Annotated in this window: 104 protein-coding genes, 1 other RNA gene and 1 pseudogene (2 of these 106 running past the window's edge); 65 read left to right on the top strand and 41 right to left on the bottom strand. The window is 60.8% G+C overall.

What is annotated here, in order from left to right:
- The 3 genes from cyaY to rnk all read left to right on the top strand — a co-directional run.
- Nucleotides 1-10, top strand: the final stretch of a protein-coding gene (gene cyaY, locus AC1Z1G_RS26420) for an iron donor protein CyaY (protein WP_347902673.1). Its footprint begins 323 nt before the window's first position; the window shows 10 of its 333 coding nt (coding positions 324-333); its start codon lies off the left edge, out of view; it ends in the stop codon at nucleotides 8-10.
- Between the two features lie 4 nt (nucleotides 11-14).
- Nucleotides 15-242 (top strand): DUF1289 domain-containing protein, encoded by a 228-nt coding sequence (locus AC1Z1G_RS26415; protein ID WP_483623446.1) that lies wholly within the window; start codon nucleotides 15-17, stop codon nucleotides 240-242.
- Nucleotides 243-415: 173 nt separating this feature from the next.
- Complete coding sequence (gene rnk, locus AC1Z1G_RS26410) at nucleotides 416-832, top strand: nucleoside diphosphate kinase regulator (protein WP_347902671.1); 417 nt, start codon at nucleotides 416-418, stop codon at nucleotides 830-832.
- A 4-nt stretch (nucleotides 833-836) separates the two neighbouring features.
- Here the strand turns inward: rnk and AC1Z1G_RS26405 are convergent, their stop codons facing one another.
- The 3 genes from AC1Z1G_RS26405 to AC1Z1G_RS26395 all read right to left on the bottom strand — a co-directional run bounded on the left by AC1Z1G_RS26405 (nucleotide 837) and on the right by AC1Z1G_RS26395 (nucleotide 4684).
- Nucleotides 837-3683: a class I adenylate cyclase gene (locus AC1Z1G_RS26405; protein ID WP_483623444.1), complete on the bottom strand. Its 2847-nt coding sequence runs from the start codon at nucleotides 3681-3683 to the stop codon at nucleotides 837-839.
- A 170-nt stretch (nucleotides 3684-3853) separates the two neighbouring features.
- Nucleotides 3854-4099, bottom strand: coding sequence for a TIGR02647 family protein (locus AC1Z1G_RS26400; RefSeq protein ID WP_347902669.1), 246 nt, complete (start codon nucleotides 4097-4099; stop codon nucleotides 3854-3856).
- 288 nt (nucleotides 4100-4387) lie between these two features.
- Nucleotides 4388-4684, bottom strand: a complete 297-nt coding sequence (locus AC1Z1G_RS26395; protein WP_483623442.1) for a hypothetical protein — start codon at nucleotides 4682-4684, stop codon at nucleotides 4388-4390.
- 124 nt (nucleotides 4685-4808) lie between these two features.
- On the opposite strand from AC1Z1G_RS26395, the gene AC1Z1G_RS26390 reads away from it, so the two are divergent.
- Nucleotides 4809-5468 carry a glutathione S-transferase family protein gene (locus AC1Z1G_RS26390; RefSeq protein WP_483623440.1) on the top strand — a complete coding sequence of 220 codons (660 nt, stop codon included), beginning with the start codon at nucleotides 4809-4811 and terminating at the stop codon, nucleotides 5466-5468.
- A gap of 125 nt (nucleotides 5469-5593) precedes the next feature.
- On the opposite strand, the gene argH is transcribed toward AC1Z1G_RS26390, so the two are convergent.
- Entirely contained in the window at nucleotides 5594-6988 is a 1395-nt protein-coding gene (gene argH, locus AC1Z1G_RS26385; RefSeq protein ID WP_483623438.1) for an argininosuccinate lyase, read from the bottom strand.
- 540 nt (nucleotides 6989-7528) lie between these two features.
- Between argH and AC1Z1G_RS26380 the strand changes: the two genes are divergently transcribed.
- The 7 genes from AC1Z1G_RS26380 to rsd all read left to right on the top strand — a co-directional run bounded on the left by AC1Z1G_RS26380 (nucleotide 7529) and on the right by rsd (nucleotide 13927).
- Entirely contained in the window at nucleotides 7529-8275 is a 747-nt protein-coding gene (locus AC1Z1G_RS26380; RefSeq protein WP_483623436.1) for a LytR/AlgR family response regulator transcription factor, read from the top strand.
- Between the two features lie 137 nt (nucleotides 8276-8412).
- Nucleotides 8413-9354, top strand: coding sequence for a hydroxymethylbilane synthase (gene hemC / locus AC1Z1G_RS26375; RefSeq protein WP_483623435.1), 942 nt, complete (start codon nucleotides 8413-8415; stop codon nucleotides 9352-9354).
- Complete coding sequence (locus AC1Z1G_RS26370) at nucleotides 9351-10115, top strand: uroporphyrinogen-III synthase (RefSeq protein ID WP_483623433.1); 765 nt, start codon at nucleotides 9351-9353, stop codon at nucleotides 10113-10115. The genes hemC and AC1Z1G_RS26370 overlap by 4 nt, the downstream gene beginning before the upstream one ends.
- A 16-nt stretch (nucleotides 10116-10131) precedes the next feature.
- Nucleotides 10132-11271 (top strand): uroporphyrinogen-III C-methyltransferase, encoded by a 1140-nt coding sequence (locus AC1Z1G_RS26365; protein WP_483623431.1) that lies wholly within the window; start codon nucleotides 10132-10134, stop codon nucleotides 11269-11271.
- A complete protein-coding gene (locus AC1Z1G_RS26360; RefSeq protein ID WP_483623430.1) occupies nucleotides 11268-12506 on the top strand; it encodes a heme biosynthesis HemY N-terminal domain-containing protein in 1239 nt (412 codons plus the stop codon). Before AC1Z1G_RS26365 ends, AC1Z1G_RS26360 begins: the two co-directional genes overlap by 4 nt.
- Nucleotides 12507-12737: 231 nt before the next feature.
- Nucleotides 12738-13289 carry a disulfide bond formation protein B gene (locus AC1Z1G_RS26355; protein ID WP_483623429.1) on the top strand — a complete coding sequence of 184 codons (552 nt, stop codon included), beginning with the start codon at nucleotides 12738-12740 and terminating at the stop codon, nucleotides 13287-13289.
- Nucleotides 13290-13468: 179 nt separating this feature from the next.
- The gene (rsd, locus tag AC1Z1G_RS26350; RefSeq protein ID WP_483623428.1) at nucleotides 13469-13927 is read left to right on the top strand and encodes a sigma D regulator; all 459 of its coding nucleotides are present in this window, start codon (nucleotides 13469-13471) and stop codon (nucleotides 13925-13927) included.
- Between the two features lie 67 nt (nucleotides 13928-13994).
- Here rsd and AC1Z1G_RS26345 read toward each other — a convergent pair whose 3' ends face one another.
- Nucleotides 13995-14660, bottom strand: coding sequence for an FKBP-type peptidyl-prolyl cis-trans isomerase (locus AC1Z1G_RS26345; RefSeq protein WP_483623426.1), 666 nt, complete (start codon nucleotides 14658-14660; stop codon nucleotides 13995-13997).
- Between the two features lie 192 nt (nucleotides 14661-14852).
- On the opposite strand from AC1Z1G_RS26345, the gene AC1Z1G_RS26340 reads away from it, so the two are divergent.
- A complete protein-coding gene (locus tag AC1Z1G_RS26340) occupies nucleotides 14853-15809 on the top strand; it encodes an AlgP family protein (protein WP_483623425.1) in 957 nt (318 codons plus the stop codon).
- Here AC1Z1G_RS26340 and AC1Z1G_RS26335 read toward each other — a convergent pair.
- The gene (locus AC1Z1G_RS26335) at nucleotides 15806-16270 is read right to left on the bottom strand and encodes a TIGR02444 family protein (RefSeq protein WP_483623424.1); all 465 of its coding nucleotides are present in this window, start codon (nucleotides 16268-16270) and stop codon (nucleotides 15806-15808) included. The two genes, AC1Z1G_RS26340 and AC1Z1G_RS26335, sit on opposite strands and share 4 nt — an antisense overlap.
- Nucleotides 16271-16320: 50 nt before the next feature.
- Here AC1Z1G_RS26335 and AC1Z1G_RS26330 point away from each other — a divergent pair, with 50 nt between their 5' ends.
- The 3 genes from AC1Z1G_RS26330 to AC1Z1G_RS26320 all read left to right on the top strand — a co-directional run bounded on the left by AC1Z1G_RS26330 (nucleotide 16321) and on the right by AC1Z1G_RS26320 (nucleotide 19681).
- The gene (locus AC1Z1G_RS26330) at nucleotides 16321-18231 is read left to right on the top strand and encodes an ATP-binding cassette domain-containing protein (RefSeq protein WP_483623422.1); all 1911 of its coding nucleotides are present in this window, start codon (nucleotides 16321-16323) and stop codon (nucleotides 18229-18231) included.
- On the top strand, nucleotides 18231-18812 hold the full coding sequence (locus AC1Z1G_RS26325; protein ID WP_347902654.1) for a mechanosensitive ion channel domain-containing protein: 582 nt from the start codon (nucleotides 18231-18233) through the stop codon (nucleotides 18810-18812). Before AC1Z1G_RS26330 ends, AC1Z1G_RS26325 begins: the two co-directional genes overlap by 1 nt.
- A 236-nt stretch (nucleotides 18813-19048) precedes the next feature.
- Nucleotides 19049-19681: a LysE family transporter gene (locus AC1Z1G_RS26320; RefSeq protein ID WP_483623420.1), complete on the top strand. Its 633-nt coding sequence runs from the start codon at nucleotides 19049-19051 to the stop codon at nucleotides 19679-19681.
- Between the two features lie 57 nt (nucleotides 19682-19738).
- On the opposite strand, the gene AC1Z1G_RS26315 is transcribed toward AC1Z1G_RS26320, so the two are convergent.
- The 5 genes from AC1Z1G_RS26315 to AC1Z1G_RS26295 form a co-directional block, all read right to left on the bottom strand.
- Nucleotides 19739-20479: a penicillin-binding protein activator LpoB gene (locus AC1Z1G_RS26315; protein WP_483623418.1), complete on the bottom strand. Its 741-nt coding sequence runs from the start codon at nucleotides 20477-20479 to the stop codon at nucleotides 19739-19741.
- A gap of 3 nt (nucleotides 20480-20482) precedes the next feature.
- The gene (lpoB, locus tag AC1Z1G_RS26310) at nucleotides 20483-21073 is read right to left on the bottom strand and encodes a penicillin-binding protein activator LpoB (RefSeq protein ID WP_347902651.1); all 591 of its coding nucleotides are present in this window, start codon (nucleotides 21071-21073) and stop codon (nucleotides 20483-20485) included.
- 39 nt (nucleotides 21074-21112) lie between these two features.
- Nucleotides 21113-21484: a YcfL family putative periplasmic lipoprotein gene (locus AC1Z1G_RS26305; RefSeq protein ID WP_483623416.1), complete on the bottom strand. Its 372-nt coding sequence runs from the start codon at nucleotides 21482-21484 to the stop codon at nucleotides 21113-21115.
- A 15-nt stretch (nucleotides 21485-21499) separates the two neighbouring features.
- A complete protein-coding gene (locus AC1Z1G_RS26300) occupies nucleotides 21500-22897 on the bottom strand; it encodes a COG3014 family protein (protein ID WP_483623414.1) in 1398 nt (465 codons plus the stop codon).
- Nucleotides 22898-23105: 208 nt separating this feature from the next.
- A complete protein-coding gene (locus tag AC1Z1G_RS26295; protein WP_483623413.1) occupies nucleotides 23106-24512 on the bottom strand; it encodes a COG3014 family protein in 1407 nt (468 codons plus the stop codon).
- Nucleotides 24513-24666: 154 nt separating this feature from the next.
- Here AC1Z1G_RS26295 and AC1Z1G_RS26290 point away from each other — a divergent pair, with 154 nt between their 5' ends.
- Complete coding sequence (locus AC1Z1G_RS26290) at nucleotides 24667-26565, top strand: FTR1 family protein (RefSeq protein WP_483623412.1); 1899 nt, start codon at nucleotides 24667-24669, stop codon at nucleotides 26563-26565.
- An 89-nt stretch (nucleotides 26566-26654) separates the two neighbouring features.
- The gene (locus tag AC1Z1G_RS26285; RefSeq protein ID WP_483623411.1) at nucleotides 26655-27110 is read left to right on the top strand and encodes a YaiI/YqxD family protein; all 456 of its coding nucleotides are present in this window, start codon (nucleotides 26655-26657) and stop codon (nucleotides 27108-27110) included.
- Between the two features lie 150 nt (nucleotides 27111-27260).
- On the opposite strand, the gene elbB is transcribed toward AC1Z1G_RS26285, so the two are convergent.
- Nucleotides 27261-27929: an isoprenoid biosynthesis glyoxalase ElbB gene (gene elbB / locus AC1Z1G_RS26280; RefSeq protein ID WP_483623409.1), complete on the bottom strand. Its 669-nt coding sequence runs from the start codon at nucleotides 27927-27929 to the stop codon at nucleotides 27261-27263.
- 115 nt (nucleotides 27930-28044) lie between these two features.
- Between elbB and AC1Z1G_RS26275 the strand changes: the two genes are divergently transcribed.
- The gene (locus AC1Z1G_RS26275) at nucleotides 28045-29280 is read left to right on the top strand and encodes a sterol desaturase family protein (protein ID WP_483623407.1); all 1236 of its coding nucleotides are present in this window, start codon (nucleotides 28045-28047) and stop codon (nucleotides 29278-29280) included.
- Here the strand turns inward: AC1Z1G_RS26275 and AC1Z1G_RS26270 are convergent.
- On the bottom strand, nucleotides 29261-29893 hold the full coding sequence (locus tag AC1Z1G_RS26270) for a DedA family protein (protein WP_347902643.1): 633 nt from the start codon (nucleotides 29891-29893) through the stop codon (nucleotides 29261-29263). The genes AC1Z1G_RS26275 and AC1Z1G_RS26270 overlap by 20 nt on opposite strands.
- A 331-nt stretch (nucleotides 29894-30224) precedes the next feature.
- Here AC1Z1G_RS26270 and hemB point away from each other — a divergent pair, with 331 nt between their 5' ends.
- Entirely contained in the window at nucleotides 30225-31238 is a 1014-nt protein-coding gene (gene hemB, locus AC1Z1G_RS26265; RefSeq protein ID WP_483623406.1) for a porphobilinogen synthase, read from the top strand.
- 18 nt (nucleotides 31239-31256) lie between these two features.
- Entirely contained in the window at nucleotides 31257-33479 is a 2223-nt protein-coding gene (ppk1, locus tag AC1Z1G_RS26260) for a polyphosphate kinase 1 (RefSeq protein ID WP_483623404.1), read from the top strand.
- A gap of 186 nt (nucleotides 33480-33665) precedes the next feature.
- On the opposite strand, the gene ppx is transcribed toward ppk1, so the two are convergent.
- The gene (gene ppx, locus AC1Z1G_RS26255; protein WP_483623402.1) at nucleotides 33666-35168 is read right to left on the bottom strand and encodes an exopolyphosphatase; all 1503 of its coding nucleotides are present in this window, start codon (nucleotides 35166-35168) and stop codon (nucleotides 33666-33668) included.
- Nucleotides 35169-35447: 279 nt separating this feature from the next.
- Here ppx and trxA point away from each other — a divergent pair, with 279 nt between their 5' ends.
- The 5 genes from trxA to AC1Z1G_RS26230 all read left to right on the top strand — a co-directional run bounded on the left by trxA (nucleotide 35448) and on the right by AC1Z1G_RS26230 (nucleotide 40706).
- Nucleotides 35448-35777 carry a thioredoxin TrxA gene (gene trxA / locus AC1Z1G_RS26250; protein WP_347902639.1) on the top strand — a complete coding sequence of 110 codons (330 nt, stop codon included), beginning with the start codon at nucleotides 35448-35450 and terminating at the stop codon, nucleotides 35775-35777.
- A 246-nt stretch (nucleotides 35778-36023) separates the two neighbouring features.
- On the top strand, nucleotides 36024-37283 hold the full coding sequence (rho, locus tag AC1Z1G_RS26245; RefSeq protein WP_019694195.1) for a transcription termination factor Rho: 1260 nt from the start codon (nucleotides 36024-36026) through the stop codon (nucleotides 37281-37283).
- Between the two features lie 141 nt (nucleotides 37284-37424).
- Complete coding sequence (gene ubiD, locus AC1Z1G_RS26240; RefSeq protein WP_095081871.1) at nucleotides 37425-38891, top strand: 4-hydroxy-3-polyprenylbenzoate decarboxylase; 1467 nt, start codon at nucleotides 37425-37427, stop codon at nucleotides 38889-38891.
- Nucleotides 38891-39865, top strand: coding sequence for a CDP-6-deoxy-delta-3,4-glucoseen reductase (locus tag AC1Z1G_RS26235; protein WP_483623400.1), 975 nt, complete (start codon nucleotides 38891-38893; stop codon nucleotides 39863-39865). The genes ubiD and AC1Z1G_RS26235 overlap by 1 nt, the downstream gene beginning before the upstream one ends.
- 193 nt (nucleotides 39866-40058) lie before the next feature.
- The gene (locus AC1Z1G_RS26230) at nucleotides 40059-40706 is read left to right on the top strand and encodes a gamma-glutamylcyclotransferase (protein ID WP_483623399.1); all 648 of its coding nucleotides are present in this window, start codon (nucleotides 40059-40061) and stop codon (nucleotides 40704-40706) included.
- Here AC1Z1G_RS26230 and glpT read toward each other — a convergent pair.
- Both glpT and AC1Z1G_RS26220 read right to left on the bottom strand, forming a co-directional pair.
- The gene (gene glpT / locus AC1Z1G_RS26225; RefSeq protein ID WP_483623398.1) at nucleotides 40703-42052 is read right to left on the bottom strand and encodes a glycerol-3-phosphate transporter; all 1350 of its coding nucleotides are present in this window, start codon (nucleotides 42050-42052) and stop codon (nucleotides 40703-40705) included. The two genes, AC1Z1G_RS26230 and glpT, sit on opposite strands and share 4 nt — an antisense overlap.
- 197 nt (nucleotides 42053-42249) lie before the next feature.
- Nucleotides 42250-43227, bottom strand: a complete 978-nt coding sequence (locus tag AC1Z1G_RS26220) for an NADPH:quinone oxidoreductase family protein (protein WP_483623397.1) — start codon at nucleotides 43225-43227, stop codon at nucleotides 42250-42252.
- Nucleotides 43228-43385: 158 nt separating this feature from the next.
- On the opposite strand from AC1Z1G_RS26220, the gene AC1Z1G_RS26215 reads away from it, so the two are divergent.
- Nucleotides 43386-43793 carry a flagellar basal body-associated protein FliL gene (locus tag AC1Z1G_RS26215; protein WP_347902631.1) on the top strand — a complete coding sequence of 136 codons (408 nt, stop codon included), beginning with the start codon at nucleotides 43386-43388 and terminating at the stop codon, nucleotides 43791-43793.
- 118 nt (nucleotides 43794-43911) lie between these two features.
- On the opposite strand, the gene AC1Z1G_RS26210 is transcribed toward AC1Z1G_RS26215, so the two are convergent.
- The 4 genes from AC1Z1G_RS26210 to AC1Z1G_RS26195 form a co-directional block, all read right to left on the bottom strand.
- Nucleotides 43912-45030, bottom strand: coding sequence for an ABC transporter permease (locus AC1Z1G_RS26210; protein WP_483623395.1), 1119 nt, complete (start codon nucleotides 45028-45030; stop codon nucleotides 43912-43914).
- Complete coding sequence (rbbA, locus tag AC1Z1G_RS26205; RefSeq protein ID WP_483623394.1) at nucleotides 45030-47744, bottom strand: ribosome-associated ATPase/putative transporter RbbA; 2715 nt, start codon at nucleotides 47742-47744, stop codon at nucleotides 45030-45032. The genes AC1Z1G_RS26210 and rbbA overlap by 1 nt, the downstream gene beginning before the upstream one ends.
- Nucleotides 47741-48706: an HlyD family secretion protein gene (locus tag AC1Z1G_RS26200; protein WP_483623392.1), complete on the bottom strand. Its 966-nt coding sequence runs from the start codon at nucleotides 48704-48706 to the stop codon at nucleotides 47741-47743. Before AC1Z1G_RS26200 ends, rbbA begins: the two co-directional genes overlap by 4 nt.
- 142 nt (nucleotides 48707-48848) lie before the next feature.
- A complete protein-coding gene (locus AC1Z1G_RS26195; RefSeq protein WP_483623390.1) occupies nucleotides 48849-49298 on the bottom strand; it encodes an EVE domain-containing protein in 450 nt (149 codons plus the stop codon).
- Nucleotides 49299-49483: 185 nt separating this feature from the next.
- On the opposite strand from AC1Z1G_RS26195, the gene AC1Z1G_RS26190 reads away from it, so the two are divergent.
- Complete coding sequence (locus AC1Z1G_RS26190) at nucleotides 49484-49630, top strand: hypothetical protein (protein WP_483623388.1); 147 nt, start codon at nucleotides 49484-49486, stop codon at nucleotides 49628-49630.
- A gap of 36 nt (nucleotides 49631-49666) precedes the next feature.
- On the opposite strand, the gene AC1Z1G_RS26185 is transcribed toward AC1Z1G_RS26190, so the two are convergent.
- The 4 genes from AC1Z1G_RS26185 to AC1Z1G_RS26170 form a co-directional block, all read right to left on the bottom strand.
- On the bottom strand, nucleotides 49667-50272 hold the full coding sequence (locus tag AC1Z1G_RS26185) for a 5-formyltetrahydrofolate cyclo-ligase (protein ID WP_483627999.1): 606 nt from the start codon (nucleotides 50270-50272) through the stop codon (nucleotides 49667-49669).
- Nucleotides 50273-50358: 86 nt separating this feature from the next.
- Nucleotides 50359-50537, bottom strand: a non-coding RNA gene (ssrS, locus tag AC1Z1G_RS26180) — 6S RNA.
- A gap of 30 nt (nucleotides 50538-50567) precedes the next feature.
- Nucleotides 50568-50885: a cell division protein ZapA gene (locus AC1Z1G_RS26175; protein WP_347902625.1), complete on the bottom strand. Its 318-nt coding sequence runs from the start codon at nucleotides 50883-50885 to the stop codon at nucleotides 50568-50570.
- Nucleotides 50882-51091, bottom strand: a complete 210-nt coding sequence (locus AC1Z1G_RS26170) for a TIGR02449 family protein (RefSeq protein ID WP_007982902.1) — start codon at nucleotides 51089-51091, stop codon at nucleotides 50882-50884. Before AC1Z1G_RS26170 ends, AC1Z1G_RS26175 begins: the two co-directional genes overlap by 4 nt.
- A gap of 268 nt (nucleotides 51092-51359) precedes the next feature.
- Between AC1Z1G_RS26170 and AC1Z1G_RS26165 the strand changes: the two genes are divergently transcribed.
- From AC1Z1G_RS26165 to gcvH, 9 genes and pseudogenes are all read left to right on the top strand, one after another.
- Nucleotides 51360-51917, top strand: coding sequence for a YecA/YgfB family protein (locus AC1Z1G_RS26165; protein ID WP_483623387.1), 558 nt, complete (start codon nucleotides 51360-51362; stop codon nucleotides 51915-51917).
- Nucleotides 51918-51944: 27 nt separating this feature from the next.
- Nucleotides 51945-53279, top strand: coding sequence for a Xaa-Pro aminopeptidase (pepP, locus tag AC1Z1G_RS26160; RefSeq protein WP_483623386.1), 1335 nt, complete (start codon nucleotides 51945-51947; stop codon nucleotides 53277-53279).
- Nucleotides 53276-54463: a 2-octaprenyl-6-methoxyphenyl hydroxylase gene (ubiH, locus tag AC1Z1G_RS26155; RefSeq protein ID WP_483623385.1), complete on the top strand. Its 1188-nt coding sequence runs from the start codon at nucleotides 53276-53278 to the stop codon at nucleotides 54461-54463. The genes pepP and ubiH overlap by 4 nt, the downstream gene beginning before the upstream one ends.
- Nucleotides 54464-54482: 19 nt before the next feature.
- Nucleotides 54483-54569 (top strand): annotated as a pseudogene (locus tag AC1Z1G_RS26150) (tetrameric acyl-CoA thioesterase); the annotation flags it as partial.
- A gap of 9 nt (nucleotides 54570-54578) precedes the next feature.
- Entirely contained in the window at nucleotides 54579-55796 is a 1218-nt protein-coding gene (locus AC1Z1G_RS26145) for a 2-octaprenyl-3-methyl-6-methoxy-1,4-benzoquinol hydroxylase (RefSeq protein ID WP_483627997.1), read from the top strand.
- 221 nt (nucleotides 55797-56017) lie between these two features.
- Nucleotides 56018-57019, top strand: coding sequence for an extracellular solute-binding protein (locus AC1Z1G_RS26140; RefSeq protein WP_483623383.1), 1002 nt, complete (start codon nucleotides 56018-56020; stop codon nucleotides 57017-57019).
- 260 nt (nucleotides 57020-57279) lie between these two features.
- Nucleotides 57280-58896 carry an ABC transporter permease gene (locus AC1Z1G_RS26135; RefSeq protein WP_483623381.1) on the top strand — a complete coding sequence of 539 codons (1617 nt, stop codon included), beginning with the start codon at nucleotides 57280-57282 and terminating at the stop codon, nucleotides 58894-58896.
- Between the two features lie 155 nt (nucleotides 58897-59051).
- The gene (gene gcvT, locus AC1Z1G_RS26130) at nucleotides 59052-60134 is read left to right on the top strand and encodes a glycine cleavage system aminomethyltransferase GcvT (RefSeq protein WP_483623379.1); all 1083 of its coding nucleotides are present in this window, start codon (nucleotides 59052-59054) and stop codon (nucleotides 60132-60134) included.
- A gap of 52 nt (nucleotides 60135-60186) precedes the next feature.
- Nucleotides 60187-60570 (top strand): glycine cleavage system protein GcvH, encoded by a 384-nt coding sequence (gene gcvH, locus AC1Z1G_RS26125; protein ID WP_483623378.1) that lies wholly within the window; start codon nucleotides 60187-60189, stop codon nucleotides 60568-60570.
- Between the two features lie 175 nt (nucleotides 60571-60745).
- On the opposite strand, the gene AC1Z1G_RS26120 is transcribed toward gcvH, so the two are convergent.
- From AC1Z1G_RS26120 to AC1Z1G_RS26110, 3 genes are all read right to left on the bottom strand, one after another.
- Nucleotides 60746-61441 carry a hypothetical protein gene (locus AC1Z1G_RS26120; RefSeq protein WP_483623376.1) on the bottom strand — a complete coding sequence of 232 codons (696 nt, stop codon included), beginning with the start codon at nucleotides 61439-61441 and terminating at the stop codon, nucleotides 60746-60748.
- A gap of 184 nt (nucleotides 61442-61625) precedes the next feature.
- Nucleotides 61626-62312, bottom strand: coding sequence for a hypothetical protein (locus tag AC1Z1G_RS26115; protein ID WP_483623374.1), 687 nt, complete (start codon nucleotides 62310-62312; stop codon nucleotides 61626-61628).
- Between the two features lie 382 nt (nucleotides 62313-62694).
- Nucleotides 62695-63837 carry a DegT/DnrJ/EryC1/StrS family aminotransferase gene (locus AC1Z1G_RS26110; RefSeq protein WP_483623373.1) on the bottom strand — a complete coding sequence of 381 codons (1143 nt, stop codon included), beginning with the start codon at nucleotides 63835-63837 and terminating at the stop codon, nucleotides 62695-62697.
- A 151-nt stretch (nucleotides 63838-63988) separates the two neighbouring features.
- Between AC1Z1G_RS26110 and gcvP the strand changes: the two genes are divergently transcribed.
- The gene (gene gcvP / locus AC1Z1G_RS26105) at nucleotides 63989-66862 is read left to right on the top strand and encodes an aminomethyl-transferring glycine dehydrogenase (RefSeq protein ID WP_483623371.1); all 2874 of its coding nucleotides are present in this window, start codon (nucleotides 63989-63991) and stop codon (nucleotides 66860-66862) included.
- An 88-nt stretch (nucleotides 66863-66950) separates the two neighbouring features.
- Here gcvP and AC1Z1G_RS26100 read toward each other — a convergent pair whose 3' ends face one another.
- The 3 genes from AC1Z1G_RS26100 to AC1Z1G_RS26090 all read right to left on the bottom strand — a co-directional run bounded on the left by AC1Z1G_RS26100 (nucleotide 66951) and on the right by AC1Z1G_RS26090 (nucleotide 68717).
- Nucleotides 66951-67268 (bottom strand): DUF2388 domain-containing protein, encoded by a 318-nt coding sequence (locus AC1Z1G_RS26100; protein WP_347902613.1) that lies wholly within the window; start codon nucleotides 67266-67268, stop codon nucleotides 66951-66953.
- 69 nt (nucleotides 67269-67337) lie between these two features.
- Nucleotides 67338-67787, bottom strand: a complete 450-nt coding sequence (locus AC1Z1G_RS26095; protein WP_483623370.1) for an NfeD family protein — start codon at nucleotides 67785-67787, stop codon at nucleotides 67338-67340.
- Nucleotides 67788-67796: 9 nt separating this feature from the next.
- Nucleotides 67797-68717 carry an SPFH domain-containing protein gene (locus AC1Z1G_RS26090; protein WP_347902611.1) on the bottom strand — a complete coding sequence of 307 codons (921 nt, stop codon included), beginning with the start codon at nucleotides 68715-68717 and terminating at the stop codon, nucleotides 67797-67799.
- Nucleotides 68718-68852: 135 nt separating this feature from the next.
- On the opposite strand from AC1Z1G_RS26090, the gene AC1Z1G_RS26085 reads away from it, so the two are divergent.
- Nucleotides 68853-69848: a hypothetical protein gene (locus AC1Z1G_RS26085; RefSeq protein WP_483623368.1), complete on the top strand. Its 996-nt coding sequence runs from the start codon at nucleotides 68853-68855 to the stop codon at nucleotides 69846-69848.
- Nucleotides 69849-69853: 5 nt separating this feature from the next.
- Here AC1Z1G_RS26085 and tfpB read toward each other — a convergent pair whose 3' ends face one another.
- Nucleotides 69854-71638 carry a type IV pilus assembly ATPase TfpB gene (tfpB, locus tag AC1Z1G_RS26080; protein WP_483623366.1) on the bottom strand — a complete coding sequence of 595 codons (1785 nt, stop codon included), beginning with the start codon at nucleotides 71636-71638 and terminating at the stop codon, nucleotides 69854-69856.
- A 140-nt stretch (nucleotides 71639-71778) separates the two neighbouring features.
- On the bottom strand, nucleotides 71779-72117 hold the full coding sequence (locus AC1Z1G_RS26075) for a hypothetical protein (RefSeq protein WP_483623364.1): 339 nt from the start codon (nucleotides 72115-72117) through the stop codon (nucleotides 71779-71781).
- Nucleotides 72118-72242: 125 nt separating this feature from the next.
- On the opposite strand from AC1Z1G_RS26075, the gene AC1Z1G_RS26070 reads away from it, so the two are divergent.
- Nucleotides 72243-72713 carry an Lrp/AsnC family transcriptional regulator gene (locus AC1Z1G_RS26070; RefSeq protein ID WP_483623362.1) on the top strand — a complete coding sequence of 157 codons (471 nt, stop codon included), beginning with the start codon at nucleotides 72243-72245 and terminating at the stop codon, nucleotides 72711-72713.
- A gap of 156 nt (nucleotides 72714-72869) precedes the next feature.
- Here the strand turns inward: AC1Z1G_RS26070 and AC1Z1G_RS26065 are convergent, their stop codons facing one another.
- A complete protein-coding gene (locus AC1Z1G_RS26065) occupies nucleotides 72870-74237 on the bottom strand; it encodes a CYTH domain-containing protein (protein ID WP_483623361.1) in 1368 nt (455 codons plus the stop codon).
- Nucleotides 74238-74394: 157 nt separating this feature from the next.
- On the opposite strand from AC1Z1G_RS26065, the gene argE reads away from it, so the two are divergent.
- From argE to AC1Z1G_RS26015, 10 genes are all read left to right on the top strand, one after another.
- Complete coding sequence (gene argE / locus AC1Z1G_RS26060; RefSeq protein WP_483623359.1) at nucleotides 74395-75564, top strand: acetylornithine deacetylase; 1170 nt, start codon at nucleotides 74395-74397, stop codon at nucleotides 75562-75564.
- Between the two features lie 265 nt (nucleotides 75565-75829).
- Nucleotides 75830-77128: an amino-acid N-acetyltransferase gene (gene argA / locus AC1Z1G_RS26055; protein ID WP_483623358.1), complete on the top strand. Its 1299-nt coding sequence runs from the start codon at nucleotides 75830-75832 to the stop codon at nucleotides 77126-77128.
- Nucleotides 77129-77659: 531 nt separating this feature from the next.
- Entirely contained in the window at nucleotides 77660-79039 is a 1380-nt protein-coding gene (locus AC1Z1G_RS26050; protein ID WP_347902604.1) for an OprD family porin, read from the top strand.
- 290 nt (nucleotides 79040-79329) lie between these two features.
- Nucleotides 79330-79968: a peroxiredoxin gene (locus tag AC1Z1G_RS26045; RefSeq protein WP_483623356.1), complete on the top strand. Its 639-nt coding sequence runs from the start codon at nucleotides 79330-79332 to the stop codon at nucleotides 79966-79968.
- A 237-nt stretch (nucleotides 79969-80205) separates the two neighbouring features.
- Entirely contained in the window at nucleotides 80206-80799 is a 594-nt protein-coding gene (ssuE, locus tag AC1Z1G_RS26040; RefSeq protein WP_483623354.1) for an NADPH-dependent FMN reductase, read from the top strand.
- Nucleotides 80800-80888: 89 nt separating this feature from the next.
- Nucleotides 80889-81857, top strand: a complete 969-nt coding sequence (locus tag AC1Z1G_RS26035) for a sulfonate ABC transporter substrate-binding protein (RefSeq protein ID WP_483623353.1) — start codon at nucleotides 80889-80891, stop codon at nucleotides 81855-81857.
- A 25-nt stretch (nucleotides 81858-81882) separates the two neighbouring features.
- The gene (gene ssuD, locus AC1Z1G_RS26030; protein ID WP_483623351.1) at nucleotides 81883-83031 is read left to right on the top strand and encodes an FMNH2-dependent alkanesulfonate monooxygenase; all 1149 of its coding nucleotides are present in this window, start codon (nucleotides 81883-81885) and stop codon (nucleotides 83029-83031) included.
- Between the two features lie 8 nt (nucleotides 83032-83039).
- A complete protein-coding gene (ssuC, locus tag AC1Z1G_RS26025; RefSeq protein WP_483623350.1) occupies nucleotides 83040-83828 on the top strand; it encodes an aliphatic sulfonate ABC transporter permease SsuC in 789 nt (262 codons plus the stop codon).
- Entirely contained in the window at nucleotides 83825-84631 is an 807-nt protein-coding gene (gene ssuB / locus AC1Z1G_RS26020; protein WP_483623348.1) for an aliphatic sulfonates ABC transporter ATP-binding protein, read from the top strand. The genes ssuC and ssuB overlap by 4 nt, the downstream gene beginning before the upstream one ends.
- A 104-nt stretch (nucleotides 84632-84735) precedes the next feature.
- Nucleotides 84736-84951 (top strand): TOBE domain-containing protein, encoded by a 216-nt coding sequence (locus AC1Z1G_RS26015; RefSeq protein ID WP_003213899.1) that lies wholly within the window; start codon nucleotides 84736-84738, stop codon nucleotides 84949-84951.
- Between the two features lie 197 nt (nucleotides 84952-85148).
- Here the strand turns inward: AC1Z1G_RS26015 and AC1Z1G_RS26010 are convergent, their stop codons facing one another.
- Both AC1Z1G_RS26010 and AC1Z1G_RS26005 read right to left on the bottom strand, forming a co-directional pair.
- Nucleotides 85149-85787: a TetR/AcrR family transcriptional regulator gene (locus tag AC1Z1G_RS26010; protein ID WP_483623346.1), complete on the bottom strand. Its 639-nt coding sequence runs from the start codon at nucleotides 85785-85787 to the stop codon at nucleotides 85149-85151.
- A gap of 253 nt (nucleotides 85788-86040) precedes the next feature.
- Nucleotides 86041-87417: a glutamine synthetase family protein gene (locus AC1Z1G_RS26005; RefSeq protein WP_071552890.1), complete on the bottom strand. Its 1377-nt coding sequence runs from the start codon at nucleotides 87415-87417 to the stop codon at nucleotides 86041-86043.
- Nucleotides 87418-87695: 278 nt separating this feature from the next.
- Here AC1Z1G_RS26005 and AC1Z1G_RS26000 point away from each other — a divergent pair, with 278 nt between their 5' ends.
- From AC1Z1G_RS26000 to AC1Z1G_RS25965, 8 genes are all read left to right on the top strand, one after another.
- A complete protein-coding gene (locus AC1Z1G_RS26000; RefSeq protein ID WP_483623344.1) occupies nucleotides 87696-88472 on the top strand; it encodes a gamma-glutamyl-gamma-aminobutyrate hydrolase family protein in 777 nt (258 codons plus the stop codon).
- Nucleotides 88473-88508: 36 nt separating this feature from the next.
- A complete protein-coding gene (locus tag AC1Z1G_RS25995) occupies nucleotides 88509-89867 on the top strand; it encodes a glutamine synthetase family protein (protein ID WP_347902595.1) in 1359 nt (452 codons plus the stop codon).
- A 55-nt stretch (nucleotides 89868-89922) separates the two neighbouring features.
- Entirely contained in the window at nucleotides 89923-91287 is a 1365-nt protein-coding gene (locus AC1Z1G_RS25990; protein ID WP_483623342.1) for an aspartate aminotransferase family protein, read from the top strand.
- Nucleotides 91288-91486: 199 nt separating this feature from the next.
- Nucleotides 91487-92581 carry a polyamine ABC transporter substrate-binding protein gene (locus tag AC1Z1G_RS25985; protein ID WP_483627995.1) on the top strand — a complete coding sequence of 365 codons (1095 nt, stop codon included), beginning with the start codon at nucleotides 91487-91489 and terminating at the stop codon, nucleotides 92579-92581.
- A gap of 186 nt (nucleotides 92582-92767) precedes the next feature.
- On the top strand, nucleotides 92768-93862 hold the full coding sequence (locus tag AC1Z1G_RS25980) for a polyamine ABC transporter substrate-binding protein (RefSeq protein WP_483623341.1): 1095 nt from the start codon (nucleotides 92768-92770) through the stop codon (nucleotides 93860-93862).
- A 70-nt stretch (nucleotides 93863-93932) separates the two neighbouring features.
- A complete protein-coding gene (locus AC1Z1G_RS25975) occupies nucleotides 93933-95075 on the top strand; it encodes an ABC transporter ATP-binding protein (protein ID WP_483623339.1) in 1143 nt (380 codons plus the stop codon).
- A 35-nt stretch (nucleotides 95076-95110) separates the two neighbouring features.
- Nucleotides 95111-95992, top strand: coding sequence for an ABC transporter permease subunit (locus tag AC1Z1G_RS25970; protein WP_483627993.1), 882 nt, complete (start codon nucleotides 95111-95113; stop codon nucleotides 95990-95992).
- Nucleotides 95989-96879, top strand: coding sequence for an ABC transporter permease subunit (locus tag AC1Z1G_RS25965; protein WP_483623337.1), 891 nt, complete (start codon nucleotides 95989-95991; stop codon nucleotides 96877-96879). Before AC1Z1G_RS25970 ends, AC1Z1G_RS25965 begins: the two co-directional genes overlap by 4 nt.
- A 225-nt stretch (nucleotides 96880-97104) precedes the next feature.
- Here AC1Z1G_RS25965 and AC1Z1G_RS25960 read toward each other — a convergent pair whose 3' ends face one another.
- From AC1Z1G_RS25960 to AC1Z1G_RS25950, 3 genes are all read right to left on the bottom strand, one after another.
- Complete coding sequence (locus tag AC1Z1G_RS25960) at nucleotides 97105-97446, bottom strand: carboxymuconolactone decarboxylase family protein (protein WP_483623336.1); 342 nt, start codon at nucleotides 97444-97446, stop codon at nucleotides 97105-97107.
- A 413-nt stretch (nucleotides 97447-97859) separates the two neighbouring features.
- A complete protein-coding gene (locus AC1Z1G_RS25955; protein WP_483623334.1) occupies nucleotides 97860-100268 on the bottom strand; it encodes a penicillin acylase family protein in 2409 nt (802 codons plus the stop codon).
- Between the two features lie 102 nt (nucleotides 100269-100370).
- Complete coding sequence (locus AC1Z1G_RS25950) at nucleotides 100371-100949, bottom strand: DUF6436 domain-containing protein (RefSeq protein ID WP_483623333.1); 579 nt, start codon at nucleotides 100947-100949, stop codon at nucleotides 100371-100373.
- 111 nt (nucleotides 100950-101060) lie between these two features.
- Between AC1Z1G_RS25950 and bipL the strand changes: the two genes are divergently transcribed.
- Nucleotides 101061-102014, top strand: coding sequence for a phospholipase BipL (gene bipL, locus AC1Z1G_RS25945; protein WP_483623331.1), 954 nt, complete (start codon nucleotides 101061-101063; stop codon nucleotides 102012-102014).
- A gap of 51 nt (nucleotides 102015-102065) precedes the next feature.
- Here the strand turns inward: bipL and AC1Z1G_RS25940 are convergent, their stop codons facing one another.
- Complete coding sequence (locus AC1Z1G_RS25940; RefSeq protein WP_483623330.1) at nucleotides 102066-102818, bottom strand: DUF2059 domain-containing protein; 753 nt, start codon at nucleotides 102816-102818, stop codon at nucleotides 102066-102068.
- 108 nt (nucleotides 102819-102926) lie between these two features.
- On the opposite strand from AC1Z1G_RS25940, the gene AC1Z1G_RS25935 reads away from it, so the two are divergent.
- Both AC1Z1G_RS25935 and AC1Z1G_RS25930 read left to right on the top strand, forming a co-directional pair.
- The gene (locus AC1Z1G_RS25935) at nucleotides 102927-103559 is read left to right on the top strand and encodes a 2OG-Fe(II) oxygenase (RefSeq protein ID WP_483623328.1); all 633 of its coding nucleotides are present in this window, start codon (nucleotides 102927-102929) and stop codon (nucleotides 103557-103559) included.
- Nucleotides 103560-103561: 2 nt separating this feature from the next.
- Nucleotides 103562-104065 (top strand): 2-thiouracil desulfurase family protein, encoded by a 504-nt coding sequence (locus tag AC1Z1G_RS25930; protein WP_483623326.1) that lies wholly within the window; start codon nucleotides 103562-103564, stop codon nucleotides 104063-104065.
- Between the two features lie 103 nt (nucleotides 104066-104168).
- Here the strand turns inward: AC1Z1G_RS25930 and AC1Z1G_RS25925 are convergent, their stop codons facing one another.
- The gene (locus AC1Z1G_RS25925; protein ID WP_483623325.1) at nucleotides 104169-104861 is read right to left on the bottom strand and encodes a transporter substrate-binding domain-containing protein; all 693 of its coding nucleotides are present in this window, start codon (nucleotides 104859-104861) and stop codon (nucleotides 104169-104171) included.
- A 132-nt stretch (nucleotides 104862-104993) separates the two neighbouring features.
- On the opposite strand from AC1Z1G_RS25925, the gene AC1Z1G_RS25920 reads away from it, so the two are divergent.
- On the top strand, nucleotides 104994-105434 hold the full coding sequence (locus AC1Z1G_RS25920) for a DUF4399 domain-containing protein (protein ID WP_483623324.1): 441 nt from the start codon (nucleotides 104994-104996) through the stop codon (nucleotides 105432-105434).
- A 61-nt stretch (nucleotides 105435-105495) separates the two neighbouring features.
- Here AC1Z1G_RS25920 and serA read toward each other — a convergent pair whose 3' ends face one another.
- Nucleotides 105496-106725 (bottom strand): phosphoglycerate dehydrogenase, encoded by a 1230-nt coding sequence (gene serA / locus AC1Z1G_RS25915; protein ID WP_483623323.1) that lies wholly within the window; start codon nucleotides 106723-106725, stop codon nucleotides 105496-105498.
- A 204-nt stretch (nucleotides 106726-106929) separates the two neighbouring features.
- Between serA and AC1Z1G_RS25910 the strand changes: the two genes are divergently transcribed.
- The 4 genes from AC1Z1G_RS25910 to AC1Z1G_RS25895 all read left to right on the top strand — a co-directional run.
- Entirely contained in the window at nucleotides 106930-108324 is a 1395-nt protein-coding gene (locus AC1Z1G_RS25910; protein WP_483623322.1) for an FAD-binding oxidoreductase, read from the top strand.
- A gap of 47 nt (nucleotides 108325-108371) precedes the next feature.
- Nucleotides 108372-109043: a fumarylacetoacetate hydrolase family protein gene (locus AC1Z1G_RS25905; protein ID WP_483623320.1), complete on the top strand. Its 672-nt coding sequence runs from the start codon at nucleotides 108372-108374 to the stop codon at nucleotides 109041-109043.
- A 183-nt stretch (nucleotides 109044-109226) separates the two neighbouring features.
- Nucleotides 109227-110153, top strand: coding sequence for an SdiA-regulated domain-containing protein (locus tag AC1Z1G_RS25900; RefSeq protein ID WP_483623319.1), 927 nt, complete (start codon nucleotides 109227-109229; stop codon nucleotides 110151-110153).
- Between the two features lie 131 nt (nucleotides 110154-110284).
- Nucleotides 110285-110724, top strand: the 5' end (the start) of a protein-coding gene (locus tag AC1Z1G_RS25895) for an SdiA-regulated domain-containing protein (RefSeq protein ID WP_483623317.1). 475 nt of this gene lie beyond the right edge of the window; only the first 440 of its 915 coding nucleotides appear in the window; it begins with the start codon at nucleotides 110285-110287; its stop codon lies beyond the right edge, outside the window.

Below are 110724 nucleotides of genomic sequence, written 5' to 3'. Positions count from 1 at the left end.
AGGTCTGTAACACCGTGACCGATGCCGCGCCCGTTCGCCCGCCAAAGCCGTTGTACAGTAACGTCAGTCAGGCGGTGCCCTCACCGTGCACCAACGTGTGCCGGCTGGATGAACAGAAGGTCTGCCTGGGCTGTTTTCGTCACGTCGAGGACATTCGCGAATGGCGCTCGGCCGACGACGAACGGCGCCGGGTGATTTGCGCCCAGGCCGCGCGGCGCAAACACCTGTCCCCCTCCCGGTAGGCGCAAGGCTTGTCCCCGTGCCACACGGCAGCTCTGCCGCCCGCTGACTTGTATATTTAGTGAGCTGTGATAGTGTCCGGGTACGCCTCAACTCATCGAGGCCCGTGAAAACCCCGCCTATTTCTGGCGGGGTTTTGCTTTTGTCGTGCAGAAAAAAGGAGTCTGCCTGAATCATGACCACCGCACCTTCCATCATCCTTACCCGCCTGGACGTGCAGCGTCTGGAACGTTTGATCGATAGCCTGGACGAGCCGTTGCCGCCGGGTGCTGTTGCGTTGCAAGCCGAGCTTGATCGCGCTGAAACTGTGGTGGGTCACGAGGAAGTGCCTGCCGGTGTCGTGACCATGAATTCACGCGTGCATTGCCGTGAACAAAGCAGCGGCAAGGACTACCACCTGACCCTGGTGTACCCGCAGGACGCCAATGCCGACGAAGGCAAAATTTCGATTCTGGCGCCGGTAGGCAGCGCCTTGCTCGGCTTGCAGGCAGGCCAGCACATCGATTGGCCGGCGCCGGGTGGCAAGACCTTGAAACTTGAACTGATTGAAGTGGAATACCAGCCGGAAGCGGCCGGTGAATACCACCTCTGACCCCTCAGGCCTGTTCGAGCGCCTCGTTCAGTGCGCGCTCCAGGTCGGCCTTGTAGCGCAGGTAAAGATTGCTTGAACTCTGCCCGTCACCGAGCAGCCCGGACAAGTCCAGGTCGGTGATGTAGCAGCGATACCGTTCTACTTCCCGACGCTGCTCGACGATCTCCCGGGCGACCACCGCGAAGAGCTGGTCGCCGTGCTCCAGCTCCGAAAACTCTCGCTGATTGCAATACAGGGTGACCTGCACCTGCCCCGGTGCGGCTTTGCCGATAATCGCCTGCACGTCATAAAACGGCTTGTTCACCGGTGTTTGTGGCGTGGGTCGCGGCTCGACACGCCGGGCCCGCGCGGTGCCTGATGGCAAGACCTGGTAATACAGGGTGTCCAGGGTCGCGACCGGTTGCGCGGGGTCCATCGGCAGCAACGCGTCGCGCCGGAACAGGATCGATTGCAGGAAGCGCTGCATCGGCACCAGCAGGCTCTGTTCGTCGTGGTATGGCTGGCGCTGTTGCCACAGGGCATTGAACTCATCCAGCACATACAGTTCGGCGTGGGCCTCGTTGATCCGGTAGAACACTTGAATGCACTCGGGCTGGCCCATGGGCAGGATCAGCGCCAGGTCGTGGTCTTCCAGCGCCATCGGGTCCAGTTGCAGCGGGCTGTAGCGGGGCAGTGTTTCCCCCAGGTAATCGAGCAGCGCGGGCAGGCTGGCCAGTGCAACGTGGTGGACCTGGCCAGGCACCAGTTCCAGCACGTGGTAATGCTGCTGGACCTGAATCAGGTAGCGGTGGTTGAGCTTGCTCAGCAACAGGTTTTGCGCGGTATCGAGGACTTCTTCGACGCGCAGGGCAATGAATTGCGCCCGGTTGTGGCAGAAGCAACGCACCCGCAGTCGGGGTTGATGCGGGCCATCGGGCAGGTTGTTGAGGTAATCGCGCAGGCAGTCGAGCAGGGCGTGCGGGCCGTCGTAGCGGCTGACCAGCACTTCATTCCAGCTATTGAGCGTGACCTGATCGAGGGTCAGCACCAGGTTCTCGCGCACCCCTGCGTAGCTCAGCGAGTCAGTGCGCTCGGTGGTCATCAGGATGTTCAGGTCACGGTGATGCTTGAGCGGGTCGACCCCGACATTCACCAGGATCAACACTTCGCTGGGGACGCTGGCGTGCAGCAACTGTTCTTCGCCGACAGTGCTCAAGGGCAGGGCGACTGACTGTTGCAGGCTGCCGAGCAGGTTGAACAGTTCAAACTCGCTCAAGTCGCTGTCGCCGGGGTGCAGTGCCAGGCGGGTGCTGCTGTCGATCACGCCGTTGCGATGGCACCAGGTCAGCAGCTCCAGCAATTCGCGGCTGCGCTTGATCGGCGCGAAATGCTCCCACTCCAGTGCGCCCAGGCTGCCGTTGTACAGTCCCCAGTGGCTTTGCCCCGGTTCTTTCTTGTTCGGCGACTGGACCAGCGTCAGGGTGTCTTCGGCCAGGTCCGGGGCGATGCCAGGGTTGATGAATTCGATCTTGTCGGCCTTGCGCTCGAAGGCCGCATACAGCCGACGCCCGAGCACATTGAGGTCGCGTTTGTTGATCAGGCTGAGCGTTTGCTCGGTGCGGGCGAACTGCGTCAGGAAGCGGTAGCTGTAGTTCAGCTCATTGACCAGTGCCCGGCGTTCGGCGCTGACCTGACGGACTTTCCATTGGCTGCGGCTGTCGAGCTGTGCCAGTTGACGCTGGTCCCAGCCCCACTCATGGGCCAGTCGCTCCAGCAATGCGCGTTGCCAGCTCTGGTTGCGGGCACTGTTGCCGGTGAGCTTGCGGTTGACCTTCAAGTAAAGGGCGCGCCGTACCAGCTCCAGCCGCTCCGGTTCGCCTCGGGCCGTGAGGTATTCCTCGATGCGCCGGTACACCATGATGTACGGGTCCAACTCATCCAGATCGAGACGATGGGCGAACACCGCCTGCTTGAAACGCAGGCTCAGGCATTGGACCTTCGGGTGTTCACTGGCGTAGACCTCGGTCAGCAGCAGTTTGAGCACCGACTTGTAGGGTGACTCAATGCCTTTGAACAGCTGCCAGAGCCCGGCACCGATAAACTCGCCCGGCGGAATATGCGCCAGGTGACCGAGGTCGAGGGTTTCGTCGGCGCGGATAAACCGCTTGGACAGCAGCGTGTGGGTGTACTGCTGGTAGTTGGCTTCTTCGTAGACCGGCACCAGCCACCAGATCGGTGTGCGCCCGGCCAGCCAGATCGCGGTGCGGTAGAACTCATCCAGCAGCAAGTAGTGCTGGGTGGTGCCGCAGTCGTCGGAACTCAGTTGGGTGTCACGCTCGCCGCGTACAAACCGTTGCGGCTCGATCAGGAAGAAATGCGCTTCGGCGCCCTGACTGGCGGCCCAGACCTCCAGCAACTGGCACTTTTTGCGCAGTTCGGCGAGTTCGTTGTCGGCAAGGTCCGGTGCGTGGCAGACCCACACGTCCATGTCGCTCTGGTCAGCCTGGGCGAGGGTGCCGAGGCTGCCCATCAGGAACAACCCGTGAATCGGCTGTGGCGGGTTGCCGTGGCGAGCCTTGTAGGAGAACGAGCGTGTCAGGCGCTGGGCTTCGGCGAGGGCGTTGGCGTCAGGTTCGAAATTCGACAGGCCAGCCGGCGTGCTGCCTGAAACGTAGCCCGGCAGCAGCGGGTGATTGACGTGGAAAAACAACGGCAACAGGGTCAGGACGCCTTGCTGGCGGGTCGACAACCCTTCCATGGCCCGGGCCATGCGGCCGTCATTGAGCTTCAGAAAGCGCGCGCGCAACTGGCTGAGAACCTTGCGGTCGATTCCCTCGTCCAGATCAGGGCGGATTTCGTGGGTGCGGGTCATGTCAGCTCAAACCGGTTCGCGGTGCTCGTCGGGGGCGGTGAGCAGTTTAGCGCCTCCTGCCGGGGACATTTAAGCTGAATTTTGATTTCTGGCGCCAGATTTCTACCGGTGGGAGACAGTCTGCCCGCGGAAATCCCGCGCAGGGAGTTCCGTGGGCGATGCGATGGCCGTCAGGCGGTTTCTTCGACGGACAGGATGGTCAGCAGCGTTTGCACATTTTGCGCGGCATCACGGCCCAGGCTGGTCAGGTAGCCACCATCGGCTTGGGTGATCAGCTCTTTGTCGAACAGGCGTTGTGCGGCGGCAATGGCTTTCGGGGCAGCGGTCTGATGAATTTTCAAACCTTCCTGGGAACTGTCCAGGTTGAAGAGTGCAAGGATTTCCAGTTCGGCAACCAGCTCAGGGGTAAGCGACATAAGGACTCCAGACTTTCTAGGAATAGATGACAGCGCCCCTAAAGTGAACGCACTCGGGCGGCCTGTCCAGTGTTGGCTTAGAGCATTTCGTCGCAGGGTAGCAGTACGTGCGGGCAGGCGCAGTACCAGTGGCGAGGGAGCTTGCTCGCGCTCGACTGCGAAGCGATCGCAAAATCGCTGGATGCAGTGCGTCTGACGAAATGTGCTTGCAGAACTCGGGGCCGCTTTGCTGCCCAGCGGGAGCAAGCTCCCTCGCCACAAGGAGAGCCGTGCCCACGTGATGGAGGGTTATTTCTTTTCGGGCGGCAGCTCTGGCAGTGCGCGCAAGGCGGTTTCGTACCATTGGGTATCGAACGCGCGGTCTTCTTCGAGGATAGCGTCGATTTCCACGGCCAAAACGTGAGCCATCAGTTGCAGGATTTCCTCACGCTCATAACCCACCAGGGTCAGCTTGTTGAAGGTGGCCTTGGCGGCAGGCGGGTTATCGCTTTCGATCTGGTTCTCGATCGCTTCGATCAGCGTGGTTTCGGCGAACGCTTCTTCGTCGCTGTCGTCGTTGTTGGTGCCGGGGGTTGGCTCGCTCATGGCAGGCTCCTCAAGGAAAGGCGCCAGTTTACCTGCATTCGACGTGGTGATGCTGCTGGCGGGAAGTGCGTCTACGTTCTATAACTTGGCGCTGCCAACCCCTGCACGGCCTGGAGGCTATGTGATGCTCAAGCTTTATGGATTTTCGGTCAGTAACTACTACAACATGGTCAAGCATGCGTTGCTGGAGAAGGGTCTGCCTTTCGAGGAAGTGCCGTTCTATCCCGACCAGAGCCCTGAATCATTGGCGATCAGCCCGCGTGGCAAAATGCCGGTGCTGGGTGTCGAGCAGGGGTATGTCAACGAAACCAGCGTGATCCTGCAATACCTCGAAGACTCCCAGGCAGGCCCTGCGCTGTTGCCCAAGACCCCGTTCGAGCGCGCTCAAGTGCTGGCGCTGGCCAAGGAAATCGAGTTGTACATCGAGCTGCCGACGCGGGCCTGTTTTCCTGAGGCGTTCTTCGGCATGTCGGTGCCCGAGGCGATCAAGGAAAAATCCAGGGTCGAATTGCTCGCCGGGATTGCCTCGTTGGGGCGCCACGGCAAGTTTGCACCTTACGTGGCGGGGGAGACGCTGAGCGTGGCGGATCTGTATTTCCTGTACAGCATCAGCCTGGCCTGTGCGGTCGGCAAGAAGTTGTTTGATCTGGACCTGCTGGCCGATCTGCCGGCTGCCCGGGCGTTGCTCGAACGGCTGGAGCAGACGCCGCATGCCAAGCGTATTGCGGCTGATAAGGCAGCGGCGATGCCAGGGTTTCTGGCGATGATCGCTTCCAGGAAGTAAGTCTTGTAGTGATCTGACGTCAGTCATCGCGAGCAGGCTCGCTCCCACAGGGTTTGGTGTGTTCAACACGATCCAATGTGGGTGCGAGCCTGCTCCGGGCGGGGGCCGACGAAGCTTTTAGCGATTTAGCGGCTGGCCAGCAGCGCCTGGCCGCGCACTACGGCGGCCTTCACCTGTGCCGGCGCGGTACCGCCGATGTGGTTACGGGCATTCACCGAACCTTCCAGGGTCAGTACGGCGAACACGTCCTGCTCGATCTGGTCGCTGAATTTGCGCAGTTCTTCCAGGCTCATCTCCGCCAGGTCCTTGCCGCTGTCCACGCCGTATTTCACGGCATGACCGACGATCTCGTGGCAGTCACGAAACGGCAGGCCACGACGTACCAGGTAGTCGGCGAGGTCGGTGGCGGTGGAGAAACCGCGCAGCGCCGCTTCACGCATGATGGCGTGCTTTGGCTTGATCGCCGGAATCATGTCGGCAAAGGCCCGCAGCGAATCACGCAAGGTGTCGGCGGCGTCGAACAGCGGTTCCTTGTCTTCCTGATTGTCCTTGTTGTAGGCCAGTGGCTGGCCTTTCATCAGGGTCAGCAGGCCCATCAGGGCGCCGAACACCCGGCCGCTTTTACCGCGCACGAGTTCCGGAACGTCCGGGTTTTTCTTTTGCGGCATGATCGAGCTGCCGGTACAGAAGCGGTCGGGCAGATCGATGAACTGGAACTGGGCGCTGGTCCACAGCACCAATTCTTCTGAGAAGCGCGACAGGTGCATCATCGCGATGCTGGCGGCCGAGCAGAATTCGATGGCGAAATCGCGATCCGAGACGTTGTCCAGGGAGTTGCCACCCACTGCATCGAAACCCAGCAATTGGGCGGTCAGTTCGCGGTCGATCGGGTACGTGGTGCCGGCCAGAGCGGCGCTGCCCAATGGCATGCGGTTGGTGCGCTTGCGGCAGTCGACCAGGCGCTCGTAGTCGCGGCTGAGCATTTCGAACCAGGCCAGCAGGTGATGACCGAAGGTCACGGGCTGGGCGGTTTGCAGGTGGGTGAAGCCCGGCATGATGGTGTCGGCTTCGCGCTCGGCCTGCTCCAGCAGGCCTTTTTGCAGACGGGTGATTTCGCCCAGGATCAGGTCGATCTCGTCGCGCAGCCACAGGCGGATATCGGTCGCGACCTGGTCGTTACGGCTGCGGCCGGTGTGCAGCTTCTTACCGGTGACACCGATGCGATCGGTCAGGCGTGCTTCGATGTTCATGTGCACGTCTTCGAGGTCGATGCGCCAGTCAAAGGTGCCGGCCTCGATTTCGCCCTGGATGGTCTTCAGGCCGTCGATGATGCTGTCGCGCTCGGCATCGGTCAGCACGCCGACCTTGGCCAGCATGGTGGCGTGGGCGATCGAGCCCATGATGTCGTGGCGATACAGGCGCTGGTCGAAAGTGACGGAGGCGGTGAAGCGGGCGACGAAGGCGTCGACGGGTTCACTGAAGCGGCCGCCCCAGGACTGATTGGTCTTGTCAGTGCTCATGAATTCGCTCGTGATCGGCTGAAGAAAGATGGCGTGAAAACTTGCCGCGGATAATAACAGGGTTGCCAATCGTGTCGTTGACACTGGTCGGTACGATTTTTTCTCATTCGACCGACCATACTCGACGAACCGTTGCCGGTTTCACGCAACGATATTTTCCGAATGGGCAATGTCGTCCCGGCGAACGTCTACAGTTGGACAGAAGGAGCCGCACATTTGCGGGTTCTGCAACCGACACCACAAGCGCTACCGGATAACGCTGCACACCTCGCAATGGCGCCCGCAAACGCCCATGCTCAGGTCAGCGGCCAGGTGGCGATTCCATAAAGGGGTGTTCATCGTGTGTATTGGCAAGCCCTGCAACGCCGTCGAGGCACAGCGATTATCGAGCGGCATGGAACAGGCACGGGTAAATATTGCTGCCCGACATGCGGCACTTTTTGGCCCTCGCGCTAGTCTTAGCGTGGATCGCGGTGACGGACGTCACTTCACCTGTCTACGTTACCCTTGTGCGAGACTCACGCAGGAATCCAGCGCTATATGAATGTCCTGATCGTTGATGACGAACCCCTAGCCCGCGAGCGTCTGAGCCGTATGGTCAGCGAACTCGAGGGATACAGTGTCCTGGAGCCGAGCGCCACCAATGGCGACGAGGCGTTGGCCCTGATCGACAGCCTGAAACCGGATATCGTGCTGCTCGACATCCGCATGCCGGGCCTCGACGGTTTGCAGGTGGCCGCACGTTTGTGTGAGCGCGAGACCCCGCCGGCAGTGGTGTTTTGCACCGCCGACAGTGAGTTCGCCCTGGATGCCTTCCAAGCCAGCACGGTGGGCTACCTGAGCAAACCGGTACGCGCCGAGCTATTGCTTGAAGCCCTGAGAAAAGCCGAACGGCCCAACCGTGTGCAACTGGCTGCCCTGACGCGCCCGGCTGCCGAAACCGGCAGTGGCCCACGCAGTCACATCAGCGCGCGAACCCGTAAGGGCATCGAGCTGATTCCGCTGGATCAGGTGATCTACTTTATCGCCGACCACAAATACGTGACCTTGCGTCATGAGGGTGGCGAGGTCCTGCTGGATGAACCGCTCAAGGCCCTGGAAGACGAATTCGGTGATCGCTTTGTGCGTATCCACCGCAATGCGTTGGTGGCCCGCGAGCGCATCGAGAGGCTGCAACGCACGCCGCTGGGGCATTTTCAGCTATTTCTCAAAGGCCTCAATGGTGACGCCCTGATTGTCAGTCGCCGCCATGTCGCCGGCGTGCGCAAGATGATGCAACAGCTTTAGTCCGGGTTCTGAGCGCGGATCACAGCCCTGTCGCCAGACAGGCCAGGCCAGGGAGGCCACCCGGTTTCTGATACAAGTCAAAGCGGATTTGGCTGAGCTGTTATTATCCGCCGTATCTATTCAGTACGGATTGATCCATGTCCCCTCACGAAATCCGCATCGCTACCCGCAAAAGTGCCCTGGCCTTGTGGCAGGCCGAATACGTCAAGGCTCGTCTGGAGGAGGCTCACCCGGGCCTGCTCGTGACGCTGGTGCCCATGGTCAGTCGCGGCGACAAGCTGCTCGACTCCCCGCTGTCGAAAATCGGTGGCAAGGGCCTGTTCGTCAAAGAACTGGAAACCGCGCTGCTCGACAACGAAGCCGACATCGCCGTGCACTCCATGAAAGACGTGCCGATGGACTTCCCCGAAGGCCTCGGCCTGTTCTGCATCTGCGAGCGCGAAGACCCTCGTGACGCCTTCGTTTCCAACACTTACGCCAGCCTTGATGAGCTGCCTCAGGGCAGTGTGGTCGGCACCTCCAGCCTGCGTCGTCAGGCCCAGTTGCTGACCCGTCGCCCGGACCTGGAAATCCGCTTCCTGCGTGGCAACGTCAACACCCGTCTGGCCAAGCTCGATGCCGGCGAGTACGACGCGATCATCCTCGCGGCCGCCGGTTTGATCCGTCTGGGCTTCGAAGACCGCATCCGCTCCTCGATCAGTGTCGAAGATAGCCTGCCGGCAGGCGGGCAAGGCGCGGTCGGCATCGAATGCCGCAGTGCCGACAGCGAGATCCACGCGTTGCTCGCGCCCCTGCATCACCAGGACACCGCCACGCGTGTCACAGCAGAGCGTGCCCTGAACAAGCACCTCAATGGTGGCTGCCAGGTGCCGATCGCTTGTTATGCGGTGCTGGAAGGCGAGCAAATCTGGCTGCGCGGCCTGGTGGGTGATCCGAAAGGTGGCCTGCTGCTGAGTGCTGAGATTCGTGGCCCGCAAAGTGCGGCCGAGGCGCTGGGGGTGAAGGTTGCCGAAGACCTGCTGGCTCAGGGCGCCGATGACATCCTGCGCGCCGTGTATGGCGAGGCCGATCCGCAGTGATCGGCTGGCGTCTGCTGCTGACCCGTCCCACCGACGAGTCGACGGCGCTGGCCGCGGTTCTGACTGAGGCCGGCGTGTTCAGCAGCAGCCTGCCCTTGCTGGAAATCGAAGCGTTGCCGGTCGTTGGTGTACAGCAGGCAATCATTCAGGACCTCGATGCGTATTGCGCAGTGATCGTGGTCAGCAAGCCAGCCGCCCGGTTGGTGGTTGAACAGGTCGCGCGGCATTGGCCGCAACCGCCGCGCCAGTGCTGGTTCAGTGTCGGCGCGGCGACGGCGCAGATCCTGGCCGGGCACGGTCTGGATGTCTGCTGCCCGCCAGAGGGCGATGACAGCGAGGCCTTGCTTGAACTGGTTCAATTGCGCGAGGCTGTCGCGCGGCCCGATGCGCGCGTGTTGATTGTGCGCGGCGAGGGTGGACGCGAACTGCTGGCTGAGCGTTTGCGCGCCTCAGGTGCTAGTGTCGATTATCTGGAGTTGTACCGTCGCGGGCTGCCGGCTTATGCGCCCCAGGTGTTGGCGCAGCGTATCGCGGCGGAACGCTTGAACGGCCTGGTGGTCAGCAGTGGACAGGGTTTTGAGCACTTGCGCCAATTGGCCGGCAACGCCTGGCCCGAATTGGCGCGGTTGCCGTTGTTTGTTCCAAGCCCGCGGGTTGCCGAGATGGCGCGTGCCGCCGGGGCCCAAACAGTTGTGGATTGTCGCGGCGCGAGTGCCGTGGCCTTGCTGACGGCGTTGCGGGAAACCCGGCCCGTTCTCTAATGCAAAGGATGGATACGTGAGCGAAACAGTCTTGCCCAAAGATGAAGCCCAGCCCGTGCTCGATGCGCCGGTTGAAACTGCGAAGACTCCCGAGCCGCGTCGAGGCAATGGGTTGGCGATTCTGGCGCTGCTGATTGGCGCTGCGGGCGTTGCCGCTGGCGGCTGGGGGATCTGGCAGGTTCGTATGCTGCAGACCAACAACCAGCAGCAGTTGAGCCAACTGCAGACCCTGAGCGATCAGGCGCAAAGCCTCAAACTCAGCGAGCAGCGCCTTACGGCGCGCCTTGAGTTACTGCCGGCCGCCGAAGAACTGGAAGAGCGGCGACGTCTGGTGACGCAGTTGCAAGGCGATCAGCAACGTCTGAATCAGCGTCTGGAAACCGTCCTGGGCGCCAGCCGCAAGGATTGGCGCCTGGCCGAGGCCGAGCATTTATTGCGCCTGGCCAGCCTGCGCCTGTCAGCCTTGCAAGACATCAGCAGTGCCCAGGCATTGGTGCAGGGCGCCGATGACATCCTTCGCGAACAAAACGATCCGGGTTCATTCGCCGCCCGCGAGCAGATTGCCAAAAGCCTCGCAGCACTGCGCAGCACCGAGCAGCCGGACCGCACCGGGCTGTTTTTGCAACTGGGTGCGCTGCGCGACCAGGTGCTGGAGCTGACCGAGCTGGCGCCTGAATACCATGAGCGCGGCGACTCGCTGGTGGGCCTGACCGCCGATGGCGACGGTGCCAGTCGCTGGTCGCAGTGGTGGGAGCAGATTTCGCGGTACATCCGCATTGATTTCGATGCCGACAAGAACATTCGTCCATTGCTGGCGGGGCAGAGCCTGGCGCAGGTGCGCCTGGCCCTCAGCCTGTCGCTGGAGCAGGCGCAATGGGCGGCTCTCAATGGCCAGGCGCCGGTTTATACCCAGGCCATGGCAGAAGCGCGTGATGTGCTCAAGGACAGCTTCAACAAGGACAACCCGCAAAGCAAAGTGATGCTCGAACGGGTCGACGAGTTGAGCAAGCTGCCGGTGACGGTGGTCACGCCGGACCTGGCCGGTACGCTGGCCAGCGTCCAGGCTTACCTTGCGCGTCGCAACATCAGCGCTGAAGACTCGGTAAAACCGCTCGCCAAACCGGCTGAGGGAGCCACACAGGGGACCAGCCCATGAAGCGCTTGTATGTGCTGTTGTTCCTGGTGATCGCAGTATCGGGCGTGCTCGGGTTGGCCATTGCCCAACATTCGGGTTACGTGCTAATCGCCTACAAAGGCTTTCGCTACGAGTCGAGCCTGTGGGCATCGCTGCTGGTGATCTCGCTTGTCTGGCTGCTGTATTGGGGCGTCAAGGCACTGATCGAACTGGTGACGACCTCCACCGGCGTGGTCAATCCATGGTCGCGGCGTAACCGCAGCCGTCGTGTGCAGGTGGCAATCGAACACGGTCAACTGGACCTGGCCGAAGGGCGCTGGGCCAGTGCCCAGAAATATTTGCACCGCGCCGCCGAAGCCGAGCGCCAGCCGCTGTTGTACTACTTGGGCGCCGCGCGGGCAGCCAATGAACAAGGTCATTTCGAGGAAAGCGACAACCTGCTTTCGCGTGCGCTTGAGCGTCAGCCCCAGGCCGAACTGGCCATCGCCCTGAGCCATGCGCAATTACAGACCGACCGTGGTGATACCGAAGGTGCACTGGTCACCTTGCAAACCATGCACGAACGTCATCCTCGCAGCGTGCAGGTGTTGCGTCAGTTACAACGCTTGCACCAGCAGCGCGGTGACTGGTCGGCGGTGATTCGCCTGTTGCCGGAGTTGCGCAAGGACAAGGTGCTGCCGGCCAGTGAACTGGCCGAACTGGAGCGCCGGGCCTGGGGTGAAAACCTCACCCTGGCCGCTCAGCGTGAAGAAGAAGGCGTAGCCGGTTTGCAGTCACTCAACCGTGCCTGGCAGCAACTGACGTCGGCGCAACGCCATGAGCCGCAACTGGTTCTGGCGTATGCCGAGCAGTTGCGACAACTGGGTGCCGAGGCCGAGGCCGAGGATGTCCTGCGCGGCGCGCTCAAGCGTCACTACGACAGCCACCTGGCACGCCTCTATGGGTTGCTGCGCGGCAAAGACCCTGCCCGGCAATTGCAAACCGCCGAAGGCTGGCTGAAAGAGCATCCTGGCGACCCGAGCCTGTTGCTGACCCTGGGCCGCCTGTGCTTGCAAAACAGTTTGTGGGGCAAGGCCCGCGACTACCTTGAAAGCAGCCTGCGCGTGCAGCGTAACCCGGAAGCCTGTGCCGAGCTGGCAAGGTTGCTGGCGCAATTGGGCGACACCGAACGCAGCAATCAGCTGTTTCAGGAGGGCCTGGGCTTGCTGGACGAGCGTTTACTGGCCGCACCGCTGCCCGTACCTGCTCGCGTGTAACGCAGGGGGCTGCCCGGATCATCCGACCGGGCAGTCCGCCGCTCTGTCCCCGCAGATTTTTTACCCGTACCCACTCATGAAGGCAGCGTCTTACAGACGACTACATTCAGTCCTCGGGTTTGCGTCGGGATTTCCCTACACCCCTGGCGAAGTGTCGGCAGGGGCTTGCCTTGAAAGGCCGCCGGACTTTCCTCTACCGTAACTGCCTGTCTCTTCTGTTACGGATACGCCATGTCTTTGGCCAGCTCACGTCCCTTGTTTTTCATGGCTTTCATTGCCGCAAGCCTGGCCTTGGGCGCCTCGTATTATCTGGAGTATGCGGTCGGGCTGGCGCCTTGCTCGCTGTGCAGCGTGCAGCGCTATTGTCTGATGGTGTTTACAGGCACCTGCCTGGTGGCCGCCTTGCACGGGCCGCGGCAACGGGGCAGTGGCTTCTACTGGTTGCTTGGCTTGCTCAGTTGCCTGGGCGGGATGCTGACGGCCTCGCGTCAGGTGTTGCTGCAAAGTGACCCGGGGCAGCAACTGCAAGGGTGTCTCTCCGGCCAGGCAGCGGTCTTCGTCGATATGCCTTGGCTGTGTGTGGTGAAACGGGCCTTCAAGGGCATGGCCGACTGCACGGAAATCAGCTGGACGCTGTTCGACCTCAGCGTGCCGGAATGGAGCCTGCTGTTCTTTGTCGGCATGACGATTCTGGCGGGCTGCCAACTGTTGCGCCATCTCTGGCCTGCTGTTCGTCGGTCAGCCAGCGGCGAGTCGTCGCATGGGGCGGTGGCGACCGATTAAACACTTGTATGAACATTATCTCCTGCGTAACTTGAAGCTGTTGTCGTGCGGGCATAATCTGGCCCGCACGTGTCACTGGAATTATGTTGCTCGATAGCGCTCTTCCTGACCGAATCCCGATCTTTCGAATCCGGCGGCAGGTTTAGGGCAGCATGACCCACAAGGGAAGAGAGATCACCATGCTCGAAAGTTGTCAGAATGCTCAGGAACGCTGGGGTGGAGTGCATCTGCTGATCGACCGTTGGTTGCAGGAGCGTCACGAACTGGTTCGGGCCTATGATGCTCTCGGCGCCAAGCCAGAAGCACTGGCAGAGACCCGAAAGCCCTTGCAGGAATTTTGTGGCGTGCTGGTTGACTACGTGTCGGCCGGGCATTTCGAAATTTACGAACAACTGACCGGTGAAGCCAAGGCTTTTGGGGACACCCGAGGGTTGGAGTTGGCCGAAACGATCTACCCGCGCATCGATGTCATCACTGAAAAGCTCCTGGCGTTCAACGACCTCTGCGATGCGGGCAAATGCGTCGCCGAAGAGTTCAAGAAACTGGGTGGCCTGTTGCATGAACGCTTCGAGCTGGAAGACTGCCTGATCGAAGTGCTGCACACCGCTCACAAGGAAGAAACTCCGGTTCAGGTCTGAGTGCTCCCTGTCTGCAACACCCTGGAAACGGTGCGCCATGCGCGCCGTTTTTCGTTCTCGGGGTTTCTCAGCCCGTTGCGCCCAGCAACTCGACTTCGAATACCAGCGGGGTGTAAGGCGCGATCAAGTCACCGGCACCGTCGGCGCCATAGGCCTGTGCCGAAGGAATCACCAGCCGCCACTTCGCGCCCACCGGCATCTGTGCAAGCGCACTGCGCCAGCCGCTGATCACGCTGTCGAGGTTGAACCACTGCGCCTGGCTGTTCTGGTCGAACACCGTACCGTCCGGCAGTCGTCCGATGTAACGCACTTGCACGCGTCCGTTCGGTCCGGCCTTCACGCCGGTGCCGGGTGTTTCCTCGGTCAGCAGGATGCCATCGGCGAGTTCGCGAACACCCGGTTTGGCTTTCTCCGCCTCCATGAATCGGCGTTCTTTTTCAAGGGCGATTTCGCTTTGCGGCACTGCCGGTTTTTCCGCAACCTGCGCTTCGTGCTCGGCGAGAATTTGCTCGATCCGTTCGTCTTTCAAGGCCAGGGGCTTGCCTTGATAAGCCTGTTTCAATCCGTCCACCAACGCCTGAATCTGCAAGTCGGGGACCTCTTGGCGCAGGCGCTCACCCAGGCTTGCGCCCAGGCTGTAAGCGAGATCATGGGCATCGTTTTCGGCAGGTTTTTCGGCCGCGTGGGCAACGGAAAAAAACACGCACAGGGATAAAAAAAGGTAACGCGGCATGGGCACTCTCCGGCCTGAGATGCGGGGGATTATGCCAGTGTGAATACGCTGACTGGTGAACTGCTTTGCCGTATGCGCAGAACATTTTCGATCCGTTGCAACGCAACGTCCTGGATACTGTCAACATCACCTAGCGGCGGTAGCAGCAGAGGTCTAGTATGAGCCGCACTCACGTCAGCCAGGAGGTAAACCATGTCGGCCCCCAAGAAGCCCGTAAACACTCCGTTGCACTTACTCCAACAGCTCTCGGGCAGCCTGCTCGAGCATTTGGAAAACGCTTGTTCCCAAGCCTTGGCTGATGCTGAAAAACTGCTCGCCAAACTGGAAAAGCAACGCGGTAAAGCACAGGAAAAACTGCACAAGTCGCGCACCAAATTGCAGGACGCAGCTGCGGCCGGCAAAGCCAAGGCACAGGCCAAGGCCAAGGACGCAGTTAAAGAGCTTGAAGAGTTGCTCGATGCGCTGAAGGATCGTCAGTCCGAGACCCGCGCCTACATTCTGCAACTCAAGCGCGACGCCCAGGAAAGCCTGAAACTGGCCCAGGGTGTTGGTCGCGTGAAAGAAGCCGTCGGCAAGGTGTTGACCCTGCGTTCGGCCAAGCCAGCGGCGGCAGTTGCGGCCAAGAAACCGGCCGCCAAAGCACCGGCCAAGGCCGCTGCCAAACCAGCCGCCAAAGCGCCAGGCAAGCCTGCCGCCAAACCTGCGGTAAAAAAACCAGCTGCCAGCGCCGCAAAGCCTGCCGCTAAAACGCCTGTTGCCAAGCCTGTGGCTGCAAAAGCAGCGGCGAGCAAACCCGCGGCAAAAACCGCTGCTGCAAAACCTGCGGCCAAGCCAGCGGCAAAACCTGCCGTGGCTAAAGCCGCCGCCAAGCCTGCTGTCAAAGCACCGGCCAAACCTGCTGCTGCGAAGCCGGCTACTGCCAGCGCCTCGAAGCCTGTTGCTGCGAAACCCGCTGCCGCGAAACCTGCAACCAAGCCTGCGGCCAAACCGGCCGTGAAAAAGCCAGTGGCTGCCAAGCCTGCCGCTGCCAAGCCGGCGACGGCTACCGCTGCAGTCAAGCCAGCGACACCGGCGCCTGCCGCATCGCCAGCACCCGCCGCTACTCCAGCGGCTGCCGCCACCAGCAGCAACCCAACCAGCGCTTCCTAAGTGCCGGACACCGCGACGTGCAGCTGATGCAGCGCGTCGCGGTTCAGGTGGCCGGCCTCGGCCGCCAGTCTCAGCAGCCAAATGGCTGAATCCTCGGCCTGATCCTGCGGCCATGCCTGCGTCGCGTTCTCCAGGCGCAACAACAGTTGCCGCTCGGCTTCCAGCTCCAGCGCCTTGACCTGTTCTCGCAACGTACTCAACTCGACGTCCTCAAGGGCGGCGGCTTTCCATTGCATGCGCAGTTGTCGAAGGGGTTGCACCACCTCGTCATGCCAGGCCCCGGCCAGCTCCCGAAGGGCATGCAGGCGCGGTTCATTGCAGACCACGCCGCGTTGACCGAGCCACAGCGCACACAGCAGCAGACAAACATTGGCGCCGTGCGCCTGCAATGCCAGGCAGGCGTTTTCAACGTCCGGGCGGGCGTAAATCTTGAGGGTGAAGCTCCACAGGTCAGAGGACATATTCCTACTCGCGCCAGTTGCGAGCGAAGCTGGTAGACTCCGCCGCCATTATGATTCGACTTCAGAACCTGACTTTACAGCGTGGCCCGCAACGTCTGCTAGAAGACGCCGAGCTGACCCTGCACGCCGGCCACAAAGCCGGCCTCATCGGTGCCAACGGCGCCGGCAAATCGAGCCTGTTCGCCTTGCTCCTGGGTGACCTGCACCCGGATTCGGGTGATTGCTTCTTGCCGGCCGACTGGCGCATCGCCCACATGCGTCAGGAGATCGAAACACTCGAACGCCTGGCAGTCGACTACGTGCTCGATGGCGACCTGCGCCTGCGTCAGGTGCAACACGACCTGGCGGCAGCCGAAGCCGCCCATGACGGTGCTGCGCAGGCCCGCTACCACTCCGAACTCGACAGCGCCGACGGTTACACCGCCGACGCCCGGGCGCGCAAGTTGCTCGCGGGGTTGGGGTTCACCAACGAGCAGATGGATCGCCCGGTCGGAGATTTCTCCGGTGGCTGGCGGATGCGCCTGAACCTGGCGCAGGCACTGATGTGCCCGTCGGACCTGTTGCTGCTCGATGAGCCGACCAACCACTTGGACCTCGACGCCATTATCTGGCTCGAAGAGTGGCTCAAGAGCTATCCCGGCACGTTGCTGCTGATTTCCCACGACCGGGATTTCCTCGACGCCGTGGTCGATCACGTGGCCCACGTCGATCAACGCAAGATTACGCTGTACCGCGGTGGCTACTCGGCGTTCGAACGCGCCCGCGCCGAACGTCTGGCCCAGCAGCAACAGGCCTACGAGAAGCAGCAGGCGCAACGTGCGCACATGGAAAGCTACATCGCCCGCTTCAAGGCCCAGGCCACCAAGGCCCGTCAGGCCCAGAGCCGGATCAAGGCGCTGGAGCGGATGGAAGAGCTGTCCGCTGCGCACGTCGATTCGCCGTTCGACTTCGTGTTCCGCGAGTCGACGAAGATTTCCAGCCCGCTGATTGACCTCTCCGATGCTCGCCTGGGTTATGGCGACAAAACCATCCTGGAGAAGGTCAAGCTGCAACTGACCCCCGGTGCGCGGATCGGCCTGCTCGGCCCCAACGGTGCGGGCAAGTCGACGCTGATCAAAAACCTCTCGGGTGAGCTGGAGCCGCTGGCCGGCCGACTGACCCGTGGCGAGAACACGGTGGTGGGCTACTTCGCCCAGCATCAGCTGGATTCGCTGGACTCCAAGGCCAGCCCGCTGCTGCACTTGCAGCGTCTGGCACCGACCGAGCGTGAGCAGACCCTGCGCGACTTCCTCGGCGGTTTCGACTTCCGGGGTGCGCGCATCGACGAGCCGGTATTGAATTTCTCCGGTGGTGAAAAGGCGCGTCTGGCACTGGCGTTGATCGCTTGGGACCGGCCGAACCTGTTGCTGCTCGACGAACCGACCAACCACCTGGACCTGGAAATGCGCCTGGCGCTGACCATGGCCCTGCAAGAGTTCAGTGGCGCGGTACTGGTGGTTTCCCACGACCGTCACTTGCTCAAAAGCACCACGGATAACTTCTTCCTGGTAGCGGACGGCAAAGTCGAAGAGTTCGACGGCGATCTGGAGGACTACGCCCGTTGGCTGGTTGAGTATCGCCAGCGTAATGCGCCGGTGAACACCTCGCCGGTCAACCCGGACAAGACCGACAAGAAAGCCCAGCGCCAGGCTGCTGCTGCGTTGCGTCAGCAACTGGCGCCGCACAAGCGCGAAGCCGACAAGCTCGAAGCCGAACTGGGCAAGCTGCACGAAAAACTCGCGAAGATCGAAGCCAGCCTCGGCGACAGCGCCGTCTACGAAGCCGCCCGCAAGGACGAGCTGCGTGACCTGTTGGCCGAGCAGGCCAGGCTCAAGGTTCGTGAAGGCGAGTTGGAAGAGAGCTGGATGGAAGCCCTGGAAGTGCTCGAAAGCATGCAGGCGGAGCTGGAGGCGCTGTCCTGATGGAAGCCTTCGCGCTGCCGGTGCCGGCGATGTGGGTCGAGCCGCTGTGGCTTGCTCTGCAAATCCTGCTGATCCTGCTGGCGGGTTACCTGGCGCAACGTTTCATTGCCAAGGTCCTGACCCGCTTGGGCGAGCGCTACCCGTTTCCACCGCAGCTGTTGCTGCCACTGCGCGGTGGCTTGCGCTGGTTGATCATGGGCAGCGCGTTGATTTTCGTGCTCGAACGCCTGGGCGTTTCGGCCACGGTGCTCTGGACCGCGTTGTCTGGTTTCGTGGCCGTGGCCGCAGTGGCATTCTTCGCCATGTGGAGCGTGCTCTCCAATCTGCTGTGCGCCATTTTGATCTTCACCGTCGGGCCCTTTCGTATCGGTGATGTGGTCGAGCTGGTGGACACCCTCGACAAGCCCGGCGTCAAAGGTCGGGTGGTGGCGATCAATCTGCTGTACACCACGCTGATCGAAGCCGAAGAACTCGGCACCGGCAGCGTGATGGTTCAGGTGCCCAACAGCCTGTTCTTCCAGCGTTCGGTACGGCGCTGGCGCGGTACGGATGTTTTCCCTTCCAGCGGTTTCGAAAAGTAGGCGTTACCTCCTGCAAAGCGGTGCCTCACACACCGCTTTCGCGAGCAGGCTCGCTCCCACAGTAGTTTGCCGCTGTTCACAAATACCTTGTCCACTGAAGGTCCAATGTGGGAACGAGCCTGCTCGCGAAGGGGGCAACCGTCATAAACAGTGACTTGTCCTACAAAAAACGGTAGTCATCGGCCGGAAGGCGCATTAGTTTAGACGTCTACAACGAGTCTGAGTCGAGGTGTGTGATGGTGCTTGAAACATGGCTGGCGTTTTTTGCCGCCTGCTGGGTGATCAGTCTTTCCCCGGGTGCGGGCGCCATTGCGTCGATGTCCTGCGGTTTGCAGTACGGTTTTTGGCGCGGCTACTGGAACGCCCTGGGCCTGCAACTGGGCTTGGCGATGCAGATCGCAATCGTGGCCGCCGGTGTCGGCGCGATCCTCGCGGCGTCCTCCACCGCGTTCTACGCGATCAAATGGTTTGGCGTGGCCTACCTGATTTATCTGGCGGTCAAACAGTGGCGCGCGTTGCCGAGCAACTTGAGTGATGACGCGACGACCCGCCCGATCGGCAAACCGCTGGCGCTGGTGTCTCGCGGTTTCCTGGTCAATATCAGCAACCCCAAGGCGTTGGTGTTCATGCTGGCCGTACTGCCGCAGTTCATCGACCCGCATGCGCCGCTGGTGAGTCAGTACCTGATCCTTGGTGCGACGATGATCTGTGTCGACCTGATCGTGATGGCCGGCTACACCGGACTGGCGTCCAAGGTCCTGCGCCTGTTACGCACACCCAAACAGCAAAAACGCATGAACCGCACTTTTGCCGGGCTGTTCGTCGGCGCGGCAGCGTTCATGGCGACATTGCGCAGAGCGGTGGTGTAAAAACCGCCGGGCACAAAAAAGGCGACCCTTTGAGGTCGCCTTTTTCATTTCCGGGGATCAGTGCAGGATAACCGGCGCCGTATCCCGTGGCAGATTGTTGCGCAGCGGGGCTTGCCCCGGTTGCGAGCTGCCGCCACCCAGTTGTTCGCTCAACTGACGCGCCACGTCCTCACCCAGCGACTTGGACACATCACGCACCACCCGTGGGCGGTTCAGCGAGACTTTGACGTCTTCACTGTTCACCAGCTTGGTGTCTTGTCCGTCACCCATGGCGGTGAACGCCGAGGTGATTTCGAAGGTTTTGGTGTTGATGAGGCTGAAGTCCGCCACCAGGCTCAGGCCCAGAATCGCCGAGTAGCTGTCGGTGTTGGCCAGCGAGGTGATGTCGCGGGTGAAGTCGATGTCCGACACCGTGCCGAACAGCACATAGTCGGCACCCTTGAAGCTACCGGCCTTGATCCGCTTGATCACGTCATAGACGTCACCCTTGGAGGACGCGGTGTGAGGCGAGCCCTGCACCAGCTGGAACATGCCGGTGCGCAGAATCTCGCCCTTGATGTCGCCGGTGAACTTGCGCAGTTCGCCCTGCTCGATGTAGCTGCTGGTGGCCTCAAGCTCGTTATAGCTTGAGGAACCGCTGGAGCTGTAATAGCCCTCGCGGTAGTTGTTTTTCGCCGAAACGATATGGATGTATTGCTCCACACGTTCCTGATACGCCAAGTCCGCCACCGCGACTTTCGGGGCCGCCTGCGCGCCAAACGCACAGGCCAGGGCCATCATGCCAATCCATGCACGCATTGATTAACGCTCCGTGGTTTTGCGGATCTCTTTCTCGTCCATCCACTCGGCCAGACCGCTTTCAACGTCGATCAATTGCAGGCTGAATTTGTAGAAGACGTCCTTGTAATCGCTGCTGCGCTTGACGATCGAGCTGATCGAACCTTCCAGGCGATATTTGGCAGCGATCATGTTGCCGGTCTTGGCCACGGTGCCTTTCTTGTACAGGCCGCTCTGGTTTTGCAGCTTGAGCTGGTCCACCTGGCTCTGCATGGCGGTGTTGTCGCTGGCGAAGCGGGCAGTGCCGGACTTCATCAGTTGGGTCTTGATGCTGGTGGTGATTTCACGGGTGTCGATGTATTCGCTGGTCTTGTTCTTCACGTCGTAGACCTGAACCACCGGACGGCCCTGCAGAATGCCGGACTGGGCCAGGGAACGGGTCATGGACTCTGCAATCATCTGCAGGTCGGTGGAGCCGAACTCGTTGGTGACCAGCTCAACAGCCTTGCTGTCGCCGTAGCCGATGTTTTTCCCGCCCAGAACCGGCGAGTTGTTGTTGGCGCAACCGCTGGCCAGAAGGGCTACCACGGCGAGGAACGAAAAACGTACAAACATGGGAATGCTCTCTAAAACTGAACGAATAGGGTGTCGGGCTTAAGGTGTCTTGATTTCGAGGCGGAAATCCATGGCCTTGGGGGTCGGAGCAATGGCCGGCAGGAAGCTGGTTTGTGCGCCGTACAGGGTCAGGGTTTTCCAGCTCTCTTCTTCGGCGATCGGGAAACCTTCAGGTCCCAGCCAGGCGAAGCGGTAGAACATGGTCTTGTTGCTGTAGCTGGTGTTGCTCAGCTGCACGTTGACCGTCATGAAACCGTTCTCGCGGGCCACGCGCATGGCGCCGACCACGATGTTCTTGACCTTGCCCATGGACACGACTTTGCTCGCGGCGCTGCCCGGTTCCGGTGGCGGTGGTGTGGCGCAACCGGCCAGCAAGGCCACGGCGGCGACAGCGATGAGTTTGAAGCGCATGTAAAGACTCCGTTCTTAAGGTTGTTTGAGGCTGGCCACGGCCGTTGGGTTGGCACTTGGGATCACGTGTGCCGCCAGACCGCTGGCAAACACCTGGTTACCCACGGTGCGCAGGCTGATGACCTGATAACGCTGGTCGACAGTGATGGTCACGCGCGAGCCGCCCACGGCATTCGGCAGGCTCAACTGGTGCTCGCCCTTGGCCAGGCGCAGACGCACCACTTGGGTGTTGTCTGGAAGAGTGCGCCAGGTACGGGTATCGGCACCTTCCATCACAGCTGAAGTAATACCGACGGCCAGACCGGCCAGCGGGTTGGTTTCGTTGATCTTTTTCTGGGCCACGGCACGGCTCACGGCACGCACGGTGGTGCGCAGGATGATCCCGGGCATGTCGTCACGCAGGGCGCGGCGCGACATGGCGGTGGTGCTGTTGAGCTGGGTCAGGTTCAGTGGCTGACCGTCGACACCAATCTGCGCAAACATCGCGGTCGAGGTGTCTGGCTTGATGATCGGGAACGACAGTGGGGTGATGACGACGTTGCCGCTGATCGGCAATGGCAACGGCACGCGAATGGAGTCGCGAGACGGCGCCAGGCCGCTTTGCACCACGATCAGGATGTCGCTTTCTTCGTTCTTGCCCGACGGTTTGTCGAGGTTCAGCAGCGCTTGCTCAAGCAGCGGGGTGTTAGGGCGCAGTTCGGCGGCTTTGCGATAGCCTGGCGCGGCCAGGCCTTTTTCACCCAGGGCTTCATAGACGAAACCCGACAGGTAATGGCTGAACGCACTCTGGTAGCTGTTTTTCAGGCCCACCACTTCCGGCGCGTCGAGGCTGGCGACCGGGTAACCCTGCAGGTCCTTGTACTCGGTCTTGACGCCTTCCTTCTCGGCTTCGTCTTCCTGCTTGAGGTATTCCTTGTCGCGCAACTCGGCGATCACGGCCTCGCGTTCGTGGGTCTTCTTGATCTCGGTGCGGGCGCCTTCGAAGTCATTGGTGGCCAGCAGGTTGAGGGCCATTTGCGTGGTCAGCATGACTTTTTCGTAGTCATAGCCTTCGTAGCGGCGAACCTTGTCGTTGACCAGGAAGCTGCCGAACTGGGCCAGGTACTTGTCGGTGTCCAGCTTGACCGAGTCTTCCCAGGCGCCGACCACCTGGTCCGCGCTTCTCCACGCGGCCTGGCTGCCGCTCAGGTCGCCTTTGGCGCGCAGCAGTTCACCTTTCTCGAAGTAATAGAGCAGGTCTTTGTCTGGGCTGGTGTTGTTTTTTTCCAGCAAGGTCAGCGCCGCATCGACGTTGCCGCTGGCCAGGTGCTGATTGGTTTCCTGCAACTCGGAGTCGTAGCTGCGAAAGGCCGAACAACCAGCCAGTAAAGTGACTGCGCTGAGTGCAATCGTGGTGAGGGCGCGGGATGCCATAGGGGGGTACTTCTTCCCTGATTGAGACAGCCTTTCGTGCTGGTCGGGCTGGAGGGACCAATCGACAGGACGTGTGGCTACCCTGCCAAATCCTCATAAGAAGAGGAGCTTAAATGCCGTATCGCGATAACGAGGGCGCGGCATTATAGCGGCGGATAATGGCTATGTAATGGCTTTTTAACTCCGTATTTACGGGGTGTGACAGTATTTATTGGGCGCTGGAAACGGCTGCGGTTTCGCCCGTTGACGGGCTGCGGACCGCCGCGCCGCTGATGAACACCTGATTGCCCAAGGCCCGCAGGCTGACGACTTGATGGTTCTGGTCGATGCGGACCCGGATCGGCGCCATGCCTGGTGCGTTCGGCAGGCTCAGGCGATGCTCGCCTTTCTTGAGCCGCATGCGCGCCACCAGCGTGGTGTCCGGCAAGGTGCGCCAGGTGCGTGTGTCGGCTTCTTCGAACGGGTCGACGCGGGTGCTGACCAGCGAGGCGTGGGCCGGGTCGCGTTTGTTGTCTTCGGCCTGGCGAATGGCATCCAGGTTGGCGCGGAACGCGGCCCGCTGAATGATCCCCGGCATGTCGTCGCGCAGGGTGCGCAGGGACATGTCAGTGATGCTGTTGAGCGAGGTCAGCGTTTGTTTGCGGCCATCCACCGTGATTTTATTGAAGGCCACGGTGGAGGTGTCGGGCACCATCACCGGAAAGGACACCGTCGACACGATCACCAGGTTGTCGTTCAGTCGGACCGGAAACGGCACGCGAACCGAGCTGCGAGCCGGCGCCAGGCCACTTTGCACGATGATCAGCACATCACTTTCGTCGGCCTTGCCGGCGGGTTTGTCGAGGTTGCGCAATGCCTGTTCGAGAAACGGCAGGTTAGGGCGAAGCTCGATGGCTTGCCGGTAACCCGGTGCGGCGAGGTCCCGCTCGCCGAGCGCCTCGTAGGCAAAACCGGCCAGGTAATGACTGAATGCGCTCTGATAACCGTTTTTCAGCTCGATCACCTGCGGCGCATCAAGGGTCGTCACCGGGTAACCCTGGAGGTCCTTGTAGCGCACGGCAATGCCCTGGGCCTTGGCTTCGGCTTCGAGTCGCTCGTAATCCTTTTCCCGCAAACGGCCAATCAGCGCTTCGCGCTCATGGGTTTTCTTGATGTCGGCGCGGGCGCCGTCGAAGTCATTCATCGCCAATTGGTTCAGGGCCATTTGCGTGGTCAGCATGACCTTTTCATAGTCATAGCCTTCGTAGCGGCGCAACTTGTCGTTGATGATCATCGTGCCCAGCTCCGTGCCGAGCCGGGAGAGGAATTTCACCGTGCCGGACCTGACGGTTTCCTCCCACTGGAACACGATCCGGTCGGCGCTGCGCCACGCGATCTGACTGTCGGCCAGATCGCCTCGGGTGCGCAGCACTTCACCCTTCTCCAAGTAATAGAGCAGGTCCTTGTCTTCCCACGGGTTGTTGCGTTCCAGCAGATACAAGGCACCGTCGACGTTGCCCGAAATCAACTGAGCATTGGTTTGCGCAAGCTCCAGGTCGTAGTTGCGATAGGCCGCGCAGGCATTTAGCAGCAGGGGCGCAACGAGCAGCAGTAACAAGCGAAAGCTGAAGGCCATGGCGCAGAATTCTTCCTTGGGCGAGGCGACAATGGGGGCGGATTATAGGCCTGGATACTGGCCGGGTAATATCGCGTGAAACACAACAAAGCTTGAGTGAAAGTCATTGGAAGTGAACAATGTGTTACTTCGTATTTCCAATTGAGATTCATTCATGACTGCCCCGTCCCGTTTCCTGGCCTGGCTGGTTTTCCCGTTGTTTGCACTGTGCAGTTTCAACCTGCTGGCCGACACCGTGGAAGGCGCTCCTCAAGCATTGCATCTGCTGGACTACATCGGTGCCGATTACCCGGCGACGGTCGAGGCGGGCCAGGTGCTGGATGCGGACGAGTACCACGAGCAACTGGAGTTTCTCAAGGCGCTGCAAGGCTTGATTGCCGCGTTGCCGGCCAAGCCGCAGAAGGCCGAGCTGGAGCAGGGTGTGGCGAGTTTGCGTGAGGCTGTCAGCCAGCGGAAGGACGGTGCAAGTGTGGCCCGTCAGGCGCGGCAGTTGGGGGCGAAACTGGCGGTGGCGTATGAAGTGAGCCAGGCACCCATCATCACCCCGGACCCGACGCGTGGCGCGCCGCTCTTCGCCCAGCATTGCTCGGTGTGTCATGGCACCACCGGTGCTGGCGATGGCCCGGCCGGAGTGGGCCTGACGCCACCGCCGTCGGACCTGCGCGATGTCGCGCATCAGGACCGCCTGAGCCTCTATGCGATCTACAGCACCCTGGGATTAGGCGTCGAGGGCACCGACATGCCGTCCTTCGCCGATCAGCTGGATGATCGTCAGCGTTGGGATCTGGCGACCTACATCGCCAGTTTCAGCGCCGACCCGGCTGCCGCGAAAAGCGAAAAGAGCTACAACCTGGCCGATCTGGCCCGTCAGACCCCGGCCGAAGTGCTGGCGGCTGAAGGTCCTGGCGCAGCGGCCACTTTCCGCGCCCAGCGTGCGCAACCACCGCAGGTCAAGCGTGGCCCGGCGCAACTGCTCGATTACACCGCCGCTACCCTGGACAAGAGCCTGGCTGCGTACCGTACCGGTGAGCACGATCAGGCGTATGACCTGTCGGTCGCGGCGTACCTGGAAGGTTTCGAACTGGTCGAAAGCTCCCTGGATAACGTCGACGCCAACGTGCGCAAAGACACCGAGAAATCCCTCATGGCTTACCGTCAGTCGTTGCAGGACGGGTTGCCGGTTGCTCAGGTCGAGCAGCGTCTGGAAGTGGCCAAGGCCAAGTTGAAAGAATCCGCAGGGCTGCTGGGCAGCGACGGGCTGAGTTGGTCCCTGAGTTACATCTCCGGTTTGCTGATTCTGCTGCGCGAAGGGCTGGAAGCGATTCTGGTGCTGGCGGCGATTCTGGCGTTCCTGCGCAACACCGGCCAGCAGTCGGCGGTGCGCAGCGTCAACATCGGCTGGGGCCTGGCGTTGCTGGCCGGGTTGGGCACCTGGGCGCTGGCGGCGTATGTGATCGATGTCAGCGGCGCCCAGCGTGAGTTGCTCGAAGGCTGCACGGCGCTGTTTGCCAGTGTCATGGTGCTGTGGCTCGGGGTGTGGATGCACGACCGCCGTCACGCGGCGGCCTGGCAGGACTACATCAAGAGCAGCCTGGTCAGCGGTGGCGGGCGGTTTGGCTTCGCGATCCTGGCGTTTTTCTCGGTTTACCGTGAACTGTTCGAAGTGATCCTGTTTTACGAAACCCTGTGGTTGCAGGCAGGCCCAGCGGGGCACAACGCAGTGCTGGCCGGCGGCGCGACGGCGCTGGTGCTGTTGATCGGCCTGGCCTGGGTGATCTTGCGCGGGTCGGCGAAACTGCCGCTGGCGCTGTTTTTCGGCATCAACGCCGGTTTGCTGTGTGCGCTGTCGGTGGTGTTCGCCGGGCACGGGGTCAAAGCCTTGCAGGAAGCCGGGATCTTCGGCACCCGCCCGGTGCCGTTCTTTGACTTCGACTGGCTGGGCATTCACGCTGATGCGTATTCGTTGAGTGCGCAGGCAGTGGCGATAATTGCGATCATCGTGCTGTACAGCCGCAGTCGCATGGCCGAGAAGCGGCGGGTGTCGGTTTCCTGAACGGCATTCGCGGGGCTCACAATCGCGAGCAGGCTCCCACGGGGTTGCGTGTAACCTGCTCGTGATGCTTTCAAAAGAGGGAAAACGCAATGCGTGTCTGGATCGATGCCGACGCCTGTCCTCGGGCGGCGAAGGATCTGGTGGTGAAGTTCGCCCTCAAGCGTCAGTTTGAAGTGGTGCTGGTGGCGGGTCAGCCGCAGATCAAGCCGGGGCTGGCCCTGGTGAAACTGATTGTGGTACCCAGTGGCCCGGACGCTGCCGACGATTACCTGGTGGAGCACGCGGTGCCGGGTGAACTGGTAATTTGCAGTGACGTGCCACTGGCGGATCGCCTGGTGAAGAAGGGCGTGGCGGCCCTGGACCCTCGGGGCAAGGAGTTCGACGCGCAGAACATGGGCGATCGCCTGGCCGTGCGGAACCTGTTCACCGACCTGCGTGAACAGGGCCAGATGGGCGGTGGGCCTGCACCGTTTGGCGAGCGCGAGAAACAGGCGTTCGCCAACGCGCTGGACCGGATCCTTACCCGGCTGACCCGAAACCCCTGAAGTGATTACATTCCCTGTGGTGAGGGAGCTTGCTCCCGCTTGAGTGCGCGGCACTCACAAAAATCTCAATGGCTGGCCGATTTCTGGGGCTGCTTCGCAACCCAGCGGGAGCTAGCGCCCTCGCCACAAAGGCTCCTCACACAGTGCCATTCAGGCGTCGTTTTCGTGGGTCAGTTCCAGCACCCGGTCTACCAGTTTGTTGATGCCCGCCGCCGCTTCGCTGATTGATTGCGCCAGCATGTAGGCCGGGGTGCTGACCAGTTTACGAGCCTTGTCTTCAACGATGTCGCCCACCGCGCAGTCTTCGTGGGTGGCGCCCATTTTGCTCATGGCGGCCGCCGTGTCGGCATCGTTGCCGATGGTGCAGACCACGCCTGGACCGTAGATTTTCGCGGCAAGGGCTGGCGAAATGCAGATCAGGCCGACCGGTTTACCGGCCTCGGCGAAGGCTTCGGCCAGGGCCAGGACGTCTGGCTGGACACTGCAACCGGCGCCTTCGACCGCGAAGTTGGAGAGGTTCTTGGCCGCGCCGAAACCGCCCGGCACGATCAGGGCGTCGAAGTCTTCGGCGTTGGCTTCGCGGATGTCCTTGACCTGGCCGCGCGCGATGCGCGCCGACTCGGTCAGTACATTGCGCGACTCAGGCATCGCCTCGCCGTTCAGGTGATTGATGACGTGCAGTTGAGCGATGTCGGGGGCAAAGCACTGGACCTGCGCACCGCGCTGGTCCAGGCGCAACAGGGTGATCACGCTCTCGTGGATCTCGGCGCCGTCGTAGACGCCACAGCCGGAAAGGATCACTGCAACTTTTTTGCTCATGGGGCTTTTCTCCAGATTCATGGCGTTAAATGTCCACTAATTTGTCACTCGTTGCCATAGGGTTAATGGACAGCTACACCTAATCTTCAGACAACGATTCTGATCAGGTCGCGTCATGAACTTCATTCTCTATGCGGTGCCGTTTTTCGTCGTGCTGATTGTGCTGGAGCTGATCGTCGACCGTTGGCGAGGCGTAAGCAATTATCGGCTGGCGGACGCCATCAACAGCCTCAGCACGGGCGTGTTGTCGACCACCACGGGTCTGTTGACCAAGGGCGTGGGCCTGGTCACCTACGCCTTTGCCCTGAAACACCTGGCCGTGATCGAACTGTCGGCCGAGAGTGCCTGGGTCTGGGTGTTTGCCTTCGTGCTCTACGATCTTTGCTACTACTGGCTGCACCGCATGGGCCATGAGCGCAACATTCTCTGGGCCGCCCACTCGGTGCATCACCAGAGCGAGGACTACAACCTGTCCACGGCGTTGCGCCAGACCAGCACCGGGTTTGTGCTGAGCTGGATCTTCTACTTGCCGATGGCCGTACTCGGCGTGCCGTTGCTGGTGTTCGTCAGCGTCGCGGCGCTCAATCTGCTGTATCAATTCTGGGTGCATACCCGGCACATTCCCAAGCTCGGCTGGTTCGAGTGGTTCTTCGTCACGCCGTCCAACCACCGGGCGCACCATGCGCAGAACGCCCTCTACATGGACCGCAACTACGGGGGTGTTTTCATTATCTGGGATCGGCTGTTCGGCACGTATCAGGAAGAAGACGACAACGATCCGGCGATTTTCGGCGTGACCACACCGCTGGCGAGCTGGAACCCGTTGTGGGCCAACGTGCAGTTTTACGCCCAGCTGTGGAACGACGCACGGCGGGCCGAGAGCCTCTGGGACAAGCTGCGGATCTGGTTCATGCGCACCGGCTGGCGGCCGGCGGACGTGGCGGCGAAATACCCGATGGCCAAGCCGGACTTGAGCCAGTTTCGCAAGTTCGAGGTGCCGCTGGATGGCCGACAGCAACTGTATGTGGCCTTGCAGTTCGGGGTGTACGTCGCGCTGGGCAGTTACTTGATGAACCTGGCCGACAGCCTGCCGACCGCCGCCCTGGTGCTGGGCTGGGGAGCGGTGGCTTTTGGATTGTTTGCGCAGGGCGCGGCCCTGGAGAACCGCCCGTGGGCGTTCAGGCTTGAGCTGTTGCGGCTGGCGCTGAACCTGCCGCTGGTGTGGCTGGCGCCGCTGGCCGGGCTATGGCCGGCCAGCGCGGTGGCCTGGGTCGGCCTGCTCAGTTACAGCCTGCTCAGTGTGATCGGGCTTTACTGCTGTCGTAACCGCATCACTCGACTGGCGTCGTAGGTTCGCTGCCTTTGGCTTTTTCGGCGATCTGGATCTGCTCGTCTTCGTAGATCTTTTTCGCCAGGCGAGCGTTCTTGAAACGCCGACGCAACCACAGGCAGAAACCCAGCACGAGCAAGGCGCCCAGCACCCACAGCTCGTACTTCTTGACGCTGCCGAGCATGCCTTCGAGCACCGCACCGAAGTGGTACGCGGCGGCGGCCAGGGCCGCCGCCCAGATCGCGGCGCCGATGCCGTTGAGCAGCAGGTAGCGTCCCGGCGGGTACCCCGACAAGCCGATGGCCACTGGCATCACCGTGCGCAGGCCATAGACGAAGCGAAAGCTCAGCACCCAGATGTCCGGGTGCTTGCGGATATGCTCCAGCGCCCGATCACCCATCATTTGCCAGCGCGGTTTGCGCGCCAGCAGTTTGCGGCCGTGTTTGCGCCCAAGGAAGTACCACAGCTGATCGCCGGCATAACTGCCGAAGAACGCCACGACCACCACCAGGTTGATATCCATGTATCCGCGGAACGCGAGGAAGCCTGCGAGAACCAGAATGGTTTCGCCTTCGAAGAACGTGCCGAGAAAAAGGGCGAAGTAGCCGAAATCCTGAAGAAATTGTTGGAGCATTGTCTGGATGCTGGCGAAATGAACGCGCAGCCTAACCCTTCAGGCACATTCAGGAAAGTATCGAAATGTGTCTCGACGTGAACATTTCCTACAAGGACAATGGTTGCGACGATCGGTCACGGGGGTACGCAGGCGTCTCATCCTGGGCGGATATTCAGGATGTGGCGGGTGGATTCTGGTGACTGGCGAGGTACGGCACACAGCGTTGCAACAAATGCCGCCGTCGCCGCAGAACAGTTGATCCCACACAGGACAGATCTGTAATACGTTGGTCATAATGGCTGCTTATAACAGTCACGCTCGCCCGCCAGCGCGGGCTCAGGAGTCTGCCGTGAGCTTTACCCCCGCCAACCGTTTGTTTCCTGCAACCCGCCTGCGTCGCAACCGTCGTGACGAATTTTCCCGTCGTCTGGTCCGTGAAAACGTTCTGACCACCAATGACCTGATTCTTCCGGTGTTCGTGCTTGACGGTGAGAACCGTCGCGAAGCGGTCGCCTCGATGCCCGGCGTCGAACGCCTGACCATCGACCTGTTGCTTGAAGAGGCGGCCCAGTGGGTCGAGCTGGGGATTCCCGCCGTTGCGCTGTTTCCGGTCACGCCGGCCGAGCTTAAATCGCTCGACGCCGCCGAAGCCTGGAACCCCGACGGGATTGCCCAGCGCGCCACCCGTGCCCTGCGTGAACGCTTCCCGGAGTTGGGGGTGATCACCGACGTTGCGCTGGACCCGTTCACTACCCACGGCCAGGACGGTATCCTCGACGAAGAAGGCTACGTGCAGAACGACATCACCGTCGATGCGCTGGTCAGGCAGGCGCTGTCCCATGCCGAGGCGGGCGCCCAGGTGGTTGCCCCCTCGGACATGATGGATGGGCGCATTCAGGCAATCCGCGAAGCCCTGGAACTGGCCGATCACGTCAACGTACGCATCATGGCGTACTCGGCCAAGTACGCGAGCGCCTACTATGGGCCGTTCCGCGATGCAGTCGGTTCGGCGCTGAACCTGGGCAAGGCGAACAAGGCGTCCTATCAAATGGACCCGGCCAACGGCAACGAAGCGTTGCACGAAGTGGCCAGCGACTTGTCAGAAGGCGCGGACATGGTCATGGTCAAGCCAGGCATGCCGTACCTGGACATCCTGTACCGCGTCAAAGAAGAATTTAAAGTGCCGACCTTTGTCTATCAGGTCAGCGGGGAATACGCCATGCACATGGCGGCGATTCAGAATGGCTGGTTGAGCGAAGGGGTGATTCTTGAATCCCTGACCGCTTTTAAACGTGCAGGCGCTGATGGCATCCTGACTTACTTTGCCGTACGTGCCGCTCAATTGTTACGAGAGCAAAAATAGCCCTCCCAGGAACATTCGATGAATACCGAAGGACTCACAGAAGTTGCCGTAAAAGACGCTCAACCCGTGGTCGAGCACATCGTCGAAACCGAGCCTGCGCTGGAGCCGGCTCCACCCGCGGTGGTTGCGGAGCCTGCACAAGCGGCACCGGCGATTGTGATCCCGGGTCTTGATGACAGCAGCCTGTATATTCATCGCGAGCTGTCACAACTGCAATTCAACATCCGCGTGCTGGAACAGGCGCTGGATGAGTCCTACCCGTTGCTGGAACGGCTGAAGTTTCTGCTGATCTTCTCCAGCAACCTGGACGAGTTCTTCGAGATTCGCGTGGCGGGGCTCAAGAAACAGATCACCTTCGCCCGTGAACAGGCGGGTGCCGATGGCCTGCAACCGCATCAGGCCCTGGCGCGTATCAGTGAACTGGTACACGGCCACGTGGACCGTCAGTACGCGATCCTCAACGACATTCTGTTGCCGGAGCTGGAAAAACATCAGGTTCGCTTCATCCGTCGGCGTCACTGGACCACCAAGATCAAAACCTGGGTGCGCCGCTATTTCCGTGACGAAATCGCGCCGATCATCACCCCGATCGGCCTCGACCCGACGCACCCCTTCCCGTTGCTGGTCAACAAGAGCCTGAACTTCATCGTCGAGCTTGAAGGCATCGACGCCTTTGGTCGCGATTCCGGCCTGGCGATCATCCCGGCACCGCGCTTGCTGCCACGGATCATCAAGCTGCCGGAAGAAGTGGGCGGCGCTGGCGACAACTATGTGTTCCTGTCGTCGATGATCCATGCGCACGCCGATGACCTGTTCCAGGGCATGAAGGTAAAAGGCTGCTACCAGTTCCGCCTGACCCGAAACGCTGACCTGGCCGTCGACACCGAAGACGTCGAAGACCTGGCCCGCGCATTGCGCGGCGAGCTGTTCTCCCGTCGCTATGGCGATGCGGTGCGCCTGGAAGTGGCCGACACCTGCCCGAAACACCTATCCGACTACTTGCTCAAGCAGTTCAACCTGCACGAGACCGAGTTGTATCAGGTCAACGGCCCGGTCAACCTTACGCGCCTGTTCAGCATCACCGGCCTGGACAGCCACCCGGAGCTGCAATACACGCCGTTTACCCCGCAGATCCCGAAACTGCTGCAAAACAGCGAGAATATTTTCAGCGTGATCAGCAAGCAGGACATCCTGCTGCTGCACCCGTTCGAATCCTTCACCCCGGTGGTCGACCTGCTGCGTCAGGCCGCCAAGGACCCGCATGTTCTGGCCGTGCGCCAGACGCTGTACCGCAGCGGCGCCAACTCGGAAATCGTCGATGCCCTGGTGGACGCGGCGCGTAACGGCAAAGAGGTCACGGCGGTGATCGAGTTGCGTGCGCGTTTTGACGAAGAGTCCAACCTGCAACTGGCCAGCCGCCTGCAAGCGGCTGGTGCGGTGGTGATCTACGGCGTGGTCGGCTTCAAGACCCACGCCAAGATGATGCTGATCCTGCGTCGCGAGGCCGGCGAGATTGTCCGGTACGCGCACTTGGGCACGGGCAACTACCACGCGGCCAACGCCCGCCTGTACACCGACTACAGCTTGCTGACCTCCGATGACGCCTTGTGTGAAGACGTCGGCAAACTGTTCAGCCAGTTGATCGGCATGGGCAAGACGTTGCGCATGAAGAAACTGCTGCACGCGCCGTTCACCCTGAAAAAGGGCATGCTCGACATGATTGCCCGCGAAACCCAGTTCGCCCTCGACGGCAAGCCGGCGCACATCATCGCCAAGTTCAACTCGCTGACCGATCCGAAGATCATCCGCGCACTGTACAAGGCCAGTCAGTCCGGGGTACGCATCGACCTGGTGGTGCGTGGCATGTGCTGCCTGCGGCCGGGCATTGCCGGGGTTTCGCACAACATCCACGTGCGTTCGATCATCGGGCGGTTCCTGGAGCACACGCGGGTGTTCTATTTCCTCAACGGTGGCGAGGAGCAGATGTTCCTGTCGAGTGCCGACTGGATGGAGCGCAACCTCGACAAGCGCGTCGAGACCTGCTTCCCGGTCGAAGGCAAGAAGCTGATTCTGCGGGTCAAGAAAGAGCTGGAAAGTTATCTCACCGATAACACCCACAGCTGGAGCTTGCAGTCGGACGGCCGTTACATCCGCAACACGCCGACCGGCAACCAGAACCCGCGCAGCGCCCAGGCGACCTTGCTCGAGCGTTTGGGCAGCCCGATTCTGACCGTGAATTAACGCGAAGGTGTTGGCGCAATAAAAAATGGCGATCCTTGCGGATCGCCATTTTTGTTTCAGCTACATACCTGTGGCGAGGGAGCTTGCTCCCGTTGGGCTGCGCAGCAGTCCCTTTTTTGGGGGCGCTTCGCACCCCAGCGGGAGCAAGCTCCCTCGCCACAGGGGGTGTTCGCCCTTTCTGGTGTTTTAGCGAACGTTCAGCACGAAGCCGACCCGTGTCAGCCACTCCGCTTCCAGCGCGAAGTCGGCCTGGGTCAGTTGGTTGTCATCCAGCCAGTTTTCCGGGAACAGCACATCCAGGCTGTCGCCATCGGCGTGCAGTTCCACTTGCGGCATCGCCTGGGTGCCGCGGATGTGATGGAACAGAATCGCAAAGCGCAGCAGCACGCACAGGCGAATCAGCTTGATGCCTTCGTCACCGAACTCGGCAAATTTGTCCCTGGGGATGTTGCGGCGGTGCCCGCGTACCAATAGTGCGAGCATCAGTTGGTCTTCGCGGGAGAACCCGGCGAGGTCCGAGTGCTCGATCAGGTAGGCGCCGTGCTTGTGGTAATGGTAGTGGGCGATGTCCAGCCCGACTTCATGCACCTTGGCCGCCCAGCCCAGCAGCTCGCGCCAGATCCCGTCTTCCAGGTCCCAGTCTTCGGCCACTTGATCGAAGGCATGCAGCGCCTTGCGCTCGACCCGTGCCGCTTGTTCCAGGTCAACGTGATAACGCTCCATCAAGGAGCTCAAGGTGCGTTCACGGACGTCTTCGTGGTGATGCCGGCCCAACAGGTCGTAGAGCACGCCTTCGCGCAGGGCGCCCTCACAGTGGTCCATGCGCTGTAGTTCCAGGGCATCGAAGATGGCTTCGAGAATTGCCAGGCCTGCCGGGAAAATGGCCCGGCGGTCGGGTTTGATGCCTTCGAAGTCGATTTTTTCGGCATCACCGAGCTTGAAGACCTTGCGTTTAAGCCAGGACAGGCCTTCGGCATTGACCTCGCCGGTGCCGTAGCCGCCCGCCTTGAGCGCCAGGCCGATGGCGCGGATGGTGCCTGAGGAGCCGATGGCTTCATCCCAGGTCAGGCGGTGCAGGGCGTGCTCGATGCTCATGATCTCCAGCCGCGCCGCGGTGTACGCCTGGGCGTAGCGGGCCGGGGTGATCTTGCCGTCCTTGAAATAGCGCTGGGTGTAGCTTACGCAGCCCATTTGCAGGCTTTCGCGCAGCAGCGGTTCGAAGCGCTGGCCAATGATGAATTCGGTGCTGCCGCCGCCGATATCGGCCACCAGGCGCTTGCCCGGGGTGTCGGCGAGGGTATGGGAAACGCCCAGGTAGATAAGGCGCGCCTCTTCACGGCCGGAGATGACTTCCACCGGGTGGCCGAGGATTTCTTCGGCGCGGCGGATGAATTCGACGCGGTTGCGTGCTTCACGCAGGGCGTTGGTGCCGACGATCCGCACAGCGCCCAGGGGCATACCGTTGATCAGTTGGGCGAAACGTTTCAGGCAATCGAGCCCGCGCTGCATGGATTCTTCGCTCAGGCGACGCTCTTCGTCGATCCCGGCGGCCAGTTGAACCTTCTCGCCGAGCCGCTCAAGGATACGGATTTCGCCGTTCTGGGCCTTGGCCACGACCATATGGAAGCTGTTGGAGCCCAGGTCGATGGCGGCGATCAGGGACAGATTCTTGGCTTGGGATTGCGGCATGGTTAAAGGATCTCGGTCGATAACCCGACCATCGTGCCACGATCAACCGCCGCCGCCAACGCGCAGCCATCGCTGATGGCCGCGATCCTTGATCCAGAGCACGTCCCGGCCTGCGTAGCCTAAGCGCAATCGGCTTCATGGCTCCCGTCGCGCCGCGACTTGAGCTATACCCAACTTCATGGGCGGCCATAGCGAGACTCAATCATCTGCGGCTTCCTGAACGCGGGCAGGGCGGCTATGATGGGCCACGTTTTTTTGCTTACAACCCCGGAGACATCCATGAGCAGCGATCTTATCAAGCACGTCACCGACGCTAGCTTCGAGCAGGAAGTACTGAAAGCCGACGGCCCTGTGCTGGTCGATTACTGGGCTGAATGGTGCGGCCCTTGCAAAATGATCGCCCCGGTTCTGGACGAAATTGCTTCGACGTATGAAGGCAAGCTGATCGTTGCCAAGCTGAACATCGACGAAAACCAGGAAACCCCGGCCAAGCACGGCGTGCGTGGTATTCCGACCCTGATGCTGTTCAAGAACGGCAACGTCGAAGCGACCAAGGTTGGCGCGCTGTCGAAGTCGCAACTGGCCGCATTCCTCGACGCCAACATCTAAGCGTCGTTACGAGTGTCCTGAAAAAGCCCCGCAAACTGCGGGGCTTTTTCATTATTCAGGGCTAGACGCTCCGAAACTCAGGTGTTACATTCGGCCCCGCACTGGTTTCTCCAATGCCCCCTGCAAGCCGTCGCCGACGCTCTCCTTTTCGAATTAGTACGCGATCCTGTCGCCTTCTCTGCGGCGCGGCCTCATTAAGCCAAAAGCTTAATTTCCCCCCTCCATAAATGATTACGTCATTCCTATATGAATCTGACTGAACTCAAGCAAAAGCCGATTACCGAACTGCTCGAATTGGCCGAACAGATGGGCATAGAAAATATGGCCCGTTCGCGCAAGCAGGACGTGATTTTCTCCCTGCTGAAAAAGCACGCGAAAAGCGGCGAGGAAATCTCCGGTGATGGCGTGCTGGAGATCCTCCAGGACGGCTTCGGCTTCCTGCGCTCCGCTGACGCTTCCTATCTGGCCGGCCCGGACGATATCTACGTCTCGCCGAGCCAGATCCGTCGCTTCAACTTGCGCACCGGTGACACCATCGTTGGCAAGATCCGCCCTCCGAAGGAAGGCGAGCGTTATTTCGCCCTGCTCAAGGTCGATACGATCAACTACGATCGTCCCGAGAACGCGAAAAACAAGATTCTCTTCGAGAACCTGACCCCGCTGTTCCCGACCGTGCGCATGAAGATGGAAGCCGGCAACGGTTCCACCGAAGACCTGACCGGTCGTGTCATCGACCTGTGCGCCCCGATCGGCAAAGGCCAGCGCGGCCTGATCGTTGCTCCGCCGAAAGCGGGCAAGACGATCATGCTGCAGAACATCGCGGCCAACATCGCGCGTAACAACCCAGAAGTTCACCTGATCGTGCTGTTGATCGACGAACGTCCGGAAGAAGTGACCGAAATGCAGCGCACGGTGCGCGGCGAAGTGGTTGCCTCGACGTTCGACGAGCCGCCAACCCGCCACGTGCAGGTTGCCGAAATGGTGATCGAGAAGGCCAAGCGCCTGGTCGAACACAAGAAAGACGTCGTGATCCTGCTGGACTCCATCACCCGTCTGGCTCGTGCCTACAACACCGTGATCCCGAGCTCCGGCAAGGTGCTGACCGGTGGTGTCGATGCCCACGCTCTGGAGAAACCAAAGCGTTTCTTCGGTGCAGCCCGGAACATCGAAGAAGGCGGCTCGCTGACCATCATCGCTACCGCGCTGGTTGAAACCGGTTCGAAGATGGATGAAGTGATCTACGAAGAGTTCAAAGGCACGGGCAACATGGAACTGCCTCTGGACCGCAAGATCGCTGAAAAACGCGTCTTCCCGGCGATCAACATCAACCGTTCCGGCACCCGCCGCGAAGAGTTGCTGACCGCCGACGACGAGTTGCAGCGCATGTGGATCCTGCGCAAGCTCCTGCATCCTATGGATGAAGTGGCTGCCATCGAGTTCCTGGTCGACAAGCTGAAACAGACCAAGACCAACGATGAGTTCTTCCTGTCGATGAAACGCAAGTAAGTCGAGCAGGCCAGCAAGAGCCGGGGAAACCCGGCTTTTTGCTATCTGACCTTTCATGAACTGGCAGGTCACTCTTCTGAACAGGTGGGTTCGAGGCTACACTCATGCCCCCGTACGCCACGGCCAAAACGAGGCTTTTGCATGCAGTATCGCGACTTGCGCGACTTTATCAGCGGCCTGGAACAGCGCGGTGAACTCAAGCGCATCCAGGTTCCGGTGTCCCCAGTGCTGGAAATGACCGAGGTCTGCGATCGCACCTTGCGGGCCAAAGGTCCGGCGCTGCTGTTTGAAAACCCGACCGGTTACGACATCCCGGTACTCGGCAACCTGTTTGGCACGCCGGAGCGCGTGGCCCTGGGCATGGGCGCCGAAGCCGTCAGCGAACTGCGCGAGATCGGCAAGCTGCTGGCCTTCCTCAAAGAGCCCGAGCCGCCGAAAGGTCTGAAAGACGCGTGGTCCAAGCTGCCGATCTTTCGCAAGATCATTTCCATGGCACCGAAAGTCGTCAAGGACGCGGTCTGTCAGGAAGTGGTCATCGAGGGTGATGACGTCGACCTGGCGATGCTGCCGGTGCAAACCTGCTGGCCGGGCGATGTTGGCCCGCTGATTACCTGGGGCCTGACCGTCACCAAAGGTCCGAACAAGGACCGTCAGAACCTCGGCATCTATCGTCAGCAAGTGATTGGCCGCAACAAAGTCATCATGCGCTGGCTGAGCCACCGTGGCGGCGCGCTGGACTACCGTGAATGGTGTGAAAAACACCCTGGCCAGCCATTCCCGGTGTCCGTGGCGCTGGGGGCCGACCCGGCGACCATCCTCGGTGCCGTGACGCCAGTGCCGGACAGCCTGTCCGAGTACGCCTTTGCCGGTTTGCTGCGCGGTAACCGCACCGAGCTGGTGAAGTGCCGTGGCAACGACCTGCAAGTGCCGGCCACCGCCGAAATCATCCTGGAAGGCGTGATCCATCCGGGCGAGATGGCCGACGAAGGTCCGTATGGCGACCACACCGGTTATTACAACGAAGTCGACAGCTTCCCGGTGTTCACCGTCGAGCGCATCACCCACCGCATCAAGCCGATCTACCACAGCACCTACACCGGCCGTCCGCCGGATGAGCCGGCGATCCTCGGCGTGGCGCTGAACGAAGTGTTTGTGCCGATCCTGCAAAAGCAGTTCCCGGAGATCACCGACTTCTACCTGCCACCCGAAGGCTGTTCGTACCGCATGGCCATCGTGACCATGAAGAAGCAGTACCCAGGTCACGCCAAGCGGGTAATGCTGGGTGTGTGGTCGTTTTTGCGACAGTTCATGTACACCAAGTTCGTTATCGTCACTGACGACGATATCAACGCCCGCGACTGGAACGACGTGATCTGGGCCATCACCACGCGCATGGACCCCAAGCGCGACACGGTGATGATCGATAACACGCCGATCGACTACCTCGACTTCGCCTCGCCGATTTCCGGCCTGGGTTCGAAGATGGGGCTCGATGCCACGCATAAGTGGCCCGGTGAAACCACCCGCGAGTGGGGCCGGGTTATCGTCAAGGATGAGGCGGTGACACGCCGGATCGATGCCATCTGGAATCAGTTAGGAATAGATTGATGCGTGTAACCTTGCAGCCCTCCGGAGCAGTGCTTGAGATACTGCCCGGCGAGCGGATACTCGATGGAGCGCGGCGGCTGGGCTATGACTGCCCGCAAAGCTGCCGCAATGGCAACTGTCACGTCTGTGCGGCGTTGCTGGTCGAAGGTCGGGTCGAGCAGGCTGGCGATGTGCGCGACCACGGCGAGTTCTACACTTGCATTGCAGAGCCGCTGGAAGACTGCATCGTGTTGTGGGATGGCGTCCTTGCGCTGGGAGAACTGCCGGTGCGCAGTTTGTCGTGTCAGGTGACTGAATGCCTTGAAGTCGGCGGCGATGTCTGGCGGGTGCGCCTGCGTGCGCCAGCCGGCAAGCCACCGCGTTATCACGCCGGCCAGTATTTGCTGCTGGAGCGTGAGAATGGTGAGAAGTCCGCCTTCTCGCTGGCCTCGGCCCCGCATTCGGGGCGTGACCTGGAGCTGCACGTGCTGGTGCGCGAAACCAGTGCGCAAACTCTGCTTGAGCAGTTGCAGCGCAGCGCCATGGTGCGGGTCGAGTTACCGTTCGGTGATACCCATTTGTCTGAATTGCCTGACGGCCCGCTGGTGTTGATTGCCGCCGGTACCGGCATGGCGCAGATGCACAGCCTGATCGAACATTGCCGGGCCAAGGGTTTCAAACACCCGGTGCACTTGTATTGGGGCGTGCGCCGCCCAGACGATTTCTATCAGATCGACCACTGGGATCAGTGGCTGCAAACCCCCAACCTGTACCTGCATAAAGTGGTCAGCGACCTTTGTGGCTGGGAAGGGCGCTGCGGCTTGCTGCATGAAGCCGTGAGTGAAGACATCGGTGACTTGTCGGCGGTGCACGTTTACGCCAGCGGTTCACCGGCCATGATCTACGCCACCCTTGATGCGCTGGTGAATGCCGGTATGGACGCGCACCAGATGCGCGCTGATGTTTTTGCCTACGCGCCCCGCCCCGAAGCCTGACAATCCCCCTCTTATAACGCCCTATATAGCCTTTCGGTATTTATCTATTGAGGATAAATATCGTTAGGGTATATCGACGTGTTCGCCGACGTTCGTGGCATTCAACTTGCCTTAAAACGAATGTGCCTTAGGGTTACAGCTGTGCGTTCTATTAAGTAATTCCTTACTCGCGGGGAGCTGAACGCTATTCGCCATGACCGCCATTGAATCTGCTTTTCTGAACCTGGCTTACCCTCCGCAGCTCGATCTGGGCGCGCAACTCACGCACGAACAATTGCTTGGCTCGATGCAGGCCACCATGGCCCGGCACAAGGGCGGGCCAGTCTGGCTATTCGCTTACGGTTCATTGATCTGGCGCCCGGAATGCTCGGCGGTCGAGCGGGTGCGCGGGCGAGTGCACGGCTACCATCGCGGCTTGTACCTGTGGTCTCACGAGCACCGGGGCACGCCGGAAATGCCCGGTCTGGTGTTTGGCCTGGATCGTGGCGGTTCGTGCAGCGGTTTTGCGTACCGCTTGCCGGAAGAACAGCTTGAGGCGTCCTTGTATGCCTTGTGGCAGCGTGAAATGCCTTACCCCTCATATCGCCCACACTGGCTCAACTGCCGCCTCGAAGACGGAAGCCAGGTACAGGCCTTGGGGTTTGTGCTGGAGCGACACCTGCCGAGCTACGCCGGCAACTTGCCGGATCATGTGCTGAGCCAGGTATTTGAAAGCGCTTGCGGGCGTTACGGCACGACTCGCGATTATGTCGAGCAGACCGTCAACGCCCTGCGCAGCCACGCCATGCCAGACCGGAATCTGGAGGCGCGGCTCAAGCGGTGTAAATCAGCCGCGCATTAAGCGATGGCTTCACGGCTCTGGCTGGCGACCTGTTTGTGCCACAAGGTCGGCGCCAGGAAGGCCATGGCCAACAGGCAGGCACCGATCAGCAGTACGAAACCGCCGTCCCAGCCGAAGTGGTCCACGGTGTAGCCCATGGCTGCACTGGCCGCGACCGACCCCCCCAGATACCCGAACAGACCGGTGAAGCCGGCCGCCGTACCGGCAGCTTTCTTCGGTGCGAGTTCCAGCGCTTGCAGGCCGATCAGCATGACCGGACCGTAGATCAGGAAGCCGATGGAGAACAGCGCGATCATGTCGACGGTCGGGTTGCCGGCCGGGTTCAGCCAGTACACCAGGGTAGCGACGGTTACCAGTGCCATGAACACCATGCCGGTCAGGCCACGGTTGCCACGGAACACCTTGTCCGACATCCAGCCACACAGCAGCGTGCCCGGGATACCGGCCCACTCGTACAGGAAGTACGCCCACGAGGTTTTATCCACGTCGAAGTGCTTGGCTTCCTTCAGGTAGGTCGGTGCCCAGTCCAGTACGCCGTAGCGCAGCAGGTAGACGAACACGTTGGCCAGGGCGATGTACCAGAGCATTTTGTTGCGCAGCACGTATTTGACGAAGATGTCCTTGGCGCTGAATTCTTCTTCGTGGCTGGCATCGTAGCCGTGCGGGTAATCGTTCTTGTATTGCTCGATAGGCGGCAGGCCTACCGATTGTGGGGTATCGCGCATCACGATGAAGGCAAACACCGCCACCAGCAGCGCCACGGCAGCAGGCACATAAAACGCGGCGTGCCAGTCGTTGAACAAGCCCATGCCGATCAGGAACAGCGGGCCGATCAGGCCGCCGCCGACGTTATGCGCAACGTTCCACACCGACACCACGCCACCGCGTTCCTTCTGCGACCACCAGTGCACCATGGTCCGACCACTTGGCGGCCAGCCCATGCCTTGTGCCCAGCCGTTGATGAACAGCAGGATGAACATCATGGTCACGCTGGACGTCGCCCAAGGTGCGAAACCGAAGATGAACATCACCCCGGCGGACACAAGCAGGCCGAAGGGCAGGAAATAACGCGGGTTGGAACGGTCGGAGACCAGCCCCATCAGGAATTTCGACAGGCCGTAGGCAATCGCGATCGCGGACATGGCCAGGCCCAGTTGGCCCCGGGTGTAGCCTTCGTCGATCAGGTACGGCATGGCCAGGGAGAAGTTTTTGCGCAGCAGGTAATAACCCGCGTAGCCAAAGAAAATCCCGGCGAAGATTTGCCAGCGCAAGCGCCGGTACGTGCTGTCTACGTGTTCTTCAGGCAATGGAGCCTGATGTGCGGCAGGTCGAAAGAAAGCAAACATTCAAGAGCTCCAAATTTCTTGTTTTGACTGCGGATGCGAATGTTACAGTTTCGTTACTGAAAATAGCACCGCTTGTCGTCTAGGAAACAGGGAGAAGTGCGCCAGATCGCATGTTCTTTTATGAACATGTCGCTTGGGTGTAAGGGAAGGGCGTTGCTGGAGAGTCGCGGGTCGCCGAGTCGCGACCCGCAAGGTGATCAGCGTACCTGCACAACCACCTTCCCGACTGCCTTGCGCTGGCCGAGGTCGTTGATGGCGTGTGCGGCGTTGTTCAGTGGGTACACCTGCGACACCAAGGGCTTCAACTTGCCTTCGGCGAACCAGCCAAACAGCTGCTGGAAGTTGGCCGCGTTGTCCTGCGGCTGGCGTTGGGCGAAAGAACCCCAGAACACCCCGATCACCGCCGCACCCTTGAGCAGCGCCAGGTTCACCGGCAACTCGGGGATGCGTCCGCTGGCGAAGCCCACCACCAGCAGGCGGCCGTTCCAGGCGATGGCGCGGATGGCCTGGTCGAACAGGTCGCCGCCAACCGGGTCGTAGATCACGTCGGCACCGTTGCCGTTGGTCAGGCGTTTGATTTCATCCTTGAGGCTGGTTTCGCTGTAGTTGATCAGCTCATCGGCACCGGCAGCCTTGGCCACCGCGAGCTTCTCGGCGCTGCTGGCGGCGGCGATCACCCGGGCGCCCATGGCTTTGCCGATCTCCACGGCGGCCAGGCCAACACCACCCGAGGCGCCGAGTACCAGCAAGGTTTCGCCGGGTTGCAGGTTGCCGCGCTGTTTGAGGGCGTGCATCGAGGTGCCGTAAGTCATGCTGAATGCGGCGGCGGTGTTGAAATCCATGGCCGGCGGGATCGGCAGCACGTTGTAGCCAGGCACCGCGACCTGTTCGGCGAAGCTGCCCCAACCGGTCAGCGCCATGACCCGGTCACCGACCTTGAGGTGGCTGACCTTCTCGCCCACCGCGCTCACCACCCCGGCGGCCTCACCGCCCGGCGAAAACGGGAATGGCGGCTTGAACTGGTATTTGCCCTCGATGATCAGCGTGTCCGGGAAGTTCACCCCGGCCGCGTGCACGTCCAGCAGGATTTCGTTCTTTTTGGGCACAGGACTCGCGACGTCTTCCAGCACCAGCGTTTCGGCAGGGCCGAAGGCTTTGCACAGCACGGCTTTCATCAGGGCTATTCCTTTGGGAGTGATGGCCGATAAGTGTAGGTGTGTGAGTCAAGCGGTCAACGAGCATGCCCTGTCCTGATAGTCAGCCATAAGCTTTGTGCTTGGGCTGTTGCGGGCAGGTCGTTATGCTAGGCCGCAAACCGGATAAGGAGTGAAGTGTGAAAGCGTGGATCATGTTGATGCTGGCCCTGACCCTGCCGACGGCAGCGATGGCCGAAGAAGCCAAAGAAGGTGAAGCCCCGAAGGTCAGCTATATCAGCCTGAGCCCGCCGTTCGTGGGTAACTACGGTCTGGATGGCGGCCCCAAACTCAAGGTTTACAAGGCTGACGTGGCGTTGCGGGTGACCGGCGACGAGGCCGCCAAAGCGGTGAAAGCCAACGAGCCGTTGATTCGTAATCAGTTGGTGGCGCTGTTCGCCCAGCAAACCACCGAGACCATGAACAATGTCGAAGCCAAGGAAAAACTCCGCCAGGAGGCCTTGAAGCAGACCCAGCAAGTGATGAATGACGAAACCGGCAAGCCGGTGGTTGAAGACCTGTTGTTCAACAACCTGATCATTCAATAAGTAAGCCTGAGGTAAAGAGGCTTTTGTGGCGAGGGAGCTTGCTCCCGCTGGGCCGCGAAGCGGCCCCCAAAGAGTGACGGCTGCGCAGTCCAGCGCGAGCAAGCTCCCTTGTCACAGGTCAGGACGCCAGGCTTTTGCGGAACCGCGCCAGCGAGATTGCGAAGAACGCCAGGCCGATCACCGCCAGTGCCAGCAAGTCCGGCCAGACCACGTTGACCGAAGCGTCGCGGAACAGAATCGCGGCGCTGAGGCTGACGAAGTGGGTCGACGGCGAACCCTGCATCACCCATTGCAGCCACTGCGGCATGCTGTCGAGCGGCGTGCTGCCGCCCGAGAGCAACAGCATCGGGATGATCACTGGGATCGATAGCAGCCCGAACTGCGGCGTCGAGCGCGCCAGGGTCGCGAGGAAAATTCCCAACGCGGTGCTGGCAAACAGGTACAGCGCGGTCACCAGCAAAAACAGTCCCAGGGAGCCCGCCAGCGGCACGCCCAGCAACCCTTTGACCACCACTTCCAGCGACACCCAGGTGCACAGCACCACCACCAGCATGTTGCTCCAGATTTTGGCCAGCATGATTTCCAGCCCCGTCAGTGGCAGCACCAGCAAATGGTCGAGGGTGCCGTGTTCACGTTCGCGCAGCAGCGCGGTGCCGGTCAGTACGATGGCCAGGATGGTGATGTTGTTGACGATCTGAATCACCGCCAGAAACCATCCGCCCTGCAGGTTGGTGTTGAACAGGGCCCGGGTGGTCAGCCGCGCCGGGGCCTTGCTGGTGCTGTCGGGTTGGCCGCCATAAGTGAGCAATTCACGCTGGAAGATCCGCCCGATGTACCCGGCGCCCATGAATGCCTGGCTCATGGCCGTGGCGTCGACGTTGACCTGCACGGCTGGCGAACGCCCTGCCAGCAAGTCGGCCTGGAAGTTGGCCGGTACGTTAATCACGAACGTGTACTGGCCGCTGTCCATGACCTTGTCCAATTGGTCATACGGCAGGGGCACGGCGCTCTGGAATTGCGGCGGTTGCAAGGCTTCGGCGAGTTGGCGGGACAGGTGGCTGTGGTCTTCGTCCACCAGCGCCACGCTGGCGTTATGCACGCCAATCACCGAGCCGGCGGCGGGCATGTAGATCGCTACGCTGAAGGCGTACAGCAAAAACAGCAGCAACACGCTGTCGTGGCGCAGGCTGGTGAGTTCCTTGATTCCCAGACGCAGGATGTGCGCGAGCTGATGCATCAGACCTCCTGCTTCTTGAGCATGACCAGGCTCAGCCCGGTGAACCCGAGGAAAAACCCGAACAGCGCCAGGCACTGTGGCCACAACTGGCGGATATCGAGGGCCTTGGTGAATGTACCGACGGCAATATCGAGGAAGTACCCGGCCGGAAACAACTGCCCCATCAGCGCGGCAGCGCCTTCAAGGGAGGAGCGCGGCACGATCAGCCCGGAGAATTGGATAGTCGGCAGGCTGGTGATGATCATGGTGCCCAGGATTGCCGCGATCTGGGTGCGGGTGAACGCGGAAATCAACAGGCCCAGGCTGGTAGTCGCCAGCACATACAGCAGGCCGCCGAACGCCAGGGTCAAGCCGCTGCCCTTGAAGGGCACGCCGAACAGCCAGCGGTTCATCGCCACCAGCAAACCGAGGTTGATCAGGCTCACGATCAGATAAGGCGTTTGCTTGCCCAGCAGAAACTCCAGGCGCGTCAGTGGCGTGGCGTAGAAGTTGGTGATCGAGCCCAGTTCTTTCTCGCGCACAATCCCCAGCGCCGTGAGCATGGCCGGAATGAACGCCAGGATCAGCGCCATCACGCCGGGGCCGATGGCGTTCACACTGACCACGTCCTGGTTGTAGCGGAAGCGGGTTTCCAGTTTCGCCGGTGCTCGCAGATTGAGCGCCGGGCTGCTTTGCGCCGCGAGTTGTTCGAGGTTGGCCTGGTGCACGGCTTCGACATAGTTGCGGCTGGTCTCGGCGCGAAACGGCATGCCGCCGTCCAGCCATGCGGCCACGGCCGGTTGCCGGCCGGCGTACAGGTCGCGACCGAACCCCGGTGGAATCTCCAGCGCCAGCTTGATTTCCGAGCGTTGCAGGCGTTTGTGCAGTTCCTTGGCGTCACGGATCGGTGTCTGTTCGGCGAAGTAGCGCGAACTTCGAAACGCCTCGAGGTAGGCGCGGCTTTGCGGTGTCTGGTCCTGGTCGTAGACGGCGAAGGCGAGCTTTTCCACGTCCAGGGAAATGCCGTAGCCAAAAATCACCATCATGAACAATGCACCGGCCAGGGCGAAGGCCAGGCGCACCTTGTCGCGTAGCAGCTCCTTGCCTTCGCGGCTGGCCACGGCAATCAGCCGGCTCAGGCTGAAACCGCGTTTGCTGACGGGCGCCGGACCTGCTGCCACCGACTCGGGCGCAGGCGGCGTCGGGCTGGCGCTTTGAGCGTCCTCGAGGCAGCGCACGAAGGCGTCCTCCAGAGTCTCGCCGGCAAACTGCTGTTGCAGTGCTGCCGGTGTATCGCAGGCCAATACTTTGCCGGCGTGCATCAGTGAGATGCGGTCGCAGCGTTGGGCTTCGTTCATGAAGTGGGTGGACAGGAAAATCGTCACCCCTTGTTCGCGGGACAACTCGATCAGCAAGCGCCAGAAATCATCGCGGGCCGCCGGGTCGACGCCGGAGGTCGGTTCGTCGAGGATCAGCACTTCCGGGCGATGCAGCACCGCCACGGCCAGCGACAACCGCTGACGCAGGCCCAGCGGCAGGGCGCCGGACTGCTGCTCGGCGATACTGCCCAGGTCGAAGCGCTGGATCAGTTCCTCGATGCGCCGGGCGCTGTCAGCCTTGGGCAGGTCGAACAGTCGTGCATGCAGCACCAGGTTTTGCCGCACGCTGAGTTCGCCATACAGCGAGAAGCTTTGCGACATGAAACCGACCCGTTTGCGGGTGGCCAGGTCCTTGGCGTTCACCGGGTTGCCGAGCAGCGTGGCGCTGCCTTCGGTGGCGGGCATCAGGCCGGTGAGGACTTTCATGGTGGTGGTTTTGCCGCAGCCGTTGGAGCCGAGGAAACCGAAGATCTCGCCGCGCCCGATGGCGAAGCTGACCTTGTTCACGGCCGTGAAGTCGCCGAAACGCAGGGTCAACTCGTGGGCTTCGATGGCGATGTCATGCTGGTCGTTGCTTCTGGGCGGAATCACCAGCGGCTCGTTGCTGTGCCCGTTGTCGCCCTGGAAGTGGGTGAAGGCGTCGTCAAGTTTGCCGCTCGGGGTGACGGCAGCCAGTTCGCAGCTCAGGCCATCGGCGATCAATTTGCCGCGGTCGAGCATCAGGCAGTGTTCAAACTGCTCGGCTTCTTCCATGTAGGCGGTGGCGACCAGCAGGGTCAGTTGGGGGCGCTGGCGGCGAACGTCTTCCACCAGTTCCCAGAAGTGCCGGCGCGAGAGCGGGTCGACGCCGGTGGTCGGCTCATCAAGGATCAGCAGGTCCGGCTCGTGGATCAGCGCGCAGCACAGGCCGAGCTTCTGCTTCATGCCGCCCGACAGCTTGCCCGCCGGGCGATCGGCGAATCGCGCCAGGTCGGTGGCCAGCAGCAGGCTGTGCATGCGCTGGTCGCATTCGCTTTTCGACAGGCCGAACAGGGTGGCGAAGAACCGAATGTTTTCGGTGATCGACAGGTCCGGGTACAGGTTGCCGCCCAGGCCCTGAGGCATGAAGGCAATGCGCGGGTAGAGGCTATTACGATGACGGCGCTGGTCGATGGAGCCGCCGAGTACCTCCAGGTGCCCCTGTTGCAGCTTCTTGACCCCGGCAATCAGCCCCAGCAGGCTCGACTTGCCCGCGCCGTCCGGGCCGATCAACCCGCAACGCGTGCCGCTGGGCAGGCTGAAGGCAATGTCGATCAGCGCTTGCTGTTGGCCGTAGGCATGGCGCAGGCCGGTGGCTTGCAGCGCCGGGGCGCTCATTGCAGGCTGGCCGGCCAGTCCACGGTCGCCGTGCGCACGTAACCTGCGCCGGGCATGCCCGGCTTGGCCTGGGGCGCGGCACTGGGTTGAGTCAGCTTGAGCTTGACCCGGAACACCAGTTTCTGCCGCTCGTCACGGGTTTCCACCTCTTTGGGGGTGAACTGCGACTTGGCCGCGACGAAGCTGATTTTCGCCGGCAGCGGTTGGTCGGGCAGGGCGTCGAGCAGGATTCGCGTTTCGCTGCCGACGGTCAGGCGACCGGTGACCGAGGCGGGCAGATAGAGGTTCATGTATTGGTCATTCGGGTCGATCAGCAGCAACACCCGGCCACCGGCGCCAAGGACTTCGCCCGGTTCTGCCAGGCGCAGCTGGATCACGCCGTCGATGGGGGCCCGCAGGCTGCTGTCATCGATTTCGCTGGTCAGTTGAGCGACTTGCGCCTGTGCGGCACCGATGGCCGCCTCAACCGCTGCGACCTGTGCACGCGCAGCGAGAACCGCGGCGTTGCCGGTGTTCATGCGGGCTTGTTGCTGGTCGATGATCTGCTGGCTGGCAAAGCCGCGCTTGAACAGTTCCTGAGAGCGCTTGATTTCCTGATTGGCCAGCAGCAGTTCGCTTTGGCGCAGTTGTACGTTGGCTTCGGCGGCGGAGTAGTTTTGGCGGGCACGCAGCACTTCGGCTTCGGCCTGGTTGCGCTGGGCTTCGAGGGTGCGGGTGTCCATGCGCGCCAGGAGCTGGCCCTTGAGCACCTTGTCACCTTCATCGACGTGCACGTCGGCCAGGCGACCAGGGATCTTGCTGGCGATCTGCACCTCGGTGGCTTCGAGTCGGCCGTTGCCCATGCTCAGGCCTTCAGGCAGCCGGTCGTGTTGGGATTTCCAGTAACCGAAGCCGCCAGCGGCCACGAGCAGCACCATTAACATCATGGCGAAAAGACGGGATGAGCGATGGTTCGTCGACATGTATGCATCCTGCAACTGTAGCGTCCTAGTCTGACGGTTTCAGCGCGTTGGCGACTTGATGCCCGTCAAATGAAGGGCCAGCCTAACCCGATTGGGTCGATGAATGCATGTGTCGAAAAGCTGACTGTGCGGTTTTGTCCTGTCAACGCAGTGCAAGCACCGCCGCCCACTGTTCGGCGGTGACCGGCATCACCGACAGCCGACTGCCTTTTTGCACCAGTGGCAACTTGGCCAGCGCGGCTTGCTGTTTCAGGTAGTCGAGCCGCAAGACCTTGGCGAAGGTTTCAACGTGGGCAACGTTGATCGCGCTCCAGGCGTTTTTCTCCGGGGTGGCCTTGGGGTCGAAGTAGACGCTTTCGGGTTCCAGGGCCGTCGGGTCGGTGTAGGCGGCTTCCACGATGCGGCCGATACCGGCGATACCCGGCTCAGGGCAGCTGGAGTGATAGAAGAAGAATTCATCGCCCACCGCCATCGCCCGCAAGAAATTGCGTGCCTGGTAGTTGCGAACGCCGTCCCAGCGGGCTTCGCCGAGCTTTTCCAGGCCCTTGATCGAGAGCTCGTCGGGCTCGGATTTCATCAGCCAATAGGCCATCTTTGTTGCTCCGAAAACGGTGGTCGAAAGGGGTGTTCGGCCAATTTATGACAAACCGACGGTCGGTTGACGTCAGCGTTTGCGTGTCGGTGCACGTTACCGCAAAATGCCGGACTTTTAAGCGAGACGCTGCCGGCGCGACCGTTGCTGTCATCGTGTGTGACATGCCTTGAGGGGGGCAATCGATGAAACGCAAACCGGATTTACTCTGGATTCTGGTGATTTTGTTCGGCCTGGGCGTCGTGACCACCGGTTATGCGCAGAGCCTGTGGGCCAGCAAAACCGACGCACCGATTGAAGTCGCGCAACAACAGCAACCGTACAAGCGCTGAGCCACTGGTAAGCGACGTCACTGAGCGCAGTGGCGTCTAGTCTGCGAGATACCACGCCTTGTCCGTCACCGTTCCCTGCAACGGGACATCCCAGCTCGCCTGAGCCAGTTTTTCGACTTTCTGACATTCATGGGCCAGCCCCAGCAGCGTCGGCTTGCGCCAGGTGTTGCGCCGCGCCAGGTACGCCAGGCTGCGGTCGTAGAAGCCGCCCCCCATCCCCAGTCGCCCGCCGACATCATCAAAGCCCACCAGCGGCAGGAGCACCAGGTCCAGGGTCCAGACCTTGCGTTGCTTGGCCGGGTTCACCCGTGGTTCGAGAATGCGGAAGCGGTTGGGGCGCAGCTTTTCGCCGGGGCGAACGCGTTGGAAGACCATTTTGGTGCGCGGCCAGGCGCTGAGTACCGGCAGGTAGGTGGCTTTGCCCCGACGCTGAGCGGCGCGCAGCAGCAGGCGCGGATCGATTTCACCGTCAGTAGGCAGATACAGAGAGATGTGTTTGGCGCGGCGAAACAGCGGTTTTTGCGCCAACTGCCGATACAGCCCGTGGGCGGCCTGGCGATGTTCGCAGGGGGTCAGCGCGCGGCGGGCTTTGCGCAGCATGCGTCGAAGTTGCGGGCGGGAAAGCGGCGCAGGTTCGGTCATGGTCATGGGCTGTTCGTGTGTCGAAGGCATCAGGACGATGGCTTCGTAAAAAGCCGATGCCGGCAGAACCGGCATCGGCTTGAATCAGGCTCCCCGGATGAACCGCTGTCAACTTAGCCCTTGAACCCGAAAGTTCAAGGTGGAAGAAGCAGTAGACCTTAAGGCTTTCCGTCTAGCGGACATGCACACCGGCCCAACGTGCAACTTCCAGGGTAGTGCGAATCGGCTCAGGGACATCGTCAACTGGCAAGCACCCCAGGGAGTGGCGCGAGTATACCGCAACCACCCCGAGGAATCAGCCCTTGCTGACATCCGGATCGGTGGCCAGCACCAGATCCACGCGTTCCAGCAGGTCGCGAACCTGCTCGCGGGTCGAGCCGCTGGCCTGCACTTCAGGGCGTTCCTGGGTGTGCAGCAGGTCGTGGGTGATATTCAGCGCGGCCATCACGGCGATGCGGTCGGCACCGATGACTTTGCCGCTGCTGCGGATTTCGCGCATCTTGCCGTCCAGGTAACGGGCAGCACTCACCAGGTTGCTGCGCTCTTCCTGAGGGCAAATGATCGAATATTCTTTGTCGAGGATCTGCACGGTGACGCTATTGCTTGAACTCATGAGTCTTGCTCCAGGGCCTTGAGGCGCGAAATCATCGATTCGACCTTACGCCGGGCGATTTCGTTTTTTTCAATGAGGTGCGCGCGTTCCTCGCGCCAGGTTTTTTCCTGAGCTAGTAGGAGTCCGTTTTGGCTCTTAAGTTGCTCGACCCGGGTAATTAGCAACTCGAGTCTGGCCATCAGCGCTTGCAGGTCGGTGTCTTCCATTGTGTCCACTGAATTGTGTCTGATGGGCGGCAGGCTCTATACGAAACGGCCTGCGCGTCGATCATGCTGCGTTAAAAACAGGCTCGCAATGCTCATGTAGGGCCCTACACTGCGCTCGTTCGCCTATTTTTGCCTCGCCTGATCGCCGTTCGGCGAATTTCGTACAGACCCTCACGGGCGGACAGCCTTTAATAGTCTTGGCGAGTCTGTCGATGTAGGATACAAGGCCTTCATTCTAGACATAGCGCCGCTTGGCGCCTAGCTGCCCATGCCCATTCAGAATTCTCCGTATCAAGCCTTCGCCACCCTGCTGAGCACCAGCGGCCACCCTGTCTCGCCTGCCGAATTGCACGGCCTGTTGCTCGGCCGCAGCTGCGCCGGCGCAGGCTTTGAAGCCGACAGCTGGTTGGCCGATGCCGCCGAACTGCTCGAAGGCGAGCCACAAGACAACGTCCGCAACGCCCTGATCGGCCTGCAAGAGATGGTCAAGGGCGAACTGACCAGCGATGACATGACCGTCGTTCTGCTGTTGCCGACCGATGACGCACCGCTCACCGAGCGTGCGGCCGCACTGGGCCAATGGTGCCAGGGCTTCCTCGCCGGTTTCGGCCTGACCTACCGTGACAACGCTCTGAGCACTGAAGCCACCGAGGTTTTGCAGGATCTGGCGGCTATCGCCCAGGTGCAAGATGCCCTGGAAGAGTCCGACGACGGCGAAAGCGACTATATGGAGGTCATGGAGTACCTGCGGGTCGCGCCCTTGTTGCTGTTCACCGAGACCAAAAAGCCTGCTGAAGCGACGGCTGCCAAACCGTCTCTGCACTGATCGTTTGAAAGGGATGTCCATCTGCCCATGATTCATATCCCGAAAGCGGAATACAGCCGTCGCCGCAAGGCCTTGATGGCGCAGATGGAACCCAACAGCATCGCCATCCTGCCGGCCGCCGCCGTGGCGATCCGCAACCGCGATGTCGAGCATGTCTATCGCCAGGACAGCGACTTCCAGTACCTCAGCGGCTTTCCCGAGCCGCTGGCGGTCATTGTGTTGATGCCCGGCCGTGAACACGGCGAATACGTGCTGTTCTGCCGCGAGCGCAATGCCGAGCGGGAACTGTGGGACGGCCTGCGTGCCGGCCAGGAAGGCGCGATCCGTGACTTCGGCGCGGACGACGCGTTTCCCATTACCGACATCGACGACATCCTGCCAGGCCTGATCGAGGGCCGTGACCGGGTGTATTCGGCCATGGGCAGCAACCCGGAATTCGACCGCCACCTGATGGACTGGATCAACGTGATCCGCTCTAAAGCGCACCTCGGGGCCCAGCCACCGAACGAATTCGTTGCCCTGGATCATCTGCTGCACGACATGCGCCTGTATAAATCGGCGGCAGAAGTGAAGGTGATGCGCGAAGCTGCACGAATTTCCGCCCAGGCGCATATTCGGGCGATGCAGGCCAGCCGTGCCGGTTTGCATGAGTTCAGCCTGGAAGCCGAACTCGATTACGAATTTCGTAAGGGTGGGGCGAGGATGCCGGCCTACGGGTCGATCGTCGCTTCGGGGCGCAACAGCTGCATCCTGCATTACCAGCAGAATGACGCGGTGCTCAAGGACGGTGACCTGGTGTTGATTGACGCCGGTTGCGAGATCGACTGCTACGCCAGCGACATCACTCGCACCTGGCCGGTCAATGGGAGGTACTCGCCGGAACAGAAGGCGATCTACGAACTGGTGCTGGCGTCGCAGGCAGCGGCTTTTGCCCAGATTGCGCCGAACAAACACTGGAATCAGGCGCACGAGGCCACGGTCCAGGTGATTACCGCCGGGCTGGTCGAGCTCGGTTTGTTGCAGGGCGACGTCGCCGAGTTGATCGCCAGCGAAGCCTACAAGGCCTTTTACATGCACCGCGCCGGCCACTGGCTGGGTATGGATGTGCATGACGTCGGCGAGTACAAGGTCGGTGGCGAATGGCGCGTGCTGGAAGTCGGCATGGCGTTGACCGTCGAGCCGGGCATCTACATTGCCCCGGACAATCAGAACGTGGCGAAGAAATGGCGCGGCATAGGCGTGCGCATCGAGGATGACGTGGTGGTAACCAAAACGGGCTGTGAAATCCTGACCAACGGCGTACCGAGAACGGTTGCCGAGATCGAGGCCTTGATGGCCGCTGCGCGGACGTGCGCGGCATGAGTCGGGTCAATCTGGCGATTATCGGTGGCGGCCTCGTCGGCGCGAGCCTGGCGTTGGCGTTGCAGGCCGGGGCCAAGGCGCGCGGCTGGAAGATCGTGCTGATCGAACCGTTCGCCCCCGGCGACACTTACCAGCCGAGCTATGACGCGCGTTCTTCGGCACTGTCCTTTGGCGCTCGGCAAATTTATCAACGGCTGGGCCTGTGGCAGGAAATCTCCCGCCGCGCCGAGCCGATCAAGCAGATTCACGTGTCCGACCGTGGGCGATTTTCCACCGCGCGGCTGTCGGCCATGGAGGAGGGCGTTCCGGCCCTGGGCTACGTGGTGGAAAACGCCTGGCTGGGCCAATGCCTCTGGCAAGGTCTGGACAAGGACGTGATCAGTTGGCGCTGCCCGGCCGAGGTCACGCGCATGGAGCCGTTGGAAGACGGCTACCGCCTGACCCTCAACGATGAAACCACACTGGAATGCGACCTCGCGGTGCTGGCCGATGGCGGCCGTTCGGGCCTGCGCGAGCAACTGGGCATCGGCGTGAAAAAGCGTCCATATAACCAGAGTGCGCTGATCGCCAACATTACTCCGAGCGAAGCCCACAACGGCATGGCCTTCGAACGCTTCACCGATGACGGCCCGATGGCGTTGCTGCCGCTGCCGGAAAACCGCTGCGCGCTGGTCTGGACCCGCCTGGGCATGGATGCGCAACGCTTGGCGGCGCTTGATGAACGCAGCTTTCTCAGCGAATTACAGGGCGTGTTCGGGTATCGCCTCGGCACGCTCAAGCAAGTCGGTGCGCGGCATCTGTATCCGTTGACACTGGTTGAAGCCGAAGAGCAGGTTCGCCCCCATCTGGCGGTGCTGGGCAACGCGGCGCACAGCCTGCACCCGATTGCCGGCCAGGGTTTCAACCTGTCGTTGCGCGACGCCCAGGCATTGGCCGAGGCCTTGCTGGCCAGTGAAAAAACACCGGGCGACTTCGTCACCTTGCAGGCGTATCGCGAGCGTCAGCGCCTGGACCAGAACCTCACGGTCGGCTTCTCCGATCAAGTGACCCGGCTGTTCGGCAGCACTCAGCCGCTGGTGTCACTGGGTCGCAACATCGGTCTGTTGGGGCTCGATCTGCTGCCGCCGGCCAAACGCTGGTTCGCTCGGCAAGCCATGGGGTTGGGAACACGCTCCGATGCTTGAGTGGCTGGCGAACCCAGCCGAGATTCACGACGGCGCCGGCACCCTGGTGGCGCGGGTCGATAAAACCCTTTACGTGCGGCGCAAGCCGCAAGCGAGACAGGCTTAAAGCATGGAAATGCGCGCAGATCTGCTGATTGTCGGGGCCGGAATGGTCGGGAGTGCTCTGGCGCTGGCGTTGCAAGGCAGCGGCCTGGAAGTGCTGCTGATCGACGGCAGCCCGTTAAGCGTCAAACCCTTCGATGGCCAGGCACCGTTCGAACCTCGGGTGAGCGCGTTGTCGGCGGCCAGCCAGCGAATTCTCGAACGTCTGGGGGCGTGGGACGGCATTGCCGCTCGACGCAGCAGCCCCTACAACCAGATGCAAGTCTGGGACGGCAGTGGCACCGGGCAGGTCCATTTTTCGGCGGCCAGCGTGCACGCCGAGGCGCTGGGGCATATCGTCGAGAACCGCGTGGTTCAGGATGCCTTGCTGGATCGCTTGCACGACTGTGACCTGGGCATGCTCGCCAACGCCCGGCTGGAGCAGATGCGCCGCTCCGGCGACGATTGGCTGCTGACCCTGGCCGACGGCCGCACGTTACGCGCACCGTTGGTGATTGCCGCCGATGGCGCCAACTCGGCAGTGCGTCGCCTGACCGGTGTCGCGACTCGCGAGTGGGATTACCTGCACCACGCCATCGTCACCAGCGTGCGCAGCTCAAAGCCGCACCAGATGACGGCCTGGCAGCGTTTCACCGACACCGGTCCACTGGCGTTCTTGCCTCTTGAGCGCGACGGCCAGCAAGACTGGTGCTCGATCGTCTGGTCGACCACCCCAACCGAAGCCGAGCGCCTGATGGCGCTGGACGACGAAGGCTTCTGCCGTGAACTGGAGCGCGCCTTCGAAGGATGCCTGGGCACGGTGCTGAGCGCCGATCCACGGTTGTGCGTGCCGCTGCGTCAGCGCCACGCCAAACGTTATGTGGCCGAAGGCCTGGCGTTGATTGGCGATGCTGCCCATACCATTCACCCGCTGGCCGGGCAGGGCGTGAACCTGGGCTTTCTCGACGCGGCGGTGTTGGCCGAAGTGCTGCTGCAAGCTGCCAGCCGTGGCGAACGCCTGGCGGATGTGAAAGTTCTCAGCCGTTTCGAGCGTCGACGCATGCCTCACAACCTGGCGTTGATGGCGGCGATGGAAGGCTTCGAGCGGTTGTTCCAGGCCGATCCGCTGCCAGTGCGCTGGTTGCGCAACACCGGGTTGAAGGTGATTGACCAGATGCCCGAGGCCAAGGCGTTGTTTGTGCGTCAGGCGCTTGGTTTGACCGGGGATCTGCCGGAGTTGGCCAAGGCCTGACTTTTCGTCGCCGCTGATGCCCTTATCGCGAGCAGGCTCGTTCCCACGGTTGGAATGCGTACCCTTGTGGGAGCGAGCCTGCTCGCGATGGCGGGGGCACATGAATCACCGATCCAGAGTTGTGCAACATCTGGTAACTCCTCCGTGAACTGTTCGGTTGAGGTGGTAAATGTGAGTCCTTATCATTTGGCCTCATTTTCCTATTTCGAGAGACCGCTCCCATGTTGGCACCGAAGCGTCTACTGACAGCCCTCGCACTGACCTTGATCGGCACCACCGCCCAGGCCGCCGACGAGGTCGTGGTCTACTCCTCGCGGATCGACGAGCTGATCAAGCCGGTCTTCGATGCCTACACCCAGAAAACCGGGGTGAAGGTGAAGTTCATCACCGACAAGGAAGCGCCGCTGATGCAGCGCATCAAGGCCGAAGGCGAGAACGCCACCGCCGACCTGCTGCTGACCGTCGATGCCGGTAACCTGTGGCAAGCCGAGCAAATGGGCATCCTGCAACCGTTCACTTCCAAGGTCATCGACACCAACATCCCGCTTCAGTACCGCGCGGCGTCCCACGCCTGGACCGGCCTGAGCCTGCGGGCGCGAACCATCGCCTATTCCACCGACCGGGTAAAACCCGGTGAGCTGACCACTTATGAAGCCCTTGCCGACAAGCAGTGGGAAGGTCGCCTGTGCCTGCGCACGGCGAAGAAGGTCTACAACCAGTCGCTGACCGCCACCCTGATCGAAACCCATGGCGCGGAAAAAACCGAAGAAATCGTCAAGGGCTGGGTGCGTAACCTGTCCACCGACGTGTTCTCCGACGACGTGGCGGTGCTGGAAGCGATCAACGCCGGGCAGTGCGACGTGGGCATCGTCAACACCTACTACTACGGTCGCCTGCACAAGCAGAAGCCGGACCTGGGGGTCAAACTGTTCTGGCCTAACCAGGCTGATCGTGGCGTACACGTGAACCTGTCGGGCATCGGCCTGACCAAACACGCGCCGCACCCGGAAGCGGCCAAGGCGCTGGTGGAGTGGATGACCACCCCTGAAGCGCAAAAGATTTTCGCTGATGTGAACCAGGAGTTCCCGGCCAACCCGGCGGTGCAACCCTCCGCTGAAGTGGCCGCATGGGGCAAGTTCGTTGCCGACACCCTGCCGGTGGAAGTGGCAGGTAAACGGCAGGCTGAAGCCATCCGCTTGATGGACCGCGCTGGCTGGAACTGAGACTGTTGGAGTTGTCTCGTTTGCTTCAAAATCCACCCCTCACCCCAGCCCTCTCCTCAGGGGGGAGAGGGGGAAAGGGAGCAGATCTTCATGCTTTTCAAATCCTGAGTTCGACTTTGGAATTTCAGGTCGCAGCATTTCAACCAAGCGCCGCGGTCAGTCCCCTCGCCCCTCTGGGGAGAGGGTTAGGGTGAGGGGGGGCGATCCTGACTTGAAACACCGCAGTCCAAACCCACACCCATCGTCTCAGAGACCCCAAAGTGGCCCATCCCGCCCAACGCCGCTGGTATCCCCTGGTTTTCGCCGTCGCCGCCCTGGTGTTGCTGCCGCTGAGTGTGCTGCTGCTGTCGTGGCAGACCATCGACGTGCAGATTTGGTCGCACCTGTGGGACACCCAGATGCCGCGCTTGCTGGGCAACACCCTGACGCTGATCCTCGGCGTCGGTGTCGGCGTCACATTGCTGGGCGTCAGCCTGGCGTGGCTGACCAGCCTCTGCGAATTCCCCGGAAGGCGCTGGCTGGACTGGGCGCTGATGCTGCCGTTTGCGATCCCGGCCTACGTGCTGGCCTTTGTCTTTGTCGGTCTGCTGGATTTCGCCGGCCCCGTTCAGACCCTGTTGCGCGATTGGTTCGGCACGGGCCTGCGATTGCCCCGTGTGCGCTCTACCGCCGGGGTGATTCTGGTGCTGGTGCTGGTGTTCTACCCCTACGTCTACCTGCTGGCGCGCACCGCATTTCTGGCGCAGGGCAAAGGCCTGATGGAAGCGGCGCGGGTCCTTGGGCAATCGCCCTGGCAAGCATTCTGGCGCGTGGCGCTGCCCATGGCCCGGCCCGCCATCGGAGCCGGCGTGGCGTTGGCGTTGATGGAGACGCTGGCGGATTTCGGCGCGGTGTCGGTGTTCAACTTCGACACGTTCACCACCGCCATCTACAAGACCTGGTACGGCTTCTTCAGCCTGTCGAGCGCGGCGCAACTGGCCAGCCTGTTGTTGCTGGTGGTGATGCTGTTGCTCTACGGCGAACGGCGCGCCCGAGGCGCCAGTCGGGCGAGTAACGAGCGTCCGCGGGGCAAGGCGTTGTATCACCTGCGCGGGTTCAAGGCGTTGGCCGCTACGAGTTGGTGTGGGCTGGTGTTTGCCTGCGCCTTCGTGATTCCGATGCTGCAACTGGTGGCGTGGTTCTGGCAGCGCGGGCGTTTCGACCTTGATGAACGTTACACCGGGCTGATCGTGCACACCTTGTACCTGGGCGGCATGGCGGCGCTGATCACGGTCAGCGTGGCACTGTTGCTGGCGTTTGCCCGCCGACTGGCGCCGACCCGGGTCATTCGTTCCGGGGTCAGCCTGGCCAATATCGGCTACGCCTTGCCCGGTTCGGTGCTGGCGGTGTCGATCATGCTCGCGTTCAGTTACCTGGACCGCGAACTGGTGATTCCGCTGTCGGGCTGGCTTGGCGGTGCAGGCAAACCGCTGCTGCTGGGCAGCCTGTCGGCCTTGTTGCTGGCGTACCTGGTGCGTTTTATCGCGGTGGCCTACGGCCCGTTGGAAAGCAGTCTGGCGCGGATTCGGCCTTCATTGCCCGAAGCAGCACGCAGTCTGGGTGTCAGTGGGCCGCGACTGTTTTTCAAAGTGTATCTGCCGTTGCTGCTGCCTGGGACCTTGAGCGCCGGGTTGCTGGTGTTCGTCGACGTGCTCAAGGAAATGCCTGCAACCCTGCTGATGCGCCCGTTTGGCTGGGACACACTGGCCGTGCGGATCTTCGAGATGACCAGCGAAGGCGAGTGGGCGCGGGCCTCGTTGCCGGCGCTGACGCTCGTGCTGGTTGGCCTGTTGCCGGTCATCGGGTTGATCAGGCGGTCGGCCCGGCAAAGAGGTTAGGTGCCAGTCCTACACCTTGCGGCTACAATGCGCGGCATTCGGTGCGGTTCGTCTTTCAGACCAGGTAACTGAAATCGGCTGAGAGCCTTCTATTTCAAGGCTTTCGGCGGTGCAGTGCCTGTCCGTACCTTCGCCACGCCCGGAAGGAGAAACCCATGGGACAGCGCACGCCTCTGTATGACCTTCATCTCGCACTCGGCGCGAAGATGGTCGATTTTGGCGGTTGGGATATGCCACTGCATTACGGCTCGCAGGTCGAGGAACACCATCAGGTGCGCCGCGATTGCGGGGTTTTCGATGTATCCCACATGACCGTGATCGACGTCAGCGGGCCCCAGGCCAAGGCCTGGCTTCAGCATTTGCTGGCCAATGATGTCGAACGCCTGCACAGCCCCGGCCGTGCCTTGTACAGCACCATGCTCAACGAGCGGGGTGGGGTGGTCGACGACATGATCGTCTACCGTCTCGCGGACGCCTACCGACTGGTGGTGAACGCCGCCACCCGTGATCAGGACATGGCCTGGATGCAGGCTCAGGTTGGCAACTATCAGGTGCACCTGCACGAGCGCAGCGAACTGGCGATGCTGGCGATCCAGGGCCCGCATGCCCGGCACAAGATTGCCGAACTGGTGAGCCAGTCTCGCGGCACGCTGATCCAGCACCTCAAACCTTTCGAAGGCCATAGCGACGGCGACTGGTTCATCGCGCGCACCGGTTACACCGGCGAAGACGGTCTGGAAATCGCCCTGCCGGCCGATCAGGCGCCCGGGTTTTTCAACGACCTGGTGGGTGCCGGGATCTCGCCGATTGGCCTCGGTGCTCGCGATACCTTGCGCCTGGAAGCCGGGATGAACCTCTACGGCCAGGACATCCATCAGGATGTTTCACCGCTGGCGTCCAACATGGCGTGGAGCATTGCCTGGGAACCGGCCACGCGCCAGTTCATCGGCCGGGCGGCGCTGGAGGCCGAGCGGGCCGGTGGCGTGAAACATAAACTGGTCGGCCTGGTGCTCGAAGAACGCGGGGTTTTACGTGCCCATCAGGTGGTTCGCATCGCGGATGTTGGCGAAGGGGAGATCACCAGTGGTAGTTTCTCTCCTACGCTTAGCAAATCGATCGCCCTGGCGCGGGTGCCGATGGCGACCGCCGACCGGGCAGAAGTGGAAATTCGCGGTAAATGGTACCCGGTGCGGGTGGTCAAACCGACGTTCGTGCGTCATGGCAAAACCTTGATCTAACTTTTTCTGGCGGGCCAATGACCGCTGACATTTCTTCTTGAGGACACAGAACATGAGCGATATCCCTGCCGACCTGCGTTTTGCCGAAAGTCATGAATGGGCCCGTCTGGAAGCTGACGGCACCGTGACAGTAGGGATCAGCGACCACGCTCAGGAAGCCCTGGGTGACGTGGTTTTTGTGGAATTGACCGAAGTTGGCAACGTGTTCGAAGCAGGCTCTCAGGCGGGTGTGGTCGAGTCGGTCAAGGCCGCCTCCGATATCTACTCGCCCGTGGCCGGTGAAGTGATTGCCGTCAACGAAGAGCTGAGCGGCTCCCCGGAACTGCTCAACACCGACCCGTATGGCGCGTGGATCTTCAAGCTGAAGCCATCGAACACCGCCGACCTTGAGAAGCTGCTCGACGCTGCAGGCTACAAGGCCGCTATCGGCGAGTGATGCCTGGCAGGGTCGACACAGACTCGATCAAGCCGTTGGCCGCATAGCTTCCTTTTTCTGGTTGCGGCGAACACCCCGAAACACCGTTTTTCCCTCTGGGATAAACGGTGTTTCAATAATCATCGATAGCACTTTGAAGCACTGTTTAGAAATCCTTCACGCGGTTGCGTACTTATTATGCAGCGCGCATTACGGTTCTCTTTACCCTGGCGTTAAGTTCGGCTATTTCTATATCGCTCAAACGTATGGCTGGTTCACCTGCGACCCAGTTCCCGCTGTTGTTATAAGTAATGGTCTTGGTTTCGTCATCATTTACGTTGACGATGATTGGGTTTGATACATTTCCCCGGATCAACGAGCCTAGCCCCTGAAAACTGCCGAACCATAACTGGAACTGGTTTCTGGGTATCATGGTGGAGGTGCCAATACTCATGGGCTCTGTACAGTTTGCCCAGATATACTGGCCTGTCGAGTCCAGCAATATTTCATGAATGTCGGCGTTCAGTTGGTTGTCAATAGTAATCTCTCCTGGGGTTCCATTGTTCTTGGGGGGTGAAAAAACACCGTATTGATTCAATGTCGTTGTTTGCCCTGTCTGGATCGCCAGGTTTTTGCCGCCGGAAGTGAAGGTAATATCACCTTCTTTTATCGGAATGCTTGCGAAGTTGACCATAAACGAAACAGTCGAAATATCAAAGATATTTTTATATTGGTAACTGGATTGTCCAGGGACGGACACAGGACCTTTGGCTAACCAGATTGCGGTAAAGCTGCCATTGACCTTCTTGGCCAGGTAGAGGCTGTAATTGTTGGTTTTTTGTGCAACTAATTGGAGTTCTTCAATATAAACGACAATTTGCTGGTTGCTCATGGTAGATACCCCGTTACTCAAACAAGCGGTTTCATGTCTCGATTGTGAGTCCGCCTGGTACAGCTCGATTACGGCGTCAACACCATCGGGATAAAACCCTGCAGACCAGAGATTTGCAGGGTTTTGTCGGCTTGTGGAGCGTGAGGTTTTCAGTGGTGATCACGCCCCGTGCAGCAGGCCCTGCTTATGCGGCGGCCTTGAGCACCCTGGCGTGAAGCGCGGCGACTTCAGATTCCGACAGGCGTTTGGCGGGTTCGCCAGTGACCCATACCCCACTGTTGTTGTAGGTAATGGTCTTGACATCGCCATCGACCATGGTGACGACGGTAGGGTTAGACAAGTTGGTGGCGATGAGCGAGCCAGTGACCTGGATATTCCCGAACCACAGTTGGTATTGGCTGATGGGAGTGAGTGTGGCAGTACCAATATTCATGCCGCTCTGACGGTTCACCCAGAGGTTATTGCCTTTAGCATCTTGCAAGATGGCGCGTGGGTTCCCTTGTAACTCGTTTTTGATGACAACGTCTCCAGAGGCGCCATCATTTTTCGCGGGGGAAAATATACCGTTCTGGTCCAGTATGGTCGTTTGGCCAGTGCTGATGCCCTGGCTTTTGCCACCGGATGTAAAGGTGACTGCACCGGAGGTGACCGGGTCGGTGGTGTAATTGACCATGAAAGAAGGCGTAGTAATGTCGAATATGTTTCTGTAGCCATAACTAGGGTTGTTGACAGTGGCAATAGGACCCTTTGATTGCCATACGACGGTGAAGTCGTTGTTTACTTTTTTTGCCAGGTAGAGACTGTAGTTGTTATTTTTTTGTGCGATCAGTTGTTCTTCTTCGATGAAAACAACAATTTGTTGAGTGCTCATTTTTGAACTCCATTTCGAATCGGCAAGCGAAAGTTGTGTAGGTCATGTGTGCGGTTTTTGGGTCGCTCAATAACCCTCTGAAAACATAGCATGCGGTTTTTTTACGCATAGACCCATTGGCTATGATGCGTGCTTGCGAATGGCGATAGCTTTTTCACAAAAGCAGCCGGGCATTTCATTAATAGTTGATTAATCACCCGCTTGCTTGTGCTGCCGGAATGGAAGAGTGAAAGTTGAGTTTATCTGGCGTTCGGCGCTCACTTCCGATCTGTTGATATAGAGCAATTAGCAGTTGTACTTATCGCTTAAGTAAAAACGCCCAATGCAGTGCATTGGGCGTTTTGTGTGCCAGGGATGCTTTCCGGTTACGGGGCAGTAACCGTCAGGCGTCTTGCAATACTGCCTTCACCGCCGCCACCGAGCGCTCGACGTCGCTTTTGCTCATGCTGGTGAACATCGGCAACGACACGATCAAGCGGCCGACCCGTTCGGCCACCGGGAACAGGCCTTCCTTGAAACCGCGTTCGCGGTAAAGGCTCAGCAGGTGGATCGGCGGGTAGTGGTAACCGATGCCGATGCCCCGTTCCTGCATCTGTTCCATGAACGTGGCACGGGCCGGTTTGCCGTCCGTGCGCTCCGGCAACACCAATTGAAACAAGTGCCAGTTGCTCTGGGTGAAGTCCGCGGGCGGCAGTTGTGCGCCGTAAGTGGCTTCGAAGTCGCTGCCGAAACAGGCGAAGTAGTGTTTGGCCAGATCCCGGCGATGCGCGGTGATGGCGTCGATGTGGGCGAACTGGCCGAGGCCGATGGCAGCCGCCACGTCCGTCATGTTGAACTTGCCACCCAGTACATCCACGTCCAGCCCGTCGAAACCGCTGCGGGTGACGCCTTGCAGGCGGTACTTCTCGGCCAGTCGCACTTCTTCAGCGTTGTTGAGCACCAGGCAACCGCCCTCCGAGGAGGTGACGTTCTTGTTGGCCTGGAAACTGAACGACACGAAGTCGCCAGTAGCGCCGATGCGCTGACCGTTCCAGCTTGAACCCAATGCCTGGGCGGCATCTTCGACGATCCTCAAACCGTGTTTCTTCGCCAGGGCGTACAAGCGGCTCATGTCCACCGGCAACCCGGCGAGAAACACCGGGATGATGGCTTTGGTGCGCGGGGTAATGGCCGCTTCCAGTTGGGCCAGGTCGATGTTGCGGGTGATCGGGTCGATGTCGGCAAACACCGGGGTGGCGCCGACTTCAAGAATCACGTTGGCCGTGGCCACCCAGGAAATCGGTGTGGTGATGACTTCGTCGCCCGGCCCGACGCCGGCGATGCGCAAGGCAATCTCCATGGTGCAGGTGCCGGAGTTGAAGGTTCGCACCGGGCGGCCGCCAAAGAACTCCGAGAGTTGGGCTTCGAAGGCCTGGACCTTCGGCCCGCTGGTGATCCAGCCGGAGCGCAGCACATCGCCGACAGCGGCAATGGTGGCTTCATCGATGACGGGTTTGGAAAACGGTAGAAAAGGCAGTTGGCTCATAACGATCAGTGCACCCGATTGGCGGACGTTGGTGACGCGCCACACAGAATGGCTCCGATTGGTCGAAGACGCCATACCGTGCGCGCAGGGGAGCTATGCTGCCTGAACCGAGTTGAACAGACGCTGAGCGCCATTCAAGAGAGAGCCCGTCATGTCCCAGTTGCCGTCGTTGAGCCAGTTGCGAGACCCCAATGCCTTCCTTCGTCGGCACCTGGGCCCCGATGCCGCCGAACAACAAGCCATGCTCGACAGCCTCGGGCTCGGCAGCCGAGTCGAACTGATCGAGCAAACGGTGCCGCCGGGCATTCGCCTCAACCGTGCGCTGGACCTGCCCCCGGCCCTTGATGAGGAAGCCGCGCTGGCCAAGCTGCGAGGTTACGCCGAACAGAACCAGGTCTGGACCAGCCTGATCGGCATGGGTTACCACGGGACCCTGACGCCGGCCGTGATTGTGCGCAACGTGCTGGAAAATCCCGGTTGGTACACCGCCTACACGCCTTATCAACCGGAAATTGCCCAGGGTCGGCTCGAAGCCTTGCTCAACTTCCAGCAACTGACCATCGACTTGACCGGTCTTGAACTGGCCAACGCTTCCTTGCTCGATGAAGCCACGGCGGCGGCCGAAGCCATGGCGCTGGCCCGGCGCGTGGCCAAATCCAAAAGCAATCTGTTCTTCGTTGACGAGCATTGCCACCCGCAGACCATTTCGGTGGTGCGCACCCGCGCCGAAGGCTTCGGTTTCGAGCTGATCGTCGACACTGTGGATAACTTGAAACAGCACACTGTGTTCGGCGCGTTGTTGCAGTACCCCGACACCCACGGCGAGATCCGTGACCTGCGACCGTTGATCGATCACCTGCACGCCCAGCATGCGCTGGCCTGCGTGGCGGCGGACCTGCTGAGCCTGTTGCTGCTCACGCCCCCCGGTGAGTTGGGCGCCGACGTGGTGTTCGGTTCATCCCAGCGCTTTGGTGTGCCCATGGGCTACGGCGGCCCCCATGCGGCATTTTTCGCCAGCCGCGATGAATACAAACGAGCGATTCCGGGGCGGATCATCGGTGTGTCCAAAGACGCACGAGGTAACGTTGCGCTGCGCATGGCCCTGCAAACCCGCGAGCAACATATCCGCCGCGAGAAGGCCAACTCGAACATCTGCACCGCCCAGGTCCTGCTGGCCAACATCGCCAGTTTTTATGCGGTGTACCACGGCCCCGAAGGCCTCAAGCGTATTGCCCAGCGTGTGCATCGGCTGACCTGCATCCTCGCCACGGCACTGGAGCGCCATGGCATTGCCCGACTCAACCGGCAGTTTTTCGACACCTTGACCCTGGAGGTTGGTGGCAGCCAGACCGCGATTCTTGAGAGCGCCAAGGCTGCGCAAATCAACCTGCGGATTCTTGGGCGCGGGCAAGTCGGGGTGAGCCTCGACGAAAGCTGTGATGAACGCACCGTGGCCACGCTGCTCGATGTGTTCCTGGGCGCCGATCATGGGCTTGACGTCGCCGATCTGGATGCTGAACTGCTTGAATCCGGTATTCCTGATGCCTTGTTGCGTACTTCGCCGTACCTGCGTCATCCGGTGTTCAACGCGCACCACAGCGAAACCGAGATGCTGCGCTACCTCAAGCAACTGGAAAACAAGGACCTGGCGCTCAATCAGTCAATGATCCCGCTGGGTTCCTGCACCATGAAACTCAACGCCACCAGCGAGATGATCCCGATCACCTGGCCGGCGTTCGCCAACCTGCACCCGTTTGCACCGAAAGAGCAGGCTGTGGGTTACTCGCTGATGATCGGTGAACTGGAGAGCTGGTTGTGTGCGATCACCGGGTTCGACGCGATCTGCATGCAACCCAACTCCGGTGCCCAGGGCGAATACGCCGGGTTGCTGGCGATTCGCAAATACCATGAGAGCCGACAGCAGGGGGCGCGGGACATTTGCCTGATTCCGGCCTCGGCCCACGGCACCAACCCGGCGTCGGCGCAGATGGCCGGGATGCGGGTGGTGATCGTCGACTGCGACGATGCCGGCAACGTCGACCTTGAAGACCTCAAGGCCAAGGCCCTGGAGGCGGGTGACCACTTGTCCTGCCTGATGGCCACCTATCCCTCGACCCACGGTGTGTACGAAGAGGGCATCAGCGAAATCTGCGAAGTTATCCACAGCCACGGCGGTCAGGTGTACATGGACGGCGCCAACCTCAACGCCCAGGTCGGGCTGGCACGGCCGGCGGACATTGGCGCGGACGTGTCCCACATGAACCTGCACAAGACGTTCTGCATTCCCCATGGCGGCGGCGGGCCGGGCATGGGGCCGATTGGCGTGCGGGCGCACCTGGCGCCGTTCGTCGCCAATCATCCGGTGGTACCGATTGACGGCCCCCACCCGCAGAACGGCGCGGTCAGCGCGGCGCCCTGGGGCAGCGCGAGCATTTTGCCGATCAGTTGGATGTACATCGCGATGATGGGCCCGCAACTGGCGGACGCCAGCGAAGTGGCGATTCTGTCGGCCAATTACCTGGCCCGGCATTTGTCGGGTGCGTTCCCGGTGCTCTACAGCGGGCGTAACGGGCGGGTGGCGCATGAGTGCATTCTCGACCTGCGGCCGCTCAAGGCGCAGACCGGGATCAGCGAAGAAGACGTCGCCAAGCGGTTGATGGATTACGGCTTTCACGCGCCGACCATGTCGTTTCCGGTGCCGGGCACCTTGATGGTCGAGCCGACGGAAAGCGAGTCCAAGCTGGAACTGGATCGCTTTATCAACGCCATGCTGAGCATTCGTGCGGAAATTACCGAGGTGCAGAACGGCAACTGGCCGGCCGAAGACAACCCGCTGAAACGCGCACCCCATACGCTGGCGGACGTGATCGGCGTGTGGGATCGACCCTACAGCGTCGAGCAAGCCATCACGCCAGATGCCCATACCAAGGCGCACAAATACTGGCCGACGGTGAACCGTGTGGATAACGTTTATGGCGACCGTAATCTGTTCTGCGCTTGTGTGCCGGTGGAGGATTATCGCTGAAGTAACGGTTAACACCTGGCCAATGCGGGAGCGGGGCAGGCAAAAAAATGCCGCTCATGAGAGCGGCATTTTTGTTCAGCGATGAAGCTTATTCAGAGGCCACGGCGTTCTTGGCCAGGATGGCGTTGGCCAGGTCCATGTCGGTGGCTTTCAGGCCCGGGTTGTCAGCGCGGACTTTTTGCATCGCGGCTTCCAGGTACGGGCCGCGAATACTGCCATCACTGGCAACGAAGCTGCCGGCGTCGTCCTGGGCGGCGACGATCAGCTTGTGATCCTTGAAGGTCAGGTAGGTGGACGCGGTGGTTGCGCCTGACGAAATGACATTACGCCAGAAGCTGTCGGCCATGGCTGAACCAACAGGAAGAGACAGCAGGGCCAGTGTGGCGACAGCAAGTTTGAAACGCATGGTGGGTGACTCCGATGTAGGTGATCTAACGGGTTTGATTGCAGATCACCTGTTCCAGTTCCATGACGTTCAATCTGCGTGTTCGACCACGATGATCACGCCCTCCTGGCCGACCACCCGCACCCGTGCGCCAACCGGGGAGTCCGGCCCCTTGGCCATCCAGACGCCGTCGGCAACCTTGATCTTGCCGCGTCCGTTGACGATCGCCTGATGCACCACGAAGACCTTGCCGACCAGTTCCTGGCCGCGCAGGTTGAGGTTCGGCTGGTCGCTGTCGCGGACCGCGCTGCGCTGGCGTCGCCACCAGTACAGCGCGGTGGTGATCGACAGCAGCCCGAACAGCAGGAACTGCACTGCCCACGACAGGTTCGGGATCAGGAACGTCAGCACGCCCACCGCGGCCGCGGCCATGCCGATCCACAGCAGATAACCGCCAGCGCCGAACACCTCGAGAATCAGTAAAACGGTGCCCAGCGCCAGCCAGTCCCAGAACGACAAATGTTGCAGAAATGCCCACATGGCCGACCCTCAGGACTTCTTGCCGTCGAACGTGGCCTTGACGATTTCGCCGATGCCGCCGACTGCGCCGATCACCTGGCTGGCTTCAAGTGGCATCAGTATCACCTTGCTGTTGTTGGCCGAGGCCAGTTTGCCCAGGGCATCGATGTACTTCTGGGCGACGAAGTAGTTCACCGCCTGCACGTTGCCGCTGGCAATCGCCTCGGACACCACTTTGGTTGCTCGCGCTTCGGCTTCGGCCTGACGCTCGCGGGCCTCGGACTCAAGGAACGCCGCCTGCCGGCTGCCTTCGGCTTCGAGTATCTGCGCCTGCTTCTTGCCCTCGGCCGTCAGAATCGCCGAGGCGCGCAGGCCTTCGGCCTCAAGGATCTGCGCACGTTTGATCCGCTCGGCTTTCATTTGCCCGGACATGGCCGCCATCAGGTCGGCGGGTGGGCTGATGTCCTTGATCTCGATCCGGGTGATCTTGATGCCCCACGGCGCGGTGGCTTCATCGACGGTACGCAGCAGTTTTTCGTTGATGGCGTCGCGCTGGCTGAGCATGGCATCCAGCTCCATCGAGCCGAGCACGGTACGGATATTGGTTTGCAGCAGGTTGCGGATAGCGTGTTCGAGGTTGTTCACCTCGTAAGCCGCTTGGGCGGTGTTGACCACCTGGAAGAAGCACACGGCGTCGATCTGTACCGTGGCATTGTCGGCGGTGATGACTTCCTGGGGCGGAATATCCAGCACGTTTTCCATCACGTTGATCTTGCGGCCGATGCGGTCCATCACGGGAATGATGATGTTCAGGCCCGGCTTGAGGGTGTTGGTGTAGCGCCCGAAACGCTCCACTGTCCACTGATAGCCCTGGGGCACCACCTTGAATCCCATGAACAGAATGGCGACGACCAGGCCGACAAAAAGTAGAAGTACGCTGCCTATTTGCATGACAATTCCCTGTTTGAGTCATTGGTCAAAGAAGCTTCAGTTCAAGGAGTGTAGCGGCGCGGTTCGGGGTCGAACGTTCGTTGTGTAAACGCTGCCCTCAACGCCTCGGGTAACATGTGCGCCCCACCTGCATGGATGCCTGCCTTGATTTTCGGACCGAGTTTTATCGCAATGCTGCTGGCCGGCGTGCTGCTGCAGCTGGTGCTGGTGTCTTTTGTCGGCTTGCCGGCGCTGTTGATTGCTTGCTGCGTGAAGCGTTGGCGGCGGGTCCTGCTGCGGCATCCGCGTACGTTCGGGGTGCTGGGGCTGGTCTTTTCGACCGTGGTGGTCGGCACGCTGTGGTCCGAGGCACGTGAGGTTTTGGATGCGCGGGCGCTGAACCCGCGCCTTGAACAGGACCTGCAATTGGGCGGCTTGCGCTTCCCCGCCGGGACGCAGGTGAAGCTCGCGACCTGGAAACCACTCGACATCTACGATCAGCCGCAGGTCCACGGCCTGCAAAGCCTGAAGTACGCCGAGTTTGCCGAGCCGCAGCCGGTCATGGGGGTGCAGGTGACCGCGCTTGAATTGCCTGAGCGCGGTGACTACGTCCGTCTGCAACTGGCCGGCGATCAGGTTGTCAACGGTTGGCCCTGTGCGGGCGGGAGCTGGGTAACCCTGGAGGCGGCAGCCGAGGTTCGCCTGCAACCCGAGCGCTGGACGTTGGACGCCTGCACCCTGGCGATGCAGGCAACCGTGCAAGGCGTGACCTGGCCTGACGACAGCCTGGTCAGTCACCACGCTAACGAATACATCGTGCAGACCCTCGGCGCTGCCCATCCCCCGGTGGTCATCGAGGGCATCGGGTTGGTGTCCCTGACCCTCAGGCTCAATGAGCAACGCCAGCGCCAGCGCTGGGAAGGTCAGTTGGCAGACACCATGACACTGGGCGACTGGGAATACCCCAGAGGCATGAGTGTGCGCCAGGACGTGGTGCACACCTTGTTGTTCAGCCCGAACAGCGACTATGTCGCGCGCAATCTGCGCACGGGTGAAACGCTGGCGGCCGGGCGTTCGATCCTGCAGCGCCGAGCCGACGGCAGCACCCTGTGGATCAAGCCCAATGCCGAGCTGGGCGTACCCGACTGGTAACGCCGCTATTTTTGTTCGCTTTGCGGGGTCACCCGCAACACCTCCTCAAGGGTAGTCAGCCCGGCACCGACCTTCTGCGCGCCAGACAGCCGCAGGCTGCGCATACCTTCCTTGAACGCCTGGCGGCGCACGGCGGTGAGGTCGGTATCGGGGGTGATCAGCGTCTTGATCGCATCGCTCAACTGCATGATTTCATACACCCCGGCCCGCCCGCGGTAACCGGTGTCGCGGCACTCCAGGCAACCGATGGCGCGCTGGGCGTTGCTTGGCAGCGGCGCTTGCCAGGGGCGGGTCAAGGCTTGCCAGTCTTCTTCGCCAAGGGTCAGCGGCGCCTTGCAATGCGGGCACAAGGTTCGTACCAGTCGTTGCGCCATCACGCCCAGCACCGTGGCTTTGATCAGGTAATGCGGCACGCCGAGTTCCAGCAAGCGGCTGATGGCGCTGGGCGCGTCGTTGGTGTGCAGGGTCGAGAGCACCAGGTGCCCGGTGAGCGCCGCTTGAATGGCCATTTCGGCGGTTTCGAGGTCGCGGATCTCGCCGATCATGATGATGTCCGGGTCCTGACGCATCAGGGCACGCACACCGCTGGCAAAGGTCAGGTCGATGTTGTGCTGGACTTGCATCTGGTTGAAGGCCGGCTCGACCATTTCAATCGGGTCTTCGATGGTGCAGAGGTTGACCTCTGGCGTCGCGAGTTTTTTCAGGGTGGTGTAGAGCGTGGTGGTTTTTCCCGACCCGGTGGGGCCGGTGACCAGAATGATGCCGTTGGGCTGGCGGGTCATGTCCTGCCAGCGGCGCAGGTCCTCGGCCGAGAACCCCAACTGGTCGAAGTCCTTGAGCAGCACTTCCGGGTCGAAGATCCGCATCACCAGTTTTTCGCCGAACGCGGTGGGCAGGGTCGATAGCCGCAGCTCGACTTCACCCCCGTCCGGGGTCTTGGTCTTGACCCGGCCGTCCTGGGGTTTGCGTTTCTCCGCGACGTTCATTCGCCCCAGGCTTTTAAGGCGGCTGACGATGGCCATGGTCACCTGCGGCGGGAATTGATAGACGTTGTGCAGTACGCCGTCGATGCGAAAACGCACGGTGCCCTGTTCGCGACGCGGCTCGATGTGGATATCGCTGGCGCGCTGCTGGAAGGCGTACTGGAACAGCCAGTCGACGATGTTGACGATGTGTGCGTCGTTGGCGTCCGGCTCCTGATCGCTGGCGCCAAGGTTGAGCAACTGTTCGAAGTTGCCCAGGGTGCTCATTTGCTGATCGGAATGGGTCGCGCCGCTGACCGATTTGGCCAGGCGAAAGAACTCCACGCTGAAGCGCTGGATGTCCACCGGGTTGGCGACCACCCGCTTGATCGGTAACTGCAGCACGTGCGTCAGGTCGGCCTCCCAGCCCCGCACATAAGGCTGCGCACTGGCCACGGTCACGGCGTCGCGGTCGATGGCGACGGCGAGAATCTTGTGGCGTTGGGCAAAGGCGTAGGACATCAGCGGCATCACTTGCGCGACGTTGATTTTCAGCGGGTCGATGCGCAGATATGGCTGGCCGGCCTGTTGCGAGAGCCAAAGGGTCAGGCTTTCCAGGTCCAGGCGTTTGCCGGGGCGGCTGAGGTCGTCCAGGTGTTGGCCGGCGATGAATTCCAGCGGATGCAACTGACTGTTGGGGGTATGGCGGCGGCGAGCGTTGAGCGCGTGTTCGGCCGAGTCCTGGCTGATAAAGCCCTGGGCGACCAGTTCGCGCAGCAGATCATTGAGATCCAGCCAGCGGTCCTGAGTGACGAGTTGAACGGACATGCGGGCTCCTTGAGAACGATCCTGCACCATGCGGTTTGGCGGTGTGCGCCTCTGACCACAGATTGCAAAGAATAGTCCCGGCCCCGGAGACCGTTCGGCTATTGAGCGAACAAGCCGTTTCGAGTTTTTACCGCCGCGCCTCAGCCCGCCGCCTGTTGCCCATGAAGCCTGGAAGCATCAGCCGCTTGCAGCTCCACCGAGCAGACGCTGATCAGGTTGCGCAATTTTTCTGCGATCACCTGGGCGCGGTGCCAGCTCAGGCCGTCCATGACGATGTCGATCGACAGCCACTCGTCCTGACGCACGACGTTGACGGACTGGGGCACCAGAAACTGCAAGGCAAACAGGTTGAGCGCCCGGCACAGCAGGTCGGGTTCCGCCTCGGCCTGCAATTGGTAGTGCACGCGACAATGGGCGTTGTTGACGTTCCATACATCGGCGCGGGTGGGGGTGGTGCTGACGGCTTCGAGCGGGGGCATGATGGGTCTCCAGAACAGTGGAGAAATTTTTACATTCGACGCGGGGTATTTCTTATCTAAGATGGAGAGAATTGACGGTTAATCGAATCAATTGATTCTCAAATATAGATATTCAGGGTTTTTTTATGCACAACGAGCTGGACGCTTACGACCGACGAATTCTGGCCCTGCTGCAAGAGGACGCCTCCCTTTCCAGTGCGCAGATTGCCGAGCAGGTGGGTTTGTCACAGTCGCCATGCTGGCGGCGGATTCAGCGGATGAAAGAGGAGGGCGTGATTCGCGGGCAGGTGACGTTGCTCGATCGCAAGAAGATCGGCCTGAACACGCAGATTTTTGCCGAGATCAAACTCAACGCCCACGGGCGTTCGAACTTCACGGAATTCACCGAGGCGATTCGCGGTTTCCCGGAGGTACTGGAGTGTTACGTGCTGATGGGGGCGGTGGACTTTCTGTTGCGCATTGTCACGGCGGACATCGAAGCGTATGAGCGTTTCTTCTTTGAAAAGCTGTCGATGGTGCCGGGGATTCAGGAGGTGAACTCCATCGTGGCCTTGTCCGAAATCAAGTCCACGACGAGTTTGCCGGTGTTGCGCTAAAGCATGTGACCTTGTGGCGAGGGAGCTTGCTCCCGTTGGAGTCTGAAGGACTCCCTATCCCGGCAACGCGGTGAATCAGGCATAACGCGATTGTCGGTTTTGGGGGCGCTTCGAGCCCCAGCGGGAGCAAGCTCCCTCGCCACAGGTATTGGGTTGTTACATACGCAACAACATTTTCCAGGCACGGTTCTGGTACACCGCAATCGCCTGCTGCTTGCGCGCATCCAGGATTTCGTCGGTGATGGGTTCGTTGGCCAGTTGCGCCAGTTTGTTCAGTTCACCGTACAGGCGATCCACTTCCGGGATGTCCAGCACGTTGCGGGCGTGGTGCAGCCAGGCCTGAATGCGCTCGATACGCGGCAGTTGCTCGGCCAGGTCTTCGGGCTGTTGCTGGTAGCGTTGCAATTGCAGGGACGTGGCTTCCTCGCCCAGCAGGCGTGGCAACCAGTTGCCCAGTTGCGCGGCGCCCTGGCGATTGCCGCGGGTGTTGCGATCGGTTGTCCAGGTACGGGCCAGCAACCAGCGCGAGGCGCTCAGCGAGAACTGGCCCCAGCGCGGGTCTTCCAGCTCTTCGAGGAACTGCTCGGGGGCGGCTTTACGCACGTCTTCGTCGTCCTGGCCGGCCTGAACCAGCGGGCGCCAGTCTTCCAGCAAGGCGTCCAGCGCGACACGCAAGTCGTGAGTCGACTGACGTGGCGCAGCCTGACCCAGGCTGCCGATCAAGGCGCGCAGTTCGGCGAGACTTTCGACCCAGTCCAGCAACAGGCGCCAGTGGCCATTGAAGCGATACTGCTCGGCCAGACGCTGGCTGCTGCCCAGCAAGTGCCAGCTCAGTGCGGCGAACGCATCGTCCAGCGGCAGTTCGAACGTCAGTTCCGGCGCCGGCAGGCTCAGCGAATAGCTGTTGGCGTCGAACAGGCGATAACCACGCTCGGCCTTGCTGATGTCGCACGGCATCAGCGCCAGGGTCGCGGCCAGTTCGGCGGCCAGCTCCAGCAGTGCGGCAGGTTCGCCTTCACGCAGTTCCAGTTCCAGCTCGCAGATTTCTTCTTTCTGCTTGCCGACTACCACGTGGCCCAGGTCCAGTGCGGCTTCGATGACCACTTTGGTCTTGCCACGGCCCCAGGCGATTTCGGCGCGTTCGCGGACGAAATCGGTGGTGAAGATCGCCTTCAGGGTTTTCTTGTCCAGCTCGGCCAACTCTTCGGGCCAGCATTCGCCGTCGAGTTTCTTCACATCGAGCTTGGCTTTGGGCAGGTTCCAGTCGTATTCGTTACGCTCGGACAGACCGGCGACGCTCTGGCCACGGGTCTTGAGGGTCTGAATCACTTCTTCGCCATCGCGGCGCAGGCGCAGGGCAACCTTGGCGCGGGCCAGGTCACGCTCTGGCGTGTCGAAGTACTGGTTCATCAACTCACGGCGTTCCCAGCCACTTTTGTTGCGTTTTTTCAGTAATGGATGCTCGCGCAGCGCAGCGAGGGTTTCGCGGCTGACGCGGAGTTTGATTTCGGTTTCTTTCTGCATGGCCGGAAAATCCAGGATCGGGAGCGCAGCCGGGGGAATGTGTGGCTGCCAAGGCCGTGCAGTGTACAGGACTCGCCGCGTTGACGTGCCGCGACGGTTTATTCCTGCCGCAGGATGGCTCTATGATGGGGTTCATCTTGGGAGTTGGGAGTCAGCGATGCCTTTGCCGTCCATGAAAGACCAGTTCGCTGCGCTGATTGCCGCACCGTCCGTCAGTTGCACCCAACCCAACCTGGACCAATCCAATCGTGCGGTCATTGACCTGCTCGCGACCTGGCTCGGTGACTTGGGCTTTGCCTGCGAGATCCAGCAGGTCAGCCCCGGCAAATTCAACTTGCTGGCCAGCTTCGGCTCCGGCCCCGGTGGCCTGGTGCTGGCCGGGCACAGCGACACGGTGCCGTTCGACGGCGCGCTGTGGCAAACCGATCCGCTGAAGCTGACCGAAGTCGACGGCCGCTGGGTCGGGCTGGGCAGTTGTGACATGAAGGGCTTTTTCGCCCTGGCCATCGAAGCCGTGCTGCCGCTGCTCGACAAGCCGTTCAAGCAACCGCTGATGATCCTCGCCACCTGCGATGAAGAAAGCTCCATGGCCGGCGCCCGTGCCTTGGCCGCGGCCGGCAGGCCTTTGGGGCGCGCGGCGGTGATCGGCGAGCCGACAGGGCTCAAGCCGATTCGCCTGCACAAGGGCGTGATGATGGAACGCATCGACATCCTCGGGCGCAGCGGCCATTCGTCGGACCCAAGCCTGGGCCACAGCGCCCTGGAAGCCATGCACGACGCCATGGGCGAACTGCGCGGTTTGCGCCTGCAATGGCAGCGCGAGTTCCGCAACCCGCAGTTCAGCGTGCCGCAACCGACCCTGAACTTCGGTTGCATCCACGGGGGTGACAACCCGAACCGGATCTGCGGTCAATGCTCGCTGGAATTCGACCTGCGGCCCTTGCCGGGCATGGACCCGGCCGCCCTGCGCGACGCGATCCGGCAGAAGCTTGGGCCGGTCGCCGAGCTCCATCAGGTGAAGATTGATTACGCGCCGCTGTTCCCTGAAGTACCACCCTTCGAGCAACCGCAAGACTCGGAACTGGTGCGTGTCGCTGAAAAGCTCACCGGCCACCTTGCCGAAGCAGTAGCGTTCGGCACTGAAGCGCCTTATCTTCAGCGCCTTGGCTGCGAAACACTGGTGCTGGGCCCTGGCGACATCGCCTGCGCGCACCAGCCGGGGGAATACCTCGAAATGTCACGTTTGCAGCCTACCGTGCATCTATTACGTTCATTGATTGAGCATTACTGCCTGACACCGGCCCAAACCCCAATGTCAGTTAATTAAGCGCAATCCATGTGGGAGCGAGCGTGCTCGCGAATTGGGAGTGTCAGTTGATACTAATGTGACTGATACGCCGCCTTCGCGAGCAAGCCCGCTCCCACAGGTTCTGTGTTTTGGCTAACTAACCGTATAAATTGCCAGTGTCCCAACCCGTATTCATGAGGAGAGCGAGCGTGTCGCCAAGCCTGTTCCGACGATAACCATCAGCCCGCTGTGCGTTTTCAGATTCGCCCATTTTTTGGCTGCTATTTATTACAGGCCCAGGTTCATGCCCGAATACGTTAATTGGCTTCGTCACGCTTCCCCTTACATCAACGCTCACCGCGATTGCACCTTCGTCGTCATGCTGCCTGGCGACGGTGTGGAGCATCCGAACTTCGGCAACATCGTCCACGACCTGGTGCTGCTGCACAGCCTGGGTGTACGGCTGGTGTTGGTTCACGGTTCGCGTCCGCAAATTGAAACCCGCCTCGCAGCGCGCGGCCTGACCCCGCATTACCACCACGGGATGCGCATTACCGATGCTGCGACCCTGGAATGCGTGATCGACGCTGTCGGCCAACTGCGTATCGCCATCGAAGCCCGGCTGTCGATGGACATGGCGTCCTCGCCGATGCAGGGCTCGCGCCTGCGGGTGGCCAGCGGCAACCTGGTGACCGCACGGCCGATCGGCGTGCTGGAAGGCGTCGACTATCACCACACCGGCGAAGTGCGTCGGGTCGACCGCAAGGGCATCAACCGTCTGCTGGACGAGCGCTCCATCGTGCTGCTCTCGCCGCTGGGCTACTCGCCAACCGGGGAAATCTTCAACCTGGCCTGCGAAGACGTTGCCACCCGCGCCGCCATCGACCTGGGCGCCGACAAACTGCTGTTGTTCGGTGCCGAAATGGGCCTGATCGACGAAAACGGTCGTCTGGTGCGTGAACTGCGTCCGCAACAGGTGCCCGCGCACCTGGAGCGCCTGGGGGCCAACTATCAGGCTGAACTGCTGGATGCAGCGGCCGAGGCTTGCCGTGGCGGTGTCGGCCGCAGCCACATTGTCAGTTATGCCGAAGACGGCGCACTGCTGACCGAGCTGTTCACCCGCGACGGCGGCGGGACGCTGGTGGCGCAAGAGCAATTCGAATTGCTGCGCGAAGCGGCCATCGAAGACGTCGGCGGGTTGCTGGATCTGATCAGCCCGCTGGAAGAGCAGGGCATTCTGGTGCGGCGCTCGCGTGAAGTGCTGGAGCGTGAGATCGAGCAGTTCAGCGTGGTCGAGCGTGAGGGCATGATCATTGCCTGCGCGGCGTTGTATCAAATTGCCGACTCCGAGGCGGGTGAGCTGGCGTGCCTGGCGGTGAACCCTGAGTACCGGCATGGCCGCCGGGGTGATGAACTGTTGGAACGGATCGAAACCCGTGCCCGCGCCCAGGGCCTGAAAACCCTGTTCGTCCTCACCACGCGCACCGCGCACTGGTTCCGTGAACGCGGGTTTGTGCCAAGCAGCGTCGAGCGCCTGCCATCGGCCCGAGCTTCGCTGTACAACTACCAGCGTAATTCGAAGATCTTCGAAAAAGCCCTCTGACCCGATAACCGCAGCCTGCCCATCCCCTGGGCAGGCTGCAGTTTTTTGCCCCGTGCGCGGGCGTGAAAATACGTAAAAGCGCAGCTCTCGGACAGGCGGACAAAAATTTCCGACGATATACAAACTGTAACAATTTGACGGGATCATGCGCGCTTCGCCATGATGGCGTCGCATTTTTGATCGGGATTGACGTATACGGAATGTATCAATCCATAACGGTCTAAAAAGTATCGGACGAATAGCATTTAGGAATTAGCTCGGGGAGTCGATACGCTGTCTCCCGACGCAGTTGTGTCGTGTTGAGCTATATTCCTTAATGGTATGAAAAAGAATGAAATAATTCTTTTTGGGTTTATGAGAAATTCATTACCCTGCAAGGACCAAATTACGGCGGTTAGACCAAGGTCGTAGACACGATTGGTTACGATTGACTAATCAGTCACGGTCTGGCGCTAATCGCGCATCTGTGGATCCAGGGCATACGACTCAGGACCAAAGAAACACAAAAATTAGAAACGAGAGGAGCGAAACATGAATAAGTCCACCTTGGCCCTGACTGTGGCCCTAGGGGTTTTGGCGCAGCAGGCAAGCGCCGCCGGTTTCATCGAAGACAGCAAGGCTACCTTGGGTCTGCGTAACTTCTACATCAACACTGACAACCGTGACTCCGGCACTAAAGCCGCCGGCGCGCAGAACAAGCAGGAAGAATGGGGCCAAGGCTTCCAACTGAACTTCACCTCCGGTTACACCCAGGGCACTGTAGGCTTCGGCGTTGATGCCATTGGCCTGTTGGGCGTTCGTCTGGACTCCGGTGGTGGCACCAACGGCGCAAGCCCGAAGACCAAGACCAACTATGGTTCTTACGGCGGCACTGTTTTCCCGAGCGAGTCCAACGGCGAGGCGGTGAACGAGTTCTCCAGCCTGGGCCTGACCGCCAAAGCCAAGGTCTCCCAGACCGAACTGAAGCTCGGCACCCTGATGCCGAAACTGCCGGTCATCTCCTACAACGATGGTCGTCTGCTGCCGCAAACCTTCCAGGGCGGTCAGATCACCTCGAACGAGATCAAGGACCTGACCCTGGTCGGTGGTCAGATCGAACACGTTAAAGGTCGTAACTCCAGCAACAACGAAGAGTTGTCGATTGCCGGTGCCAACGGTCGCACTGCATCGGGTCGTGACAGCAACAAGTTCATCTACGGTGGCGGTGACTACAAGATCACCAAAGACCTGACTGCCCAGTACTACTACGGCAACCTGGACGATTTCTACAAGCAACACTTCCTGGGCCTGGTACACAACTGGTCGATCGGCCCGGGCGTGCTGAAGTCGGACTTCCGTTACTTCAACAGCCGTGACGATGGTGCGAACGGTCACGACAAGAACTACTTCACTTCCGGCTACTACGGTGGCACCACCACCAAGGGCAAGGTCGACAACAACCTGTACAGCGGCTTGTTCCTGTACTCGGTTTCCGGTCACACCTTCGGTGGCGGTTACCAGGTCAGCAACGGCGACAGCGACTTCCCGTGGCTGAACCAGGGTGACGGTTCGTCGGCGTACCTGACCACTGACATGCAGATCTCCAAGTTCGCCCGTGCCGGCGAGCGTACCTGGCAAGCTCGTTACTCCTACGACTTCGCCAAAGTGGGCGTCCCTGGCCTGACCGCTGGCGTGATTTACCTGCGTGGCGACAATGTTGACACCGCTGCAACGGTTAACAAGAAAACAGTTGTTGGCTCCGGCACCAGCGAGTGGGAACGCGACCTGACCGTGGCTTACGTAATTCCTGAAGGCCCGCTGAAAAACCTCGGCCTGACCTGGAAAAACGCCATGTGGCGCAACGACATCCCGGGTCAACGCGACCAGGATGAAAACCGCCTGATCGTCAGCTACTCGATCCCGCTGTTGTAATAGCTGTTTCGTGTAACGCTGCATAAAAAAGCCCCGCCCGGCGTATGCCGGGCGGGGCTTTTGCGTTTGAAGTCAGGCCCGCCCTCGCAAGCCCTCCCTCGGTTCTCTCTTTTCAGCTGCTCAAGGCCTTCTCGAACCCTTCGAAGAAGGATCGTCTGCACACATCAGCAGGTCCAGTGAACAGGTTTTTAATATTCCTTTTGGGTCTTAATAAATCGATATTTATTCTTTTTAATAAGTCCATGTGGCAGGCACAGTAGGCTCATCACGCACTCACCAGGAGCAGCACCATGAGCCTCAGACTTGGCGACATCGCCCCCGATTTCGAACAGGATTCCAGCGCCGGCACCATTCGCTTTCATGAGTGGCTGGGCGACAGCTGGGGCGTGCTGTTTTCCCATCCGGCGGACTTCACGCCGGTCTGCACCACGGAGCTGGGCTTTACCGCCAAGCTCAAGGACGAGTTCGCCCGGCGCGGGGTCAAGGCCATTGCCCTGTCCGTGGACCCGGTGGACTCGCACCACAAGTGGATCGAAGACATCAACGAAACCCAGCACACTATTGTCAACTTCCCGATCCTTGCCGACGCCGATCGCAAGGTGTCCGACCTTTACGACCTGATCCACCCCAATGCCAACGACACCCTGACGGTGCGGGCGCTGTTCGTGATCGATCCGAACAAAAAGATTCGCCTGACCATTACCTATCCGGCCAGCACCGGGCGCAATTTCAATGAAATCCTGCGGGTGATCGATTCTCTGCAACTCACCGACAACTACAAAGTGGCCACTCCGGCCAACTGGCAGGACGGTGACGACGTGGTGATCGTGCCATCGCTCAAGGACGAAGATGAAATCAAGAAACGCTTTCCCAAGGGCTACCGCGTGGTGAAGCCGTACCTGCGTCTGACCCCGCAACCCAATCGCTGATTTGAAATACCAACCCCCTGTAGGAGCAAGGGGTTGTCCGCATCCACAAAGCAGGGGATTTCAGGCCGTTTCGACGGCCTGTTTTTTTGGCCTGGAGCTTTGTTTTTTTCATATTCATTTAACGAATAACCAAATGAATAAATATGATTTATAGATATATAAATCGGCTGTTAAGGTCTATCCGACACCGCGAGATCGCAAGCCGCGAATCGCCAACACCGCTTAAGGAATCGCCACATGTTGGTCGTCTCACTCGGTGGCAGTCCCAGCCCACGCTCCCGTTCCGGGGTGCTGCTGGATCGCTCCCAACGCTGGCTGCAACAGCACGGGGTGGAGGTGGTGAGTTATCAGGTGCGGGACTTCCCGGCCGAAGACTTGCTGCACGCCCGCTTTGACAGCCCTAAGGTCATCCACCTGCTGCAACAGATTGAAAACGCCGATGGCCTGCTGATTGCCACACCGGTCTACAAAGCGTCGTTCTCCGGCGCCCTGAAAACCGTGCTGGACCTGCTACCCGAACGCGCCCTGAGCCACAAAGTTGTATTGCCCATGGCCACGGGCGGCAGCATCGCCCACATGCTGGCGGTGGATTACGCACTCAAACCGGTGCTCTCGGCCCTCAAGGCCCAGGAAATGCTCCACGGGATTTTCGCCGAAGACAGCCAGATCGCGTACGGCGAAGGCAGTGCCCAGGCGAAGTTGGCACCCGAGCTGGAGCAGCGGTTGAGCGAAGCACTGGAACAGTTCTTGAGCGCCATGGCCCGACGGCCCAAGCCGCTCGACCCACATCTGTTGAATGAACGTTTGTTGAGCGCTCGCTGGAGCATCTGAGCCCCAGCCGAACGTGATGTACTGGCCTTACTCGCCCGACAACGGGCAAGCAGGTGCAGCCAAAACCCAACTGCAAAAAGGAGAGCGCTATGCGCACTGTCATTTTGCGTCGTGGTCTGGTCGCTCTGTTTGCTGCGGCTGTGTCCTTCGGCGTCATTGTTCAAGCTCAAGCGGCCGAGACCTTGCGTATCGGCTATCAAAAGTACGGCACCCTGGTGCTGCTCAAAGCCCGCGGCACGCTGGAAAAACGCCTCGCCGACCAAGGCGTGGACGTGCAATGGACTGAGTTCCCCGGTGGCCCACAGCTGCTCGAAGGACTGAACGTAGGTTCCATCGATTTTGGCGTGACCGGCGAAACCCCGCCCGTATTTGCCCAGGCTGCTGGCGCCGATCTGCTCTACGTCGCCTACGAGCCTGCGGCGCCGACCAGCGAAGCGATCCTGGTACCCAAGGACTCCACGATCCAATCGGTGCAGGACCTCAAGGGCAAGAAAGTCGTCCTTAACAAAGGCTCCAACGTGCATTACCTGCTGGTGCGGGCCCTGGAAGACGCCGGCCTCAAGTACACCGATATTCAAACCGTGTTCCTGCCACCGGCCGATGCCCGCGCCGCGTTCGAGCGTGGCAGCGTCGATGCCTGGGTGATCTGGGACCCGTACCAGGCGGCCGCCGAACAGCAACTGCACGCACGCACCCTGCGCGATGGCAGTGGCATCGTCGACAACCATCAGTTCTATCTGGCAACCAAGCCGTACGCGCAAAAAAATCCGCAGGTCATCAAGACGCTGGTGGAAGAAGTGCGCGCCGTGGGTGAGTGGTCCAAGGCCAATCCTGTCGAGGTGACCCAGCAAGTCGCGCCGCTGCTCGGCCTGCCGGCAGACATCACCCTGACCTCGGTGAAACGCCAGGGTTACGGCGCGTTGTTCCTCACGCCCGAAGTGGTCGCGGCCCAGCAGAAAATCGCCGACAGCTTCTATCAGCTCAAGTTGATCCCCAAACCCTTGAGCATCAAAGACGTGATCTGGACGCCGCCGGCAGCTGTTGCCACCGCGCCGTAATTCGATTTCCTTAGGAGACAACTCCATGAGCCTCAATATTTTCTGGTTCCTGCCTACCCACGGCGATGGCTATTACCTGGGCACTTCCGAGGGCGCGCGCGCCGTCGATCACGGTTACTTGCAGCAGATCGCCCAAGCGGCGGATCGCCTGGGCTTCGGCGGGGTGCTGATTCCCACCGGGCGCTCCTGCGAGGACTCGTGGCTGGTGGCCGCGTCGCTGATTCCGGTCACCCAGCGGTTGAAGTTTCTGGTCGCGTTGCGCCCCGGGATCATTTCCCCGACGGTGGCGGCGCGTCAGGCGGCGACCCTGGATCGCCTGTCCGGTGGCCGTGCGTTGTTCAACCTGGTCACTGGCGGCGATCCTGATGAACTGGCCGGCGATGGCCTGTTCCTCAGCCATGAAGAACGCTACCAGGCCTCGGTGGAGTTCACCCGCATCTGGCGCCGGGTGCTGGAAGGCGAAACCGTCGATTACGACGGTCAGCACATCAGCGTGAAGGGTGCGAAGTTGCTCTATCCGCCGATCCAGCAACCGCGTCCGCCGCTGTATTTCGGCGGCTCCTCGGAGGCCGCTCAGGACCTGGCCGCAGAACAGGTCGAAATGGTCCTGACCTGGGGCGAGCCACCGGCCGCCGTCGCCGAGAAAATCGAACAAGTGCGGGCCAAAGCCGCGAAGCTTGGCCGCACCGTGCGCTTCGGCATTCGGTTGCATGTGATCGTGCGTGAAACCAACGCCGAAGCCTGGCAAGCGGCAGACCGTTTGATCTCTCATCTGGACGACGACACCATCGCCCGCGCTCAAGCTTCGTTGGCGCGTTTCGATTCGGTGGGTCAGCAACGCATGGCCGCGCTGCACGGCGGCAGCCGCGACAACCTGGAAGTCAGCCCGAACCTGTGGGCCGGTGTCGGCCTGGTGCGCGGTGGCGCGGGCACGGCGCTGGTCGGCGACGGTCCGACCGTGGCGGCGCGCATGCAGGAATACGCGGACCTGGGCATCGACACGTTCATCTTTTCCGGTTACCCGCACCTGGAGGAGGCGTATCGGGTGGCCGACTTGCTGTTTCCGCACCTGGACATCGAGCGCCCGGAGCTGCCGAAAACCGGTGGCTACGTCAGCCCGTTCGGTGAAATGGTTGCCAATGACATCCTTCCCAAAGCCGCGTCGCAGAGCTGAGGCGCGTCATGAAGAGGGAAACGGTTATCCACAGCCTTGCGCCTTGGGCGTTGCCGGTGTTGCTGCTGGCGGTGTGGCAGTTGTCGGTGTCGGCGGGTTGGTTGTCGACACGGATCCTGCCGGCCCCCAGCGCCGTAATCGAGGCCGGTGTGAGTCTGGTGCGCAGCGGTGAAATCTGGAAACACCTGGCTATCAGCGGTTGGCGCGCCGGCATCGGTTTTGTGATCGGCGGCGGTATTGGCCTGGTGCTGGGCTTCATCACCGGTCTGTCGAAATGGGGCGAGCGCCTGCTCGACAGTTCGGTGCAGATGATCCGCAACGTGCCGCACCTGGCGCTGATTCCACTGGTGATTCTGTGGTTTGGAATCGACGAGTCGGCGAAGATTTTTCTGGTGGCGCTGGGTACGTTGTTCCCGATTTACCTCAACACCTACCACGGCATCCGTAACGTCGACCCGGCGCTGGTGGAGATGGCGCGCAGTTATGGTTTGTCCGGTTTCAGCCTGTTCCGCCAGGTGATCCTGCCGGGCGCGTTGCCGTCGATTCTGGTGGGCGTGCGCTTCGCACTGGGCTTCATGTGGCTGACGCTGATTGTCGCGGAAACCATTTCCGCCAGCTCCGGCATTGGTTACCTGGCGATGAACGCCCGGGAGTTCTTGCAGACCGACGTGGTGGTGCTGGCGATTGTTCTGTATGCGGTACTCGGCAAGTTGGCCGACCTCGCGGCCCGTGCGCTGGAGCGAGTCTGGTTGCGCTGGCATCCGGCCTATCAAGTGAGCAAGGGGGGGGCAGCATGACGGCTCAACAACCACCGCGCTTGCTGCGCGGGATTCCGCTGGCCGTGCGCAAGCTGCAAAAAATCTTTGGTGCGCGGCAGGTGCTGCGCGAGATCGACCTGCACATTCCGGCCGGCCAGTTCGTCGCGGTGGTCGGGCGCAGCGGTTGCGGTAAAAGCACCTTGCTGCGGCTGCTCGCTGGCCTTGATCAGCCCTCGACCGGTGAGCTGTTGGCCGGTGCCGCCCCGCTCAGCGAAGCCCGGGAAGACACTCGGCTGATGTTTCAGGAAGCACGTTTGCTGCCGTGGAAAAAGGTCATCGACAACGTCGGCCTGGGGCTCAAGGGCAACTGGCGTCAGCAGGCACTGGATGCGCTGGACGCCGTGGGCCTGGCGGACCGTGCCGATGAATGGCCTGCGGCGTTGTCCGGTGGGCAGAAGCAGCGGGTGGCACTGGCGCGGGCGCTGATCCACAAGCCGCGTTTGCTGTTGCTCGATGAGCCGCTGGGCGCACTGGATGCGTTGACCCGGATTGAAATGCAGCAACTGATCGAACGCCTCTGGCAGCAGCACGGTTTTACTGTGTTGCTGGTGACCCACGACGTCAGCGAAGCGGTGGCGATTGCCGACCGGGTGCTGTTGATCGAAGAGGGCGAAATTGGCCTGGACCTGCACATCGAACTACCGCGCCCTCGGGTGCGTGGCTCCCATCGGCTGGCGGCGCTGGAAACCGAAGTCCTTAACCGTGTTCTGTCGCTGCCGGGAGTACCGCCTGCGCCGGAACCCGTTTCACCGTTGCCCACGCAATTGCGTTGGGCGCAGTAAAAGCTGCGAGCTTTTAGCTTCAAGCTGCAAGAAGCGGCACTGCGCTTTTATTTGCAGCTTGAAGCTTGCCACTTTCAGCTCATTTCGACCCTAGGAGAAATCGTATGACTATCAAAGCCATCAACGTCCGCAACCAGTTCAAAGGCACCATCAAGGAAATCGTCGAAGGCGATGTTCTGTCGGAAATCGACGTGCAGACCGCGTCCGGTATCGTCACCTCCGTGATCACCACGCGCTCGGTCAAAGAGCTGGAACTGGTGATCGGCAGTGAAGTGATTGCCTTCGTGAAATCCACCGAGGTGTCGATCGCCAAGTTGTAAGTCGTGCATAACGAACAACCCCGAAGGGTGTGAGCCCTTCGGGGTTTTTTATGGTCGCCGTAACATCGGTGGAGCGGCCTTCGCGAGCAAGCCCGCTCCCACATTTGATCGTCAGCGAACACACAATTTGTGTGCGACGCAGAACCAATGTGGGAGCGGGCTTGCTCGCGAAGAGGCCTGTACGGCCAGTAAAGAAATCAGGTCGGAATAGCGCGCTTTGGCAAGTACGGCGGCAAATACAGCCCCAGATACGCATCGAACACCCGCATGCCTTCCTCGGCCATGCGTGGGGTGATCAGGCCATGTTGTTGCACGGAGCGCGCATAGACCCGGTCGCCCAGCTCCATGGCGAGGGCGAAGACATCGACATCGCTGGGCAACGTCGGCAGTTCGAAATGTTGATCGAAGACCTTGTGCATCAGGTCGCCGAGTTCGATGTCGTGCTGGCGGTCGGCCTGGGTGACTTCGGTCAGGCCATGCTGCGCGAGGATCAATTGGCGGGCGGCGGCGTCTTCGTCATAGATGACGAGCATGCGTTGCTCGACCAGTCGCGACAGGTCGCGCCAATGGCTCAGCAGGCCCGCATCGATAGGCTCCAGCAAGCACGCGCGAAACGCGGCGTGGACATCCGCGGTCAGGGCTTCAAGCAGCGCCGGGACGCTGGCGAAAAAGTGGTAGACGGAGGAGGGCGGGATCTCGGCCCGTTCGGCCACGCTGTAGATCGACAAACTGGCCACGCCTTCGGCGGCCAGCAGCGTGCGAGCGGCATCGAGTATCGAGTCGATCCGGGCCTGGCTGCGTGCGCGAGGCTTTCGAACAGTGGCGGTGCGCGTCATTGAAGTCTCCTGCGGGGCAGCGGGCATTGTACGCAGAGCGGGCAGATGTTCCATATCCCCTGTGGCGAGGGAGCTTGCTCCCGCTGGGCTGCGAAGCGGCCCCAAGACCAGTCAATCAGGTGTATCAGGTAAAACCGGTCAATAGTTTTTGCGACTACTGCGTAGCCGAGCGGGAGCAAGCTCCCTCGCCACAGGGGCCAAAAAAACGCCGCAGGCTGTAAGGCCTGCGGCGTTGTTTTTTTGCTACGACCGCTTACACGGTGTGCAGGTACCAGTTGTACTCGAGGTCGGAGATGGAGTGTTCGAACTCCTCCAGCTCGCTCTCTTTACAGGCGACAAAAATGTCGATGTATTTCGGATCGATGTACTTGGCCATGACTTCGCTGTCGTCCAACTCGCGCAGCGCATCGCGCAGGTTGTTCGGCAGGCTTTGCTCGTTCTGCTCGTAGCTGTTGCCTTCGACCGGGGCGCCAGGTTCGATCTTGTTGACCAGGCCGTGGTGCACGCCCGCCAGCACCGAAGCCATCAGCAGGTACGGGTTGGCGTCGGCGCCGGCCACGCGGTGTTCGATGCGCACGGCATCGGAGGAACCGGTCGGTACGCGAATCGCTACGGTACGGTTGTCCAGGCCCCAGCACGGCGAGTTCGGCACGTAGAACTGTGCGCCGAAACGACGGTACGAGTTGACGTTCGGGCAGAGGAAAGCCATCTGCGCCGGTAGGGTCTCGAGCACACCGCCGATCGCGTGACGCAGTGCGGCGTTCTGCTCGGGATCCTCACTGGCAAAAATGTTCTTGCCGTCTTTATCAAGGATCGAGATGTGGACGTGCAGACCATTGCCCGCCTGGCCCGGGTAAGGCTTGGCCATGAAGGTAGTGTCCATCTCATGGTCGTAGGCGATGTTTTTGATCAGACGCTTGAGCAGTACCGCGTAATCGCAGGCCTTGATCGGGTCGGCCACGTGGTGCAGGTTCACTTCGAACTGCGCCGGGGCACTTTCCTTGACGATGGCGTCGGCCGGGATGCCTTGTTCTTTGGCACCTTCCAGGATGTCCTGGAGGCAGTCGACGTATTCGTCGAGGTCGTCGATCAGGTAGACCTGTGTCGAGTGCGGACGTTTGCCGGAGATCGGTGAGCGCGGAGGTTGTGGCCGGCCATTCACGTTCTCCTGGTCGATCAGGTAGAACTCCAGCTCGAATGCGGCGCAGATGGTCAGGCCCAGTTCGTCGAACTTGGTCACCACTTGGCGTAGAACTTCGCGTGGGTCGGCGAAGAAAGGTTCACCTTCAAGTTCGTGCATGGTCATCAACAGTTGCGCGGTAGGGCGCTTCTGCCAAGGCTCGTTGCACAGGGTGTCAGGGATTGGATAGCAGATTCGGTCAGCATCACCGATGTCCAGGCCCAGGCCAGTGCTTTCCACCGTCGAGCCATTGATATCCAGAGCAAATAAAGAGGCCGGCAGGTTGATGCCTTTCTCGTAAACCTTGTGGAGGCTGGTGCGTTCGATGCGCTTGCCGCGCACCACACCATTCATATCCGCAATCAGAAGGTCAACGTACAGAACCTCAGGATGTTCCTTAAGGAACGCGTTCGCTTCGTTAAGCTGAACGGCACGCGGGGGTACCGACATGATGCAACACCTTTGTTGTTAAAAATATCAATCATTGATCTCTTCAGATTCCAGTCAACCCGAACGGCATGCCGAAGTCAAGCGAGGCATTTTTTGCCCTGAAAAAGCGCCTCGAGGGCATTTTTGGGGCGGTTTTAGCCATTTTTTTACCCTTGGGGGGATTGGCGCCCGCAGGCTTGAGCGGGCCGTGTTGTATTTTTTACGGGAGTGTTGTGTAAAAAAATGAACAAGGCTAAGCTCGATTCAAACCCATAACAGCAATAATACCGGGGTGCTTCATGTCTCGCCTGCCGTTAATCGGCGTCACCGCCTGCTCCAAGCAGGTCGGTTTGCATGCTTATCACATCAGTGGCGACAAATACGTCCGTGCAGTGGCCACCGCTGCCAAGGGCTTGCCATTGATCCTTCCGTCCCTGGCGGAATTATTCGATCCGACCGATATTCTTGACGGTCTGGACGGCATCCTCTTTACCGGCTCACCTTCCAATGTAGAACCGTTTCACTATAGCGGCCCTGCCAGCGCGCCGGGGACTGCTCATGATCCTGCACGCGACGCCACCACCCTCCCGTTGATCCGCGCCGCTGTTGCGGCCGGCGTTCCGGTGCTCGGCATCTGTCGTGGCTTCCAGGAAATGAACGTGGCGTTCGGCGGCAGCCTGTATCAGAAGGTCCACGAGGTGCCCGGCTTCATGGATCACCGTGAAGACGATACCCAGCCGGTCGAGGTGCAATACGCGCCCGCCCACGGCATGCACATCCAGCCGGGTGGCATCCTTGAAGGCCTGGGCCTGCCGGGCGAGATCCCGGTCAACTCGATCCATGCCCAGGGCGTTGAACGCCTGGCGCCGGGCCTGCGTGTCGAGGCCGTTGCACCTGATGGCTTGATCGAGGCCATCTCGATCCCCCAAGGCAAGGCTTTTGCTTTAGGGGTGCAATGGCACCCCGAATGGCAGGTAAGCTCCAACCCGCATTACCTCGCCATCTTCCAGGCATTTGGCGATGCCTGTCGAAAGCGGGCAGCACAACGCGACGCGGATGCGTCAAACAACGCCTGACTTATAAAAGTCAGGAAACCCAGCCCAGAGGCATTTATGAGTAACAACCTCGACCAGCTCACCGATTGGTTGAAAGACCACAAGATCACAGAAGTCGAATGCATGATTGGCGACCTGACCGGGATCACCCGCGGCAAGATCTCGCCGACCAACAAGTTCATTGCCGAAAAAGGCATGCGTCTTCCTGAAAGCGTCCTGTTGCAGACCGTGACGGGCGACTACGTTGAGGACGACATCTATTACGAGCTGCTCGACCCGGCCGACATCGACATGATCTGCCGTCCGGACTCAAACGCGGTATTCCTCGTGCCGTGGGCCATCGAGCCGACTGCCCAAGTGATTCATGACACCTACGACAAGCAGGGCAACCCGATCGAGCTGTCGCCGCGCAACGTGCTTAAAAAGGTCTTGAAACTGTACTCCGACAGGGGCTGGCAGCCGATTGTGGCGCCGGAGATGGAGTTCTACCTGACCAAGCGTTGCGAAGACCCGGACTTCCCGTTGCAGCCGCCGATTGGCCGCTCCGGCCGCCCGGAAACCGGTCGGCAGTCGTTCTCTATTGAAGCCGCCAACGAATTCGACCCGTTGTTCGAAGACGTCTACGACTGGTGCGAACTGCAAGAGCTGGACCTGGACACGCTGATCCATGAGGACGGCACGGCGCAGATGGAAATCAACTTCCGTCACGGCGACGCCTTGTCCCTGGCCGACCAGATCCTGGTGTTCAAGCGCACCATGCGTGAGGCGGCGCTCAAGCACAACGTGGCCGCAACCTTCATGGCCAAGCCCATGACCGGCGAGCCGGGCAGTGCGATGCACTTGCACCAGAGCATCATCGACATCGCGACCGGCAAGAACGTCTTCTCCAATGAAGACGGGAGCATGAGCGAGCTGTTCCTGCACCACATCGGCGGTTTGCAGAAGTTCATCCCCGAGTTGCTGCCGCTGTTCGCACCCAACGTCAACTCGTTCCGCCGCTTCCTGCCCGACACCTCGGCGCCGGTCAACGTGGAGTGGGGCGAAGAAAACCGCACCGTGGGCCTGCGGGTTCCAGACGCCGGGCCGCAAAACCGTCGGGTGGAAAACCGCCTGCCGGGCGCGGACGCCAACCCTTACCTGGCGATTGCCGCGAGCCTGCTCTGCGGTTTCATCGGCATGGTCGAAGGCATCAACCCGAGCGCACCGGTGGTCGGTCGTGGTTACGAGCGACGCAACCTGCGTTTGCCGCTGACCATCGAAGACGCACTGGAGCGCATGGAAAACAGCGCCACCATCGAGAAATACCTGGGCAAGAAATTCATCACTGGCTACGTCGCGGTCAAGCGGGCCGAGCATGAAAACTTCAAGCGCGTGATCAGTTCGTGGGAGCGCGAATTCCTGCTGTTCGCCGTCTGACAACGCCGGGTGCGGCGGTCAAACGCCGTACTCTCACCTTATCAAGGAGAGCCTTATGACCAGCAACAACCCGCAAACCCGTGAATGGCAAACCCTGAGCAGCGAACATCACCTGGCGCCGTTCAGCGATTTCAAGCAGCTCAAAGAGAAAGGCCCGCGCATCATCACCCGCGCCAAGGGCGTGTACCTCTGGGACAGCGAAGGCAACAAGATCCTCGATGGCATGGCGGGGTTGTGGTGCGTGGCGATTGGTTACGGTCGCGATGAGCTGGCCGATGCCGCCAGCAAACAGATGCGTGAACTGCCTTATTACAACCTGTTCTTCCAGACCGCCCACCCGCCGGTGCTGGAGCTGGCCAAGGCCATCTCCGACATCGCGCCTGAAGGCATGAACCACGTGTTCTTCACCGGTTCGGGCTCCGAAGGCAACGACACCATGCTGCGCATGGTCCGCCACTATTGGGCGATCAAGGGCCAGCCGAAGAAGAAAGTCATCATCAGCCGCAAGAACGGCTACCACGGTTCCACCGTGGCCGGCGCGAGCCTGGGCGGCATGACCTACATGCACGAACAGGGCGACTTGCCGATCCCGGGCATCGTCCACATCCCGCAGCCATACTGGTTCGGTGAGGGCGGCGACATGAGCCCTGAAGCGTTCGGCATCTGGGCGGCCAATCAGCTGGAAGAAAAGATTCTCGAAATCGGCGTCGACAACGTCGGGGCCTTTATTGCCGAGCCGATCCAGGGCGCGGGCGGTGTGATCATTCCACCCGACAGCTACTGGCCGCGTATCAAGGAAATCCTCGCCAAGTACGACATCCTGTTCGTTGCCGACGAAGTGATCTGCGGTTTCGGCCGTACCGGCGAGTGGTTCGGTGCCGACTTCTATGGCTTGAAACCCGACATGATGACCATCGCCAAAGGCCTGACGTCCGGCTACATCCCGATGGGTGGCCTGATCGTGCGTGACGAAGTGGTGGCGGTGCTCAACGAGGGCGGTGATTTCAACCACGGGTTCACCTACTCCGGGCACCCGGTGGCGGCGGCGGTGGCACTGGAAAACATCCGCATCATGCGCGACGAGAAAATTATCGAGCGCGTGCATGCACAAACGGCACCGTATTTGCAGAAACGTCTGCGGGAGCTGAACGATCACCCGCTGGTGGGTGAAGTCCGGGGTGTAGGCCTGTTGGGGGCGATTGAACTGGTTCAGGACAAGGCCACCCGCAAGCGTTACGAAGGCAAGGGTGTGGGCATGATCTGCCGGCAGTTCTGCTTCGATAACGGCCTGATCATGCGCGCCGTCGGCGACACCATGATCATCGCTCCGCCGCTGGTGATCAGCGAGGCCGAGATCGACGAGTTGGTGGCCAAGGCGCGCAAGTGCCTGGACCTCACATTGGGTGCGCTGCAAGCCTGAGTGCTAGGCTTTGAGCGGGGTAGCGAAGCGGCTGTTCCGCTCAGGGCAGATTAAAGAGCGGGTCTTGCCTTGAAAGCCGGCCATGTAACTTGCCAGACTACCCTCTGTTTTAGTTGCCCAGGAATCGGCCGTTGGCTCTTGGCTAACAAAAATGTGGTCAAAAAGAATAATTGGAGCGTTACACATGAAGGCATTAGGTTTGAAAAAAACTGGCATGACCCTGCTCGCCTTGTCCCTGACGGGCGTGATGGCAGGGGCTGCCCAGGCCGATGACAAGGTCCTGCACGTTTACAACTGGTCTGACTACATCGCGCCGGACACCATCGCGAACTTTGAGAAAGAGTCCGGAATCAAGGTTGTCTATGACGTGTTCGACAGTAACGAAACCCTGGAAGCCAAGTTGCTGGCCGGTAAGTCCGGGTATGACGTTGTTGTGCCGTCCAACAACTTTTTGGCCAAGCAGATCAAGGCCGGTGTTTATCAGGAGCTGGACAAGTCCAAGCTGTCCAACTACGGCAACCTGAACAAATCGCTGCTCAAAGCGGTTTCGGTCAGTGACCCGGACAACAAACATGCCTTCCCTTACATGTGGGGCTCGATCGGTATCGGTTACAACGCCGAGAAGGTCAAGGCCGCGCTGGGCGTCGACACGATTGATTCCTGGGACACCCTGTTCAAACCCGAGAACATTGCCAAGCTCAAGAGCTGCGGCGTGAGCTTCCTCGACTCACCGACCGAAATGCTGCCAGTCGCCCTGCATTACCTGGGCCTGCCAACCGACAGCCAGAAGAAAGAAGACCTGAAGAAAGCCGAAGAGCTGTTCCTGAAGATTCGTCCTTCGATTACCTACTTCCACTCATCCAAGTACATCTCGGACCTGGCCAACGGCAACATCTGCGTAGCAGTCGGCTATTCGGGTGACGTCCAGCAGGCCAAATCCCGTGCTGGCGAAGCCGGTGACAAGGTGAAAGTCAGCTACGCCATTCCAAAAGAAGGCGCTGGCAGCTTCTACGACATGGTCGCGATCCCCAAGGATGCGGAAAACGTCGAGGGTGCCTACAAGTTCATGAACTACCTGTTGCAGCCAAAAGTAATGGCTGAAATCACCAACAGCGTGCGCTTCCCTAACGGCAACGCCGAAGCCACTCAGTACGTGAACAAGGAAATCACCTCGGATCCGGGCATCTACCCGTCAGCCGAAGTGCAGGCCAAGCTCTACGCAATCGCCGATCTGCCTGCGGCCACTCAGCGTGAGCTGACCCGCAGCTGGACCAAGATCAAGTCCGGTAAATAAGCCGATTTGAGGCCTCATCCTGCTGCCGTCGACACCCGCGTGACGGCAGCAGGAATAATTAAATGACAGAAAGTTTTGCTGGAACGGTTTATCGAGGGTAAGTTGCGCGCCGGTTTTGTTGCTGGGCAGCCTTGGCTGTCATGTGACGCGGGGCAACTTGGGCCCAACTATTTAGAGGACCTCCACTTGCCTATTTCTTTTTTTCGCAACGCCATGCTGGTCGGTGCCGGCCTGACGTTGGCCGTCAGTGCTCAAGCCGCGCCCTCCGTGCATATTTATAACTGGTCGGACTATATCGGCCAGACCACTTTGGCAGATTTTGAAAAAGCCACTGGCATCAAGCCGGTGTATGACGTGTTCGATTCCAACGAAACCCTGGAAGGCAAGTTGCTGGCCGGGCATACCGGTTATGACGTGGTCGTGCCGTCCAACCACTTCCTGGGCAAGCAGATCAAGGCCGGGGCGTTCCAGAAACTCGACAAGTCGCAACTGCCCAACTATGCGAACCTCGATCCGGTGCTGCTCAAGCGCCTGGAGAAGAACGACCCGGGCAACCAGTACGCGGTGCCGTACCTGTGGGGCACCAACGGCATCGGCTATAACGTCGAGAAAGTGAAAGCCGTGCTGGGCGTCGACAAGATCGACTCCTGGGCGATGCTCTTCGAGCCGGAAAACATCAAGAAGCTCTCCAGTTGTGGTGTTGCGTTTCTCGATTCCGCTGACGAGATGCTCCCGGCCGTGCTGAACTATATGGGCCTGTCGCCCAACAGCCAGAACCCGGAAGACTACAAAAAGGCTGAAGCCAAACTGCTGGCAGTGCGGCCTTACGTGACCTACTTCAACTCGTCCAAGTACATCTCGGACCTGGCCAACGGTGAAATCTGTGTGGCCGCCGGTTTCTCCGGCGATGTGTTCCAGGCCCGAGCCCGCGCGGCCGAGGCCGGTAAAGGCGTGACCATCGCTTACGCCATTCCCAAGGAAGGCGGCAACCTGTGGTTCGACATGCTGGCGATCCCGCGGGATGCCACCAGCGTCAAAGAGGCGCACGCCTTCATCAACTACGTGCTCAAGCCTGAAGTGATTGCTCAGGTCAGTGATGCGGTGGGCTATGCCAACCCGAACCCGAAAGCGGGTGAGGTGATGGATCAGGCCGTACGCACCGATGAAGCGGTTTATCCACCGCAAGCCATCGTCGACAAGCTGTACGTCAACTCAGAGTTGCCACCCAAGATTCAACGACTCATGACCCGCAGCTGGACCAAGGTCAAGTCGGGCAAATAGCTTCAGGGCTCAAACTATCCAAGGTTCGCCTGCGTTGGGCGAACTGCAAATTTTGTTGGGAGTTTCGCAAATGGCAGTTGCCTCCGGCGCCTATAAGAAAGCCCTCGAGGGCGACCAGACACCTAAACAGGTGCTGGTCAAAATCGAACGGGTCACGAAAAAGTTCGACGAGACGATTGCCGTGGACGACGTGTCCCTGGAAATCAAGAAAGGCGAAATCTTCGCCTTGCTCGGCGGCTCGGGATCGGGCAAATCGACCTTGCTGCGCATGCTCGCAGGTTTCGAACGGCCCACGGAGGGGCGCATTCTGCTTGATGGCGTGGACATCACCGACATGCCGCCGTACGAGCGGCCGATCAACATGATGTTCCAGTCCTACGCTTTGTTTCCGCACATGACCGTGGCGCAGAACATCGCCTTCGGCCTCAAGCAGGACAAGATCCCGGCTTCCGAGGTCGACGCCCGCGTGGCCGAGATGCTCAAACTGGTGCAGATGAGCCAGTACGCCAAGCGCAAGCCGCATCAGCTCTCCGGCGGCCAGCGTCAGCGTGTGGCGCTGGCCCGCTCGTTGGCCAAACGGCCGAAGCTGTTGCTGCTCGACGAACCGATGGGCGCGCTGGATAAAAAACTGCGTTCGCAGATGCAGCTCGAACTGGTGGAGATCATCGAACGCGTCGGCGTGACCTGCGTGATGGTGACCCACGACCAGGAAGAGGCCATGACCATGGCCGAGCGCATCGCGATCATGCACCTGGGCTGGATCGCCCAGATCGGCAGCCCGATCGACATCTACGAAACCCCGACCAGTCGTCTGGTGTGTGAATTCATCGGCAACGTCAACATCTTCGAAAGCGAAGTGGTGGATGATGCCGAAGGTCATGCGCTGCTGACGTGCAAGGACCTGGATCGCAACATCTACGTGGGCCACGGCATCGCGACCTCGGTGCAGGACAAGTCGGTGACTTACGCGATCCGCCCGGAAAAACTGCTGGTGACCTCTGAAATGCCGACCTGCGAGTACAACTGGTCGAGCGGCAAGGTCCACGACATCGCTTACCTGGGCGGTCATTCGGTGTTCTACGTCGAGTTGCCGAACGGCAAACTGGTGCAGTCGTTCGTCGCTAACGCCGAGCGTCGCGGGCAGCGTCCGACCTGGGGCGATCAGGTTTACGTCTGGTGGGAAGACGACAGCGGCGTGGTACTGCGCTCATGAACCTGCGAAAGCTCAAACGCCAACTCAGTCGAATAATTCCCGGTGGCCGTCATCTGGTCATCGGGGTGCCGTTCATCTGGCTGTTTCTGTTCTTCATGCTGCCGTTCTTCATCGTCCTGAAGATCAGTTTTGCCGAAGCCGACGTGGCCATCCCTCCGTACACCGAGATCTACAGCTACATCGACCAGAAGGTCCAGCTGCTGCTCAACCTGGGCAACTACACGATGCTGGGCGACGACGAGTTGTACATCGCCGCCTACCTGGGCTCGCTGAAGATGGCGCTGTTCAGCACCATCCTCTGCTTGCTGATCGGCTACCCGATGGCCTACGCCATCGCCAACGCCCGCAAAGAGATGCAGACCGTGCTGGTGCTGCTGATCATGATGCCGACCTGGACGGCGATCCTGATTCGCGTCTATGCGTGGATGGGCATCCTCAGCAACAACGGGCTGCTCAACGGTTTCCTGATGAGCATGGGCTGGATCAACGAACCCTTGCAGATCCTCAACACCAACCTCGCGGTGTACATCGGCGTGGTGTATTCCTACCTGCCGTTCATGATCCTGCCGTTGTATGCCAACCTGGTAAAGCATGACAACAGCTTGCTGGAGGCTGCGTCGGACCTGGGTTCGAGCACCTTCAACAGCTTCTGGAAGATCACCGTGCCGTTGTCGAAAAACGGCATCATCGCAGGCTGCATGCTGGTGTTCATCCCGGTGGTGGGCGAGTTCGTGATCCCTGAACTGCTCGGCGGCCCGGAAACCCTGATGATCGGTAAAGTGCTCTGGCAAGAGTTCTTCAACAACCGAGACTGGCCGGTGGCGTCCGCGCTGGCGGTGGTGATGCTGGCGATCCTGATCGTGCCGATCATCCTGTTCAACCGCAGCCAGGCTAAAGAAATGGAGGGCAGAGAATGAAACGCGTCGGTTTTTCCAGCGTGATGCTGGTGCTGGGCCTGTTGTTCATCTACCTGCCGATGCTGATCCTGGTGATCTATTCGTTCAACGCCTCGAAACTGGTGACCGTCTGGGGCGGCTGGTCGGTCAAGTGGTACGTCGGTTTGCTGGATAACACCCAACTGATGGGCTCGGTGGTGCGCTCCCTGGAAATCGCCTGCTACACGGCGATTGCCGCGGTGGCGCTGGGCACCCTGGCGGCGTTCGTGCTGACCCGGATTACCCACTTCAAGGGCCGCACGCTGTTCGGCGGCCTGGTCACCGCGCCGCTGGTGATGCCGGAAGTGATCACCGGGCTGTCGCTGTTGCTGCTGTTCGTGGCCATGGCGCAGATGATCGGCTGGCCACAGGAACGTGGCCTGGTGACCATCTGGATCGCTCACACCACGTTCTGCGCCGCGTATGTGGCGGTGGTGGTGTCGGCGCGCCTGCGCGAGCTGGACCTGTCCATCGAAGAGGCGGCCATGGACCTTGGTGCGCGGCCGTGGAAGGTGTTCTTCCTGATCACCATCCCGATGATCGCGCCGTCGCTGGCGGCGGGCGGCATGATGTCGTTTGCCCTGTCGCTGGATGACCTGGTGCTGGCGAGCTTCGTATCGGGGCCGGGTTCCACGACCTTGCCGATGGAAGTGTTCTCAGCGGTGCGCCTGGGGGTGAAACCCGAGATCAACGCCGTGGCCAGCCTGATTCTGCTGGCGGTGTCGCTGGTGACTTTCCTGGTCTGGTTCTTCAGCCGTCGTGCCGAAGAAGCGCGCAAGCGTGCGATCCAGCAAGCCATCGAGGAAAGCGCCGCCGACTCCTGGAAGCAACCGGACGTGCGCCGGGCCCCGGCACCGGAAGCGGTTTAAACCGGCAGCACAAAAAAACCTCGCTCCCTGCAAAGAGAGCGAGGTTTTTTTATGTGTGCGATTGGCAAATGAAGTGGGCTTTTGTGGCGAGGGAGCTAGCTCCCACTGGAGTGCGCAGCACTCCCAAAGTCGGTGGGTGCGGTACCCCTGATACAACGTGGTTGCAGGTTTTTGGGCCGATTCGCAGCCCAGCGGGAGCAAGCTCTCTCGCCACAGGTTGGGTGATCAGCCTTTCAGCGCGTCATGCGCTTCAAGTGCCCGCAGCGAGTAGATGTACGCCGCGCCGGCATTCAACGAGATGGCAGTCGCCAGCGTCGCGGCAATTTCTTCGCGGGTGGCACCGGCCTTGATCGCAGCATCGGTGTGTACGCCGATGCAACCGTCACAGCGGGTGGTGATCGCCACGGCGATGGAGATCAACTCGCGAGTCTTGGCATCCAGTACATCGTTCTCCGCCGAGGCATCCTCGAGGGCCATGAAGGCCTTGACCATTTTCGGGTTGCTCTTGCCCAGTGCGCCAAAGGCTTTCTGGATGGTAGGCAGCAGTTCGGACCAGTTATTGAACATTGCGTTAACTCCTGAACAAGTAGGGGTGTACGGTGCGCCCCTTGTAGTTTTGTCCATTCAGGCGGTTTGCGTGTGCCGATCCGCTCAGTTGCTTATCCAAAACGTGCAAATGAGTTCGATCGATACCCTCATCGCCTTGACGCAACCTGCGCCTGCGTTGTCAGTTTCAGGGCGATTTGGGTGCCGTACCACATTGTGCTGGCGGGGGAATGCCGGGAGAACTCTCGCAGGGCCATCGCGCTTGAGCCTGAGCGACATCGCCGTCCAGGTCGGCTACCCGTCTCAGGTCGCGCTCAGCAGACGTTCAAGGAAACCTGTGGCCCGAGGCGCCGGGAAGGTCGCAGCGTGGGGTCTAGAGCGTACTGGGCGCCTCAGGCGCCTTCCCGGGCCATGTGCGGGAAGGCGAATGCCAATTACTGCGCGGCGCGAGCCGGCAGCAGCTTCAAGGTGCTGCGGGTGTTGGCCGTCACTTCTTCGTCGCTGAAGTGAGCCTGATGGTAAACCCCTTCGATGTAGGCCTCGGCCTGGTCGTCGAAGTGCGCGTCGAACGGCACGCCACTTTGGCCCACCGGGTTGATGGTCAGGCTGTGGGCGGGGTCGGCGAAGTCGATGATGCGCCGGGTCGAGGGGCCATACGTGACCGGCCACGGTGCCGGGCCGATTTTCGAGGTGAGGTTGTTCGGCACTTCGTGAGCGCCGGGGGCGTCGAAGGGGCCGACATTGAAGATCCGGTCCAGCGGCTTTTGTGTGCCGAGTGGATGGCCGTGGGTCAGGGTGTGGGCCTTGCCCCACTGCCATTGCGTCGTGTCAGGGCCCAGGGTGGTTTTCAAGTGGGCGATGGTGGCTCGCCACGCGGCGTTGACCGTGTTGGCGCGGCTTTCCTTGCCCAGGGTGTTGCGGTTATCCCACCACGGCGAGTCGGGCGAGGCGGCGAGCCTTGGCAGCGCCGCATCGATGACGCGGGTCGATAGCAGTGCTTCAAAGAAGCTGTCACCGAGTTCGTCGTGCAGCGCGGCGTCGGCCAGGTTGAACAGGAACTGGTTGAACACCGTGGCACTGGTGGACTCCAGCGGGTAATCACCTTTCCACTGCGCCAGTTGCTCAACCAGTTTCAGTTCCAGCGGATCGCTGACCCCTTCACGCAACACCGGCAGCAAAGGCGCCAGCAGGCGCGGGCCATAAGCGGTGGTGGTGCCCAGTTGCAGGGCCTGGCTGGCCTCGATGTTCCACTTCACGCTTTTGTCGCTGAGCTGGCGATTGAGCTGCTGCCCACGGTCGGCCAGGTTGTAGTAACCGGGGATCTCCATGCCGGTGGGCGACACCGGCTGAAAGTTGGCCGAGACGATGTAGCCGCGTGCCGGGTTCTCTTCCTGCGGGTTGGCGCTGAACGGGTAGAAACCGTCCTTGTCCGGCTGGTTAGTGCTGCCATCGAGGATAAACCCCGGCTTGACCCCGGCAGGGCGTTTGGGCAATTGCGCCGCGGCCCACCAGCCGATGTCACCCCTGGCGTTGGCCCAGACGATGTTCAGCCCCGGCGCCTGAACCTTGGCCGCCGCCGCGCGGGCCTTGGCCAGGGTGTCGGCGCGGTTCAACTGGTAGAAACCTTCGAGGATCGGGTTCTGTGTCTCCAGGAACGCCCACCACATGGCGACCGGCGCTTTGCCGGCGTTGGCCCCGAGTACGTCGTTGATGATCGGCCCATGGGGCGACTGACGCAGCGTCAGGGTGACGGGCGCCTGGCCTTTCACGGCAATCTGCTGCTCGGTGTTGATCAGGTCGACCCATTTGCCGCGATACCAGACCTGATTGGCGTTGTCCGGGTTGACCTTCTCGGCGATCAGGTCGAGGTCATCGTTCTGGAACATCGTCAGGCTCCAGCCGAACTCCAGGTTGTTGCCCAGGAAGGCGAAGGGCACCAGCGCCTGATGATGGCCGTAGAGTTCAAAACCCGGCGCTGAAAGTTGAGCTTCGTACCACACCGATGGTACCGAGAACCGAATGTGCGGGTCGCCCGCCAGCAGCGGCTTGCCACTTTGGGTCCGGGTGCCGGAGATGGCCCAGGCGTTGCTGCCCTCGAACTGCGGCAGGCCATTGTCGGCCAGCGCCTGCTCGCTCAGGCGGGCGATGGCGTTGAGGTCCTGCCAGTCCACGTTGGCCAGCGGTGGCGTGGCGACGCGACTTTTGGCGAGTACGCCCTTGGGCTGCCAGTCGAGGTCGAAGATGTTCAGGTAGTCGCTGCCCAGTTGGTCGCGCACATAGGTCAGCAAGGGTTCGGTGCGAAACGCCGCGGCAAAGCTGTAAGCCATGTACCCGGCGACGCTGATGGTGTCTTCGGCCGTGAACGGGCGTTTGCGGATGCCCAGCACATCGAACTCCACAGGCGCCGCGTGGCTGTCCTGATACTGGTTGATGCCGTCCAGATAAGCTTGCAGGGCTTTCCACGCCGGGGACTGGCGGTCGAGTGCGGCGACATAGCTTTCGGCACGCTCACGAATGCGCAGGCTGCGGAACAGTTTGTCGGTGTCGAGCAGCTTCGGCCCGAGGACTTCGGCCAACTCGCCACGGGCCAGGCGGCGCATGGCTTCCATCTGGAACAACCGGTCCTGGGCATGCACGTAGCCGAGGGCGCGATAGAGGTCGGTTTCGTTTTCGGCACGGATATGCGCGATGCCGCGTTCGTCGTACCGCACGGTCACCGAGCCTTGCAATCGCTGCAATTCCACCAGGCCCTGACGCGTGGGCTGCTTGCTGTAGAGGTAGCCGCCAGCCGCGAGGGCGAGGGCGACCAGCAGCAGGGCGAGAACGGTCAGGACGCGTTTCATGGTGACTCCTTGTGCGGTCGGGATTGCAGCCCTCGGGGCGGCAAACAGTGAGCACAGACCTTCTGTGCCGGGCATCGGCGTCCTGGAAAAGTCCGCAATGCCTTAGTGCGTGTCGCCCGGCCAAGGACAATAGCAGCCCACCGCCAGGGTGTGGGTGGCCTCCACCGCGCGGCCTTCGTTCAACGCTTGCAGGATCGGTTCGATAAAGCTGTTGCTGGCGTTGCAGGTCAGGCCTTCGCTGTATGGGCCGAAGTACGCCAGTTTGCCGCTGCGGTCCCAGATTGCCACGGCCGGGCTGGCGGGGATTTGCTCGCTGCCGGGCAGCGCTTCGAGGTGTTTCAGGCGGCTCAAGGTGCTGGGTAACTGACCGTGAGTGCCGGGTTTTTGCACCGTGTAAAACTCCACGCCTTGCGGTGCATAGTGTTCGATCAGTTCGGCAAGGTGCTGCTGGTTGCCGACGTTGCACGGGCAGGTCGGGTCCCAGAAGTGCACCAGCCGGACCGCGCCGGGGCCGGCCAGCTCGGCGGGCAGGCGCAGCGGGTCGCCGGAGAACACCGCCGTGTGGGCGCTGAATGCCCGCAGATAGCGTCCCTGAAACCAGTCATATGCCGCCCACAGCGCACCGGCGCACACAAGGGCGAGCAGGCTGGCAAGCAGAGTCGTGCGGTAAGACGGGCGCATACGGATCGGTCCTCGAAGGTCGCGTAGCTTGCCATGCTTGTCGCGACAGATGAATATCGCAGGCTTATAAAGTCTGTTTTGCGCATCGCGCTTTTGCCTGGAATCTCCCACATGTCAGCGACCTTCAACCCCGATCACCTGCGTGCCAGCCTGCGACCATTGGCCGAGCGGCAGCCGTTGTCGGAAGAGGCGTTGGCCTACCAGCGTTTCTACGGGTTGGATTTTGCCCGGCACAGTGTGCCGGTCAAACGTGCGCTGGGACGCTTCGCAGTGGGTGATTTCGAGGTGGTCAGCCAGGCCTGGTGGCCGCAGCAGCCGGTGGCGACGTTGTTTTTGCTGCACGGTTTCTACGATCACATGGGGCTCTACAAGCATGTGATCGAGTGGGCGCTGGAGCAGGGGTTCGTTGTAATCGCCTGCGACCTGCCGGGTCATGGCCTGTCCAGCGGCGAGCGCGCCAGCATCGAGGACTTCGCCGACTATCAGGCCGCGTTGCAAGGCCTGTTCGACGAGGCCAGGTCGCTGGACCTGCCGCAGCCGTGGCACCTGTGCGGGCAAAGTACCGGCGGGGCGATCGTGGTGGATCACTTGCTCCATCATGGGCTCGACAGCCCGGCACAGGGGCTGACGATTTTGCTCTCACCGCTGGTGCGGCCGCGTGCCTGGGGCTGGTCGCAGTTGAGTTACTACCTGCTCAGGCCGTTCGTCAACGGCATTGCCCGACGCTTCAGCGAGAACTCCAACGACCCGGGGTTCCTGCCGTTCCTGCTGGCCGATCCGTTGCAGCCACAGCGGTTGCCCACGGCGTGGGTCGGTGCGCTGGGCCGCTGGATCAAGCGTATCGAAGCGGCGCCGCGCAGCGCCCGGCGGCCGATCATCGTGCAGGGGCAGGCGGACATGACGGTGGACTGGCAGCACAACCTGGGCGTGCTCGAGGGCAAGTTCGATCAGCCGCAGGTGCTGATGATGCCGCAGGCGCGGCATCACCTGGCCAATGAAACCCAGGCGTTTCGCGATCAGTATTTCGGATATTTAACCCAACGGATCAAAGGGCTGAATCCCTAGCGGTAGTGCTGGCCTCTTTGCCCGCGAAGGTGATTTATCAGGCGCCGAAGGTTACTGGCTGAGGTTCGAAGCGCTTTGCCCCACCGCGAGACCTGCGCGGATGGCCGCCAATGCCGCCTGATAGTAAGCCTTGCCCTCGGTCGACTCGGCGAAGGTGGCAAACTCTTCCAGCTCCGGGTCGGACAAGTCTCGGTACACGTAAAGCAGCGTGTTGTTCAGGTCGGCGCCGATCTGTTCCATCAGGCGCTGGCGCTGACCGTTCAACATGCCTTGGGCCTGACCGCCTCCGAGCAGGCCGGGAATCATCTGGCTCAGGCTGTCGGCAGCGACGCCAGCGATGGCCAGGCTGACTTCGGCCCCTGCTTCGCGTGCGGGCAATGCCTGGGCCAGATGGCCGATGATGAGTTGGCGAGTGTCGCTGGCCTCCATCTTTGGCAGGCCCTTGGCGTTCTTGGCCAATTGATCGCGACGGGTCGCCAGCAGCTCGGCGGCGATAATCTTGCGTCCCAGCGGTGACTGGAAGAACGCCAGCGCCGGTTTCGGGTCGCTGAGGTTCTGGCGCAACTGCGCCTCGGCGCGACGATCCATGGCCTGGGGCGCAAAACGCTGATTGCTGTTGTTCACCAGCGCCTGGAACACGGCGGGCGGCAGGCTGTTTTGATAACGTTGCTGGGCGGCGGTGAGGGCATCACTGAAATGCGCGCGTTGTTCTGGCCAACCGGCGACCTTGTACAACTGGTCGTGGCCGTCTGCCCAGGCGGGCAACGTGCAGAACATCAACAGTGAGAAAAGCAAACGGCGCATAGGGACTCCTGTCAGCAGGCGACCATTCTCCGGGCCCGGACACACGTTGTCGAGAATTCGTATCAGCCCGCCACACGGCTCTGTCGGATTTGCAGGCACAGGAATACTATGCGCGGCATGCAAATACCCTCTGATCACCCGCTGCTGTTACGTATCGTCGATGACCTGGCTGCACGCGGCTGGTCGCAGCAGAATATTTTCCTGCCCCAGGGCCTGACCCTGGAGCTGGCGGCCGAGTGCCGTAAACGTGCCGCCGAGGGTGAACTCGCGCCGGCGGCGGTGGGGCGCGGGTCTTCTTCGGAGATTCGCGAGGGCATTCGCGGCGACCACATCCAGTGGCTCGAACCCGGTCAGGCCGAGCCGTGCGACAGTTACCTAGGCTTGATGGACAGCCTGCGCGAGGCCATGAATCGCGGGTTGTTCCTGGGACTGGAGGATTTCGAAAGCCATTTCGCCCTGTACCCGCCCGGTGCGTTCTACCTCAAACATGTCGACCGCTTTCGCGACGATGACCGGCGCATGGTGTCGGCGGTGATTTACCTCAATGACGCCTGGTTGCCGGAACACGGCGGCCAGTTGCGCATGTACCTGGAAGAAGGTGTTGAGCACGACGTGGTACCGACCGGCGGTTGCCTGGTGGTGTTCCTGTCGGGCGAAGTGCCCCATGAAGTCATGCCCGCGACCCGGGATCGCCTGTCGTTGACCGGCTGGTTTCGGCGGCGGGGCAACGAGCCGTTCTGACCATGCACAAAATTCTTGTGAGTCGCTGCCTGCTCGGCCACCGCGTGCGTTACGACGGTGGGGCGAGTGGGCCGTTCAATCAACTGGAACAGTGGATCGCTGAAGATCGGGTAGTGCCGCTGTGTCCGGAAGTCGCTGGCGGCTTGCCGACGCCAAGGGCTGCGGCAGAGATATCCGGCGGGCAGGGTGTTGAAGTCCTCGACGGCCATGCACGGGTGATGACGAGCGAGGGCGAGGACGTCAGCGCCGAATTCCTCTCGGGCGCCCGGCAGGCACTGGAACTGGTGCAAAAATACGCAATCCGGATCGCCGTGCTGAAGGCCAACAGCCCGTCCTGCGGCAACCTGCTGACGTATGACGGGACGTTCAACGGGGTCAAGGTCAGCGGCGAGGGCGTTACCGCTGCACTGCTGACCCGCAACGGGGTGCGGGTGTTCAGCGAGCTGGAGTTGGCCGAGGCGGCGGCTGCGTTGGTGCAACTCATCGAACAGCCTTCACATACCTGATGTGGGAGCGGGCTTGCTCGCGAAAGCGGTCTGTCACACACATCAGTGTTGAATGTGATGGCCTCTTCGCGAGCAAGCCCGCACACATTGAATCTCCAGTGGTTTAAGGCTTTGGCGGCAGGCTCGCGTCTATGCCGAACCACTTCTCGGACAACGCCATCAATCGACCATCAGCCTTGATCCGTTGCAAGGCGCTGTCGAGGCTGGCCTGGAAGGCCGGATTGCCCTTTTGAAAGGGGATGGCGAGGCTCAGGGTCCGAGCGGTCTTGGCGGCTTTTTGGGCGAGGGCATGGTCACCGGTGAGTGCATAGGGAATTACCAGTCGATCGCTGACGGGCGACGGCGAGCGCTGGGCATCGGGGTGGTCGCTGAGCAGATCGAGGCCATTCAGGATGCCTCCGCCCTCTGCGGAAGCCCGCGTCACTTTTTTGCGTTCAACCAGATCTGCGCTCGAATAGCTGTAAGGCTCGCTGAAATCTAAACGATCCTTGAGTTCGGGGGTCATTGCTATGTGGTTGATGGCGATGTCGTACTTGCCGCTCTCGACGCCTGGCAGCAGGTCTGACTCTTCAGTGACGACGAAGTCGGCGCGCACATCGAGCTCGCCGGCCAGCAACTGCCCCAATTCGACCTCGAAGCCGCTGAGTTTGCCGTCATCCTTGAAGTTGAACGGTGGGGTATTGGCTTCCAGGGCGATCCGCAGTTCGCCCCGGTCATTCACGTCATCGATCAGTTCGGCAAAAGCACAGGTGCTTACAAGCGGCAGAGACAGTAACAGGCCAGGCCAAAAACGCATGGTCACTCCTTTGTATTTTGATGGGCGATGCGCCGTTGCGGCTCGCTTTGCTATGGTGGTGATTGCCTTCGACAACGAATTGCCACGAAGTTGTCATAACCGCACAGATTTTGCGAAAAACTGGAGAATAGTATGAAACCCTTTATGTCACGTGCCGCTTTGGCCGGTTTGCTCCTGAGTGCCTCGATGCTCGCGGGTGCTGCAGACGGGATTCCTCGTACCCCGGCCCCCAAGGATGCGAAAGTGTATATCGTCTCCCCGGCGGACGGTGCCACGGTCGGCGAGTCTTTCAAAGTCAAGTTCGCGGTCGAGGGCGTTGCCCTGGCGCCAGCGGGCGATCAGACTAAAAACACTGGTCACCACCACCTGCTGATCGACGTCGACAAACTGCCGGCCGAGAACATGCCTATCCCGATGGACGCCAACCACATGCACTTCGGCAAGGCGCAAACCGAAGCCGACATCAAACTGGCTCCGGGCAAACATACACTGCAACTGGAGCTGGGCGACAAGAACCACGTGCCGTTCGACCCGCCGATCATTTCGGAAAAAATCACCGTGACGGTCAAGTAAGCAGTTTTCAGGCATGAAAAAGGGAGACCCAAGGGTCTCCCTTTTTATTGACGCTTGAGCGTTAGAACAACACGCGGCAACGAATGGTGCCGTTGATGTGTTGCAGCTTCTCTTGCGCCAGGTCCGAGTACTCGGCGTCGACGTCGATTACCACGTAGCCGACTTTCTCGTTGGTCTGCAGGAACTGACCGGAGATGTTGATACCGTTTTCGGCGAAGACCTTGTTGATCTCGCTCATCACACCCGGGATGTTCTCGTGGATGTGCAGCAAACGGTGCTTGCCAGGGTGAGCCGGCAGGGCCACTTCCGGGAAGTTGACCGAAGACACCGACGTACCGTTGTCGCTGTACTTGACCAGCTTCTCGGCCACTTCCAGACCGATGTTGGCTTGCGCTTCAGCGGTGGAACCGCCGATGTGCGGGGTCAGGATCACGTTGTCCAGGCCACGCAGCGGGCTTTCGAACTCTTCGTCGTTGGAGCGTGGCTCCACCGGGAACACGTCGATGGCCGCGCCGATCAGGTGCTTGTCCTTGATCGCGTCCGCCAGGGCGTCCAGTTCGACCACGGTGCCGCGAGCGGCGTTGATCAGGATCCCGCCCTTCTTGATGGCGCGGATTTCCTTCTCGCCGATCATCCACTGGGTGGCAGCGGTTTCCGGAACGTGCAGGGTCACGATGTCGGACATGCCCAGCAGCTCGTGCAGGTTGCCGACCTGGGTCGCATTGCCCAGCGGCAGCTTGGTCACGGTGTCGTAGAAGTAAACCTGCATGCCGAGGCCTTCAGCCAGGACCGACAGTTGAGTACCGATCGAGCCGTAACCGACGATGCCCAGCTTCTTGCCGCGGATTTCGAAGGAGTTGGCAGCGCTCTTGATCCAGCCGCCACGGTGGCAGGAAGCGTTTTTCTCGGGGATGCCGCGCAGCAACAGGATCGCTTCGGCCAGCACCAGTTCCGCCACAGAACGCGTGTTGGAGTACGGCGCATTGAACACGGCGATACCGCGTTCGCGGGCAGCGCTCAGGTCGACCTGGTTGGTGCCGATGCAGAAACAGCCCACGGCGACCAGTTTCTTCGCGTGGTCGAAGATTTCTTCGGTCAATTGAGTACGAGAACGAATACCGATGAAGTGAGCATCAGCGATCTTTTCCTTCAGCTGGGCTTCCGGCAGAGAACCTGTGAGGTACTCGATGCTGGTGTAGCCTGCCGCCTTGAGGACGTCGACAGCTGATTGGTGGACGCCTTCGAGAAGAAGGAACTTGATCTTGCTCTTATCGAGAGAAGTCTTGCTCATCTGCGTAAACCTGTATCCCGGAGAAAAATGGCAGGGAATCGAGCAGCGCAAGCTGACCCGGACGGCAGGAAAGCCGTCACCGCAGAACGCCCTTGGGCACTATCCTGCGGGGTCGGTATGCTAGCATACGCTCCCCGCTAAACACTCATTCCTGCGACGTGAAGCGTTCTCAGGATGACCATGAATTGTTCGAGAGTTCTGTCGATGACCAATCCTGCCCTGATTGATGAGCTGAAGACCCTGGTTGAGCCTGGCAAGGTGCTGACCGATGCCGACTCCCTCAATGCTTATGGCAAGGATTGGACCAAGCATTTCGCCCCGGCCCCGACGGCCATTGTGTTTCCCAAGACCACCGAACAGGTCCAGGCCATTGTTCGCTGGGCCAATGAACACAAGGTTGCGCTGGTGCCGTCCGGTGGTCGCACCGGTTTGTCCGCTGCCGCCGTTGCCGCCAATGGCGAAGTGGTGGTGTCGTTCGACTACATGAACCAGATCCTCGATGTGAACCTGACCGACCGCACGGCGGTCTGCCAGCCAGGCGTGGTGACTGAACAACTGCAAAACCGCGCTGAAGAACACGGCTTGTACTACCCGGTGGATTTCGCTTCTGCCGGTTCCAGTCAGATTGGCGGCAACATCGGCACCAATGCCGGCGGGATCAAGGTCATTCGCTACGGCATGACCCGTAACTGGGTCGCTGGCATGAAAGTCGTGACCGGCAAGGGCGATGTGCTTGAGCTGAACCGTGACCTGATCAAGAACGCCACGGGTTACGACCTCCGTCAGTTGTTCATCGGTGCCGAAGGCACCCTGGGTTTTGTGGTCGAAGCGACCATGCGCCTGGACCGCGCGCCGAAAAACCTCACCGCGATGGTGCTTGGCACCGCCGATTTCGACTCGATCATGCCAGTGCTGCACGCTTTCCAGAGCAAGCTCGACCTGACCGCATTCGAATTTTTCTCCGACAAGGCCCTGGCCAAAGTCCTGGCGCGCGGCGACGTGCCAGCGCCGTTCGAATCCGATTGCCCGTTCTACGCGCTGCTGGAATTCGAAGCGACCACTGAAGAAGTGGCCAACCACGCCCTGGAAACCTTCGAACACTGCGTCGAAGAAGGCTGGGTGCTGGATGGGGTGATGAGCCAGAGCGAGTCGCAGCTGCAAAACCTGTGGAAACTGCGCGAATACATCTCCGAAACCATTTCCCACTGGACGCCGTACAAGAACGACATCTCGGTCACCGTGTCGAAAGTACCGGCATTCCTCAAGGAAATCGACGCGATCGTCGGCGAACACTACCCGGATTTCGAAATTGTCTGGTTCGGCCACATCGGTGACGGCAACCTGCACTTGAACATTCTCAAGCCCGAGAACCTGAGCAAGGACGAGTTCTTCGCCAAGTGCGCGACCGTCAACAAGTGGGTGTTCGAAACCGTCGAGAAGTACAACGGCTCGATTTCCGCCGAACACGGCGTGGGCATGACCAAGCGTGATTACTTGACCTACAGCCGTTCCCCGGTTGAGATCGAGTACATGAAAGCGGTGAAGGCGGTGTTCGACCCGAACGGCATCATGAATCCGGGCAAGATCTTCGCTGTTTGAAGCCGCTGCACCTGATGAATTAACAGGCACTAAGGCAGGAGTCGGTAATGAGCTATCAGCACCAGTATGTCGACGGTACGCGTATTCACTTCCCGCTCGGGAAAGTGGTGTGCATCGGGCGTAACTACGCCGAACACGCCAAGGAACTGGATAACCCGGTGCCGACCGAGCCACTGTTGTTCATCAAACCGGGCAGTTGCGCGGTACCACTGGAAGGTGGTTTTACCATTCCGACCGAGCGTGGCTCGGTGCATTACGAGGCGGAAATCGCGGTGTTGATCGGCAAGCCCCTGTCGACCAAGCCGAGCCGCGAAGAAGTGCTCGATGCCATCTCCGGCTTCGCGCCCGCGCTGGACCTGACCCTGCGTGACAAGCAGGCCGAGCTCAAGTCCAAGGGGCTGCCGTGGGAAATCGCCAAGTCGTTTGACGGCGCGGCGGTGCTTGCGCCGTTTGTGGCCGCCGGCACGTTTGCCGACCTGGCCGACATCGGCATCCGCCTGACCATCAACGGCGAGGTTCGCCAGGATGGCAACAGCAGCGCGATGCTCAATCCGATTGTGCCGATGATCCAGCACATGGCCGGCTGCTTCTCGCTGCAGGCTGGCGATGTGATTCTCACCGGCACGCCAGTGGGCGTCGGCCCGCTGAATGTCGGCGATGAACTGGTGCTGGAATTGCCCGGCGTCAGCCGCTTCACCAGCCGCGTCCGCGAGTTGTAATACCGCCGAACCCGGTGGGAGCAGGCTCGCTCCCACCCTGGTTTTTGTGAGCAGCAGTAAAAGGGCAATCCCGCCATTTGCCATTTTTTTTACATCAAATCCGGATAATTTTCGCTTCTGGGCGTCTTAGCCTCTCTCCTTGTGCTATTACCCTTAGCCTGAATTTCTGGAACGCTTTCCCTGATGGACACTCAACCGCTGCCCGAACTCAAAATTGCTCGCCGCTCGCGTTTCTCCATGCGCTGGTATTCCTGGCTGTTGCTGGTCGGGGTGGTGATGTATGGCGTGTCGGTGGCGATGCATTGGGATGACCGTGGCGTGCTCTGGGTGCAGGAGCGCTTTGAAACCCCGGCCGAGCGCCAGGAAAGTATCTGGTTGCCGGATTACCGTGCCGTGATCGACGCGAAACTGTTGCCGGGCATGGAGGACGATGAAGCGTCGGACCTGGCCTACAGCCCGTTGAGCAAGACCCTGTTCTCGGTCATGGGCAAAAAGCCGTTCCTGGCTGAGCTGACCCTGCAAGGTGACGTGCTGCGCAAGATCAAACTGGTGGGCTGGGGCAACCCTGAAGGTGTGGCAGTGATGGAGAACGGCCTGATTGCCATCGTCGATGAACGCAAACACTTGCTGTCCATCGTCAAGGTCGAACCCGACACCCTTGAGCTGAACATCAACGACTTCCCCCAATACGACCTCGGCCCGTCCAAGGATCAGAACAAGGCGTTCGAGGCGATTGCCTGGGACCCGCGCAAGCAGCAATTGCTGTTGGGTGAAGAGCGCCCACCAGCGCTGTTTACCTGGAAAAGCGATGGCAGCCAGACGCTGACGGGCGACAAGCAAAAGCTGCCCAGCGATGAACTGGACCTGCGCAACCTGTCTGCCCTGGCGATTGATCCGCGCACCGGGCATACCCTGGTGTTGTCCGCCGACTCTCACCTGTTGCTCGAACTCGACGAACAGGGCGAGCAGGTCAGTTTCATGACCCTGCTGGGCGGCTTCAACGGTTTGAAAAACACCATTCCGCGGGCTGAGGGCGTGGCCATGGACGAGGCCGGGACGCTCTATATCGTGAGTGAGCCGAACCTGTTCTATCGGTTTGAAAAGAAGTAGGACGATGACTCTTTGGTTGTCAGTCGTCATGTTTGGATAAACATCGGCAGCCAATCTGATTCTGGATTAAGTTTGAATTCATAAAATCGTGGTATTTCATCCCACCCTTTTTGACTTTGAGCTTTCTGCGAATGCGCCGACTTGCCCGCCCCACACCCATACTGCTGATCGTATGCTGCGTTGCCCTGCTGGTTTCGGGGTTGGCCGGGCAGCATTACCGTCTGTTCGAGCGGGCCTGGTTCAACTGGCAATCCTGGCTGGGGCCAGTCGACGAGCAGTCCATTGGTTTGGGCGACTACCGGGTGACCCTTGAGGCGCAGCCTATCGAGGGGCTGAACGATGACGTGTCGGCCCTGACCTACGACCCCGTGCGCAAAAGCCTGTTTACCGTCACCAATCAAAACGCCGAGCTGATCGAGCTGTCTCTCGACGGCCGCATTCTGCGCCGCGTGGCGCTGGTCGGTTTCGGCGACCCGGAAGCAGTCGAATTCATCAGCGCCAACACCTATGTCATCACCGACGAGCGCCAGCAACGCCTGATCAAGATCCACCTGCAAGATGACACGGTGTT

The organism is Pseudomonas sp. JL27(2026) (assembly GCF_056933555.1).
Note: the sequence above shows the minus strand (reverse complement) of the source record. Positions and strands in the feature narration are given on the sequence as shown.

What these genes read in the sequence shown, in the direction of transcription:
- rnk (WP_347902671.1), top strand. Translation starts at nt 416, where the DNA reads ATGACCACCGCACCTTCCATCATCCTTACCCGCCTGGACGTGCAGCGT.
- AC1Z1G_RS26405 (WP_483623444.1), bottom strand. Translation starts at nt 3,683, where the DNA reads ATGACCCGCACCCACGAAATCCGCCCTGATCTGGACGAGGGAATCGAC.
- AC1Z1G_RS26400 (WP_347902669.1), bottom strand. Translation starts at nt 4,099, where the DNA reads ATGTCGCTTACCCCTGAGCTGGTTGCCGAACTGGAAATCCTTGCACTC.
- AC1Z1G_RS26395 (WP_483623442.1), bottom strand. Translation starts at nt 4,684, where the DNA reads ATGAGCGAGCCAACCCCCGGCACCAACAACGACGACAGCGACGAAGAA.
- AC1Z1G_RS26390 (WP_483623440.1), top strand. Translation starts at nt 4,809, where the DNA reads ATGCTCAAGCTTTATGGATTTTCGGTCAGTAACTACTACAACATGGTC.
- argH (WP_483623438.1), bottom strand. Translation starts at nt 6,988, where the DNA reads ATGAGCACTGACAAGACCAATCAGTCCTGGGGCGGCCGCTTCAGTGAA.
- AC1Z1G_RS26380 (WP_483623436.1), top strand. Translation starts at nt 7,529, where the DNA reads ATGAATGTCCTGATCGTTGATGACGAACCCCTAGCCCGCGAGCGTCTG.
- hemC (WP_483623435.1), top strand. Translation starts at nt 8,413, where the DNA reads ATGTCCCCTCACGAAATCCGCATCGCTACCCGCAAAAGTGCCCTGGCC.
- AC1Z1G_RS26360 (WP_483623430.1), top strand. Translation starts at nt 11,268, where the DNA reads ATGAAGCGCTTGTATGTGCTGTTGTTCCTGGTGATCGCAGTATCGGGC.
- AC1Z1G_RS26355 (WP_483623429.1), top strand. Translation starts at nt 12,738, where the DNA reads ATGTCTTTGGCCAGCTCACGTCCCTTGTTTTTCATGGCTTTCATTGCC.
- rsd (WP_483623428.1), top strand. Translation starts at nt 13,469, where the DNA reads ATGCTCGAAAGTTGTCAGAATGCTCAGGAACGCTGGGGTGGAGTGCAT.
- AC1Z1G_RS26345 (WP_483623426.1), bottom strand. Translation starts at nt 14,660, where the DNA reads ATGCCGCGTTACCTTTTTTTATCCCTGTGCGTGTTTTTTTCCGTTGCC.
- AC1Z1G_RS26340 (WP_483623425.1), top strand. Translation starts at nt 14,853, where the DNA reads ATGTCGGCCCCCAAGAAGCCCGTAAACACTCCGTTGCACTTACTCCAA.
- AC1Z1G_RS26335 (WP_483623424.1), bottom strand. Translation starts at nt 16,270, where the DNA reads ATGTCCTCTGACCTGTGGAGCTTCACCCTCAAGATTTACGCCCGCCCG.
- AC1Z1G_RS26330 (WP_483623422.1), top strand. Translation starts at nt 16,321, where the DNA reads ATGATTCGACTTCAGAACCTGACTTTACAGCGTGGCCCGCAACGTCTG.
- AC1Z1G_RS26325 (WP_347902654.1), top strand. Translation starts at nt 18,231, where the DNA reads ATGGAAGCCTTCGCGCTGCCGGTGCCGGCGATGTGGGTCGAGCCGCTG.
- AC1Z1G_RS26320 (WP_483623420.1), top strand. Translation starts at nt 19,049, where the DNA reads ATGGTGCTTGAAACATGGCTGGCGTTTTTTGCCGCCTGCTGGGTGATC.
- AC1Z1G_RS26315 (WP_483623418.1), bottom strand. Translation starts at nt 20,479, where the DNA reads ATGCGTGCATGGATTGGCATGATGGCCCTGGCCTGTGCGTTTGGCGCG.
- lpoB (WP_347902651.1), bottom strand. Translation starts at nt 21,073, where the DNA reads ATGTTTGTACGTTTTTCGTTCCTCGCCGTGGTAGCCCTTCTGGCCAGC.
- AC1Z1G_RS26305 (WP_483623416.1), bottom strand. Translation starts at nt 21,484, where the DNA reads ATGCGCTTCAAACTCATCGCTGTCGCCGCCGTGGCCTTGCTGGCCGGT.
- AC1Z1G_RS26300 (WP_483623414.1), bottom strand. Translation starts at nt 22,897, where the DNA reads ATGGCATCCCGCGCCCTCACCACGATTGCACTCAGCGCAGTCACTTTA.
- AC1Z1G_RS26295 (WP_483623413.1), bottom strand. Translation starts at nt 24,512, where the DNA reads ATGGCCTTCAGCTTTCGCTTGTTACTGCTGCTCGTTGCGCCCCTGCTG.
- AC1Z1G_RS26290 (WP_483623412.1), top strand. Translation starts at nt 24,667, where the DNA reads ATGACTGCCCCGTCCCGTTTCCTGGCCTGGCTGGTTTTCCCGTTGTTT.
- AC1Z1G_RS26285 (WP_483623411.1), top strand. Translation starts at nt 26,655, where the DNA reads ATGCGTGTCTGGATCGATGCCGACGCCTGTCCTCGGGCGGCGAAGGAT.
- elbB (WP_483623409.1), bottom strand. Translation starts at nt 27,929, where the DNA reads ATGAGCAAAAAAGTTGCAGTGATCCTTTCCGGCTGTGGCGTCTACGAC.
- AC1Z1G_RS26275 (WP_483623407.1), top strand. Translation starts at nt 28,045, where the DNA reads ATGAACTTCATTCTCTATGCGGTGCCGTTTTTCGTCGTGCTGATTGTG.
- AC1Z1G_RS26270 (WP_347902643.1), bottom strand. Translation starts at nt 29,893, where the DNA reads ATGCTCCAACAATTTCTTCAGGATTTCGGCTACTTCGCCCTTTTTCTC.
- ppk1 (WP_483623404.1), top strand. Translation starts at nt 31,257, where the DNA reads ATGAATACCGAAGGACTCACAGAAGTTGCCGTAAAAGACGCTCAACCC.
- ppx (WP_483623402.1), bottom strand. Translation starts at nt 35,168, where the DNA reads ATGCCGCAATCCCAAGCCAAGAATCTGTCCCTGATCGCCGCCATCGAC.
- trxA (WP_347902639.1), top strand. Translation starts at nt 35,448, where the DNA reads ATGAGCAGCGATCTTATCAAGCACGTCACCGACGCTAGCTTCGAGCAG.
- rho (WP_019694195.1), top strand. Translation starts at nt 36,024, where the DNA reads ATGAATCTGACTGAACTCAAGCAAAAGCCGATTACCGAACTGCTCGAA.
- ubiD (WP_095081871.1), top strand. Translation starts at nt 37,425, where the DNA reads ATGCAGTATCGCGACTTGCGCGACTTTATCAGCGGCCTGGAACAGCGC.
- AC1Z1G_RS26235 (WP_483623400.1), top strand. Translation starts at nt 38,891, where the DNA reads ATGCGTGTAACCTTGCAGCCCTCCGGAGCAGTGCTTGAGATACTGCCC.
- AC1Z1G_RS26230 (WP_483623399.1), top strand. Translation starts at nt 40,059, where the DNA reads ATGACCGCCATTGAATCTGCTTTTCTGAACCTGGCTTACCCTCCGCAG.
- glpT (WP_483623398.1), bottom strand. Translation starts at nt 42,052, where the DNA reads ATGTTTGCTTTCTTTCGACCTGCCGCACATCAGGCTCCATTGCCTGAA.
- AC1Z1G_RS26220 (WP_483623397.1), bottom strand. Translation starts at nt 43,227, where the DNA reads ATGAAAGCCGTGCTGTGCAAAGCCTTCGGCCCTGCCGAAACGCTGGTG.
- AC1Z1G_RS26210 (WP_483623395.1), bottom strand. Translation starts at nt 45,030, where the DNA reads ATGCATCAGCTCGCGCACATCCTGCGTCTGGGAATCAAGGAACTCACC.
- rbbA (WP_483623394.1), bottom strand. Translation starts at nt 47,744, where the DNA reads ATGAGCGCCCCGGCGCTGCAAGCCACCGGCCTGCGCCATGCCTACGGC.
- AC1Z1G_RS26200 (WP_483623392.1), bottom strand. Translation starts at nt 48,706, where the DNA reads ATGTCGACGAACCATCGCTCATCCCGTCTTTTCGCCATGATGTTAATG.
- AC1Z1G_RS26195 (WP_483623390.1), bottom strand. Translation starts at nt 49,298, where the DNA reads ATGGCCTATTGGCTGATGAAATCCGAGCCCGACGAGCTCTCGATCAAG.
- AC1Z1G_RS26190 (WP_483623388.1), top strand. Translation starts at nt 49,484, where the DNA reads ATGAAACGCAAACCGGATTTACTCTGGATTCTGGTGATTTTGTTCGGC.
- AC1Z1G_RS26185 (WP_483627999.1), bottom strand. Translation starts at nt 50,272, where the DNA reads ATGACCGAACCTGCGCCGCTTTCCCGCCCGCAACTTCGACGCATGCTG.
- AC1Z1G_RS26175 (WP_347902625.1), bottom strand. Translation starts at nt 50,885, where the DNA reads ATGAGTTCAAGCAATAGCGTCACCGTGCAGATCCTCGACAAAGAATAT.
- AC1Z1G_RS26170 (WP_007982902.1), bottom strand. Translation starts at nt 51,091, where the DNA reads ATGGAAGACACCGACCTGCAAGCGCTGATGGCCAGACTCGAGTTGCTA.
- AC1Z1G_RS26165 (WP_483623387.1), top strand. Translation starts at nt 51,360, where the DNA reads ATGCCCATTCAGAATTCTCCGTATCAAGCCTTCGCCACCCTGCTGAGC.
- pepP (WP_483623386.1), top strand. Translation starts at nt 51,945, where the DNA reads ATGATTCATATCCCGAAAGCGGAATACAGCCGTCGCCGCAAGGCCTTG.
- ubiH (WP_483623385.1), top strand. Translation starts at nt 53,276, where the DNA reads ATGAGTCGGGTCAATCTGGCGATTATCGGTGGCGGCCTCGTCGGCGCG.
- AC1Z1G_RS26145 (WP_483627997.1), top strand. Translation starts at nt 54,579, where the DNA reads ATGCGCGCAGATCTGCTGATTGTCGGGGCCGGAATGGTCGGGAGTGCT.
- AC1Z1G_RS26140 (WP_483623383.1), top strand. Translation starts at nt 56,018, where the DNA reads ATGTTGGCACCGAAGCGTCTACTGACAGCCCTCGCACTGACCTTGATC.
- gcvT (WP_483623379.1), top strand. Translation starts at nt 59,052, where the DNA reads ATGGGACAGCGCACGCCTCTGTATGACCTTCATCTCGCACTCGGCGCG.
- gcvH (WP_483623378.1), top strand. Translation starts at nt 60,187, where the DNA reads ATGAGCGATATCCCTGCCGACCTGCGTTTTGCCGAAAGTCATGAATGG.
- AC1Z1G_RS26120 (WP_483623376.1), bottom strand. Translation starts at nt 61,441, where the DNA reads ATGAGCAACCAGCAAATTGTCGTTTATATTGAAGAACTCCAATTAGTT.
- AC1Z1G_RS26115 (WP_483623374.1), bottom strand. Translation starts at nt 62,312, where the DNA reads ATGAGCACTCAACAAATTGTTGTTTTCATCGAAGAAGAACAACTGATC.
- AC1Z1G_RS26110 (WP_483623373.1), bottom strand. Translation starts at nt 63,837, where the DNA reads ATGAGCCAACTGCCTTTTCTACCGTTTTCCAAACCCGTCATCGATGAA.
- gcvP (WP_483623371.1), top strand. Translation starts at nt 63,989, where the DNA reads ATGTCCCAGTTGCCGTCGTTGAGCCAGTTGCGAGACCCCAATGCCTTC.
- AC1Z1G_RS26100 (WP_347902613.1), bottom strand. Translation starts at nt 67,268, where the DNA reads ATGCGTTTCAAACTTGCTGTCGCCACACTGGCCCTGCTGTCTCTTCCT.
- AC1Z1G_RS26095 (WP_483623370.1), bottom strand. Translation starts at nt 67,787, where the DNA reads ATGTGGGCATTTCTGCAACATTTGTCGTTCTGGGACTGGCTGGCGCTG.
- AC1Z1G_RS26090 (WP_347902611.1), bottom strand. Translation starts at nt 68,717, where the DNA reads ATGCAAATAGGCAGCGTACTTCTACTTTTTGTCGGCCTGGTCGTCGCC.
- AC1Z1G_RS26085 (WP_483623368.1), top strand. Translation starts at nt 68,853, where the DNA reads ATGCCTGCCTTGATTTTCGGACCGAGTTTTATCGCAATGCTGCTGGCC.
- tfpB (WP_483623366.1), bottom strand. Translation starts at nt 71,638, where the DNA reads ATGTCCGTTCAACTCGTCACTCAGGACCGCTGGCTGGATCTCAATGAT.
- AC1Z1G_RS26075 (WP_483623364.1), bottom strand. Translation starts at nt 72,117, where the DNA reads ATGCCCCCGCTCGAAGCCGTCAGCACCACCCCCACCCGCGCCGATGTA.
- AC1Z1G_RS26070 (WP_483623362.1), top strand. Translation starts at nt 72,243, where the DNA reads ATGCACAACGAGCTGGACGCTTACGACCGACGAATTCTGGCCCTGCTG.
- AC1Z1G_RS26065 (WP_483623361.1), bottom strand. Translation starts at nt 74,237, where the DNA reads ATGCAGAAAGAAACCGAAATCAAACTCCGCGTCAGCCGCGAAACCCTC.
- argE (WP_483623359.1), top strand. Translation starts at nt 74,395, where the DNA reads ATGCCTTTGCCGTCCATGAAAGACCAGTTCGCTGCGCTGATTGCCGCA.
- argA (WP_483623358.1), top strand. Translation starts at nt 75,830, where the DNA reads ATGCCCGAATACGTTAATTGGCTTCGTCACGCTTCCCCTTACATCAAC.
- AC1Z1G_RS26050 (WP_347902604.1), top strand. Translation starts at nt 77,660, where the DNA reads ATGAATAAGTCCACCTTGGCCCTGACTGTGGCCCTAGGGGTTTTGGCG.
- AC1Z1G_RS26045 (WP_483623356.1), top strand. Translation starts at nt 79,330, where the DNA reads ATGAGCCTCAGACTTGGCGACATCGCCCCCGATTTCGAACAGGATTCC.
- ssuE (WP_483623354.1), top strand. Translation starts at nt 80,206, where the DNA reads ATGTTGGTCGTCTCACTCGGTGGCAGTCCCAGCCCACGCTCCCGTTCC.
- AC1Z1G_RS26035 (WP_483623353.1), top strand. Translation starts at nt 80,889, where the DNA reads ATGCGCACTGTCATTTTGCGTCGTGGTCTGGTCGCTCTGTTTGCTGCG.
- ssuD (WP_483623351.1), top strand. Translation starts at nt 81,883, where the DNA reads ATGAGCCTCAATATTTTCTGGTTCCTGCCTACCCACGGCGATGGCTAT.
- ssuC (WP_483623350.1), top strand. Translation starts at nt 83,040, where the DNA reads ATGAAGAGGGAAACGGTTATCCACAGCCTTGCGCCTTGGGCGTTGCCG.
- ssuB (WP_483623348.1), top strand. Translation starts at nt 83,825, where the DNA reads ATGACGGCTCAACAACCACCGCGCTTGCTGCGCGGGATTCCGCTGGCC.
- AC1Z1G_RS26015 (WP_003213899.1), top strand. Translation starts at nt 84,736, where the DNA reads ATGACTATCAAAGCCATCAACGTCCGCAACCAGTTCAAAGGCACCATC.
- AC1Z1G_RS26010 (WP_483623346.1), bottom strand. Translation starts at nt 85,787, where the DNA reads ATGACGCGCACCGCCACTGTTCGAAAGCCTCGCGCACGCAGCCAGGCC.
- AC1Z1G_RS26005 (WP_071552890.1), bottom strand. Translation starts at nt 87,417, where the DNA reads ATGTCGGTACCCCCGCGTGCCGTTCAGCTTAACGAAGCGAACGCGTTC.
- AC1Z1G_RS26000 (WP_483623344.1), top strand. Translation starts at nt 87,696, where the DNA reads ATGTCTCGCCTGCCGTTAATCGGCGTCACCGCCTGCTCCAAGCAGGTC.
- AC1Z1G_RS25995 (WP_347902595.1), top strand. Translation starts at nt 88,509, where the DNA reads ATGAGTAACAACCTCGACCAGCTCACCGATTGGTTGAAAGACCACAAG.
- AC1Z1G_RS25990 (WP_483623342.1), top strand. Translation starts at nt 89,923, where the DNA reads ATGACCAGCAACAACCCGCAAACCCGTGAATGGCAAACCCTGAGCAGC.
- AC1Z1G_RS25975 (WP_483623339.1), top strand. Translation starts at nt 93,933, where the DNA reads ATGGCAGTTGCCTCCGGCGCCTATAAGAAAGCCCTCGAGGGCGACCAG.
- AC1Z1G_RS25965 (WP_483623337.1), top strand. Translation starts at nt 95,989, where the DNA reads ATGAAACGCGTCGGTTTTTCCAGCGTGATGCTGGTGCTGGGCCTGTTG.
- AC1Z1G_RS25960 (WP_483623336.1), bottom strand. Translation starts at nt 97,446, where the DNA reads ATGTTCAATAACTGGTCCGAACTGCTGCCTACCATCCAGAAAGCCTTT.
- AC1Z1G_RS25955 (WP_483623334.1), bottom strand. Translation starts at nt 100,268, where the DNA reads ATGAAACGCGTCCTGACCGTTCTCGCCCTGCTGCTGGTCGCCCTCGCC.
- AC1Z1G_RS25950 (WP_483623333.1), bottom strand. Translation starts at nt 100,949, where the DNA reads ATGCGCCCGTCTTACCGCACGACTCTGCTTGCCAGCCTGCTCGCCCTT.
- bipL (WP_483623331.1), top strand. Translation starts at nt 101,061, where the DNA reads ATGTCAGCGACCTTCAACCCCGATCACCTGCGTGCCAGCCTGCGACCA.
- AC1Z1G_RS25940 (WP_483623330.1), bottom strand. Translation starts at nt 102,818, where the DNA reads ATGCGCCGTTTGCTTTTCTCACTGTTGATGTTCTGCACGTTGCCCGCC.
- AC1Z1G_RS25935 (WP_483623328.1), top strand. Translation starts at nt 102,927, where the DNA reads ATGCGCGGCATGCAAATACCCTCTGATCACCCGCTGCTGTTACGTATC.
- AC1Z1G_RS25930 (WP_483623326.1), top strand. Translation starts at nt 103,562, where the DNA reads ATGCACAAAATTCTTGTGAGTCGCTGCCTGCTCGGCCACCGCGTGCGT.
- AC1Z1G_RS25925 (WP_483623325.1), bottom strand. Translation starts at nt 104,861, where the DNA reads ATGCGTTTTTGGCCTGGCCTGTTACTGTCTCTGCCGCTTGTAAGCACC.
- AC1Z1G_RS25920 (WP_483623324.1), top strand. Translation starts at nt 104,994, where the DNA reads ATGAAACCCTTTATGTCACGTGCCGCTTTGGCCGGTTTGCTCCTGAGT.
- serA (WP_483623323.1), bottom strand. Translation starts at nt 106,725, where the DNA reads ATGAGCAAGACTTCTCTCGATAAGAGCAAGATCAAGTTCCTTCTTCTC.
- AC1Z1G_RS25910 (WP_483623322.1), top strand. Translation starts at nt 106,930, where the DNA reads ATGACCAATCCTGCCCTGATTGATGAGCTGAAGACCCTGGTTGAGCCT.
- AC1Z1G_RS25905 (WP_483623320.1), top strand. Translation starts at nt 108,372, where the DNA reads ATGAGCTATCAGCACCAGTATGTCGACGGTACGCGTATTCACTTCCCG.
- AC1Z1G_RS25900 (WP_483623319.1), top strand. Translation starts at nt 109,227, where the DNA reads ATGGACACTCAACCGCTGCCCGAACTCAAAATTGCTCGCCGCTCGCGT.